85 protein-coding genes (1 of these 85 only partly in view) are annotated in these 91997 nt (G+C 60.4%); 56 read left to right on the forward strand and 29 right to left on the reverse strand.

Going from position 1 to position 91997, the window contains the following annotated elements; genetic code table 11:
* Positions 1 to 47 carry the 5' portion of a DUF1652 domain-containing protein gene (locus tag AC07Y2_RS12765; RefSeq protein ID WP_039768222.1) on the reverse strand. Its footprint begins 223 nt before the window's first position, so only the first 47 of its 270 coding nucleotides appear in the window; its start codon is at positions 45 to 47; its stop codon lies beyond the left edge, outside the window.
* A 371-nt stretch (positions 48 to 418) separates the two neighbouring features.
* Between AC07Y2_RS12765 and eco the strand changes: the two genes are divergently transcribed.
* The 3 genes from eco (at position 419) to AC07Y2_RS12780 (ending at position 1659) form a co-directional block, all read left to right on the forward strand.
* A complete protein-coding gene (gene eco, locus AC07Y2_RS12770) occupies positions 419 to 904 on the forward strand; it encodes a serine protease inhibitor ecotin (protein ID WP_103386123.1) in 486 nt (161 codons plus the stop codon).
* 20 nt (positions 905 to 924) lie between these two features.
* Complete coding sequence (locus tag AC07Y2_RS12775; RefSeq protein ID WP_039768220.1) at positions 925 to 1230, forward strand: NIPSNAP family protein; 306 nt, start codon at positions 925 to 927, stop codon at positions 1228 to 1230.
* Positions 1231 to 1320: 90 nt separating this feature from the next.
* Positions 1321 to 1659: a DUF2834 domain-containing protein gene (locus AC07Y2_RS12780; RefSeq protein WP_103386124.1), complete on the forward strand. Its 339-nt coding sequence runs from the start codon at positions 1321 to 1323 to the stop codon at positions 1657 to 1659.
* Here the strand turns inward: AC07Y2_RS12780 and AC07Y2_RS12785 are convergent.
* The gene (locus tag AC07Y2_RS12785) at positions 1640 to 2563 is read right to left on the reverse strand and encodes a magnesium transporter CorA family protein (protein WP_103386125.1); all 924 of its coding nucleotides are present in this window, start codon (positions 2561 to 2563) and stop codon (positions 1640 to 1642) included. The two genes, AC07Y2_RS12780 and AC07Y2_RS12785, sit on opposite strands and share 20 nt — an antisense overlap.
* Before the next feature lie 7 nt (positions 2564 to 2570).
* Complete coding sequence (locus AC07Y2_RS12790) at positions 2571 to 4145, reverse strand: RimK family ATP-grasp domain-containing protein (RefSeq protein WP_074690672.1); 1575 nt, start codon at positions 4143 to 4145, stop codon at positions 2571 to 2573.
* A gap of 92 nt (positions 4146 to 4237) precedes the next feature.
* On the opposite strand from AC07Y2_RS12790, the gene rimI reads away from it, so the two are divergent.
* On the forward strand, positions 4238 to 5341 hold the full coding sequence (gene rimI / locus AC07Y2_RS12795; protein ID WP_103386126.1) for a ribosomal protein S18-alanine N-acetyltransferase: 1104 nt from the start codon (positions 4238 to 4240) through the stop codon (positions 5339 to 5341).
* 5 nt (positions 5342 to 5346) lie between these two features.
* Here rimI and AC07Y2_RS12800 read toward each other — a convergent pair whose 3' ends face one another.
* Both AC07Y2_RS12800 and AC07Y2_RS12805 read right to left on the reverse strand, forming a co-directional pair.
* Positions 5347 to 6492, reverse strand: a complete 1146-nt coding sequence (locus tag AC07Y2_RS12800; RefSeq protein WP_103386127.1) for a PQQ-dependent sugar dehydrogenase — start codon at positions 6490 to 6492, stop codon at positions 5347 to 5349.
* A 50-nt stretch (positions 6493 to 6542) separates the two neighbouring features.
* The gene (locus AC07Y2_RS12805) at positions 6543 to 6884 is read right to left on the reverse strand and encodes a hypothetical protein (protein WP_039768211.1); all 342 of its coding nucleotides are present in this window, start codon (positions 6882 to 6884) and stop codon (positions 6543 to 6545) included.
* Positions 6885 to 7075: 191 nt separating this feature from the next.
* Here AC07Y2_RS12805 and ku point away from each other — a divergent pair, with 191 nt between their 5' ends.
* Entirely contained in the window at positions 7076 to 7936 is an 861-nt protein-coding gene (gene ku / locus AC07Y2_RS12810; RefSeq protein WP_039768210.1) for a non-homologous end joining protein Ku, read from the forward strand.
* 41 nt (positions 7937 to 7977) lie between these two features.
* On the opposite strand, the gene lpxO is transcribed toward ku, so the two are convergent.
* Entirely contained in the window at positions 7978 to 8877 is a 900-nt protein-coding gene (gene lpxO / locus AC07Y2_RS12815; protein WP_039768931.1) for a lipid A hydroxylase LpxO, read from the reverse strand.
* 392 nt (positions 8878 to 9269) lie between these two features.
* Here lpxO and AC07Y2_RS12820 point away from each other — a divergent pair, with 392 nt between their 5' ends.
* Positions 9270 to 10856 carry an ABC-F family ATPase gene (locus tag AC07Y2_RS12820; RefSeq protein ID WP_039768209.1) on the forward strand — a complete coding sequence of 529 codons (1587 nt, stop codon included), beginning with the start codon at positions 9270 to 9272 and terminating at the stop codon, positions 10854 to 10856.
* 166 nt (positions 10857 to 11022) lie between these two features.
* On the opposite strand, the gene AC07Y2_RS12825 is transcribed toward AC07Y2_RS12820, so the two are convergent.
* Positions 11023 to 11994: a zeta toxin family protein gene (locus AC07Y2_RS12825; protein ID WP_052266545.1), complete on the reverse strand. Its 972-nt coding sequence runs from the start codon at positions 11992 to 11994 to the stop codon at positions 11023 to 11025.
* A gap of 534 nt (positions 11995 to 12528) precedes the next feature.
* Between AC07Y2_RS12825 and AC07Y2_RS12830 the strand changes: the two genes are divergently transcribed.
* Positions 12529 to 13716 (forward strand): MFS transporter, encoded by a 1188-nt coding sequence (locus AC07Y2_RS12830; RefSeq protein ID WP_103386128.1) that lies wholly within the window; start codon positions 12529 to 12531, stop codon positions 13714 to 13716.
* A 4-nt stretch (positions 13717 to 13720) separates the two neighbouring features.
* On the opposite strand, the gene AC07Y2_RS12835 is transcribed toward AC07Y2_RS12830, so the two are convergent.
* Together AC07Y2_RS12835 and AC07Y2_RS12840 are read right to left on the reverse strand one after the other, a co-directional pair.
* On the reverse strand, positions 13721 to 14758 hold the full coding sequence (locus AC07Y2_RS12835) for an alpha/beta hydrolase family protein (protein WP_085667081.1): 1038 nt from the start codon (positions 14756 to 14758) through the stop codon (positions 13721 to 13723).
* Positions 14759 to 14985: 227 nt separating this feature from the next.
* A complete protein-coding gene (locus AC07Y2_RS12840) occupies positions 14986 to 15597 on the reverse strand; it encodes an FMN-dependent NADH-azoreductase (RefSeq protein WP_039768205.1) in 612 nt (203 codons plus the stop codon).
* Positions 15598 to 15724: 127 nt separating this feature from the next.
* On the opposite strand from AC07Y2_RS12840, the gene AC07Y2_RS12845 reads away from it, so the two are divergent.
* Together AC07Y2_RS12845 and AC07Y2_RS12850 are read left to right on the forward strand one after the other, a co-directional pair.
* Positions 15725 to 16633 carry a LysR substrate-binding domain-containing protein gene (locus AC07Y2_RS12845; RefSeq protein WP_064596388.1) on the forward strand — a complete coding sequence of 303 codons (909 nt, stop codon included), beginning with the start codon at positions 15725 to 15727 and terminating at the stop codon, positions 16631 to 16633.
* Positions 16630 to 16989: an MmcQ/YjbR family DNA-binding protein gene (locus AC07Y2_RS12850; RefSeq protein WP_039768203.1), complete on the forward strand. Its 360-nt coding sequence runs from the start codon at positions 16630 to 16632 to the stop codon at positions 16987 to 16989. The genes AC07Y2_RS12845 and AC07Y2_RS12850 overlap by 4 nt, the downstream gene beginning before the upstream one ends.
* Here AC07Y2_RS12850 and AC07Y2_RS12855 read toward each other — a convergent pair.
* Positions 16986 to 17414 (reverse strand): DUF1294 domain-containing protein, encoded by a 429-nt coding sequence (locus tag AC07Y2_RS12855; RefSeq protein WP_039768201.1) that lies wholly within the window; start codon positions 17412 to 17414, stop codon positions 16986 to 16988. The two genes, AC07Y2_RS12850 and AC07Y2_RS12855, sit on opposite strands and share 4 nt — an antisense overlap.
* On the reverse strand, positions 17411 to 18241 hold the full coding sequence (locus AC07Y2_RS12860) for an undecaprenyl-diphosphate phosphatase (protein WP_085667083.1): 831 nt from the start codon (positions 18239 to 18241) through the stop codon (positions 17411 to 17413). The genes AC07Y2_RS12855 and AC07Y2_RS12860 overlap by 4 nt, the downstream gene beginning before the upstream one ends.
* Positions 18242 to 18544: 303 nt before the next feature.
* Between AC07Y2_RS12860 and AC07Y2_RS12865 the strand changes: the two genes are divergently transcribed.
* The 9 genes from AC07Y2_RS12865 to fapF all read left to right on the forward strand — a co-directional run bounded on the left by AC07Y2_RS12865 (position 18545) and on the right by fapF (position 26675).
* Positions 18545 to 20179 (forward strand): methyl-accepting chemotaxis protein, encoded by a 1635-nt coding sequence (locus AC07Y2_RS12865; RefSeq protein WP_103386129.1) that lies wholly within the window; start codon positions 18545 to 18547, stop codon positions 20177 to 20179.
* A gap of 84 nt (positions 20180 to 20263) precedes the next feature.
* Entirely contained in the window at positions 20264 to 20827 is a 564-nt protein-coding gene (gene pnuC / locus AC07Y2_RS12870) for a nicotinamide riboside transporter PnuC (RefSeq protein WP_103386130.1), read from the forward strand.
* Entirely contained in the window at positions 20824 to 21348 is a 525-nt protein-coding gene (locus tag AC07Y2_RS12875) for an AAA family ATPase (RefSeq protein WP_103386131.1), read from the forward strand. The genes pnuC and AC07Y2_RS12875 overlap by 4 nt, the downstream gene beginning before the upstream one ends.
* A 357-nt stretch (positions 21349 to 21705) precedes the next feature.
* A complete protein-coding gene (gene fapA / locus AC07Y2_RS12880) occupies positions 21706 to 22155 on the forward strand; it encodes a functional amyloid chaperone FapA (protein ID WP_103386132.1) in 450 nt (149 codons plus the stop codon).
* Positions 22156 to 22728: a fibril amyloid subunit FapB gene (gene fapB, locus AC07Y2_RS12885; RefSeq protein WP_103386133.1), complete on the forward strand. Its 573-nt coding sequence runs from the start codon at positions 22156 to 22158 to the stop codon at positions 22726 to 22728. It abuts the gene before it with no gap.
* Between the two features lie 73 nt (positions 22729 to 22801).
* The gene (gene fapC, locus AC07Y2_RS12890; protein WP_103386134.1) at positions 22802 to 23791 is read left to right on the forward strand and encodes an amyloid-like fimbrin subunit FapC; all 990 of its coding nucleotides are present in this window, start codon (positions 22802 to 22804) and stop codon (positions 23789 to 23791) included.
* A gap of 63 nt (positions 23792 to 23854) precedes the next feature.
* Positions 23855 to 24535: a fibril amyloid maturation endopeptidase FapD gene (gene fapD, locus AC07Y2_RS12895; protein ID WP_103386135.1), complete on the forward strand. Its 681-nt coding sequence runs from the start codon at positions 23855 to 23857 to the stop codon at positions 24533 to 24535.
* Between the two features lie 43 nt (positions 24536 to 24578).
* Complete coding sequence (fapE, locus tag AC07Y2_RS12900) at positions 24579 to 25325, forward strand: fibril amyloid subunit FapE (RefSeq protein WP_103386136.1); 747 nt, start codon at positions 24579 to 24581, stop codon at positions 25323 to 25325.
* Positions 25326 to 25370: 45 nt separating this feature from the next.
* Entirely contained in the window at positions 25371 to 26675 is a 1305-nt protein-coding gene (gene fapF / locus AC07Y2_RS12905; protein ID WP_039768189.1) for a fibril amyloid transporter FapF, read from the forward strand.
* An 80-nt stretch (positions 26676 to 26755) separates the two neighbouring features.
* Here fapF and AC07Y2_RS12910 read toward each other — a convergent pair whose 3' ends face one another.
* Entirely contained in the window at positions 26756 to 28081 is a 1326-nt protein-coding gene (locus tag AC07Y2_RS12910; RefSeq protein WP_039768186.1) for a sigma-54 dependent transcriptional regulator, read from the reverse strand.
* 346 nt (positions 28082 to 28427) lie between these two features.
* On the opposite strand from AC07Y2_RS12910, the gene AC07Y2_RS12915 reads away from it, so the two are divergent.
* From AC07Y2_RS12915 to nhaB, 3 genes are all read left to right on the forward strand, one after another.
* The gene (locus AC07Y2_RS12915; protein WP_039768183.1) at positions 28428 to 28694 is read left to right on the forward strand and encodes a hypothetical protein; all 267 of its coding nucleotides are present in this window, start codon (positions 28428 to 28430) and stop codon (positions 28692 to 28694) included.
* Positions 28695 to 28979: 285 nt separating this feature from the next.
* Positions 28980 to 30269, forward strand: a complete 1290-nt coding sequence (locus AC07Y2_RS12920; RefSeq protein WP_103386137.1) for an NHL repeat-containing protein — start codon at positions 28980 to 28982, stop codon at positions 30267 to 30269.
* A gap of 74 nt (positions 30270 to 30343) precedes the next feature.
* A complete protein-coding gene (nhaB, locus tag AC07Y2_RS12925) occupies positions 30344 to 31846 on the forward strand; it encodes a sodium/proton antiporter NhaB (RefSeq protein ID WP_039768180.1) in 1503 nt (500 codons plus the stop codon).
* Between the two features lie 45 nt (positions 31847 to 31891).
* Here nhaB and AC07Y2_RS12930 read toward each other — a convergent pair whose 3' ends face one another.
* The 3 genes from AC07Y2_RS12930 to gnd are packed head-to-tail and all read right to left on the reverse strand — an operon-like array spanning position 31892 to position 35198.
* Positions 31892 to 32701 carry an HAD family hydrolase gene (locus tag AC07Y2_RS12930; RefSeq protein WP_103386138.1) on the reverse strand — a complete coding sequence of 270 codons (810 nt, stop codon included), beginning with the start codon at positions 32699 to 32701 and terminating at the stop codon, positions 31892 to 31894.
* Positions 32698 to 34221, reverse strand: coding sequence for a glucose-6-phosphate dehydrogenase (gene zwf / locus AC07Y2_RS12935; RefSeq protein WP_074690946.1), 1524 nt, complete (start codon positions 34219 to 34221; stop codon positions 32698 to 32700). Before zwf ends, AC07Y2_RS12930 begins: the two co-directional genes overlap by 4 nt.
* Positions 34218 to 35198 (reverse strand): phosphogluconate dehydrogenase (NAD(+)-dependent, decarboxylating), encoded by a 981-nt coding sequence (gene gnd, locus AC07Y2_RS12940; RefSeq protein WP_074690945.1) that lies wholly within the window; start codon positions 35196 to 35198, stop codon positions 34218 to 34220. The genes zwf and gnd overlap by 4 nt, the downstream gene beginning before the upstream one ends.
* A gap of 273 nt (positions 35199 to 35471) precedes the next feature.
* On the opposite strand from gnd, the gene AC07Y2_RS12945 reads away from it, so the two are divergent.
* The 3 genes from AC07Y2_RS12945 (at position 35472) to AC07Y2_RS12955 (ending at position 38053) form a co-directional block, all read left to right on the forward strand.
* Positions 35472 to 35654 (forward strand): DUF6026 family protein, encoded by a 183-nt coding sequence (locus AC07Y2_RS12945; protein WP_007957508.1) that lies wholly within the window; start codon positions 35472 to 35474, stop codon positions 35652 to 35654.
* Positions 35655 to 35864: 210 nt separating this feature from the next.
* Positions 35865 to 37616 (forward strand): phosphoethanolamine transferase CptA, encoded by a 1752-nt coding sequence (locus AC07Y2_RS12950; protein ID WP_103386139.1) that lies wholly within the window; start codon positions 35865 to 35867, stop codon positions 37614 to 37616.
* 230 nt (positions 37617 to 37846) lie between these two features.
* Entirely contained in the window at positions 37847 to 38053 is a 207-nt protein-coding gene (locus AC07Y2_RS12955) for a hypothetical protein (protein ID WP_085667090.1), read from the forward strand.
* An 83-nt stretch (positions 38054 to 38136) separates the two neighbouring features.
* Here the strand turns inward: AC07Y2_RS12955 and AC07Y2_RS12960 are convergent, their stop codons facing one another.
* The 7 genes from AC07Y2_RS12960 to AC07Y2_RS12990 all read right to left on the reverse strand — a co-directional run bounded on the left by AC07Y2_RS12960 (position 38137) and on the right by AC07Y2_RS12990 (position 43750).
* The gene (locus tag AC07Y2_RS12960) at positions 38137 to 38634 is read right to left on the reverse strand and encodes a GNAT family N-acetyltransferase (RefSeq protein ID WP_039768172.1); all 498 of its coding nucleotides are present in this window, start codon (positions 38632 to 38634) and stop codon (positions 38137 to 38139) included.
* A 98-nt stretch (positions 38635 to 38732) separates the two neighbouring features.
* Positions 38733 to 39314 (reverse strand): DinB family protein, encoded by a 582-nt coding sequence (locus AC07Y2_RS12965; RefSeq protein ID WP_103386140.1) that lies wholly within the window; start codon positions 39312 to 39314, stop codon positions 38733 to 38735.
* An 18-nt stretch (positions 39315 to 39332) separates the two neighbouring features.
* A complete protein-coding gene (gene zapE / locus AC07Y2_RS12970; RefSeq protein ID WP_074690941.1) occupies positions 39333 to 40451 on the reverse strand; it encodes a cell division protein ZapE in 1119 nt (372 codons plus the stop codon).
* Positions 40452 to 40473: 22 nt separating this feature from the next.
* Positions 40474 to 40815 (reverse strand): nuclear transport factor 2 family protein, encoded by a 342-nt coding sequence (locus tag AC07Y2_RS12975; RefSeq protein ID WP_007957516.1) that lies wholly within the window; start codon positions 40813 to 40815, stop codon positions 40474 to 40476.
* A 51-nt stretch (positions 40816 to 40866) separates the two neighbouring features.
* Entirely contained in the window at positions 40867 to 41583 is a 717-nt protein-coding gene (locus AC07Y2_RS12980) for a helix-turn-helix transcriptional regulator (RefSeq protein WP_039768169.1), read from the reverse strand.
* An 89-nt stretch (positions 41584 to 41672) separates the two neighbouring features.
* Positions 41673 to 42632: an agmatinase gene (gene speB / locus AC07Y2_RS12985; protein ID WP_103386141.1), complete on the reverse strand. Its 960-nt coding sequence runs from the start codon at positions 42630 to 42632 to the stop codon at positions 41673 to 41675.
* Positions 42633 to 42658: 26 nt separating this feature from the next.
* Positions 42659 to 43750, reverse strand: coding sequence for a polyamine ABC transporter substrate-binding protein (locus AC07Y2_RS12990; RefSeq protein ID WP_103386159.1), 1092 nt, complete (start codon positions 43748 to 43750; stop codon positions 42659 to 42661).
* 99 nt (positions 43751 to 43849) lie between these two features.
* Here AC07Y2_RS12990 and AC07Y2_RS12995 point away from each other — a divergent pair, with 99 nt between their 5' ends.
* From AC07Y2_RS12995 to AC07Y2_RS13005, 3 genes are all read left to right on the forward strand, one after another.
* Positions 43850 to 44749, forward strand: coding sequence for a LysR family transcriptional regulator (locus AC07Y2_RS12995; protein WP_074690939.1), 900 nt, complete (start codon positions 43850 to 43852; stop codon positions 44747 to 44749).
* 142 nt (positions 44750 to 44891) lie between these two features.
* A complete protein-coding gene (locus AC07Y2_RS13000) occupies positions 44892 to 46358 on the forward strand; it encodes a nucleobase:cation symporter-2 family protein (RefSeq protein WP_085611690.1) in 1467 nt (488 codons plus the stop codon).
* Between the two features lie 69 nt (positions 46359 to 46427).
* A complete protein-coding gene (locus tag AC07Y2_RS13005; protein ID WP_039768163.1) occupies positions 46428 to 46901 on the forward strand; it encodes an LEA/WHy family protein in 474 nt (157 codons plus the stop codon).
* Between the two features lie 142 nt (positions 46902 to 47043).
* Here the strand turns inward: AC07Y2_RS13005 and AC07Y2_RS13010 are convergent, their stop codons facing one another.
* Positions 47044 to 47967 carry a carbon-nitrogen hydrolase family protein gene (locus AC07Y2_RS13010; RefSeq protein WP_085667097.1) on the reverse strand — a complete coding sequence of 308 codons (924 nt, stop codon included), beginning with the start codon at positions 47965 to 47967 and terminating at the stop codon, positions 47044 to 47046.
* 84 nt (positions 47968 to 48051) lie between these two features.
* Between AC07Y2_RS13010 and AC07Y2_RS13015 the strand changes: the two genes are divergently transcribed.
* Entirely contained in the window at positions 48052 to 48966 is a 915-nt protein-coding gene (locus AC07Y2_RS13015; protein WP_103386142.1) for a LysR family transcriptional regulator, read from the forward strand.
* On the opposite strand, the gene AC07Y2_RS13020 is transcribed toward AC07Y2_RS13015, so the two are convergent.
* Positions 48967 to 49221, reverse strand: coding sequence for a hypothetical protein (locus AC07Y2_RS13020; RefSeq protein WP_007957535.1), 255 nt, complete (start codon positions 49219 to 49221; stop codon positions 48967 to 48969). It lies immediately after the preceding gene.
* Positions 49222 to 49374: 153 nt separating this feature from the next.
* On the opposite strand from AC07Y2_RS13020, the gene AC07Y2_RS13025 reads away from it, so the two are divergent.
* Positions 49375 to 49692, forward strand: a complete 318-nt coding sequence (locus AC07Y2_RS13025; protein ID WP_007957537.1) for an ElaB/YgaM/YqjD family protein — start codon at positions 49375 to 49377, stop codon at positions 49690 to 49692.
* Positions 49693 to 49748: 56 nt separating this feature from the next.
* Here AC07Y2_RS13025 and AC07Y2_RS13030 read toward each other — a convergent pair whose 3' ends face one another.
* The gene (locus tag AC07Y2_RS13030; protein ID WP_103386143.1) at positions 49749 to 50780 is read right to left on the reverse strand and encodes an Ldh family oxidoreductase; all 1032 of its coding nucleotides are present in this window, start codon (positions 50778 to 50780) and stop codon (positions 49749 to 49751) included.
* A 207-nt stretch (positions 50781 to 50987) separates the two neighbouring features.
* Here AC07Y2_RS13030 and AC07Y2_RS13035 point away from each other — a divergent pair, with 207 nt between their 5' ends.
* Positions 50988 to 55775, forward strand: coding sequence for a dermonecrotic toxin domain-containing protein (locus AC07Y2_RS13035; RefSeq protein WP_103386144.1), 4788 nt, complete (start codon positions 50988 to 50990; stop codon positions 55773 to 55775).
* A 48-nt stretch (positions 55776 to 55823) separates the two neighbouring features.
* Here the strand turns inward: AC07Y2_RS13035 and AC07Y2_RS13040 are convergent, their stop codons facing one another.
* Positions 55824 to 56093: a PepSY domain-containing protein gene (locus tag AC07Y2_RS13040; RefSeq protein WP_039768157.1), complete on the reverse strand. Its 270-nt coding sequence runs from the start codon at positions 56091 to 56093 to the stop codon at positions 55824 to 55826.
* A 154-nt stretch (positions 56094 to 56247) separates the two neighbouring features.
* Between AC07Y2_RS13040 and AC07Y2_RS13045 the strand changes: the two genes are divergently transcribed.
* Positions 56248 to 57249, forward strand: a complete 1002-nt coding sequence (locus tag AC07Y2_RS13045; RefSeq protein WP_039768155.1) for a FecR family protein — start codon at positions 56248 to 56250, stop codon at positions 57247 to 57249.
* A gap of 62 nt (positions 57250 to 57311) precedes the next feature.
* On the opposite strand, the gene pvdQ is transcribed toward AC07Y2_RS13045, so the two are convergent.
* Positions 57312 to 59648 carry a bifunctional acylase PvdQ gene (pvdQ, locus tag AC07Y2_RS13050; RefSeq protein WP_103386145.1) on the reverse strand — a complete coding sequence of 779 codons (2337 nt, stop codon included), beginning with the start codon at positions 59646 to 59648 and terminating at the stop codon, positions 57312 to 57314.
* 294 nt (positions 59649 to 59942) lie between these two features.
* On the opposite strand from pvdQ, the gene AC07Y2_RS13055 reads away from it, so the two are divergent.
* On the forward strand, positions 59943 to 60320 hold the full coding sequence (locus AC07Y2_RS13055) for a fe2+ zn2+ uptake regulation protein (RefSeq protein WP_074690934.1): 378 nt from the start codon (positions 59943 to 59945) through the stop codon (positions 60318 to 60320).
* A gap of 18 nt (positions 60321 to 60338) precedes the next feature.
* Here AC07Y2_RS13055 and AC07Y2_RS13060 read toward each other — a convergent pair whose 3' ends face one another.
* Positions 60339 to 60527, reverse strand: a complete 189-nt coding sequence (locus tag AC07Y2_RS13060; protein WP_039768149.1) for a hypothetical protein — start codon at positions 60525 to 60527, stop codon at positions 60339 to 60341.
* A 157-nt stretch (positions 60528 to 60684) separates the two neighbouring features.
* Between AC07Y2_RS13060 and AC07Y2_RS13065 the strand changes: the two genes are divergently transcribed.
* From AC07Y2_RS13065 to AC07Y2_RS13090, 6 genes are all read left to right on the forward strand, one after another.
* Positions 60685 to 60825: a hypothetical protein gene (locus AC07Y2_RS13065; RefSeq protein ID WP_178081266.1), complete on the forward strand. Its 141-nt coding sequence runs from the start codon at positions 60685 to 60687 to the stop codon at positions 60823 to 60825.
* A gap of 262 nt (positions 60826 to 61087) precedes the next feature.
* A complete protein-coding gene (locus AC07Y2_RS13070; RefSeq protein ID WP_052266544.1) occupies positions 61088 to 62347 on the forward strand; it encodes an MFS transporter in 1260 nt (419 codons plus the stop codon).
* The gene (locus AC07Y2_RS13075) at positions 62347 to 63477 is read left to right on the forward strand and encodes a LuxE/PaaK family acyltransferase (protein ID WP_103386146.1); all 1131 of its coding nucleotides are present in this window, start codon (positions 62347 to 62349) and stop codon (positions 63475 to 63477) included. The genes AC07Y2_RS13070 and AC07Y2_RS13075 overlap by 1 nt, the downstream gene beginning before the upstream one ends.
* Before the next feature lies 1 nt (position 63478).
* Complete coding sequence (locus AC07Y2_RS13080; RefSeq protein ID WP_103386147.1) at positions 63479 to 65929, forward strand: aldehyde dehydrogenase family protein; 2451 nt, start codon at positions 63479 to 63481, stop codon at positions 65927 to 65929.
* On the forward strand, positions 65913 to 67202 hold the full coding sequence (locus AC07Y2_RS13085) for a phenylacetate--CoA ligase family protein (RefSeq protein WP_103386148.1): 1290 nt from the start codon (positions 65913 to 65915) through the stop codon (positions 67200 to 67202). Before AC07Y2_RS13080 ends, AC07Y2_RS13085 begins: the two co-directional genes overlap by 17 nt.
* Positions 67202 to 68119 carry a GNAT family N-acetyltransferase gene (locus AC07Y2_RS13090; protein WP_074690929.1) on the forward strand — a complete coding sequence of 306 codons (918 nt, stop codon included), beginning with the start codon at positions 67202 to 67204 and terminating at the stop codon, positions 68117 to 68119. The genes AC07Y2_RS13085 and AC07Y2_RS13090 overlap by 1 nt, the downstream gene beginning before the upstream one ends.
* 40 nt (positions 68120 to 68159) lie before the next feature.
* On the opposite strand, the gene AC07Y2_RS13095 is transcribed toward AC07Y2_RS13090, so the two are convergent.
* Positions 68160 to 68693, reverse strand: a complete 534-nt coding sequence (locus AC07Y2_RS13095; protein ID WP_039768142.1) for a hypothetical protein — start codon at positions 68691 to 68693, stop codon at positions 68160 to 68162.
* A gap of 382 nt (positions 68694 to 69075) precedes the next feature.
* Between AC07Y2_RS13095 and AC07Y2_RS13100 the strand changes: the two genes are divergently transcribed.
* The 18 genes from AC07Y2_RS13100 to AC07Y2_RS13185 all read left to right on the forward strand — a co-directional run bounded on the left by AC07Y2_RS13100 (position 69076) and on the right by AC07Y2_RS13185 (position 91908).
* Positions 69076 to 71067 carry a methyl-accepting chemotaxis protein gene (locus AC07Y2_RS13100; RefSeq protein WP_085667104.1) on the forward strand — a complete coding sequence of 664 codons (1992 nt, stop codon included), beginning with the start codon at positions 69076 to 69078 and terminating at the stop codon, positions 71065 to 71067.
* A 164-nt stretch (positions 71068 to 71231) separates the two neighbouring features.
* A complete protein-coding gene (locus tag AC07Y2_RS13105; RefSeq protein WP_007957572.1) occupies positions 71232 to 71678 on the forward strand; it encodes a DUF411 domain-containing protein in 447 nt (148 codons plus the stop codon).
* Positions 71678 to 72112, forward strand: coding sequence for a YqaA family protein (locus AC07Y2_RS13110; protein ID WP_085667105.1), 435 nt, complete (start codon positions 71678 to 71680; stop codon positions 72110 to 72112). Before AC07Y2_RS13105 ends, AC07Y2_RS13110 begins: the two co-directional genes overlap by 1 nt.
* Positions 72113 to 72197: 85 nt before the next feature.
* Positions 72198 to 73223: an alpha/beta fold hydrolase gene (locus tag AC07Y2_RS13115; RefSeq protein WP_103386149.1), complete on the forward strand. Its 1026-nt coding sequence runs from the start codon at positions 72198 to 72200 to the stop codon at positions 73221 to 73223.
* Positions 73224 to 73236: 13 nt separating this feature from the next.
* Positions 73237 to 74190 carry a D-2-hydroxyacid dehydrogenase family protein gene (locus tag AC07Y2_RS13120; protein WP_103386150.1) on the forward strand — a complete coding sequence of 318 codons (954 nt, stop codon included), beginning with the start codon at positions 73237 to 73239 and terminating at the stop codon, positions 74188 to 74190.
* 529 nt (positions 74191 to 74719) lie between these two features.
* The gene (glgA, locus tag AC07Y2_RS13125) at positions 74720 to 76306 is read left to right on the forward strand and encodes a glycogen synthase GlgA (RefSeq protein ID WP_039768136.1); all 1587 of its coding nucleotides are present in this window, start codon (positions 74720 to 74722) and stop codon (positions 76304 to 76306) included.
* Positions 76307 to 76324: 18 nt separating this feature from the next.
* Positions 76325 to 78127 (forward strand): malto-oligosyltrehalose trehalohydrolase, encoded by a 1803-nt coding sequence (gene treZ, locus AC07Y2_RS13130; RefSeq protein WP_039768135.1) that lies wholly within the window; start codon positions 76325 to 76327, stop codon positions 78125 to 78127.
* Complete coding sequence (gene malQ / locus AC07Y2_RS13135) at positions 78124 to 80202, forward strand: 4-alpha-glucanotransferase (RefSeq protein ID WP_103386151.1); 2079 nt, start codon at positions 78124 to 78126, stop codon at positions 80200 to 80202. Before treZ ends, malQ begins: the two co-directional genes overlap by 4 nt.
* Positions 80199 to 82976: a malto-oligosyltrehalose synthase gene (locus AC07Y2_RS13140; RefSeq protein WP_103386152.1), complete on the forward strand. Its 2778-nt coding sequence runs from the start codon at positions 80199 to 80201 to the stop codon at positions 82974 to 82976. Before malQ ends, AC07Y2_RS13140 begins: the two co-directional genes overlap by 4 nt.
* Before the next feature lie 29 nt (positions 82977 to 83005).
* Positions 83006 to 83338, forward strand: a complete 333-nt coding sequence (locus AC07Y2_RS13145) for a DUF2934 domain-containing protein (protein WP_103386153.1) — start codon at positions 83006 to 83008, stop codon at positions 83336 to 83338.
* A gap of 108 nt (positions 83339 to 83446) precedes the next feature.
* Positions 83447 to 85606 carry a glycogen debranching protein GlgX gene (gene glgX / locus AC07Y2_RS13150; RefSeq protein ID WP_039768131.1) on the forward strand — a complete coding sequence of 720 codons (2160 nt, stop codon included), beginning with the start codon at positions 83447 to 83449 and terminating at the stop codon, positions 85604 to 85606.
* 1 nt (position 85607) lies between these two features.
* Positions 85608 to 86606 (forward strand): acyl-CoA dehydrogenase family protein, encoded by a 999-nt coding sequence (locus AC07Y2_RS13155; RefSeq protein WP_103386154.1) that lies wholly within the window; start codon positions 85608 to 85610, stop codon positions 86604 to 86606.
* Positions 86603 to 87361, forward strand: coding sequence for a PIG-L deacetylase family protein (locus AC07Y2_RS13160; protein WP_085646459.1), 759 nt, complete (start codon positions 86603 to 86605; stop codon positions 87359 to 87361). The genes AC07Y2_RS13155 and AC07Y2_RS13160 overlap by 4 nt, the downstream gene beginning before the upstream one ends.
* On the forward strand, positions 87358 to 87957 hold the full coding sequence (locus AC07Y2_RS13165; RefSeq protein ID WP_103386155.1) for a class I SAM-dependent methyltransferase: 600 nt from the start codon (positions 87358 to 87360) through the stop codon (positions 87955 to 87957). Before AC07Y2_RS13160 ends, AC07Y2_RS13165 begins: the two co-directional genes overlap by 4 nt.
* Complete coding sequence (locus AC07Y2_RS13170) at positions 87954 to 88613, forward strand: glycosyltransferase family 2 protein (protein ID WP_103386156.1); 660 nt, start codon at positions 87954 to 87956, stop codon at positions 88611 to 88613. The genes AC07Y2_RS13165 and AC07Y2_RS13170 overlap by 4 nt, the downstream gene beginning before the upstream one ends.
* A 183-nt stretch (positions 88614 to 88796) precedes the next feature.
* Positions 88797 to 89558: a PIG-L deacetylase family protein gene (locus AC07Y2_RS13175; protein ID WP_039768126.1), complete on the forward strand. Its 762-nt coding sequence runs from the start codon at positions 88797 to 88799 to the stop codon at positions 89556 to 89558.
* Between the two features lie 91 nt (positions 89559 to 89649).
* Complete coding sequence (locus AC07Y2_RS13180; protein WP_085667258.1) at positions 89650 to 90447, forward strand: endonuclease/exonuclease/phosphatase family protein; 798 nt, start codon at positions 89650 to 89652, stop codon at positions 90445 to 90447.
* A gap of 390 nt (positions 90448 to 90837) precedes the next feature.
* Positions 90838 to 91908, forward strand: a complete 1071-nt coding sequence (locus AC07Y2_RS13185; RefSeq protein ID WP_039768125.1) for an autotransporter outer membrane beta-barrel domain-containing protein — start codon at positions 90838 to 90840, stop codon at positions 91906 to 91908.
* The last annotated feature ends 89 nt before the right edge of the window (positions 91909 to 91997 follow it).

Consider the following 91997-nt stretch of genomic DNA (forward strand, 5'->3'; position numbering starts at 1 on the left):
AAACTGCTTTCAATGATGTTGCGGAGTTCCAAGGCAGACAGAAACATGGCGAAACCTCTCCTTACTGTGAGACTGCCAATCAAGTATTCACGTCGACCGTTGCCACGGTTCCCACGGGTGTGTCCCCGCTGAATCCTTGGGTTGTGACAAGCGGCTGTACTGCGAAATGCCCATTGGAGTGTAGGCGCCCGAACTCGGTGCGCTGCACCAAATCAACGCATAAAACGTGCCTTTCATCAGGTTGCATTCACCTCCTTGCAAATCAATGGCTTGGCGAAAAGGCAGGCCACTGGCCAGTTGCAAAATGCAAGATTCGCTCGTGCATGCACTGCAATTTGCAAGCGATCGGCTGTTTGCATTCATTGGCCGTGACAGTGAGAATGCCCGTCAACCAACGTACACCCGCCAGGAGGCTTCAATGGGAAATTTCACCGTCCGCGCGACGGCCGGCCTGATGCTCGCCAGCCTGTCCACCCTCACCCACGCCGCCAAACTTGAAGACACCGCGCCTTATCCGAAGGTCGAAGCGGGCTTCACTCGCCAAGTCATCCACCTGCCGCAGCAGGCCCAGGAAGAAAACTTCAAAGTCGAAATCCTCGCTGGCAAGACCCTCGAAGTCGACTGCAACCGCCAACGCCTGGGCGGCACCCTCGAAGAGAAAAACCTCGAAGGCTGGGGTTATCCGTTCTACCGCCTGGAAAAAGTCAGCGGCCCGATGAGCACGCTGATGGCCTGCCCGCCCGGCACCCAGAAAAAGCGAGCGTTCGTGCCGGTGATCGGTGACGGTTTCACCGTGCGCTACAACAGCAAGCTGCCGATCGTGATTTACGCACCGCAGGACGTCGAAGTGCGCTTCCGCATCTGGTCGGCCTCGGACAAGATTGGCGTGGCAATACCCGAATAATCTGCAAAGGAGCCGCAGCCTTGATTACCTGCCACGTCAGATACGTCATTGACCCCTATCAGTTGGACGCATTCGAGGCCTACGCCAAGACCTGGCTCGGCATCGTCGAACGGCTGGGAGGAACGCATCATGGTTACTTCCTGCCCTCGGAAGGCGCGAGCAATATCGCGTATTGCCTGTTCAGTTTCCCGTCGCTGGCAGATTACGAAAGTTATCGCCACATCGCTCTGACCGACCCGGAAAGCACGGCACTGGTAGCCGATCTGGTCGAAAAGAAGTTCATCATCAGCTACGAGCGCAGTTTTCTTCGCCCACTGCTGCCCTGAACGCTTCAACGCCGTTGGCAACTGCCAACGGCTGATAGCTGATAGCTGCGCAACTTGAAATTCCGACTCATCTGACCAAGGAAGGAATACCTGATGTCCATCGCCCTGCCCCTCACCGCTTTGATCGCCTTTGGCGGCTATACCGTTTCCGTGATGCTTCAGGCCGAACAGTCGCTGATCGACTTCGGCATCAGCCTGATGTCGCGGCCCGACACGGCGCAAGTGGTGATCGACCTCTACCTGCTGGCGACCCTGGCCGGCATCTGGATGTACAAGGATGCGCGCAAGCGTGGGCAGTCGGGCTGGTCGGTGGTGCCGTATCTGTTGCTGACGGCGGTATTTGTTTCGGTCGGGCCGTTGTTGTATCTGGTGATCCGGGGTCTGCAGGATCGCAAGCGCCCGGCCGCCGTCAATTCGCCAGACGCCTGAGCCCGAACAGCATCCCGCCCGCCCCCAGCAGCATCGCCGCCAGAAACAACGGATACGACACCCACCACGGCGTCCCGGCGGTCATCATGCTGAACTCCGACATGCCGCCGATGCTCGCAATCAGGTTGAGCGGCAGGAACACCACGTTGATCAGCGTCAGTTTGCGCAGCAGGTTATTCATGCTGTTGTTCATCAGGTTGCCCCGGGCGTCGATCAGCCCGGAGAACACCGTCGAATAGATTTCCGCCTGCTTGTAGCACTGATTGTTTTCGATGATCAGGTCGTCGATCAGGCCGATCGATTCGCTGCCGAAATGCTGTTTTTCCGCGTGATTGCGCAGCCGCGTCAGCACCGCGCCGTTGCTGTGCAGGGCGTTGATGTAATAGATCAGGCTTTCGCTGAGGTTGAACATCTGCACCAGATGCTGGTTTTGCATCGAGGCGTTGAATTTTTGCTGCAACTCCCGGGCGACCAGTTTGATCACCTTCAGATGCCCGAGGTAGTGATGGATGTTGTTGAACAGCAAGTCCAACAACACATCCAGCGGCGTGTTCAGTGGCTGACGTGTACCGACACCGTGCAGCGGCGTGTCGTCCGTAGCGATCACCAGCAACTGGCCCGGCGAGAACAGCAAGCCGCAGGACGAAACCTCAAAAGCCAGGCTGCCACCGCCGGAATAGTTTTCCGGGCGTTTCCAGATCAGAAACAAGTGGTCGGGGTGAAACTCGATCCGCGACACCTCGTCCGGATCAAGCGCCGAGGCCAGCGCGTGTTCATCGAGTTTGAAGTGACAGTGCAGCAAGTCGCGCTCGGCAGCGTCCGGGTCGCTGAACAGCATCACCTCGGCGTCCAGCCGCTCGACCCGCTGCAAACCGCCGTGATTGAGTGCAAAACTGTTGATCATCGGCCGGTCACCAGGCCTGACCGCGGCGTTTCAGCTCAAGACGCCGCACGAACTCTTCCAGTACCAGCGAATACAGGTCGTCCTGCAGGTAGGCGTCTTCGATGCCGGCGTCGAGGTTCGGGTTGTCGTTGACCTCGATCACCACCACCTTGTCGCCGGCCTGTTTCAAATCGACGCCATACAAGCCATCGCCGATCAGGTTGGCGGTCTTCACCGCCAGTTCCACCACCGCGCGCGGCGCTTCGTGGATGGCCAGCGTGCGGCATTCGCCGTTGACATCCTGACCCTTGGCCTTGTGGTTGTAGATCTGCCAATGGCCCTTGGACATGAAGTACTGGCAGGCAAAGATCGGTTTGCGGTTGAGCACGCCGATGCGCCAGTCGTACTCGGTGTAGAAAAATTCCTGGGCCAGCAACAGCACCGAGTGTTCGAACAGCTCGGCGGTGGCTTCCAGCAAGGCCTGCTGGCTCTCGACCTTGATCACGCCACGGGAGAAACAACCATCAGGGATCTTCAGCACCAGCGGAAAACCGAGGCGCTCGCCGACCCGTTCGAAGTCTTCGGGGCGCTCCTTGTAGAGAATTTCCGTAGCCGGCATACCCAGTTGATGGCTGTTGAGCAAGTCGGTGAGGTAGACCTTGTTGGTGCAGCGCAGGATCGACGTCGGGTCGTCCATCACCACCAGCCCTTCACTTTCGGCTTTTTTGGCGAAGCGATAAGTGTGGTTGTCGACGCTGGTGGTCTCGCGGATCAGCAGGCCGTCGTACTCGGCCAGCCTTGCGTAGTCCTTGCGTTCGATCAGCTCGACATCGATGCCCATGCCCTTGCCGACCCGCACGAAGTTTTCCAGAGCGCGGGCATTGGACGGTGGCAAGGCTTCCTGCGGATCATGCAGGATCGCCAGGTCATATCGCGCTACTTGCGGCGAACGCGGTACACGCCAGATCTTGCGACTGAAGCCGTCCAGCGCATTGGCGAACTGATCTTCCTGATCGTCGCGCAACTTGTGCAAGGCGCCAGACTTTATTCCTTCGATGTGCCAGCCGTTAGTTCGACGAAACTCAACTAACAGAATCGGACACGGAAATACTTCAAACAATTGCCGGGCCAGATCCTGCAACGGCTCGATATGGGTTCTGCCGAAATAAAGTGTCAGCGTAAAACCTTCAGTGTCGCTGTAGAGATGATGGCTGAGGGCTTTTTCCAGGGTTTTATCCAGGTCATCCAGTGCCAGGCCATAAAGAGATTTTCGGGTCAGCTCGCTGATGGTGCGTACCGACGGAATCACCTTGTGCCCTCGGGCTTCAGCCAGCAGAGAGCAGTAGTAACCGTGGCCCAGGTACTTGTAGCTGCGGCAAAGGTTGATCACCTGCACCCGTTTTCCCGGCTCGCTGTCGGGGGGCTGTTCGAGGTATTCCTGGGCCGTCAGGATGTCTTCGCTGGGGAAATACGAGGCCCAGTCTTCCTTGCGTTCGACGATGATCAACACTTGACTGGAAGTTCTGATCTGCGGTTTTAAATAAGTTGCCGATGGCAAACTTTGACTGGATACTTCGCGCCAATGACCCTGTACCGCTGACATAGAAATTGATCCGTTGGAGAACAAGACCTTTTCTATTAAGCACGAAGTTTTTCGAAAGTCCCGTTTCGTTACGCAACTTTTACGGTGGTCATATGAATGCTGTTTTTCGGCTGGCGGTCATTGAGGATTTGCCAGCGTTGCTCGCGCTGGAGATGCACTGTTTCACCACGGACCGGCTCACCCGCCGCAGTTTCCAATGGATGATCACCCGGGCCCACGGGCAATTGTGGGTGGCCGAACGCGAGGGTCAACTGGCCGGTTATGCGCTGGTGCTGTTTCATCGCGGCACCTCGCTGGCCCGCCTGTACTCCATTGCGATTGCCCCCGAGGCACGCGGCGGCGGTCTGGGAAAACAATTGCTGCAACAGATCGAGACCTGCGCACTCGAGCACGACTGCGCCTACCTGCGGCTGGAGGTGCGCACCGACAATCCCACCGCCATCGCCCTGTACGAGCGCAACGGTTACCGGCGCTTTGCGCTGATCCATGACTACTACGAGGATCACGCCGACGCGCTGCGCCTGGAGAAACGCATTCTCCAGCACCGCGACTCACGCAACATCAAGGTCCCCTATTACCGACAAACCACCGACTTCACTTGCGGCCCGGCCTGCCTGCTGATGGCCATGAGCGCGTTGCAGGCTGATCGTTTGCTGGAGCGGCGCGAGGAATTGCAGTTGTGGCGTGAGGCAACCACGGTGTTCATGACGGCTGGTCATGGCGGTTGCAGCCCACAGGGTCTGGCACTGGCAGCGTGGCGCCGGGGTTTTAAAGTGCGTTTGCAACTGAGCAAGAGCGGGCCGCTGTTTCTCGACGGAGTCCGTGATGCGCATAAAAAAGACGTCATGCGCCTGGTCCATGACGAGTTCATGACGCAATTGAACGACACCGATGTCGATCAGGTCATCGGCGTAACGCTGGATTTACCCACACTGCTAGCCAACGGTGGCCAGCCCTTGGTGCTGATCAGCAGCTATCGGCTAACCCGTTCCAAGTCGCCGCACTGGGTGATCGTCACCGACTGCGACGAAGACTTCGTCTACCTGCACGACCCGGATGTCGATCACAGCCAGCATCGCCAGCCCATGGACTGCCAGCACGTGCCGGTCAGCCATGGGGAGTTCGAGAAAATGTGCCGCTTCGGTCGTGGAAAATTGCGGGCGGCGGTGGTGCTTTACGCTCGCTCACCCGCGTGAAGGGTTCATTTGAGTCCGATTTTGTACAGCGAGCCGTCGGACTCATCGGTCAGCACATACAGGTAACCGTCCGGCCCCTGACGCACGTCACGAATCCGCTGTTTCAGTTCGCCCAGCAAGCGTTCTTCATGCACCACCTTGTCGCCGTCGAACTGCAAGCGGATCAGCTCCTGCGTCACCAGCGCACCGATGAACAGATTGTGCTGCCACGGCTTGAAGCGGTCGGTATCGTAGAACGCCATGCCAGTGACGCCCGGGGATTTTTCCCAGACATGGTGCGGCCCGACCGTGCCTTCGGCGGTCTTGCCCTTGGCTTCCGGGATCGGTTGCATGGAGTAGTTGATGCCGTGGGTCGCCAACGGCCAGCCGTAATTTTTGCCGCGCTCGATGATGTTCACCTCGTCGCCACCGCGTGGGCCGTGCTCGTTTTCCCACACCGTTCCGGTCCATGGATTGAGCGCGGCGCCCTGGGGATTGCGGTGGCCGTAGGACCAGATCTCCGGGCGTACGCCGGACTGGCCGACAAAGGGATTGTCATCGGGCACCTTGCCGTCGGGGTAGATGCGCACGACCTTGCCTTGCAGCTTGTCCAGGTCCTGCGCGGTCGGGCGGTCGTTGTTCTCGCCCAGGGTGATGAACAGATAACCGTCCCGGTCGAACACCAGCCGCGAGCCGAAGTGATTGCCGACCGACAGTTTCGGCTCCTGGTGGAAGATCACATTGAAGTCCTTCAGGGTTTTCAGGTCATCCGACAGGCGCCCACGCCCCACCGCCGTTCCGGCCTTGTCACCCGCACCGCCGCCCTCGGCATAGGACAGGTACACGAGGCGATCCTGTTTGAAATCCGGTGACAGCACCACATCGAGCAATCCGCCCTGCCCCTTGGCCCAGACGTCCGGCACACCGGTGATCGGCGCAGACAGCTTGCCGTCGGCATCCACCACGCGCAGGTTGCCGGGGCGTTCGGTCACCAGCATGCCCTGGCGATCAGGAAGGAAGGCCAGGGCCCATGGGTGCTCGAGGCCCTGGGTAATCGTTGTGACTTCAAGGGTGCCCTGCTCGCTTTGCAGTTCTTTGGGAGCGGCGGCGAACGCCGGGGCGGTGATCAGTGCACTGGCACACAGGCCGGCCAGAAGGTTTTTACGCAACATGCACGATTCCTTTTGTTCGTTTGAAGGGCTGACAGAAGCGGTTCTGCCATTCAACGGTTGCTCCCGCTGTCACGGGCTGGAGGGTTGGGGATGAAGGTGGGTGGCGTGCTCGGCACGGAGCGCAGCGGCTGGCCATTGCCGATACCGCGATTTTCCAGGGTCGGTGGACGCGGCACGGGAACGGTGTTCGGCCCGCGAACGGGCGGAGTGCTGGGCTGGGTGCCCTGCATGCTGTTGGGGTTCGCCCGGCGGATCGGGCTGTTGTAGGGGTTGTTGCTGTTGCCGGTCGGACTTTGTGCCAGCAACAGCGATGTATGGCTTATTGCGCCATCGGCGTGAACCAGCCCGCCACTGAGGGCGAGCAACGCAATGCCAAGCAGGAAACGGTTCATGAACGGCCTCTTTCGGTGCGCAGGGACTAGAGCCTTCGAGTCCACGCTACGCCGTGGGTTCGCATTTGTTAACCCGTCACCGCTAAACAAGATGTAACACGGCTTGACCTGACGTTTAGCGGCACCCAGCAAACAACGGAAACTTTTACGCCGGGCCACGGGTCACCCGAACATCACTCGGAGAACAGCACATGGCTCGGGCAATCTGGAAAGGCGCAATCAGTTTCGGTCTGGTCCACATCCCCGTGGCGCTGGTCTCGGCGACGTCATCCCAAGGCGTCGACTTCGACTGGCTCGACAGCCGCAGCATGGACCCGGTCGGCTATAAACGGGTCAACAAGGTCACTGGCAAGGAAGTCACCAAAGAGCACATCGTCAAAGGTGTTCAGTTCGAAAAAGGCCGCTATGTGGTGCTCAGCGAAGAAGAGATCCGCTCGGCACACCCGGTTTCGACCCAGACCATCGATATCTTCGCCTTTGTCGACAGTGAACAGATCCCGCTGCAGAACATCGACACGCCCTATTACCTGGCTCCGGACAAGCGCGGCGGCAAGGTCTACGCCTTGCTGCGTGAAACCCTGAGCAAAACCCGGAAGGTCGCCCTCGCCCGAGTGGTTTTACATACGCGTCAATACCTGGCGGCGCTGATGCCTCTGGAGTCGGCGCTGGTGCTGGTGAAGTTGCGCTGGCCGCAGGAAGTGCGCAGCCTGGACGAACTTGAGCTGGGCAGCGAAGTGACCAAGCCGCAACTGGCCAAAGGCGAACTGGACATGGCCAAACGGCTGGTGGAAGACATGACAGCGGACTGGACGCCCGAGGATTACAACGACGAGTTCGAAGACAAGATCATGGCGCTGGTGGACAAAAAGGCCCATGAAGGCAAGATCGAAGACGTTGAGACCGTCTCTGCAGAAGAAGAGCGCAAAACCGCAGATGTTATCGACCTGACCGAACTGCTCAAGCGCAGCTTGGGCGGAAAAGCTCCGGCCAAACCGGCGAAGAAGACCGCCAGCAAGACAACAGCGGCGAAGAAAACCAAAAAGGCCTCATGAAAATGAAATCGGGCGACTGTCTTTAACAGTCGCCCGATTCGTCAGATCAAGATGAAGATCGCCAGCAGACCGCCGAAGATCGCCCACTTTTCCATGTAGTAGAGTTTGCGATTGCGCTTTTTGAGCTCTTTTCCGCGCAGGCGAATCTTGTAGATTTTGGTAAATAACCGGTTGATGCCACCGGTGCGGTCACCCGCATCGTTCGGCGCACCGGCCGCCGACATCACGGTGCGGCTGAACCAGCGGTTGAACGCCGCCGCCCAGCGATACTTCATCGGGCGCTCGATGTCACAGAACAGGATGATGCGGTTCTGGTCGGTGGTGTTTTCCGCGTAATGAATGAACGTCTCGTCGAACATCACCGCTTCGCCATCGCGCCAGTGATAGTTCTCGCCATCGACGTTGATGTAGCAACCGGCGTCGTTCGGCGTTTCCAGGCCCAGGTGATAACGGTAGGAACCGGCGTACGGGTCGCGGTGACGCACCAGTTTCGAGCCCGGCGGCAGCTCGGCGAACATCGCAGCCTTGATCGAGCCGATGCTCTGCACCAGTTCGGTGGTGCGCGGGCACAGTTGCAGCGCCGACGGGTGGCTGTCGCCGTACCACTTCAGGTAGAAACGCTTCCAGCCGGTCTTGAAGAACGAGTTGAAACCGACGTCGTCGTACTGGTTGGAACGTTTGATTTCGCCGGCGCGCAGCAGGTTACGACCTTCTTCACGGATTTCTTCCCAGTGGGTCTGCAACGGAGTCAGATCGGGAAAGTCCTTTGGATCAAGGTAAGGCGTGTTGGGCTTTTTCGAGAACAGATAAAGGAAGCAGTTGATCGGTGCAAGGAACGAAGAGTGATCGCTCAGTTGACGACCGAGTTTGTGGCGTACGCGACCGCGCAGGTGAACGTACGCAATGGAAATGACATATACAGCGGCAATGATGAGTTTCACGGAAATCGTCACACGTCAGAAGTGAACAAACTGCGCGCCTTTCGGGCTGTGGCCCAAGGTCTGTGGCAGTGGTCTGAAATCAAAAAAAACGTCCCGGTGGCGCATCCTTGAGCCCATGCCGGACAAGGCATTGGGTGAATGGATGGCATTTTAGCCACAGTTTGTAACCAATAGTGAACCTTCATCTGTGAAAAACTGTCTCGCGATTGCGCCAAACGGCAATCGGAATGTCACCGCCCTATCGTTTAAAGAGCCAGACCAGTACAATCGCCGCCAAACTTTACGCGCCCCCCTTGGTTGATGACGGGATTGCCCCGCCTCAGCGCACTTCGACTCGGGCCAAGCGCTCCGGCTGCACCCTCGCTACTCAGCACGCTTCGCAGGAAAAACCTTTGATTTCTACAGCTAACATCACCATGCAGTTCGGCGCCAAGCCGCTGTTTGAAAACGTTTCGGTCAAATTCAATGGCGGCAACCGCTACGGCCTGATCGGCGCCAACGGTTGCGGCAAGTCAACCTTCATGAAGATCCTCGGCGGCGACCTCGAGCCATCCGGCGGCCAGGTCATGCTGGAGCCGAATGTACGCTTGGGTAAATTGCGCCAGGATCAGTTCGCCTACGAAGAATTCACCGTGATCGACACGGTGATCATGGGTCACGAAGAGCTGTGGAAGGTCAAGGCCGAGCGCGATCGCATCTACTCGCTGCCGGAAATGAGCGAAGAAGACGGCATGGCCGTGGCCGAGCTGGAAACCGAGTTCGCCGAGATGGACGGCTACACCGCCGAATCTCGCGCCGGTGAACTGCTGCTGGGTCTGGGCATTCCGCTGGAACAGCACTTCGGCCCGATGACCGAAGTCGCGCCGGGCTGGAAGCTGCGTGTTCTGTTGGCTCAGGCACTGTTCTCCGATCCGGAAGTGCTGCTGCTCGACGAACCGACCAACCACCTGGACATCAACACCATCCGCTGGCTGGAAACGATTTTGACGGCGCGTAACAGCACCATGATCATCATTTCCCACGACCGTCACTTCCTGAACAGCGTCTGCACCCACATGGCCGACCTGGACTACGGCGAGCTGCGTCTGTTCCCGGGCAACTACGACGAGTACATGACCGCGGCGACCCAGTCCCGCGAGCAACTGCTGTCGGACAACGCCAAGAAGAAAGCCCAGATCGCCGAACTGCAAACGTTCGTCAGCCGCTTCTCGGCCAACGCCTCGAAAGCCAAGCAGGCCACTTCCCGCGCCAAGCAGATCGACAAGATCCAGCTGGCCGAGGTCAAGCCATCGAGCCGCGTGAGCCCGTTCATCCGTTTCGAACAGACCAAGAAGCTGCACCGCCAGGCTGTGACCATCGAGCAGATGTCCAAGGGCTTCGACGGCAAGACCCTATTCAAGAACTTCAGCTTCACTGTTGAAGCCGGCGAGCGCGTCGCGATCATCGGTCCGAACGGTATCGGCAAGACCACCCTGCTGCGCACGCTGATGGGCGAACTGACCCCGGACGCAGGTTCGGTGAAGTGGACCGAAAGCGCGGAGCTGGGCTACTACGCTCAGGACCACGCCCACGATTTCGAAGACGACGTCAGCCTGTTCGACTGGATGGGTCAGTGGACTCAGGGCGAGCAAGTGATCCGTGGCACCCTGGGTCGCATGCTGTTCTCCAACGACGAAATCCTCAAGTCGGTGAAAGTGATTTCCGGTGGTGAGCAAGGCCGCATGCTGTTCGGCAAGCTGATCCTGCAAAAGCCGAACGTGCTGGTGATGGACGAACCGACCAACCACCTGGACATGGAATCGATCGAGGCGCTGAACCTGGCGCTGGAAAACTACCCGGGCACGTTGATTTTCGTCAGCCACGACCGTGAGTTCGTATCGTCCCTGGCCACCCGCATCATCGAGCTGAGCCCGAACGGCGTGACCGACTTCAGCGGCACCTACGACGACTACCTGCGCAGCCAAGGCGTGGTGTTCTGAAAACTACTACAAAAAAGCCCTGTCTTTGTGACAGGGCTTTTTTGTTTCACTGTTCACCGGGAAGTCATCACTTTCTTCCCGGCAAAGCTTGGACATTCCAGTAGTTTTGTACGATGCATTTGGAGAATGATTGCATCATCCAAACCACAATCAACATCCACTCACATTAACGAATAGCATACTTAAGGATATAAGAATAAAGACCATTCACCGCAGGCTCTGCAAACTTATGATCAACTTCCAGAGCACCCGACAGGATTGAGTGACATTCAAACACCATCTTCTCCCGACCAAATCGATAAAATATCGCACCGTCTGCAATGTCGGCAAACGCTTTGTAAACACTGGCTACCGCAGCACCGCCCTTATATTCGATACTCACTTTGTTCGACGCAGCGGGTAATGAAACACCACCAATGACGACTGCTTGAGGCACCAGTTCCCCGGTATCTACACAAAGACTACGGCATATCATCTTGCTATTTTTGTCAGTACCGAAACTACGTTCGTACAAGGCTATCTCCGACCCCTTCACCTTGGAGCAGGCTTCCTCGAACGCCGTCAAAACAGCTTTGGCATTCGCCATTCCCGCGTCCAGGTCTCGTAGAGAAACGAAACGCTCCAGTTTGTTGTTCTTTGCGCTGTCCAGCGCTCGTGAAATGGTCGACACATGCGCAAAATCCTTTTTACAAGCGATGACATGAACCTCATATTGATAGCGGCTGGCGTGTTCCCCCTTTTGAAATTCTGCAAACTCGTAAGTTTCAAGGCCAACCTCCATTATGATGCTGTACTTCTCTCGCAGCGCTTTCTCAAAAATCATGCCCCCCAAATCCCTGACAAACTGATCGGTCTTATTGTAGGCAAAGCCCACGCCATTTTTCACGATCTCTTGGTATTGCGGATGAAGGGTCCGGAAATGTGGCTCGTACAGCGGGACATAATTTGAATAGCGACAAGTGTCGAGCAACTCATTGAGCAGATGTGTTTTGCCTGCACCCTCTATGCCGGCAACCACAAGCATTTTTGGCGAAGATTCCTCATCTGAAACTGCCACTCTTTCGTCGAATAACTTCTTTTGCAGTCCAAGAAAAGCGTTTTTTACGTCCTGTTGCGTATAGGAAAATTTGCCAGTCATATTATTAAGTTCCTTCTCAATTGAAATAAGTCCTTTTAAAAATCCGCACTGAAAATCGACAACTACTATTGACAATCGCCAAGCCAATTCAAAAGACAACCAAAGCTAAAACCATTAAATAAAATGAATCAATCCAGAAAGCACAACAATATATTTCAGAAAAAAATCGATAAACGTTCAGGGCGACATCCTACAAAACAAGCAGTGATAGACTACTGGGCAGACACTAATACACTACTTATATAACAAGAAATATCCGCGCTTATTCAACGAACCGCCCTATGCTTGATTTAAGGTTTTCATTTCTATAAACACCCTGTTTCCTATAAACCAGTCATGCTGCCCCTACTGAAAGAACTACCCGGCTCAAGTATGCAAGGTGTCAGTAGTCGGCCCGATCCTTCGGATTCCCACGACACCAACCTGTTCAGCGTGATGTACGATCATTGAAGATGAATAGTTAGCCTGCTTTCTTTTATCTCGGCGCCACGCCATGATGCGGACTCTCCCACCGCCGCCCGCGAACGAGTCCTCATGTCTGCGCAGCAACAGCCACCGCAAAGCTCCCTGGCGATCACCCTGCAGATCGTCTCCATCGTTTTCTATACCTTTATTGCCTTCCTCTGCATCGGCCTGCCGATAGCGGTACTGCCCGGCTACGTGCATGAACAGCTGGATTTCAGCGCCGTGATCGCAGGGCTTGTGATCGGCTCGCAATACTTGGCCACCCTGCTCAGCCGGCCGATGGCCGGGCGCATGTCGGACACCGTCGGCACCAAGCGGGCGATTGTGTATGGCTTGTCGGGGATCGTGCTCAGCGGTGTGCTGACGCTGGTTTCGACGCTGTTACAGAGCTTGCCGCTGTTGAGCCTGTCGATCCTGATTGTCGGTCGCCTGTTGCTGGGGATTGCCCAGGGCTTGATCGGCGTCGGCACCATCAGTTGGTGCATGGGCCAGGTCGGTGCCGAACACACGGCACGCTCGATTTCGTGGAACGGCATCGCGTCCTACGGTGCGATTGCCATCGGCGCGCCATTGGGCGTGGTAATGGTCGCCGATTATGGTTTCGAGAGCCTTGGCATTGCGTTGTCGCTACTCGCGGCCGGCGCCTTGCTGCTGATCCGCAATAAGCCTTCAGTGCCGGTGGTGCGCGGTGAACGCCTGCCGTTCTGGGCGGTGTTCGGACGGATTGCGCCGTTCGGCGCCAGTCTGAGCCTGGCGTCGATTGGCTATGGCACGCTGACCACCTTCATCACCCTGTATTACCTCAATCGCGGCTGGAGCGGCGCTGCGTATTGCCTGACGGTGTTCGGTGTGTGTTTCATCCTTTCGCGGCTGCTCTTCATTTCCGCCATCGGCCGTTTTGGCGGGTTCACTTCGGCGATTGCCTGCATGACCATCGAAACTGTTGGCCTGGTCATGCTGTGGCTGGCGCCCTCGACCGCGTATGCCTTGGTCGGCGCCGGTCTGGCCGGGTTCGGCCTGTCGCTGGTATACCCCGCGCTGGGCGTCGAGGCGATCAAGCAGGTGCCCAACTCCAGTCGCGGCGCCGGGCTGAGTGCCTATGCGGTGTTTTTCGATCTGGCGCTGGCGATTGCCGGGCCGTTGATGGGCGCAGTGGCGTTGAACCTGGGCTATTCGTGGATTTTCTTCAGTGCGGCCGTGCTGTCCGTGACCGGACTCGCGCTGACCTTGCTGCTCAAGCGCCGGGCCATGGCGTAAACGCTCACTGATCCGCCGTCTGCATCCCCGCGCGGGTCGGCCGGCCCAAGGCATGGGAGAAGAACCGCCCGGCCTCGGAAATCAGGTTGCGGTGGATGTCTTCGCGATCCACGCCATCGGCATCGGTGCACAAGGCGGGCATCGCACGAATCTGCTCTTCATTGCATGGCGCCATGAACACGAAGTGCCCCGCCCCGGCCAGCAATTTGAAGTCGGGTGCGGTCGGCAGCTTGCGCGCCAGGGCGGCGGCGTTTTTGTCGAAGGCCACCAGTTTGTCGCCGTCACCGCTGTAGAGCAGCACCGGCACGTGCACACCGGCCAGGGTGTGACGACCAAACTTGAGACTCAGCGGCGCCATCAGCAGCAACGCGTGCACGCGCGGATCGGCCACCGGTTGCAGATCGTCGCGGTCGACAATCAACTCACCCTGAGTGTTGCAGGCGTCGCGGTCGTCCGGGCGCTCCTGGCAGTAACGGCGCAGGCGATCCAGATCCGGCTGCGCGCCGGACAGAATCAACGCCGTTTCGCCGCCCGCCGAATAGCCGATCACGCCAACCTGCTCGGCGTTCACGTACGGCGCGAGCATGCGGTCGCCCAGGGTGGCGGTAATGGCTTCGGAAATCTGGATCGGCCGGCCGTAGAGATTGCTCATCGTGCCGAGGCGGCTGTGATCCTTGGAATTGTCGCCAGGGTGAATCACCGCCACCACCACGAACCCCTTGCGTGCCAGTGACGTAGCCAGGTCGTGCAGCGCCAGCGGCGTGCCGGTGTTGCCGTGAGAGAGCATCAGCATGGGGAAACGGCCAATGGCAACTTTGGTGTCTTCGCCGGCCTCGACCGAATAGCCTTCGAGCAGGCTCAGGTGTTCGCGGTCGCTGGAGGGATAGAACGCGATGGCGCGCATCGGTTGCAGGTCAAGCGGGTCGAGGAACGTCATCTCGTGATAACCGACGCTCCAGCGCGGGTGCTGCCCGGGCGCAGCGTGCACTGAATTCAGGCTGCCGAGCAGGCAAATCAGTAACGCTGCACAAAGACGCATCATGGGATGCCCCACCCTGTTGTTACTCAATCGAAAGATCCGTTGTGTTCGACGCCCGAAATTCGGTACTCCGGCGCGGCGTTGCACTCAGACGTTGATCATCAGACTGCATAACCCGGGCCAGATTATGTAATAGTCAGAAACAAAAAACTCCGTATCTGGCCCTTGCGGAACCAGAATACAGAGTTTTGGGGGATTTGCCTGAACAGGAGCTGTTCTTTACGCAAGCCTTACGCGGCGGCGAACAGCTGCTCGCTGATCTTCGCTTGAGCGGCGCTCATGGCGTTGTTGCGCACTTCTTCACCGTAGGCCAGGCCTTCAGCACGCACAACTTCGATGTCGGTGATGCCGAGGAAGCCAAAGACCAGTTTCAGGTAGTCTTCGTGCGCCACGCCCGAAGCTTGACCGGCGTGGATGCCGCCAGCGGTAGAGACGATCACGACTTTCTTGCCACCGCACAGGCCTTCGGGGCCGGCTTCGGTGTAACGGAAGGTCTGGCCGGCGACGGCGATGCGGTCGATCCAGGCTTTGAGCTGGGTCGGCACGGTGAAGTTGTACATCGGGGCAGCGACGACGATGGCGTCAGCGGCGATGAATTCGGCCAGGGTGGTGGCGCTCAGTTCGGCTTCGTGCTGTTGTGCGGCGTTGCGCAGTTCAGCGGTGGTGCCGGCGGCAACCAGGGTGGTCGACGAGAAGTGGCTGATGGCGTCAGCGGCCAGATCGCGGTAGGTCACGACAGCGCTTGGCTCGGCGGCTTGCCAGGCTTTAGTGACTTGACTGCTCAGCTGACGGGAAGCGGAGTTGTCGCCCAGAATGCTCGAATCGATGTGCAGCAGTTTCATGTGGAATCTCCTGGAATGAATCGCCGGTGGCGACGGAATGGAGACAATCCTACCGACGAAACCAATAGCTGATTAGACGGCAACAATGCGATAGTTTGTCCCACTGATAGAACAGTCGGGTTTCTCCATGCAAGACCTCAACGATCTCTACTATTTCGCCAAAGTGGTCGAGGCAGGCGGTTTCGCCGCCGCCGGCCGCTTGCTCGGCATTCCCAAGTCACGGCTCTCGCGGCGCATCGCCGAGCTGGAAGAACGCCTCGGCGCACGTTTGCTGCAACGCACCACCCGCCAATTGAAGCTGACGGCGGTCGGCGAACGCTATCTGCGTCACTGTCAGGCCATGCTGCTGGAAGCGGAAATGGCCGATGAAACAGTGGCCAGCATGTCCAGCGAGCCTCGCGGACGCTTGCGGGTTTCCAGTCCCACGGGGCTGGCCCATGAAATGCTGCCGGTGGTGATCAGCAATTTCCTTGGCAAATACCCTCAGGTGCAGCTGGAAGTCACCCTGATCAATCGACGGGTCGACCTGATCACCGAAGGCATCGACGTGGCCCTGCGCGTGCGCGAACACGGCGATGAAGAACCGATGCTGGTGACCCGCCGCCTGCGTCAGGCGCAGATGGTGGTGGTCGCAAGCCCTTCCTTTATGCAGGGCGTGGAAATCAATCATCCGCAGGACCTGAAGAACCTGCCGGTGCTGGGCGCCCTGGAGGCCGATCGCATGGTGCATGTGCGCCTGCTCGATCAGCACGGCAAGAGTTGCGATCTGGCGCTGGAAGCCCGGCTTGGCATCGACGATTTCATCGTGCGCAAGGCCTGTGTGTTGGCCGGCCAGGGTTTCACCCTGCTGCCGATGATGTATTGCGAAACGGAACTGAACAACGGCACGCTGGTGCAGTTGTTGCCGGATTGGTCACTGCCCGGCGGCTGGCTGCAAGCGGTGTATCCGCATCGGCGCGGGGTGATGCCGGCGGTGCGCGCGTGGATCGATCATCTGGTCGAATCGTTCAATGCCTGTGGAGAACGGCTGTTATGAAACAAGGAAAGATGAGCGAACAGGATGTCGCGGACTTCTGCCTGGCCCTGCCCGGTGCCAGGGAAGACTACAAATGGGGTGGCGTGCGAGTGTTTTCGATTGCCGGCAACAAGATGTTCGCCTTGCAGGGGCTGCGCGGTGATTCGCTGGCGTTCAAGGTCGACAAGGACCTGTTTCTCGGTCATTGCGACCGGCCGGGCATTCACCCGGCGCCGTACCTTGCCCGGGCGCAATGGATCATCATGCACCCGCCCTACCCGCTGGGCGCCGAGGAACTGCAAGGCTTGCTGCAGCGTTCCCACCAACTGGTGGTCAGCAAGCTGCCCAAGCGCTTGCAGGTCGGGCTGCTGCTTTAGAACAACGCCAGGAGGTTCGAACCGAGAAACAACTGATCGATCCAGAACACCTGATGCAAAGCCACAATCATCCAGAACAACACCTGAAACGACACCTTGCGCGTCTTGTGCCGGAAGACCTGCTGGGCGATCAACGCGCCCGGCCAGCCACCGGCCAGTTCCACCGCGTGCAGGATGTTTTCCGGTGTGCGCCAAGCGTCGGCGCGGGCCTTGCGCTTGTCCGCCCAGTACAGGAAAAACGCCAGCACGCTGACCAGCCCGTAGGCCGTCAGCGGTACCAGGGAAATCCCGCGCAGCCACATCGACAATGAGCCGAACAGTGGCAACGCGCAGACGATCAGCAGCACCACCAGCTTCAATTTCAGATGCTGAATATTGCCACCGGAAGGACCGCGATCCGGGCGGCGTGCGCGGGAATCACTCATGGCTGGGCGGCCGTCCAGTCGACCCAGCCGAACTGCCAGGTCGCCAGAATCACCAGACCGAAGACGATCCGGTACCAGGCAAACGCCGCGTAGCTGTGGCTGCCGATGAACTTGAGCAGGCCGCGCACCGCGATCATGGCGAAGATGAACGCGGTGACGAAACCGATGGCGAATACCGGGAAGTCCGCCGGTACGAACAGGTCGCGATACTTGTAGCCCGAATACACCGCCGCACCGACCATGGTCGGCATCGCCAGGAAGAACGAGAACTCGGTGGCGGTCTTGCGCGACAGGCCAAACAACAGGCCGCCGATGATGGTCGAGCCGGAGCGCGAAGTGCCGGGAATCATCGCCAGGCACTGGGCGAAGCCGATCTTCAGCGCATCCGTCCAGCGAATCTCGTCGACCGTTTCGGCGTGCACTTCATGCTGACGCTGTTCGGCCCACAGCATCACGATGCCGCCCACCACCAGCGCGGCGGCCACAGTGATCGGGTTGAACAGGTAGTGGTGAATCAAGTCGGCGAAGACCACACCCAGCACCACGGCGGGCAGGAAGGCGATCAGCAGGTTGGCGGTGAAACGCCGCGCACTCGGCTGGGTCGGCAGGCCAATGACCACGTCGAGAATCTTGCGTCGGAATTCCCAGACCACCGCGAGAATCGCACCAAGCTGGATGATGATGTTGAACGCCATGGCCCGCTCGCCTCCGAAATCGAGCAAGTCGGCAACAATGATCTGGTGTCCGGTACTGGAAATGGGCAAAAACTCCGTCAGCCCTTCTACAACTCCTAGAATCAGTGCCTGCAAGGCCGTCCAAAGATCCATCAATCCCCCAGAGAGCGATGCACAGAGGCATGCCCCGATAGTATTTTTTACGTTCACTGCGTTCAGCGTAGCTGGTTAAAGCTGTACCGATTCCGCGCGCACAGGATCCACACGAAACAGTCAAAATTCCGTGAAAAATCAATTTCGATTCAGGTTTTCACGCGCGGGGCCGAAATCCTAACAGACAAGCCGTAATAGCGCTGCCGCGTTCTACGACTTGGGTCGCGTATGCCCGGTCACCGAAACGTGGTTGGATGCTGGCGGTGGTTTATTACAAGAAAAAGAATCCGGAGTGACAGCGTTATGAACAGCTTGCGCAGTGTGTCGATCAGCCGACGCTTGTGGCTCATCTTGATTGTGGCCGTGGTCATGCTGTTGACGTTGGGCGTGTTGATGCTCAAGCAGATCCATGATGACCTCTACCACGCCAAGGCCCAGAAAACCCAGCATGTGGTGCAGACCGCCAGCGGTTTGCTGACTTACTACCAAGGCCTCGAAGCCGCAGGAACCCTGACCCGCGATGTGGCACAGAAACAGGCGCTGACCGCGATCCGTGGCCTGCGCTATGACCAGAATGACTATTTCTGGATCAACGACCTCACGCCCGTGATGGTCATGCACCCGACCAATCCCAAGCTCGAAGGCCAGAACCTCTCGGCGATCCGCGACCCGGACGGCTTTGCGGTGTTCAATGAAATGGTCGCCATCGCCAAGGCCAAGGGCGCCGGCATGGTCAACTATCGCTGGCCCAAGCCCGGCGCCAGCGAACCGGTGGCCAAGACCTCGTACGTGAAATTGTTCGAGCCATGGGGCTGGGTCATTGGTTCGGGCGTGTACGTCGATGACGTGCAGGCCGAGTTCCAGGTACAGGTAATCAAGGCGTCGGTGGTTGGGCTGATCATCGCGGTGATCATGGCGCTACTGGTGATCCTGATTGCCCGCAGCATCGTCCGTCCTTTACAGGAAACCGTGAACGCCATGGCCAACATCGCCAGCGGCGAAAGCGATCTGACCCGCAGCCTCGACACCCACGGCCAGGACGAAGTCACTCAGTTGGCCCAGCACTTCAACGCCTTTACCGCCAAGCTACGTCGGGTGATCGGTGAATTGCAGCTGTCCGCCAGTGCATTGGGCCAATCGTCCAGCGAGCTGGGCAACGATGCTGCGCAGGCCCAGCAACGCAGCCAGCAGCAGTCGCAGCAGATGGAGCTGGTTGCCACTGCCGTCAACGAAGTGACCTACGGCGTACAGGACGTAGCGAAGAACGCCGAACACGCCGCCAGCGAAATGCGTGACGCCGAAGCCCAGGCCCAGCAGGGCCAGATCAACATCGACGGCAGCCTGCAACAGATCGACAAGCTCTCCGGCACCATCGATCAAGCGGTGGAAGTCATCCGCACGCTGGCGACTGAAAGCACGCAGATCGGCAGCGTGCTGGAGGTGATCCGCTCGATCGCCGAGCAGACCAACCTGCTGGCCCTCAACGCCGCCATTGAAGCGGCTCGGGCCGGCGAACAGGGTCGCGGTTTTGCGGTGGTGGCCGACGAAGTGCGTTTGTTGGCGCAGCGCACGCAAAAGTCCACGGCGGAAATCCAGACGATGATCGAACGCCTGCAAAACCACTCCGAAGCCGCCGTAAAGGTGATCGGCGACAGCAGCAAGGCTTCGCAACTGACCATCGAACAGGCGGGTCTGGCCAGCGCCAGTCTGAATGCGATCGGCCAGGCCCTGCGTAACCTCAATGGCCTGAACGCCTCGATTGCCAGCGCAACGCTGCAACAGGCGCATGTGGTCGAGGACATCAACCAGAACGTCACCCAAGCGGCGGGCCTGTCCCACAGCACCGCACTGGCGGCCGAGCAGTCGAGCGTGGCGAGTGTGAAACTCGGCCAGCTCAGCGAACAACTGAACGGGCTGCTGCGCCAGTTCCGCGTCTGATCCCTGCAACAGGTGGGAACTCGTTTCCCACCTGTTTTTCGGTACAATCCGCCCCCCTCTTTTATTCCCCCCCAAGGAACCTGCATGTCCGGGCTTGAACTGTTTGCGGCCGCCCTAGGCGTGATCGCCGTGTGGCTCACGGTCAAACAGAATCCGTGGTGCTGGCCGATCGGGCTGGTCATGGTGTCGCTCTACACCTGGGTGTTCTTCGAGGTGAAGCTGTATTCGGACATGCTGCTGCAGGTGGTTTATGCCGGGCTGCAAATCTATGGCTGGTGGCAATGGACACGGGCCGGGACGATGCATGACGGGCGCGAAGTCACCCGGCTCGACAATCGCTCGATTGCGCAGGGCCTGGCCATCGGTGCGGTGGGCAGTCTGCTGCTGGGCGCGGCCATGGCCCATTGGACCGACGCGGCGCAACCGTGGCTCGACGCCGCGCTGACCGGCTTTAGCCTGGTCGCGCAGTTCTGGATGGCCCACAAACGCCTGCAATGCTGGGCGTTGTGGTTCGTGCTGGATGTGATCTTCGTCGGGCTGTTCCTCTATAAAGGGCTGTACCTCACGGCGGCGCTGTATGCCCTGTTCACCCTGATCGCGGTGCAAGGCTGGCGCGAATGGCGTGCCGACCCGGCGTTACAACGATGAAAGTGATTGTTCTGACCGGTCCCGAGTCCACGGGCAAGAGCTGGCTGGCCGCCGGAATTCAACAGCAGTTCGGCGGTTTGCGGGTGGACGAATATGTGCGCTGGTTCATCGAGCAGAACGCACGCGATACCTGCCTCGCCGACATCCCGGAAATCGCGCGCGGCCAGTTGCAGTGGGAAGACGCAGCACGCGCGCAGCAGCCGCGACTGCTGATTCTCGACACGCATTTGCTGAGCAACATGCTGTGGAGCCAGACGTTATTCGGCGAGTGCCCGCCCTGGCTGGAAACCGAGTTGCTGGCCCGTCATTACGACCTGCACCTGCTCCTGTCCCCGGAGCAGATCGAATGGACGGACGACGGTCAGCGCTGCCAGCCCGACTTGAGCGAACGACTCGCGTTCTATCAGGCGACCCGGACGTGGCTGGAAAACCATCGCCAACCCTTGCAGATCATCAATGGCAACTGGGCCGAACGCCAGCAGCGGGCCTTCGACGCGGTGCACAGCCTGCTCGCGGACTGACCCGATTTGCGGGGCGTTTGACCCGCTGTATCCCCCTGGTTTGGGGGAAAAGTGTCCGTTCCTGAAACACTCCTTCAGGTGCAAAGTGCCCGTCTCAAGGCCCTTCATCCCTTTGTCATCCGACTTGTTACGCCGCTGAAACACCTGCGCGCAAACCCTTGGTCCAGAGCTTTGCGCTGTCTTTAAAGGGTTGCGCAGGCAGTGTTTTGTTTCATCGATGAAACAGCTGTTGTATCAGCCCCACGCTCAATCCACTCAACACATTGAAACGAAAAGACATTTCAAAAGCGGCACAGCTTTCGCTCTCTCCTTCACAACGCTGAACAGGCTCAGCCCACTGAAGAAGGAATTGCCGTCGTGGGGAATATCAAAAAAGCCTTTACTTGCCTTCTGCTGATCGGATCAGCCGCCAGCCCCTTTCTCAGTTTCAACGTTCAGGCCGAAGGCAATGGCGTGATCGTGCTCAATCGTGATGTCCAGCCGATCCCGATCGGTCGCAGCGGTGGCAAAGATCCGTACCCCACCACCGTCAATGCCAATCCTTCGGGCCGCATCGATCAGGCGATGACCAGCACCGAACTCAACGACGGTGAATTTGCCAGTGTAGCCAGCGGATCCTCGATTCGCGGAAGTATCACCACCCCGACTTCGAACATCCCCGGCATGAACACTGTGACCAATCCGAATGGCTTGCCTGGTATGGGAGGCGGTCACGGCGGCGGTGCCGGCGGCTCGATCTCCAATACCGTCAACCGTGCCATGAGCTCCGGTCTTGCCCCTCTGACTCGCATGGCTGGAGGCCAATAAATGAATCGCTCTCTGCTCCTGCTCGCCCTCCTCGGCTGCACCAGCGCAATGGCTGACCCGAGTTCCGTGAACAACGCGAACATTCAGGAAACCGGCATCCAGTATCGCGGCAACTACAACGTCAACCAGGCGGCCGGCGACCAGATGCAACAGACCAACACCAAAGCAATCGCCATTGGCACCAATGCCAGCGCGACCACCAGTGTCATCCAGCACATCAACACGCCCGCCGACCGTACGGGCAATGCCAGCGCCAACATCGGCGGCAACTCTTTCACTAACGGCAACGGGATCCTGGGCGTGAACCAGGGCGCCGGGGCCAATAACCAGATGGCCAACGTGACGCGCGTCAGCATCAGTGCTGCCCCGCAGAGCGTTGACGATAGCGCCCTTTCTCAACAGAACGTGGCGTTGTTACCGAGCTCAGGAGCAACTGGTACCTCACCCGGCAGTCGCCAGGTCACGACAAGTGATCAGGCCTTCACCGGCAGCCGAGGGGTAATCCAGGTGAACCAGAGTGCCGGGGTGGGGAACCGAATGGCTAACACCCTGAGCATCCGGGTCGCTGACTGACCCAAACAACAAAAGCAGTGCAATTAGAAAGTACCAACACTTAACCAACTAATAAGCACGACGGAGAAACACCATGAAACCTACAATGGCCCTCAAACCACTGGTTTTCGCACTCGCAGCAGTGATGGCAATCGCAGCACAGGCAGGCGGTCGTGATGATAATCACGGTCATGGTAACGGGCATGGCAACCATGAACCAAAAGGCCCAACCCTGGAACAACTGCTGCAAATCGGCGCTGGCGCCGGGGCGGCAGTGCTCGACACGCAAAGCAGCTCTGGCAACCTGGTCGGCAACCAAGGCACCAAAAATGATGCCAACGTCAACAACTCGGCCAATGGCACCAACGGCAACGTTGGCATGAACAACACCGCCGGCGATGGCAACCAGCAAGACAATGCCGCCGCTCTGGCAACTGCCGATGAAAGTTTCATCTTCGGCTCTGCGGTGTCGGTCTCCAGCGCAACTCAAGTCAACACCAACAACGCCGTTGCGAACTACTCCACCACCAACAACGCCAACCTCAACAACGTAGGTAACGGCGGTTCCGGCAACATTGGCGTGAACAACAGTGCCGGCAACTTCAACCAACAGAAAAACAACCTGGCAATTGCTGTATCGGGTGGTCGTGTAGCTAACGCCGCTGCTGCTGCGAACCAAAGCTCCACTGGCCTGACCGTAGCCAACAACGGCACTCAAACCTACAAAAAAGATACCCTCACCGGTACTTTCGCCGGGGCTGGCGCGTTCTACGCGAAGGGCACTGCAAAAATCGAAGACGACGATCACGGTCATGGCGGATATGGCAATAACGACAGAGGCCATGGTGGCGACAAAGATCAAAAAGCCAAATTCGAAGCAGTGGGCGTATTCGGCCTGGCAGGTGTGACCACTCAACAAGTGATGACCCCTGATGGCTGGAAAAACCCTGTGACCAACAACGCTTCCATCTCCAATGTTGGTAACAACTTCTCGGGTAACGCTGGTTACAACAACGCCGCTGGTGTTGGCAACCAACAAAGCAACTCGCTGTCCATCGCCGCAGGTTGCAAAGCCTGCATGTAATCGCGATCGAAACGAAAGCCCCGGAAACGGGGCTTTTCCTCAGTCCGCAAAGGCGTATCGATCATGCGTAAGACTGCCCTCCTCGCTATGCTTTGCTTCTGCGGCCTGACCCAGGCTGCCCAGATGCCCGTTGCCGCCCTGCCTGGCGGCACACTCGTCTACAAGAACGTGCAAAGCATTCGTGAGCGCAAGTTTGCCGACATCGTCGAACAGAAAACCGACTTCAGCTGCGGCGCCGCCGCACTGGCAACGGTATTGCGCCAGGCTTATTGGCTCGACGTCGATGAGGAGCACATCATCAAAGGCATGCTGGTCAACGCTGACCAGGACCTTGTTCGTACTCAAGGTTTCTCCATGCTCGACATGAAGCGCTACATAGAAAGCATCGGCATGCGCGCCAGGGGCTACAAGATTCCACCGGAAAAGCTCGACGCAGTCACGATCCCGGTGGTGGTACTGATGGAAATTCGCGGCTACAAGCATTTCGTGGTGATGCAGCGGGCGGACAAGGATTGGGTTTACATCGGAGACCCGGTTTTAGGACACAAACGCTACTCCCATGATGACTTTGTCAAAGGTTGGAACGGTATTGTCTTTGCCATCGTCGGCCCCGGATATGACAAGGCCAATGCCTTGCGCAGCCCACCGGTACCGGTAACGGCCAAAAACAAGCTGGATGCCTTCAACCCGGTCAAAGATGCTGAATTGATGGACTTCGGGTTCATACAGAGCGACTTCTTTTAATCGCCGATTACAAGAGTGGGGCTGGATGTCCCGGGAGCAGCAGATGAAAACCTCATACTGGCTGGCCGCCGCCTGCCTGGCAGCGAGCGCGTCAGGCTATGCCAATGCAGGATTCAAACCCATCGAAATCAAGGACCAGGAGCTCGCAGAGCTGCGCGGTCGTTATGTCATGCCGGGCCGGATCATCAGCTTCGGTGTCGTCATGAGCAGTACCTGGCGCAACGCCAGTGGAGATCTGATCGGGGCATCGGCCTCGATGCAATTGCAGGCCGCTTCGGTCAAACCTGAATTCTACGTCTCGACCATCAAGGAACACGGCAATGGCAGTACCCCGGAACTGGGGACTGGCTCGGTCGTGGGTGGCGCGGGACTCAACTCAAGCCAGGGCGTGACGCAGAGTGTGCGCGCCGCTGGCGACGGCAACTCCGCCTACAACAACGTTGCGATCAACGTCAAAGAAGCCAGCCAGGCACCTGCACTGATGCCTGCCCAGGGCCAGGCCTTGATGGCCGGCCAGACCATTTCCGGCAGCAATGGCGCCGGCAGTGTCGCGGTTTCAGCCACAAATGGCGGCGTTCAAATGGCCATTCAGGCCTCCGGCAATCAGGGGACAGCCTTGCAACAGGTCGCCCAGGGCGGACTGCTGCAAAACACCCGTTTGCTCGGTAACGCAAACGTAGTCAACAACCTGACACAACTCAACGTTGTCCTTAACAATAACGGCATGAGTGCCGGCGCACTGGACTGCAACCTGACTCAACTCAGGGCACTACGCAATATCGGATATTGAACTACGCTGAGTCTCGATCATTGGGCTTAAAGGGACGGCTTATTCATGTATCGATCAGTATCACTGCGTGCTGCTGTATGTTTGAGTACTCTTCTACCCGCGGCAATGTTGCAAGCTGCACCCGACGCCGATGTAGAAGCCCTGAAACAGGAACTTCTGGAGCTTAAGCAACGATACGAAGTACAACAGAAAGCCCTGGCGGTGCTCGAACAGCGAGTCCGCCAGGTCGAAGAGCAACCCGCTTCTCCACCCCCCAAACGCTTGGCCAAATCGCCTTCGGACATGAAAGGCAACCGGGTCGCCACCGGCACCGGGGCTGCAGCAGCGTCGGGGGGCGCCGCCGGGGGCAGTGGCGCATCCTATGGCCAGTCGCTTGCCGACGATTCACAACCGGCACAGAGTGTGTCCAACCTGTACGACGAAGCCAGCGGCTTCTTTGGCGGCGGCAAGTTCAGCTTTGAAACCGGCGTGACCTATTCACGCTATGACACCCGCCAGCTGATCCTCAACGGCTTCCTCGCCCTGGACTCGATTTTTCTCGGCAACATCAACCTCGACCGGATCAAGGCCGATACCTGGACCCTCGACCTGACGGGACGCTACAACTTCGACAACCGCTGGCAGTTCGATCTGAACGTGCCGGTGGTCTACCGCGAATCGACCTATCAGTCCGGCGGCGGCAACGGCGGCGCCTCCAACGTCACCACCGAACAGGACGTCAGCCGCGACCCGACTCTCGGCGACGTCAACTTCGGCATTGCGTACAAGTTCCTGGACGAGTCGGTCAACACCCCGGACGCCGTGGTTTCCTTGCGGGTCAAGGCGCCAACCGGCAAGGACCCGTTCGGGATCAAGCTGCGCCAGACCGATGCCAACTCGAACCTGTTCGTGCCTGACACCCTGCCCACCGGCAACGGCGTCTGGTCGATCACCCCGGGCATCTCGCTGGTCAAGACGTTTGACCCGGCCGTGCTGTTCGGCAGCCTGTCCTACACCCATAACTTCGAGGAGTCGTTCGACGACATCAGTTCGACCGTCAACCAGAAAAACCCGGGCAAGGTACGCATCGGCGACAGCTTCCAGATTGGCGCGGGTGTTGCCTTCGCACTGAACGAGAAGATGAGTATGTCGTTCTCCGTATCCGACCTGGTGCAACGCAAGAGCAAGCTGAAACAGGATGGAGGGGATTGGGAATCGGTGGTGTCCAGCGACGCCAACGCCGGTTACTTCAACGTCGGCATGACCATCGCGGCCACCGACAACCTGACCATCGTGCCCAACCTGTCCATCGGCATGACGGACGATGCCCCGGACTTCTCCTTCAGCCTGAAATTCCCGTACTACTTCTAACCGCAATACCATAAAAAGACCCGCTGCGATGAAAGTCGCAGCGGGTCTTTTCAGCTTCCCTGGACAGGAAGCACCGCGCCCTAGCGGATCTGGTGCTTGTGCAGCAAACGGTAGAAAGTAGGTCGGGAAACCCCCAGCACTTTGGCGGCAACACTTAGATTGTCGCTGTGCCGGTTCAACACATCGCACAACGCCTGGCGTTCGGCGCGGGTCTTGTAGTCTTCCAGGGTGCCCATCGGTGCCGCGATCGACTGCTGGCTGATCAGCCCCAGGTCACGGGCCTCGATCTGCCGTCCTTCGGCCAGCACCAGCCCCCGACGCACGCGGTTGGCCAGTTCGCGGACATTGCCCGGCCAGTCGTGCTTGCCCATGGCAATCAGCGCATCTTCACTGAAGCTGCGCGGACGACGGCCGGTTTCGTGACTGTAGAAGTGGGAAAAATGGTTGGCCAGCATCGACAGGTCGCCGTGGCGCTCGCGTAACGGCGCGGTCACTACTTGCAGCACATTGAGCCGGTAGTACAAATCCTCACGAAAGCGCTTCTTCTCGATGGCGGCCTCAAGGTCGACGTGAGTCGCTGCCAACACCCGCACATCAACCGGGATCGGTTGACTGCCGCCGACCCGTTCAATGTGTTTTTCCTGAAGAAAGCGCAACAGATTGGCTTGCAGTTCCAGTGGCAGATCGCCGATTTCATCGAGAAACAAGGTGCCGCCGTTGGCTGCTTCGATACGTCCGACCTTGCGCTGATGGGCGCCGGTAAACGCGCCTTTCTCGTGGCCGAACAGCTCGGACTGGATCAAATGTTCGGGAATTGCCCCGCAGTTGATCGCCACAAACGGTTTGCTGTGACGTTGCGACTGCCGGTGCAGGGTCCGGGCGACGAGTTCTTTACCGGTCCCGCTTTCTCCGCGAATAAGCACTGGCGACTCGGTGGGGGCCAGTTTACTCAGCAGTTTGCGCAGCTCGCGGATCGGTTTGCTGTCGCCCAACAGCTCGTGCTCCGGCTGATCGACGTGAATCGTGCCCTGGCCACGCAGACGCGCCATGCCGAACGCACGACCGAGGGTGACCTGCACCCGGGAGACGTCGAACGGCAAGGTATGGAAATCGAAAAACCATTCGCAGACGAAGTCGCCGACGTTCTGCAAGCGCAGCACTTCCTGATTCAACACGGCGATCCATTCGGTGCCGCTGCGGCTGATCAGTTCTTTGACGGCTTCGGGACGTTCCAGGTGGAAAGGCTGTAAACGCAGCAAGCCGACATCGCAACTTCGGTCGGCGGCATTTTCCAGGCTGCAACTGTCGACGTCCCAACCCACGGCACGCAAACCCGGCAACAATCGGTGACAGTCGTCGCACGGGTCGACGACCAGTAAACGTCGTAAAGCAGGCGCTTCGTTCATGACTGTTCCTTGGCGCCAAATTTTAGGAAATGATCGTAAAAACAGTCATTTGGCAAACCTGACTGTTACATTAGCAAGAATTTGACGGGGCCTTGTATCGATTGCTTATAGGTGTACAAGTGAAGCAGTTATAAGAAACCGCTTTATTAGTTAGCTATCGACTTGATTCTTTCGCCAGGCTTTCAAAAACAGGTCGGAATATTGAGGGTATGAAAGAAATTCGAAATTTCTTCAAATCCGGTGTGACCTGCCAACGGGTTGCGTGCATCAGTACAAGTAACTCGCCGAACGGTAAGCCCAACCGACGGCACATCACTTGATTGGGCACTTAAAGAGAGAAGACCCCATGACCGCCCCGCTCCGTATCAACGAAGCTCTTTTGATTGCCAACCGCGCATTTGAACCGTTTCAATGCGTCGCCTGGGCCCCACAAGATGGCAATGGCGAACTTTGCCTCACCGTGATCGACCGCACCAACTCCCACATCGGTCGTACCCAGATCCCAAGCAGTGCCTACTCTGATCCGGCGCAACTTGAACACCTGCTGCAGCAGGCCCGCGCCGAACTGAGCGAAGAAGGCTATGCATTGCAGTCCTGGTCGATGCCACACTGATAGTTGCGGGCAATGCGGATGACGCTCAAGTCATCCGCCCTCTTCTTTTAGTTGCGAATCTTTTTCCAACTTCAGTCTTTTTGTACAACTTTCCTCAATACTTTCGCGCCTGAATACTTGGCAGGCTTGCGACTGGTTCAAAAAGACACTGTTCTGGCACAGTGCGACTCTCCACCTGTTAGTTCTGTCAGTTGTACTTGCGCGTATTCAAGGATTGAATGTCTCGCTCATGCAGTTACCCGTTCCGCCTCCCGGAAATCGGTCGACTCGCAAGGAGAAGCATGCATGTCAACCCAGACCGCCATCGCGTTGCCGACGCTAGCGAAAAACGCCGGACAACTCGACAAGACCTTTTCCAGTAACGGTGTGGCGCAGGTTTACTTCGCCGGCAGTACGTCCAGCCTGACCCAGAGCGTGGCACTTGATGCGCAAGGCCGGATTCTGGTCGCCGCCAAAGTCGGCACGGCTCAGGGCAACTGCTTCGGTCTGGCCCGATTGCTCGGGGACGGATCGGCGGACCTTGGCTTCGGTAATCAAGGCAGCGTGATCGGACGGTTCGCCAGCGGATTCGAAGCGACGGGCAGCAAGGTTCAGCTCTTGCCCGACGGGCGGATTCTGCTGGCAGGCCTGCACTATGAATCGGAACACTGCACCCTTCCCGCCCTGGCTCTGTTCGACGCCCAAGGCCGGCCTGACCCGGACTTCGGCGACAACGGCCGACAAATCGTTCGCTTGCCCGGCGACCTGTCCATGGGCACCCGCGACGCCTGGTTGCCGCCGGGCGTTCCGGGCGCCGAAGCCTGTGATTTTGCGGTGCAACCGGACGGGCATATTCTGCTGATCGCCAACCATCACTTCGAGCTGGCCGATCACGTCGGCATGCTGATCCGCCTCACACCCGATGGCAGCCTCGACCCCTCCTTCAACGGTCGCGGTTTCGTCATGGTTCGCCACTTGCTGCTCAATACCTGGCTCGGCAGCGTGCTGCTGCAAGGAGACGGAAGAATCGTGGTGGCCGGCTCCATCGACTTTCCTCAAGAAGGTCTGCTCGCCCGCTACCTGCCGGACGGCAGGCTCGATGAACGTTTTGCGGTAGACGGCTTCATGGCCTTCAAAGTCCAGGGGCACAGTGCACTGGTCAATCAGGTCATCGAATCGGCGGAGCATTTGCATTGTTTTGGCAGCAGCCGCGATCCGATCCGATGCATGGCGCAATCTGTCCATGGCAACGGCAGACCCGATCTGCACTGCAACAGAGGTCAACCGCATCTGCTGGAGATCGGGCCCAGCGGCTGCCAGTGGAGCGCAGCGCAGGCGATGCCGGACGGTCGCATCATCGCGGTCGGCGCAACCATCGGCGGCGTTGAAGCCGACTTTATTGTCGCCCGCTATCTGGCCAACGGCTGCCTTGACCGAAGCTTCGGTTCCGGTAATGGCTGGTTGCGCACGCGACTGGGGCGCAGCCTCGATACCGCCACTTCAGTGGCGATACAGCCTGACGGAGGAATTCTGGTGGGCGGCTATTCGCTGGATGGCAACTACCGTGCAATGGTGGCGCGGTATCTGAATCACTGATGCGAATCCAACTGCACTTGATCTTGCCCATCGCTTACGGCAACTTGCGCGCTTCTTAATACAAGGAGCAACCAATGTCCGGTTCGATGGCCCAGGCGTTCGCGCACAACTTTCTCGGGCATTCACCCCGCTGGTACAAGGCGTGCATCGTCGGGTTTCTGCTGCTCAATGCGCTGGTGCTGTGGGCCGCAGGTCCCGTCGCCGCCGGCTGGTTGCTGGTGATCGAGTTCATTTTCACCCTGGCCATGGCGCTCAAGTGCTACCCGCTGATGCCCGGCGGCTTGCTGTTGATCGAAGCGCTGCTGCTGAAGATGACCACGCCCCAGGCGCTGTACGAAGAGCTGCAGCACAATTTCCCGGTGATTCTGCTGCTGATGTTCATGGTCGCCGGCATCTACTTCATGAAAGACCTGCTGCTGTTCCTGTTCTCACGTCTTTTGCTGGGCGTGCGTTCGAAGGCGCTGCTGGCCTTGATGTTCTGCTTTCTGTCGGCGTTTCTCTCGGCGTTTCTCGACGCACTGACCGTGACCGCAGTGATCATCAGCGCCGCCGTGGGCTTCTATTCGGTTTATCACCGGGTGGCCTCTGGCAACGACCCGCGCCAGGACAGCGAATTCAGCGATGACCAGCATCTGCCCCAGTTGCATCATGAGGATCTGGAACAGTTTCGCGCTTTCCTGCGCAGCCTGTTGATGCACGGTGCTGTCGGCACCGCACTGGGCGGCGTCTGCACGTTGGTCGGTGAACCGCAGAATCTGTTGATCGGCCACGAAATGGGTTGGCACTTCGCCGAGTTTTTCCAGAAGGTCGCGCCGGTGTCGCTGCCGGTGCTGGTCGCAGGACTGGTGACCTGCCTGTTGCTGGAGAAACTGCGCTGGTTCGGCTACGGCACGTTGCTGCCGGACAACGTACGCGCCGTGCTCGCCAACTACGCCGCCGAAGACAACGCCGAACGCACCCCACGCCAACGCGCCGCCCTGCTGGTGCAAGGCTGCGCTGCGCTGATCCTGATTGCCGGGCTGGCGTTCCATATTGCGGAAGTCGGCTTGATCGGCCTGATGGTGATCGTGCTGATTACCGCCTTCACCGGCATCACCGACGAGCACCGTCTGGGCAGCGCATTCAAGGACGCCATGCCGTTCACCGCGCTGCTGGTAGTGTTTTTCGCCGTGGTGGCGGTGATTCACGACCAGCAACTGTTCGCGCCGCTGATCCAGTGGGTGCTGGCACTGCCGGCCGAGCAGCAACCGGGGATGCTGTTCATCGCCAACGGCTTGCTGTCGGCGATCAGTGACAACGTGTTCGTCGCCACGATCTACATCACCGAAGTGAAGCAGGCGTTCCTGTCCGGGCACATGAGCCGCGAACATTTCGAGACGCTGGCGATTGCGATCAACACCGGCACCAACCTGCCGAGCGTGGCGACACCCAATGGTCAGGCGGCATTTCTGTTCCTGCTGACGTCGGCGATTGCGCCGCTGGTGCGGTTGTCGTACGGGCGGATGGTGTGGATGGCGTTGCCTTACACCGTGGTGATGGGATTGCTGGGCTGGTACGCCGTGAGTTACTGGCTGTAGAAACAACAACGGGAGCCCTGGGGCTCCCGTTTTTTTTTACGTAAATCAGCGCGGCAAGATGTACTTCTCGATGGCTTGCGCCACGCCATCCTCGGTGTTCGGCCCGGTCACCACATCGGCCTGACGCTTCACCGCGTCTTCTGCCTGGCCCATGGCGATCGACAGACCGGCAACATGGAACATCGCCGGATCATTGCCGCCATCGCCAATCGCCGCCGTCTGCGCCAGCGGCACACCGAGGTGTTCAGCCAGCGTGACCAGCGCCGAGCCCTTGTTCGCCTCGACTGCCGTCACGTCCAGGTACACCGGTTGCGAGCGCGACACCTGCGCGAGGCCCTCGACCTTCGGCAGCAAACGCGCCTCCAGCTCGATCAGCAGTTCGGTGTTGTTGCTGGTGGCCACGATCTTGTCGATGCGCTCCAGATACGGCTCGAAACTCTCCACCACCACCGGCGGATAACCCAGCCCGTGCTGCTCGCGCGGCACCATCGGCCCGTGCGGATCCTTGAGCAGCCAGTCGCCACCGCTGAACACCCAGATTTCGACATCCGGCTGATCGGCAAACAGCGCCAGCGCCGTCAGCGCGGCCGTGGCCGGCAGGTAATGCGCGACCAGAATGCTGCCATCCGGGTTGACGATCGTGCCGCCGTTGAACGCAGCCGTCGGCAGATCGACGCCCAGGGCTTCGATTTGATGCAGCATGGCTTTGGGCGGCCGCCCCGTGGCGAGACTGAACACCACGCCCGCTTCGCGCAGCGAACGAACCGCGTCAATCGTACGCTGACTCAGGCTGTGATCGGGCAGCAACAGCGTGCCGTCCATGTCACTCAACAGAAAACGGATCGGCTCGCTCATCCGAGACCATGCCAGACGCGACCATCGCGAGTCAGCAGATCATCGGCGGCTTTCGGCCCGTCTTCGCCGGCGGCATAGGTTTGTACACTGGCGTCCTGTTGCCAGGCATCAAGGAACGGCTGCACCGCGCGCCAGCCGTTCTCGATGTTGTCAGCGCGCTGGAACAGCGTCTGGTCACCGGTCAGGCAGTCGTAGATCAGGGTTTCGTAGCCGGTGGACGGCTGCATTTCAAAGAAGTCCTTGTAGGCGAAACCCAGCTCGATGTTGGCCATGTTCAGCGCCGGCCCCGGCCGTTTGGCCAGCAGGTCGAACCACATGCCTTCGTTGGGCTGAATCTGGATACGCAGGTAGGTCGGTTGCAATTCGTCGACCTCGGTATCGCGGAACTGCGCATACGGCGCCGGTTTGAAGCAGATGACGATCTCGGTGTCGCGCACGCTCATGCGCTTGCCGGTACGCAGGTAGAACGGCACGCCGACCCAGCGCCAGTTGTCGATCATCACTTTCAGCGCCACGTAGGTTTCCGTGGTGCTGTCGGGGGAGACGTTGTTTTCATCGCGATAACCGGACACCGGTTTGCCAGCGACTTCACCGGCGCTGTATTGGCCGCGTACCGAGTTTTCCCGCGCCTCTTCGGTGGTCCAGGGGCGGATTGCGCCGACTACCTTGGCTTTTTCGCCCCGCACCGCATCGGCGCCGAACGCGGCCGGCGGCTCCATCGCCACCATGGCCAGCAACTGGAACAGGTGATTGGGCACCATGTCCCGCAGCGCGCCGGTGTGTTCGTAAAAACTGCCACGGGTTTCGACGCCGACGGTTTCGGCGGCGGTGATCTGCACGTGATCGATGTAGTGGTTGTTCCAGAACGCTTCAAACAGGCTGTTGGAGAACCGGCTGACCAGAATGTTCTGCACGGTTTCCTTGCCCAGATAGTGATCGATCCGGTAGATCTGCTTTTCCGACATGACCTTGAGCAGGCAGGCGTTCAACGCCTCGGCGGTTTGCAGGTCGGAGCCGAACGGTTTTTCGATCACCACCCTTCTGAAGGCTTCCGGGGTTTCTTCGAGCAATCCGGCGCTGCCGAGACGGCGCACCACTTCGCTGAAGAAACGTGGCGCGGTGGCCAGGTAGAACACCGCATTGCCAGTGCCGCTGTCGGCGATTTTCGCCGCCAGGGCTGAATAAGTGCTGTCGTCCAGGAAATCGCCCTGGACGTAGCTGATGCCTTTGGCGAGTTTGGCCCACAAGGCCGGATCAAGCATCTGATCGCCCTTGCCGACCTTGGCTGCCACCTCGGTGCGGATGAAGTCTTCAAGCTTTTGCGCGAAGGCTTCATCGGTAATGGCGTTATGGTCAACGCCAACGATCCGCAGGCCATCATCCAGCAGGCCGTCGCGACTCAGGTTGTACAGCGCCGGCATGAGCAGGCGCTTGACCAGATCACCGTGGGCGCCGAACAGAAACAGCGTGGTCGGTGGCGCGGGTTCTGCCTTGGATTTCCTGCGGATCGTATGGGTCATTTCTTCGCAGTCTCCACATGGCCGCCGAAGCCGAAGCGCTGGGCCGAAAGAATCTTGTCGCCGAAAGTGCCCTGGCCGCGCGAGCGGTAGCGCGAGAACAGCGAGTTGGACAGCACCGGTACCGGCACCTTCTGTTCCATGGCCGCTTCGATGGTCCACTGACCTTCGCCGCTGTCAGCCACGGAGCCGGAGAAACCGTCGAGTTTCGGGTCGACCGCCAGGGCATCGGCGGTCAGGTCGAGCAGCCAGGACGACACCACGCTGCCACGACGCCAGACTTCGGCGATGTCGGCCACGTTCAGGTCGAAACGCTGGTCCTCCGGCAAAAACTCGCTGGACTTGGTCTTGAGGATGTCGAAGCCTTCGGCGAAGGCCGCCATCATCCCGTACTCGATCCCGTTGTGGATCATCTTCACGAAGTGACCGGCACCGGCGGGACCGGCGTGGATGTAGCCGTGCTCGGCGCGGTGGTCATCGGACTTGCGGTCCCTGGTGCGCGGGATGTCGCCCATGCCCGGCGCCAGAGCGGCGAACAGCGGATCCAGACGCTTAACGGTCTCGGCATCGCCGCCGATCATCATGCAGTAGCCGCGCTCCAGGCCCCAGACGCCGCCGGAGGTGCCGACGTCGATGTAGTGCAGGCCCTTCTCGGCCAGGGTTTTGGCCCGGCGGATGTCGTCCTTATAGTTGGTGTTGCCGCCATCGATGATGGTGTCGCCCGCCTCGAGCAGATTGCTCAGGGTTTCGATGGTGTCTTCAGTCGGTGCGCCGGCCGGCAGCATGACCCACACTGCACGCGGCTTGGCCAGGCCTGCGACCAGTGCAGGCAGATCGGCGACGCCGGTAGAGCCCTCGGCGGCCAGGGTGTCGACAAAGGCGGTATTGCGGTCGTAAACAACGGTGGTGTGACCGTTGAGCATCAGACGTCGCGCAATATTGCCGCCCATGCGGCCCAGTCCAATAATCCCGAGTTGCATGTGCTGATGCTCCTTACTACAAATAAAAGTGTGTCAAAGGTTATAGCCCAACGTGAATCATGGAGCTTAGTCCAGAGCGTCGGTGTGAAGTTTCCGGGCATTGTGCCCGATCCAGACTGATAACGTCGGGAAACGTGCCGAAGACACAACGACCATGAAAAATAAAAAAGTTCCATTCACGAGCAAAAGAAATCAAAATCGGCGCCGATAGTATGTCAGCAACCGAATTCGGGGCTGAACTACAGTTGAGACACGCCATTTGCGAGGTGAGCAATGGGCACAGTACACACAGCAATGCCGCCACAAACCCTGTACGTCACCATCCGTCGTGATGAATTGCGTCAGTTGAAAGATGAACGCGACCAGCTCAAGCAGGAACTCGCGCAATTGCGCCTGCTGACCCAAGGCGCCGAGCCGCAGCCCTTGCCACGCGTACAGCGCTCGCCCCACGCCTGATCCCCGCCCGCTTCGGGAGCAGCCATTGCTGTTCCCGACATGCTGCACCTCCTGCCCTTTTCGGCAACTAACAAAGTTTTCACATTCGCTTGTTGATACTCCCGCGCATTCTGGCCGTGCGTCTGTGCGCATGGCCTCCGTTCGTCGGGCTCATGCGCCCTTTGCATGAAACGCCCGGTGGTGGATGTAACGACTGAGCTGGAGTGCTGAATGGCGGTGTTCAAACGCAGCAATACGACTGCGACAGGTTTCGACTGGGCCGGTTTCATCTGGTTGTTCGTGTTCTTCTGGTACTTCTCCGGTATCACCCAACTGCTGATCCAGCTGACGGGCACCTCAGGGTTCACCGGGTTCCGCCAGGCCTTCGTGATGAGCGCCGTGTGGCTCGCGCCGATGCTGCTGTTCCCCAAACGCACCCGTCTGCTCGCCGCTCTGATCGGCGTGGTGCTGTGGGCCTGCTCGATGGCCAGCCTGGGTTATTTCTTCATCTACCAGCAGGAATTCTCCCAGAGCGTGATCTTCATCATGTTCGAGTCGAACGTGTCCGAAGCTGGCGAGTACATGACCCAGTACTTTGCCTGGTGGATGGTCCCGGCGTTCCTCGCGCACACCGCGTTCGCGTATTTCCTGTGGACCCGCCTGCGTCCGGTGTACCTGCCCCGTGGCCGGGCATTCGTCGCCGCCATGGCGATTCTGGTGGCCGTGATCGGTTATCCGCTGGTCAAGCAGACAATGCGCACCGGCAGCTTCGAGCAAGGCTTCGAGAAATTCGAAACCCGTATCGAGCCGGCCGTGCCGTGGCAGATGGCCGTGGCTTATCACCGCTATCAGGAAACCCTGGCCGACATGCAGGGCATGCTGCACAGCGCGAGCAAGATCCCGCCGCTGAAAAACCTAAAGGACTCAGGCGCCAATCAGCCGGCGACCCTGGTGCTGGTGATCGGCGAATCCACCAACCGCCAGCGCATGAGCCTCTACGGTTACCCGCGCAAAACCACACCGGAACTGGACAAGCTCAAGGATCAGCTGTCGATCTTCGACAACGTCATCACCCCGCGCCCGTACACCATCGAGGCGCTTCAACAGGTACTGACCTTCGCCGACGAAGAAAATCCGGATCTGTACCTGTCCACCCCTTCATTGGTCAGCATGATGAAACAGGCTGGCTACAAGACCTTCTGGATCACCAACCAGCAAACCATGACCAAGCGCAACACCATGCTCACAACGTTCTCCGAACAGGCCGACGAGCAGGTGTACCTGAACAACAACCGCAACCAGAACGCCGCGCAGTACGACGGCGACGTGATCGAGCCGTTCAACAAGGCCCTGGCCGATGCGGCACCGCGCAAGCTGATCGTCGTGCATCTGCTCGGTACGCACATGAGCTACCAGTACCGTTATCCGCCGAGCTTCGACAAGTTCCAGGATCGCAACGGCGTTCCGGCCGGTGTGCGTGACGATCAGGTGCCGACCTACAACAGCTACGACAATGCCGTGCTGTACAACGATTTCGTGGTCTCGAGCCTGATCAAGGATTACGCCAAATCCGATCCGAACGGCTTCCTGCTCTACCTCTCCGATCACGGTGAAGACGTGTTCGACTCGGTGGGCCACAGCACGCTGGGTCGCAACGAAAACAAGCCGACGGCGCCGATGTACACCATTCCGTTCATGGCCTGGGCGTCGCCAAAATGGCGTGAAACCCACGACTGGAGCTTCGCCGGAGACCTGAGCCGGCCGTACAGCAGCTCGCACTTGATCCACACCTGGGCGGATCTGGCCGGTTTGAGTTTCGATGAGCTGGATCGCACCAAAAGTCTGGTCAGCGACAGCTTCAAGCCGCGTCCGCTGTTGATCGGCAACCCTTACGAACGCGAACAGCGGGCCCTGATCGACTTCAGCCTGATGAAGCCGAAAAAGCCCGCGGCCACCACCACGGAAGTGGTGCTGCAGGAGTAATAGAAAGGGCCGCAACCGGCCCTTTTCAACATTTACAATCGTACTGCCCCTTCCCTTGCAACCTGCACGCGTCATTCACGCGTGCAGCGTTCGTCCGATACGCCGTGGAAATACTCTGTAAAACCTAGACTGAACGAGCGTTAACCTCTTGTTAATGCCCTCGACGGACACTGCCCCTCGAGGCCCTGATTCATGGATGAACGGCTCCGACATTTTTCGTAGGAGGCACCATGAAAACCACGACTGCAATCCTTGCCGGTCTACTCACCCTGGCATCCGCCAGCGCATTCGCCGAAGGCGGCGCCGAGCGCATGAGACATTACTGGGCAAACTTCCCGGTTCATTCCGCACAGAGCCCGCAGGCTGAGGCGAAGACCAATGAACTCAAGGTTCCGGACGACCAGACCGCCCAGGTCACCGAGTCCTATCGCCCTTGAGCGAACGCTTTACCGATGGACCTGCGATGGCTCGCTCTGGCTTCGCAGATGACAGTTGGGCGCCCTTTCCGGGCGCCTTTTTTTTACGCCTGCAAATCCTTGATCCAGAACAGCATGCGCCCGTGATTCGGGTCGAACATGCCTGGCGCGAAGCCGAATTTGGCATAGGAATTTTGCGCTATGGCGTTACCTTCGAGTACCTCCAGAGTGATCTTGCAGCAACCACGCTGACGGGCGATGTCCTCGACCTTGCGCAGCATTTTCTGACTCAGCCCCAGACCGCGAAACTTGGTCACCACTGACACGTCGTGCACATTGACCAGCGGCTTGCAGGCAAACGTGGAAAACCCTTCAAAGCAGTTCACCAGCCCTGCCGGCTCGCCACCGACAAACGCCAGGACGCTGAACGCGTGGGGCCGCTTGGCCAGTTCGGCGGGCAGTTGCTGCAACAGTTCAGGGGCAATCGGATGGCCGCCGCCCATCGGGTCCTCGGCGTAATGATTGAGTACGACACCGATGGCTTCGGCATGCACCGGATTGGTGTAACTGGCTTGAAGCACAAGAATTTCTGCGGAATCCATTTCCTTCCTCGATCGCACGGGGCCCCGGCGCGTTTGATACGCGCTGATAGGCTCGGCGACCTTAGCGCGAGGCAGGTCCCGGCGACAACCCGGCGTTTTCAGTGGCCCCAGATGAGTTCTTCGGTCCAGCCCAGCTCGGCAAAATCCTCGGCCCGCAAACCGGACTCGCCGGCACAGAAAAATTCGTCCAGCTGCGGCGGTTTCACCGAAGTGCCGCTGAGCATCGCGTGAACCTGGCCGCGATGATGGATCTGGTGTTCGAACAGGTGCGAAACCATCCGCAGGCGGCTGTCGTGCTGTGGCGTGTCGCGGGCGATGGTGACAATGCGCCCCAGATCGGCATCGCGCAGTTGCTCGCAGTAGGCGATCAGCCTGCGGTCGACATGGGCCTGTTCCCGGCGCAAGGCCTGTGACTCGGTGAAGGGTTCGTCAGCGTTGAAGAACACGTAGCAATCGGGATGCGGTTCGTCACCGCGCAACTCCCGCTCCAGCGCGTCGACGTAGAACCAGTCGCAGGTGAGGATATGGTTGAGGGTCAGGCGGATGCTCGGGAAGAAACTGACCCGTGGCGCCGCCAGCTCCGTGCCGTCGAGCTGGCTCCAGGCCTTGGCCAGTCGATGATTGGCCCAGGCATTCTGATAAGCCATGGTCAGCAAATGATGGGACAGTGGCTGAGTCATGTCGCGCCCTCCGTGTTTTCAGGTCTCGGCGAAGCGTTGCAACTGCATCTCCTGCAAGCGGCTGAGGGTCCGGCGGAACGGGAATTCCAGATAGCCCTCGGTGTACAGCGCGTCCATCGGCACTTCGGCCTCGATGTACAGCGGCACCTTGCGGTCGTAGCACTCGTCGACCAGCGCGATGAAGCGGCGCACGCCGTCGTCGTGCACCGACAACTGCGGCAATTCACGATCGCCGGCCACCACCCGCTCCGCGCCATCCTCGGTGCCACGGGCGATCCGCCCCTCGCGTTTTTTCGCGCTGAGGTTCGGCACCTCGCTCAACAGGATAGCCCGGTAGGTGTCACACAGCGCGATGAAATCCATGGCGGCGAACGGTTGGTCGCACAGATCGGCGTAACGGCACCACAGCACCGAATCGCTGGCCTGCACCACGTTCAAGGCACGGTAACCGACCGGCACCGGTTCGCCACTGACGGTTTGCCCGGCCGCCAAGGCGTCGAACACCTGGCTTAGCGCGCTAGCCTGCTCCGGCTGAGTGACCCAGTAACGCTGCTCGATGGCACCGGGATGCAATCGATGATCTTCAGCGCCGTTTACCGCGACCACTTGCATGTGCTGTTTGATCGCGGTGATTGCCGGCAGGAAGCGGTCGCGGTTGAAGCCGTCGGCATACAACTGATCCGGCGGCAGGTTGGAGGTGCAGACCACCACCACGCCCTCGTCGAACATCACTTGAAACAAGCGCCCGAGAATGATCGCGTCGCCGATGTCATTGACGAACAGCTCGTCGAAACACAGCACTCGCACTTCAGCCGCCAGCTCACGGGCCAGGGCCCGCAACGGATCGGCGATCCCAGTCAACTGAAAGGAGCGCTGGTGCACCCAGCCCATGAAGTGGTGAAAGTGCTGCCGCCGCGCCGGCACCCGCAGGCTCTGATGAAACTGGTCCATCAGCCAGGTCTTGCCGCGCCCGACCGGGCCCCACAGGTAAACGCCGGTAACCGAACGGGCACCGGCGTGCAGGGCTTCATGGCATTTTTGCAAGGCCCAGACCGCGTGTTCCTGGGCTTCATCCTGGATGAAGCCCTTGTGGTCGACGGCGTATTGCCAGGCGCTCAGGGGGGAGTCGAAAGTCATGCGCGGCAGTATGCCACGATGGCTACAGGGAAATATCCAGCCGAGCGATTTTGCCCTGTTCGTTAAGGCGGAACGTGTAGCGCAGCTCCAGCGGGCTGCCGGGAAACGTTCCGGAGATCAGCCCTTGCACCAGCACTTTGCCGGTGCGCTGCTGGACGCCGAGCACTTCGACCCGCGGCTGATAGCGCTGGGCGGTGTCCTGCATCCAATTGGCGATGGCCTGCGGGCCGACCTGATGATGGCCTTCATCGAACACGTGGGCATCCTCGGCAAAAAAACTGCCGACCCGGGAGGTATCGCGAGCATTGGCAGCATTGATGTACTCAACGATGGCCGGGGCGAGTATCGAGGTGGGATGGAACATGAGTGCAGCTCCTTTTTTCGGGTTCTGTCGCCATCCTAGAACAGCCCTGCGTCAATTCCTGTCAGGAGTGAAACGGCCGTTTTCGTCCAGTTGCATCAGCCGCTGCCAAGTGCGCAGCAGCTCGCTGCGCCGCCCCGGATAGCGCTCGCCCTGCAGGCTGGCGGCGGCAATCCGGTCGGTGCGAAACGTACGATAGGCGCCGCGCAATTCGCACCACGCGACGATGATCCGCACCTCGTTGAGAAAACCCAGCGCCAGCGGCCAGATCAACCGCTGGCTCTGCACCTGCTGCGCATCGGCGTAATCGATGTGCAGCTTGGCCTGATCGCGGATGGCGTGGCGGAACACGTTCAACGGCACGGCGTTTTGCGGAAAACCGTAACCCGGCGGCCCGGGCATGACCGTCGGATTGCGCAGCGCCTCCTGGGCCTGCGGGTCCAGCACCGCAGCGATTTTCGCCAGTGCATCCGCAGCCGCTTTGCTCAGCACCTCGTCGCCGCGCTGATCGACATACCGCAGGCCCAGCACGATGGCTTCGGTCTCGTCGGCGTTGAGCATCAGCGGCGGCAGAAACAGACCGCTGCGCAGCACATAACCGATGCCCGCCTCGCCATGGATCGGCGCGCCGAGGGCGGTCAGTTCGGCGATATCGCGATAGAGGGTGCGTTCGGAGATTTCCAGCTCGGAGGCCAGCGTCGCGGCGGTCACCGGGCGCTTCTTGCCACGCAGCACTTGCAGCAGGGTCAACAGACGTGTGGTTCGCGACACGGTTTGAGGCTCTGGGCAGAAAATTTGCCGGAGCTTAGCAGAGCCTGGTGTCAGAAATTGTCAGGAGCTTTCACCAGGCTCGGAGGGGATCACGCGTCGACTTTGTGCCGGGCCGCGTACAGGCAAAGCATCTCCATGGCCAGGGTCGCCGCCGCCAGCGACGTCACGTCTGCGTGGTCATAAGCCGGGGCGACTTCCACAACATCCATTCCGACCAGATTGATCCCGCGCAGACCGCCAAGGATTTCCAGAGCCTGTACCGTGCTCAACCCGCCGCATACCGGCGTACCAGTGCCCGGGGCGAAGGCAGGATCCAGACAATCGATGTCGAACGTCAGGTACACCGGGTGATCGCCGACCCGCGCGCGGATCGCTTCGACAATGGCTTCGCAACCACGGCGATGCACCTGCCGCGCGTCCAGCACCTGAAAGCCCTGATGATCGTCATTGGTGGTGCGCAAACCGATCTGCACCGAACGCGCCGGATCCACCAACCCTTCCCGCGCGGCGTGCCAGAACATGGTGCCGTGATCGACCCGTTTGCCGCCCTCGTCCGGCCAGGTGTCGCTGTGGGCATCGAAGTGGATCAGCGACAACGTGCCGTGCTTGCGCGCATGGGCCTTGAGCAGCGGATAGCTGATGAAGTGATCGCCGCCGAAGGTGAGCATCGCGCTGCCGGAGCTGAGAATGTGCTCGGCGTGGGCCTCGATGCTTTCCGGGATGGTGTGCGGCGAGCCGTAATCGAAGTCGCAATCGCCGCAATCGATCACCGCCAGATGATCGAACGGGTCGAACGCCCACGGCCAGTGCCGTTCCCAGGCAATCCCGGTGGACGCCGCGCGAATCCCGCGCGGCCCGAAACGTGCGCCGGGACGGTTGCTGGTGGCGGTGTCGAACGGCACACCGCTGACCGCCACGTCCACGCCGCGCAGGTCGCGGCTGTAGCGCCGGCGCATGAAACTGGTAATCCCGGCGTAGGTACTTTCGGCAGCGGTGCCGTAGAGGCTGTCACGGGTCAGGGCCTGATCGTTTTGCACTGGCACGTCCATCGGTGTGCTCCTGTTGTTATGAAAGGCTATTGGCGGCTACGGAAAGTGGTCCACAGGCGTGTGCGCTGGCGCATGTCCTTGAGGCTCATGCTGTGGTCGGCGTACAGCCGTTCGCGCACGTCGGGTTTCGGGTAAATGTCCGGATCGTTGCGCACCGCCTCATCCACCAGCGGCGTGGCGGCCTGGTTGGCGGTGGCAAAGAACAGCGTATTGGTCAGCGCCGCCACGGATTCGGGGCGCAACATGAACTCGATGAAGGTGCGAGCAGCTTCCGGGTGCGGCGCGTCTTTGGGGATGGCGAGGTTGTCCTGCCACACCAGCGTGCCTTCCTTGGGGATCCGGTAAGCCACTTCAAACGGCTTGTTGGCCTTGCGCGCCTGATCGGCGGCCATGCTCGCGTCACCGTTGTAGGTCAGCGCCAGGCAGACGCTGCCGTTGGCCAGATCATTGATCTGCCGCCCGGTGGCGACGTACAGCACCGAGGGCTGCAACTGCTGCAACAAGGCTTCGGCGGCGACCAGATCTTTCTTGTCGGTGCTGTAGGGATCTTTCCCGAGATAGTGCAGCGCCAGACCGATCACTTCCTGCGGCGAATCGAGAATCGCGATCCCGCAATCCTTGAGTTTGCTGGCGTATGCGGGCTTGAACAGCAGATCGAGGCTGTTGAGCGGCACGTCGGGCAGCCGCTGCTTCACGGCTTCGACGTTCATGCCCAGCCCGAGCGTGCCCCAGGTGTAAGGCACGCCGTAACGGTTACCGGGATCGACCGCCGCCAGTTTTTCCAGCAGATCCGGATCGAGATTGGCGTAACCCTTGAGCCCTTCGTGAGGGATTTCCTTCAACGCGCCGGCGGCCAACCCACGGGCCAGCACGCTGGACGACGGCACCACCACGTCATAACCGCTGCCGCCGGTGAGCAGTTTGGTTTCCAGCACCTCGGACGTATCGAAGGTGTCGTAGCGCACGTGGATGCCGGTTTCCTTTTCGAAGCGCTGCAAGGTTTCCGGCGCCACGTAATCGGCCCAGCTGTAGAGGTTGAGCGTTTTCTCTTCGGCCTGGGAGGCGATGGAGACGGTAAGCAACAACGCGGGCAAACACAGCTTGACGACGGGAGCCATGACGAACACCTGACCGAAGAAAGTGGTGGCAGGATGCGCCGTCGGATACATTCGAGAAATATCAAGTTTGTTAACCTGACTTTATCCAGGAGTAATGTGATGCTCGGTCAGCTCCACGATGTCGATCTTCAGCTTCTGCGGCTGTTTCTCGGCGTGGTCGAATCCAATGGTTTCAGCGCAGCCCAGGGTGAACTGGGGCTGAGCCAGTCGAGCATCAGCCAGCAAATGGCCAAGCTTGAGACGCGTCTCGGCTATCGGGTGTGCAACCGGGGCAAGGGCGGTTTCAGCCTGACGCCCAAGGGCGAGCAACTGTTGATTGCCGCGCGGGCGCTGTTCGATTCGATCGAAACCTTCCGCCATCAATCCAACGGCGTCGCCGGGCGCTTGATCGGTGAAGTGCGCTTGGGTCTGTCGGAAGCGGTCGATCAGTCGGTGCTGCAACGGGTGGCGGATGCGATCCGGCGCTTTCGCGAGCGGGACGAATCGGTGCGCATCGAGCTGATCAGCGCCATGCCCGGCGAAATGGAGCGTCTGCTGCTGCAACAGCGGCTGGACCTGGCCATCGGTTACTTCTCCCAGGTGCAGAGCGCGTTCGACTACCGCGAGCTGTTCAGCGAAACCCAGCATCTGTATTGCGCGCCCGGCCACCCGCTGTTTTCCGACGATGCGCCCGATGATGCGGCGTTGCAGGCCTGTGACCGGGTCGATCACCCGTACAGGTTTCTGCGCAGTGACGAGCCGTTCCAGGGCAAGGTCTGCTCGGCACGCTCGGAGCAGGTCGAAGGCACCCTCGCCTTTATTCTGTCCGGCAAGCACGTCGGTTATCTGCCCAACCATTACGCGCGCCAATGGCAGGACAAGGGCCTGCTGCGACCGGTGCGCGAAGGCGAATTGAGCTTTGACGTGGCGTTCCATCTGGCCCGCCATCGGGCGCAGGTGCCTGGCGATGCACAGAAGGCTTTTGAAGAAGATCTGCTGTCAGCCTTTGGTCGAACCTGAGCATTTTTTGGAACGCGGAGCGTCCCCGACTGCATTCCCGAGCAGAGCGTGGGAACGATCATGCGTTGCCCTCGCCCCTCGCTTACGGCATCCTGCGCACCCATTTTCCGACCCGGCCCCGCATTGCGGCACGCAAACCACCATGACCGTCTCTGAAAAAGCCCCGCGCAACAACGATCTGATCTACGGCCTCAACGACCGTCCGCACTTCACCGCAACGGTGTTTGCCGCCCTGCAACACGTGCTGGCCAGCTTCGTCGGCATCATCACCCCGACCCTGATCATGGGCGGCGCCCTCGGTCTGCAGAGCGAAATTCCGTACCTCATCAGCATGGCGCTGTTCGTCTCGGGCCTCGGCACCTTCGTTCAGGCCAAGCGCTTTGGCCCGGTCGGTTCGGGCCTGCTGTGCCTGCAAGGCACCAGTTTTTCCTTCATCAGCGTGATTCTCAGCGCCGGTTTCATGGTCAAGGCCCGGGGCGGCGGCACCGATGAAATCCTCTCGACGATCTTCGGCGTGTGCTTCTTTGCCGCGTTTATCGAAGTGGTGCTGAGCCAGTTCATCGGCAAATTGCGCATGCTGATCACCCCGGTGGTGACCGGCACCATCATCACCCTGATGGGCCTGTCGCTGATCAAAGTGGCGATGACCGACATTGCCGGCGGCTTCGGCGCGGCGGATCTGGGCGCGGCCAGCCATGTGTTCCTGGCGGCGCTGGTGCTGGGCACCATTGTGGTGTTGAACCGGGTTGATGTGCCGTTCCTGCGCCTGGGCGCAATCGTCATCGGCCTGACCCTCGGCTACGTGGTGGCGTGGCTGATGGGCACCGTAGACTTTGCCAACCTGCCCGAAGTGCCGGTGGTCAGCGTGCCGGTGCCGTTCAAGTATGGTTTCAACTTCGACTGGGTGGCGTTCGTGCCGGTGGCGGTGATTTTCCTGGTGTCGCCGCTGGAAGCGGCCGGTGACCTGACTGCCAACTCGATGATTTCCCGGCAACCGGTCAAGGGCCCGCTGTACATCCGCCGGATCAAATCCGGCCTGCTCGCCGATGGCCTCAACTCGGCCATGGCCGCGGTGTTCAACAGCATGCCGATGGTGACCTTCGCCCAGAACAACGGGGTGATTCAGCTCACCGGCGTGGCCAGCCGCTACGTAGCGTTCTTCATCGCCGGCCTGCTAGTGCTGCTGGGTTTGTTCCCGATGATCGGCGCGGTGCTGCAACTGATGCCGAAACCGGTGCTCGGCGGCGCAGAGCTGGTGATGTTCGGCACCGTGGCCGTGGCCGGGATCAAGATCCTCGCCGAAGCCGGCCTGCATCGGCGCAACATGCTGATCGTGGCGATTTCCGTCGGCATGGGCCTGGGCATTGCCGCTGTGCCGGAAGTGCTGCGCGAACTGCCGCAGGCGCTGCGCAACATCTTCGAGTCGCCGATCACCGTTGGCGCGCTGTGTGCGATCGTGCTGAATATCTTCCTGCCGGAAGAATTCATCGAGCTGGAAGAGGATGACTTCGACCCGGAAGCCTCTATCCTTCAGGTCATGGAAAACCCCGACCTGCCGGCCAAAGCTGAACCCGCAACAAACGCCGCTGTCGCACAGTTGAACCGTTGATCCTGTCCGCTCCATCAAAAAGGGCTGATACCGGCAACGGTTCAGCCCTTTTTCAATGAGAGAGCATCAATGCGCCGCCTCCAAGCCGTCATCCTGTCCCTGCTTCTGCTCTCCCTCAGCGCCTGCGCGCTGTTTCCCAACCGCGACCCGGTGAACATCAACGTGGTTGGCCTCGAACCGCTGCCGAGCCAGGATCTGGAAGTGCGCTTCGCGATCAAGCTGCGGGTGCAGAACCCCAACGAAACGCCCATCGACTACAACGGCATCGCGCTGGATCTGGAGGTCAACGGCCATTCGCTGGCGTCGGGTGTGAGCGATCAGACCGGCTCGATCCCACGGTTCTCCGAAACCATCGTCAGCGTCCCGGTGAGCATTTCCGCGTTCTCGGTGCTGCGCCAGACCCTCGGCCTGAGCCAGACCCAAACCCTCGACAACCTGCCCTATGTGCTGCGCGGCAAACTGGCGGGCGGGCTGTTTGGCACGATGCGCTTTGTCGATACCGGCAAGCTCAGTCTGCCCAGGGCCAGTGCTGCCACCTGGTAGGTTTCATAACTTTCAAACTGTTCACAAATCCTTATGGGAGCTGGCTTGCCAGCGATAGCGGAGTGTCAGCCACGGTGACGGTGACTGATACGGCCCCATCGCTGGCAAGCCAGCTCCCACAGTTTTTGTATTGACAGTCAGATCATGCGGTGAAACGCACACCCGGTTTCGCCCGCTCATCGACGCTCAACTCGAACACATCCGGCCGCGCATAGTGGCCGACCACGTCGTAGTCGTAGCGGGCGCGCACCAGGTCTACGGTGTCGATCTCGGCGGTGAGCAAGCCGGCCTCGCCGCGCAACGGCCCGGCCAGCACGTCGCCCATCGGCCCGACGATCACGCTGCCGCCGGCGATCAGCGGTCGATCTCCCGGCCAGTTGGCAACTTCCACGCCCAACTCATTCGGCGAGGCCTGCACCTGACAGGCGCTGACCACAAAGCAGCGCCCTTCGTGGGCGATGTGGCGCATGCTGACCTGCCACATCTCGCGTTCGTCCACGGTCGGCGCACACCAGACCTCGATGCCCTTGGCGTACATCGCCGTGCGCATCAGCGGCATCATGTTTTCCCAGCAGATCACGGCGCCGAGCTTGCCGACCTGAGTGTCGAGCACCGGCAGCGTCGAACCGTCGCCCTTGCCCCAGATCAGCCGTTCGGTGCCGGTGGGCATCAGTTTGCGGTGTTTGGCCACAAGACCCGCCTGCGGGTCGAAATACAGCGCGGTGCAATGCAAGGTGCTGCCGGCCCGTTCGATCACGCCGATCACCAGGTTGGCCCCGGTACGTGCCGACAGCCCGGCCAGCGCTTCGGTTTCCGCACCCGGCACGTCGATGGCGTTGGCAAAATAACGGGCGTAGGCCTCACGGCCTTCCGGCAAGCGATAACCCAACTGCGTGCCGAAGCCCTCGCCTTTCGGGTAGCCGCCGAGCAACGCTTCGGGCATCACCACCAGCGCGGCGCCGGATTCGATGATCGCGGTTTCCCAGCTCAGGATCTGTTCCAGGGTTTCAGCCTTGCCACCGGGCAAGGCGCCGATCTGCAGGGCGGCAACGATTGATTTGGGCATGACGGTCACTCCGTGAAGTTCAGGTGTTGCTCATTCTCCGGCGCCACGGGATCATGAATAAAGACCGATCCACTGCTGAATGATATGAACCAGATGAATATCGCAACCGTCGACCTCAACCTGCTGAAAGTCTTTGAAGCCCTGCATGAAGAATCCAGTGCCAGCCGCGCGGCGTTGCGTCTGGGCGTAACCCAATCGGCGGTCAGCGCGGCCTTGCGCCGGCTGCGCGAGGTGTATGGCGATCAATTGTTCGTGCGTACTGGCCGGGGACTGGCGCCCACGCTCAAGGCCAACCAGTTGAAACCGGTGGTCAGCGATGCCCTGAATAAATGCCGGCAAAGCCTGGCCATGGTCGACCCGACCGCCAATCATTACGAAGGACGCTCGGTCACTGTGGGCCTTTCGGACGATTTCGAAATCGCTTACGGCCGGCGCCTGATCGAGGAAATCGCCCGCCGCGCACCGAAACTGCGCCTGATTTTCCGCCAGACCCACAGCCAGATCGTCGCCCGGGCGCTGATGGAGCGCAGCATCGATCTGGCGATCACCGCCGGCGGATTTGCCGAGCGGCTGCTCAGCCGTCAGGTGTTGGGTGAAGGGGGTTACGCGTGTCTGGTGGATCCGGCGAGTCTGGCGCCGGGCCAGCAGCAGATCGATCTGGAAGAATTCGTCACCCGCGAGCACCTGCTGGTGTCGTCGGGCGGTTTTATCGGGATCACCGATGAAGGGCTGGCGGCGCTGGGCCGGACTCGCCGGGTCTGCGCCTCGACCACGCATTTCGCGGCGTTGCCGCATCTGCTCAAGGGCAGCGAGGCGGTGGCGACCATTCCGACCCACGCCGCGCAGGCCATTGCCTCACTGAGCGGGCTGGTGCTGCTGCCCTGCCCGCTGGCGCTGCCGCGCTACCCGATCGAACTGGGCTGGCGCACCAGCACCCAGATCGATCCGGTGGTGCTGACGGTGCGCGAAGCGATAAGCGCCAGTTTCAGGGCCGAGTGATTACTTGTTGGCCGCCATCAGGCGATTGACTTCACTGCGCACCATGTTGGCGAATTCCGGCGGCGACATGCCGTCCAGTTCGGCGCGCACGAACTCGGCCCATTTGCCCTTGCGCTTGGAGCGCTCGCCGAACAACCGCGCGGCTTCGCCCTTGGCTTTGCCCAGATTGTTCTGCCAGAGTTCGAACAGTCGGGATTTTTCATCTTCCAGCGCGGCGCGCTCTGCGAGGGATTTGTCGGCCAGATTGAAACTCATCGGGAATTACCTGCTGCATGAAATGGCGACATCTTACACGCTGGACGGAAACCTCTGACGCTGGTTTTTGTTCCGGATGGAAAATCCCTGCAACTTTTCAAGGCGCGCCACACTCCATTGTTCACTGTCCATTCACCTGCAAGGAGTCACCCAATGGCCCGGAAAACCGCCGTTCAAGCCGCCGAAGACCAAATCAAGGACCAGGCCTTCAGCGAACTTCAGGCGCTGATCGAAGAGTCGGAAAAACTGCTCAAGAGCAGTGCATCCCTGGTCGGCGAGGAAGCGGAGACCCTGCGCGGGCAAATCGCCCAGAAATTGCAGCAGGCGCTGGATTCGGTCACCAGCGTGCGTGACCGCACCAAACCGGCGGTGGACGCCACCGAGAGCTACATCGGCGGGCACCCGTGGCAGACCGTGGCGATTTCCGCCGGGTTCGGCCTGGTAGTCGGATTGTTGCTCGGTCGCCGCTGAGCGCGAACAAAAAAGGCGAGCCCCTCGGGCTCGCCTTTTTCATGCCAGGCACAAACTCATTCGCCGGCCAGTTCACGCAGCTGCGACAGGGTCTGCTGATCCAGCTCGATCCCTTTGGCCAATGATCTGGCCCGCTGCAAATGCCGCCGATCCCCCGGCAAACGCTTGAGCCCTACCCCGTGCATCTGCCGCACCAGTTCCTGACTGCGTTCGGCAAAGCTTTGCCCGGCGGTCTTGCTTGGATCTATCACGATCAGCAACTGACCGGTCCACGGGGTCTTGGCACCGGGGTGATTCTTCCAGTCGAATTCGAACGAAAAGTTGCCGCCGGTCAGCGCAGCGGCGAGCAGCTCGACCATCATCGACAGTGCCGAGCCTTTGTGTCCGCCAAACGGCAACAATGCACCACCTTCCAGAATCGCCTTCGGGTCGCAGGTCGGCTGGCCTAGGCTGTCGACCCCCATGCCCGCCGGCAGTTTCTCGCCTTTGCGCGCTGCGATCTGCACGTCGCCATGGGCGATGGCGCTGGTGGCCAGGTCGAACACGATCGGCGCACCGTCAGCCCGGGGTGCGGCGAAGGCGATCGGGTTGGTGCCGAACAATGGCCGGTCGGCACCGTGGGGTACCACGCAGGTCATGCTGTTGACCACGCTCAACGCCACCAGACCTTCATCGGCGAAAGGCTCGACGTCCGGCCACAGCGCGGCGAAGTGATGGGAATTACGGATCGCCAACACCGCGATCCCGGCACTGCGGGCCTTTTCCACCAGCAGCGCACGTGCCGCCGACAGCGCAGGCTGGGCAAAACCGTTGCCGGCATCGACGCTGACGAACCCTGAAGCCACGTCCTCGACTTTCGGTACAGCCTGGCCGTTGACCCAGCCGCTGTTGAGCGTCGAGACATAACCGGGGATCCGGAATACGCCGTGACTGTGCGCACCGTCCCGCTCGGCGTTGGCGCAATTGGCGGCCAGCGTTCTGGCGACTTCGGCCGAGGTGCCGTGACGGGTGAAAATCTTTTCCAGCAGTTGAGTCAGCTCGTCCAGGGACATCGTGGACGAGAGCGAATGATCGTGTGGCGCAGACATCTGAAGCTCCAGAGTAATTATTGGAGGGAACAACAGCGAACGGACAACCCGCAACGGCGATTAACCACATGCAGCCGACAACCTGTCAACCCTGGCATGCGCATCGACCCGGGCGCGATATGTATTTACCACCGGCACCAGACACGATTTTTTTAGCCTCGGGTTTCGATCAATCCACGCGTGCAAACGCCCTTATCGAGACTCGAGATGTCAGCCCCCACTCCACCGTTGTTATTCCCCGAAACCTTTGACTCACCGGGTCTGTGGCCCAAACTGGGCAAGGCCCATGGCTTGAGTGAAAAGGATTTCCGATGGCTCGCCCATGCCAGGCTGGCGTCCGACGCCCTGCGCCGCCAGCAAGACCCGCCGATGGTGATAGAGCGTCTTCTGCTTCACGCTGCCGAAGTGCAGCCGTTGCCGTTGGCTGGCGCGTTTGTCATCGGTGAAACGCCGGACGACAAGGGGCTGATCCTCTATACCCCACAGGCGGGCATCCAGAAGTTCCCCAACCGTACCGATTTGAAAGAGCGGCTCGAACAACGGCTCAACGACGTCGATGAGCAAGACAGACTGCTGCCATTTCTGGCCCTGCCACTGCGCCAGCGGTTGCAGGATGCGAAGCGTATTTCAATAACGTTCACCAACCTCAAAGGCGATGCCTTCGCCGAGCAATCGGCGGACTTTCAACAGTGCCTGCTGCTGAACGCCGAAATGATGTGCGAAGAGCTGAAAAAACTTCCGACACTCAGACAGCTTCTGGATGCGGTGCTGGATGAGCTGCTCAAGCCTCATTTCGGGTCACTGTCGCAAAGCCGCACCCAGGTCAGCTTCGATCGAACCGCTGGAGACCGTGACGAAAGACAACGCATGAGCGACGGTCATTGGTTCGACTTCATGAGTCTGAGTGATGCGGTACTGACCTATTACCGCCACCAGAACTGGCCAACCGCGCAACCACCGCGCTTTTCCAATCCGGGCAGGACCCCGGCGACCGGTGATCAGGCACAGTGGGAAAACGCTGTGAAACAGGCCGCAAACAAACTGCCTGCGCTGTTGTTCCGGCACCTGGAGCGTTATTGGGATGCGCCATCCGCTCTCGGAATGTCGCGACGTACCCTCTTTGGCCAGGCGCTGGGAGATCAGGCACATAACGAATGGATGTCCAGGCGCGAAAGCGGTGTCATCGATGCCGGTCAATTCAACACGCTGCAGCAATTGATTCGACCGGTCACTCAGGCCGTTCACTTTCCAGTCGTGGAAAACGTACGTCTCTGGGAGCGCGAAGCCAATTTTGTAGAACTGGCGGGCTCACTGATGATCAGTGGGCCTCATGCCTTCCTCTACACGCCCGCTCAAGGGTTGCAATTGCTCAAGGATTACAGGGACCTCAAGGATACGCTGAAGGCAAAATTCCTCGCCAAGGGCCACGAAGACGAACTCTATGGACTGCTGAGCCTGGAAGAACGCAATCGTTTTCTCGGCTTCGGACAACCGCAGGTGTCCGGCGAGCGGCTTGTCGGTGACATTTTCAGAATTCTGTTCGAGTCAATCATCACCAAACAACGGCAGAACATCGAATATGCGCTGCAAGTCTTTCGCCACAGCGACGGGGCCGTGAACCTGCATGCGCTGTTCGACAAGAGCCTGGACATCCGCTCGATGATCCATGACCAGTTGCAGAAAATCGATACAGGGGGACGGTGGAGCACGCACCCGGTGATCTCCGGCAACCAGCAACCTTCCATGGTGCTGGCGGACAAGGCGCTTGCAGCGATCAAGACATTCGATTCGGTGGCTGCGCCCATCCTCAAGCAACTGAGGGCTCAACCGATGGCGAATCTGGCGATCCAGCGCTACTGGCTCGAGCGCCTGAAACCGGATCTGGCACAGGCATGGTTTCTGGGGGTCAACGGCGAGGCCCGACTCAGATTGCTCAATGGGTCCCTGAATGCCTCGATGCAGGCCATAGTCAGCAATGTCATCAATGCCGATCAGCCGAGTCGTGCACAGCGCTCCGCCCTCAATGGCTTCCGCCCGGATGCCTACACGTTGACGCTCGAGTGTTCCGCCCATCCGACGCCGGTGCCCCTGGCCCATTGCGTCTTCATCACCGAGCGGGGCGGGCTCGATGAACAGCACTCGGGCCGCGCCGTGTTGTGGACGCCCGCCCTCGGGCTGGAAGTTTTCGATACCGTAGCCATTGCCCGGCAGGTATTGAAACGGCGCCTGAACGACGGCGACCAACGCCTCTTACTGCTGGAAAACATCGTGCCTTCGCAATACCTGCCTCATCAACGGTACAGCCTTGGCCCATTTCAATATATCCATGGCAATGTGTTGCAGGAGTGCATGCAGTCCACCATCGGCCACTATCTGGATCGCTGCCAACAAGTGCGTGAACGGGTCAAGGACACCAAACGCCGTGACAAGGCGCTGGAAAAACTGCGTGATGTTTGCCTGGCCGACAATCTGTCCTTGGCCAGCGCGCACGCCCGGGCGATTGCCACTCAGCAGACACTTCCCGCCTGGCTGGGGATGGCCCCGGTCCAGGAGCAAAAACGGCATGTGGAGATACTGGAACAGTGGTATCGAAGCGTCACTGACGACGAGGATTACCTGTCCGGCATACCCTCACTGGTTGGTTATGTCGAGCAGACACTGAAATCGATGCTCGACAGCCGATTTCCGGACACTCGTCTGGACCCGCATGAAATTGAAATCACCCCCAGCCTGGCATTGGCCGGCCCCGCGCGATCACTGGTCGAATTTGCCCTGAATCACATCAACGTCGCCCAAGGCACCCGTTTCAGTATCACCTCGAAAAACGCCACCACCTTGCCCACCACACTGGACCAAAGCGCCGTGACGCAAATGCTGCTGTCACTGGAGATACCCACCACTTATGCCCGCAAAGTGGTCAGCGCGTTGTCGGCGAGCGACCCCGGAAGCCATAAACGCAAGCAACGTTTTTTCCGTCAGTTGCCTTGGCAGCTGCTGCAACACGCCCACGCAGCAAAACTGCAGCAACATCTGTCAGACAGTGCCTTTGGTCTGATTCAGCAGGTACTGGACATGCCCGATGCCCTTGCCCGAGCAGCGGTGCAAGACGCACATGCCATCGCTTGCCCGCTGGCGCTGATCAAGACTGCCGGAGCCACCGCCGTATCCGTGCAGGGGATATACGTTTTTACTCCAGGCGGCGGGCACAAGGGTCCCCTGGTGCTCTATGCGCCGTATGCCGAGCAGATCTTCCAGGAGTTCGAAGACGAAAAAAAACTGATTGCAGCCCTCAACATGCCGGGGCTGCTACAAAACCTGCTGCTGCGGCGACTGCCTGACAGCGAGCGCGCGATATTTCGCAACCTGCTGGCGTCTTCCATGGGTCAAACCAGCGAGATGAAGCTCGCCATCAAGGCAATTGAAGGGAATCTGCTGGAACACTTCTACAACGACAACCTCATGCTTCTGGAACAGCATTTGAACGCCCAGAAAAAAACGGACTCGGCGTTCGATTGGGAGACGGCGAAGACCCTGTTCAGCCAGCAGATCAGACGGCTCAGCGGTGTATTGCCGGGCAAACTTGGCTTCATTCCCATTCTCTGGAAAGCCTATGACGCGTTCAAGGATTCCGCCGAGGCCCTGCAGAATCACCGTTGGAAACGGGCACTCAAATCATTTGTCCAGGGCGCAGCACAAATGGTGCAAGTGGGTCTGCTTCCGCAAATATCGGGCGAAACCACAACGGTAGCAGGACAGGTAAAAGAAACCGTCGTATCAGGCCTGGCCGACATCGATCTGACTTCGCCCGGACGCACATCGTTGCAATCGTTCGAGGTGACAGACATCGCACTCAAGGATCTGAAGCTCAGCCCGAACCAGGGCACTTACCTGCAGGTATCGCGCAACCGCGATTTTGCTGCGGTTGATGGCAAGGTTTATCAGGTCGTCAAAAACGGTAACGCCTGGCGTTTGGCAAACGCTGGGGCCAAGGGGCCGCTGTTCCAGAAGACCGGCCCTCGCATGGTGCGAATCGCTGATGACCAGATCGTCCACTACGGCCAGGCGTTCGGCAGAATGATCGAACGCAATAGCCTCGCGAACCTGCGCCGCATCATGCTGAATATCGAGGCGCAGGGAATGGATGAAATCCGAGTCAGGTTTCCTCTGAAAGCCCGGGCGCTGGTGAATGCAATCGACCTGGCCCGACGCTACGCCTTCTATTGCCTGCATAACCTGGTCCCGCTCGCCAACGGCGCCATCCATTCACGGGTGAACAGCTTCCTGAAGGACTTCTTCAATGTGCCAAAGATCACACCCGCAATTCTCACAAGGATCAGCGAGGCGATTGTGCCCATCTGCAATGCGCTGGTGGACCCAGCCGATGAGTTACTCAATACCGACCGGTTCGTTGTCGGCTCGAACAAATTGCTGCATGACGTCATCGCATTTGTACTGGAAGGCGATACAGAAAAACGCGTGCATTTCACCGAGCATTTTTTCCAACAGCAACTGGATCATTACAAACTCTTCATGCTTGAGCAGTTCGATGTGGATGGCCATGCGCAGGCGTCGACGTTGATACACGAGTTTTCCCATCAATTCAGCAAGGCGCTGGATATCGCTACCCTCAGGGCGCGGGAACCGTTCATAGAGTTGATATCAACGATGACGACCGAGGGTAAGAAGCTGTACAACGAACTTGACTCCGAGCAGCGTTCAGCCTTGTCGCTCAGCACGCCCCGCTCCCAATTGTTCGCGCAATGGAACACCGTTCTAAAGACTTGGGTCGATGTCGACAAAGTGCCCGGCATGGAACTGATCCACACGGAAATCCTGCGGTTGACCGGTACGCAGAATCTTCGGCAGGCGCGTGATGCATTTCTCGACCAGCAGTCTCCGGACGCCCGTATCGCTGTCATCCTGCGTAACGCCGATTCGATAGCCCGCCTGATTTGTGAAGTCGGGCGTCAGCTGGATCCCGTGCCGGCCCCGTAGAATCTGTAAAAATGCGCAGGTTCAACACCTGCGCAACTGCGTTCGGGATCAGTCCTTCTGATCGCGCAGGACGTTGCCCGATGCGCCATCGATACGGAATTCGTACACCGCGCCATCAGCCTTGCGCCCTTCCCCTTTCCAATAGCCGTCGTTGTCGGCCTCGATTTCGTAGACCTCGACATATCCGGCCTTGGTTTTTACGGTTTCGATGGCCTTTTCGATGGTGATCCATCCTGCGCCCGGGCGGTCGGCCAGCGCCGCGCCGGCACTCAGGAGACTGGCGGTAGCGACGAAAGCAGCCAAGGTTCTTTTGATCATTTTTTCACTCCATTTGTGGATAGTGTTAACGGGATGTCCTGGTTTTTGGGGGATCCTGGCGTTAAAAAGTTCCACGTTTGATGGGTAAATGACATGACGCTTGTTCTCGGCACCTTCCCCTCAAGGTTAGAATGCGGGAAATCAGGATGAGTCAATGACCCAGAACACCCTCTCGGAAGCCGATTACGATGCGATCACCGATGCCGCCGCGCATTGGTGCATGCGCCTGCACGCCGTCGATTGCACCAACGAAGAGCGCCAGGCGTTCGAGCAATGGCGCAATGCACACCCGCTTCACGCGTTCGAGTATGAGGCGATGCTGGAGATATGGGACGTCGCCGAGCACCTGCCGCGTCCGGAAACTGCACCGGTCTTGCCGATTCGCCAACCGGTCAGATCGTGGCGCCAGTACGCCGTGGCGGCTTCTGTCTGTGCACTGGCTTTGCCGCTGGCGGCCTGGACCGGATGGAACCTCGGCTGGCTGCCTGACAGCTATCAGCATTTCGCGGCCACCGACAATGTCCGCCATGTCACCCTGGAGGACGGCAGCCAGGTCGAGCTGAACCTCAACACCGAGCTGACCTTCAGCAATTACAAGGACGAGCGTCACGTCACCCTGAAAAAAGGCGAGGCGTTTTTCGAAGTCAGCCACGACCTGAACCACCCGTTCATCGTCAGGGCCGCCGAAGGCAGGATTCGCGTGACAGGCACCCGTTTCAACGTCTGGATGTATGAGGATCAGGTGAAAGTCAACCTGATCGAGGGCTCTGTGCTGGTCACCGGCAATTCCCGTCTGGGCGGTGACGGCTTGCGTCTGGGCCCCTCGATGCAGGCACGCTACAGACACGGCGACGACATCCCGCAAATCAGCCAGACCTATGCCAATGACAACTCGCTGGCCTGGCGCAGCGGCAAACTGGTGCTCGACAACCTGTCGCTGAACGAAGCGTTACCGCAAATCAACCGGTATCTGGACAAACCCTTGATGCTGGCCGACAACGCCACCGGTTCGATCCGCGTCGGCGGCATTTACAACATCAAGGAGCTGAACAGCTTCGCCAGTTCTTTGCCGAAAGTGTTACCGGTGTTCCTGACCCGCAACAAGGACGGCAACCCGGTGATCAACCCGATCCCCCAGCAACCGCCAAAAAACTGAAGGCCGTTCCCGTGAGGGAGCGGCCTTCTGCCTTTGCGACTGTCGACGGATTAAACCGCTGATTACTGCGCTGCGACTTTCCCCGCCTTTTCCAGATCATCGCGCACGGTCTGCACCTGATACTGCGGATCGGCCTTGATCTGCTGTTCGGTGAAAGGCAACACGCTCCACTGCTTCTTCGAAAAAGCCTCGGTCTGATCCCGGGAATACTTCGACGCCGGATCGCTGGACAGCGAAAACGCCAGCAAGCCCTGGGCATGCGGACCTTTATCGTCGAACGTTACGACTTGCAGATAACTGGTCCCGCTGACCACTTCCAGCTTGCCGTCTTCACGAGGCACGCTCTGGATGGCGTTGTAGATGCCCAGCGTGCCGGGACCACCGTGAATCGGCGTTTGCTGGCCACCACTGCTGACCACCTGCACATCGCCCCAACGGGTTTTCTCGGTCAGGCCCATTTTGGCGGCAGTTTCGGCCGACGCCAGCATCGCCTCGCGCAATGCTTTGGCCACTTCGGGCTTTTCAACGGCCAATCCACGCGGGGTGCGCTGCGCATCCTTCGGATCGAACGCCACGCGCCAGGCCTGCGGCGACTCCTGCATCGCTTGCATGATGCTCTGGAAATGCACCAGCCCGACGCCCGACTCCAGATTCGCCCGGCCGTCCCACGCTTTCAGGCTGCTGCACACCGATTTCAGCGCCGCTTCAGACTGCGAAGCGCAGAATTTCAACAGATCCGGTACGACCTGAGTCGCCAGAAACACCTGATCGTCCATCACCATGTGTTGCAGATCCTGCACCGACACCGGGCCTTTTTTACTCAGGGTCGCCAGTCGATCCAGCGCGAAGCGCGCACGCAGGCCCAGTGGTTGCCCATCCTGACTGATCAACGGCGAAAAACCGGTCAGCGGTTGTGCCGGGTTGGCCAGCCAGGCCGAATCGTTGGAATGCTGAACGAAGTCCTTGCGCAACAGCTGCGGCAATTGGCTGGAAGCGTAAATGCCCTTCTGCGCGGCTTGCGGGTCGATGTCCCAGGTGCAGGCGCTGTTGGAACCGTCGAGCACGATCATTTTCAGACCGGCGCGCGGGTCGCTGCACCTGGCCAGTTTGTCGGCACTGACGTTCGGCACCACCGACAGGTTCATGTACAGCGTCTGGCCCTTGTCGTCCACGGCCAGGGTGTTGACCCACGGGATGCCCTGGATGGTGTGCACCGAATCCTGCAGATCCTTGAGATTGCCGGCGCGGTTCATGGCGTACCACTGTTTCAGCACCCGATCATTGTCGAGGTTCGCATCGCGCAGGCTATAGGCGTACTGGTTGTCCCAGTCGAGCTTGCCGGGCCACTGCACGATCGGGCCGAACTGTGAGCTGTAGACGTCACGAGAAACCGGCACCACCTGGCCGTCCGCCTGTTTGACCTGCACGGTGACCGTCTGCTTGCTCATCGGCAAGGACTGGCCGTCGAGCAGGTAACGGGTCGGATCCTTCGGATCGAGTTGCAGGCGATACAGGGTGAAGTGCTTGGACGAGTCGACAGTGTGGGTCCAGGCCAGATGCTGGTTGAAACCGATATTGATCATTGGCAGACCCGGCAGCGCTGCGCCCATCACATCCAGTTTGCCCGGAATGGTCAGGTGCATCTGATAGAAGCGCATGCCACCGACCCACGGGAAATGCGGGTTGGCCAGCAGCATGCCGCGGCCATTGAACGAACGCTCGCTGCCCACCGCCACCGCGTTGCTGCCACGGTCCAGTGCGAAGCGTTGCAGGCGCGTGTCCGCCAGTTGATAGGCCCGCGCATCGTTTTCAATCTTCGCAGTGGCCTGCGGCGGAGTAGCACCCGCCAGGGCTTCGGCGAACTGGCCGACACCGCCCTCGACCAACAGACGACGGGTCAGCTTCACCAGATCTTCGGCGGCGATATCGCGCACCCATTCACCCTGGCACTGTTGCGGCAGACCCTGCTGACGGCGCTCGGCCAGATATCGGTTGTAACCGGCGGCGTAACCTTCCACCAGATCACGCACTTCGACCGGCTGCGCTTGCCAGAAGGCACTGACTGCCTGCGGCGTATTGAGCCATTGGAAAAAGACGTCGCTGACACGGTTCTCGCGCTCTTCGACCGTCAATTGTTCCGGCCCGAAGTAGCGCGAACGCTCGCCGTTGACCGTGACGATCTCGTTGGCCAGCAGGCACAGATTGTCCTGCGCATAGGCGTAACCGATACCGAACCCGAGACCGCGTTCGTTTTCCGCACGGATGTGCGGTACGCCAAAACCGGTGCGACGGATATCCGCGCCGGTCTGGCCGGAAGGACTGAACGCCTGTGCCGGCAGACTCAGCCCGAGAAAGAGGCCGGCAAGGGTCAGTCCGGTGAAATGCCTGGAAATAGTCACGCTCGCTCCTGATCGAAATGCTGTAGAGCGAACCGCCCGCCACCGTGAACACGTCGGGCCCGGCTCGCTCTGAAATCACCCACGCGTCACGCGCAATGAGTCTGTCCAGAAAACGAAGCCGCGGGAAAAAAATTTAGTCGGTCACACACCCGTTTCGTGCCGCAATCACGGGGAAAAGACAAAACCACGACAAATTTTCTACATTTTCCGCTTCATGATTTGTCGAGCTGAAACGTCTTGTTTAGAGAGAGCACGAAAAACCTTTCCTGATCAGGCTCTGAAAGGAGTAATCGCATGTACAACCCACCCCTACCATCGGAAGGTAGCCAGACCCCACAAGGAGCGCACATGGGTTCACACGCCGACGTATTCGGGCAACGGGTCGAGCGTCACGGCAATGAACGCATCCGTATGCTGCTTAAAAGCTTCGGCCTGCGCACCAGCCTGATTCGCCTCAAAGTCATCGACACCCTGCTGGTCGCCGCCGAGGACGACCGTCGTCTTGGTGTGCGTGGTGTTCACAGCCAGTTGCTGGATCTGGACATTCCCTTGTCCTTTCTCAGCGTACGTGAAGTGCTCAAGCGCCTGTGCGCCGAAGGCGTGATCACGTTCAACGACGACAAGAGCTACAGCCTCCATCCCCAGGCTGCCGCCGTGCTCAACCACGATTGAAGCACGCGGCAGACGCTGTCAGGGCTTGACCTTGCGGCGCATCACGCCGTTGATTACCACAACCACCACCGCCACACCGATGGCGATGTACTGAAATGTTTGCTCGCTGAGCTTGCCGGCGTTTTGCAGCCAGGACAGGCCGAGCATGATCAGCAGTACGGCGAGGGCGATCAGAATCGAATATTTCAAGCGTTGCTTCTGGGTCATTACAGGTTCCTGAACCGTTGGAATGTATCGGGTTTGTATCGGGGTTGATGCCATGCGCATACCGTTTGACGGGGATGCGCCGCTGTAAACGGGGTCTCATGTTACAGCCGATGAAGAGCTTTGGCTTCAAACGGCATTAACCATGAGGATCCTTGAAATGCTGCGTCGAATCACCTGGCTGATTCCTGTCCTTGCACTGCTTACCCTGAGCGGCTGCATCATCTTTCCCCACGGCGGCTGGCATGGCGATCATCGCCACTATGCGCCGCAAGGTCCGGGCTACTATTACCATCGTTGATTCAACTCGCGGGAAGGATGCCAGCGTCCCTTCACTCAAATGCAACAACTGATTTAGTGTCAGCCGAAATGCCCACAGGAATGTGGGCATTTTTCTTAAGAATCTATTCATTATCTTGTCAGGCAATTCGCCCTTGCGAGTAGGCATCCCGACTTGTGCAACATCACGCAACCCCCCGTCATAGAGCGTCACAGCATTCATGTAGGAACAGTCTGACCCCGCCTCTACCCTTTGCGCTCTCTCTCGAATCTCGTGGAAGCGTATGCAAAGGACTCTCATCAATCTCTCGCCCCGGCAAGCGCTCGGGTTCTGTCTCGCCATCATGCTGTTCGAATGGCTGACCTACATGGCCAGCGACATGGTCATGCCGGCGATGCTGACCGTCACTCGGGATCTTGAAGCCGATGCCCGTCATATCCCCAACGCGTTCAATCTTTACCTGATCGGCGGTGCATGCCTGCAGTGGCTGATCGGGCCTCTGTCCGACCGGTTCGGTCGACGCCGGTTGTTGCTGGCAGGTTGCGCACTGTTCAGCGCAATGTGCGCAGCGACAGTGCTCGCGCCCGGCATTGAAACGTTCAACGCGTTACGGCTGCTGCAAGGCATGGGACTGGGCTTTGTGGTGGCTGTCAGCTATCCCGCGCTTTCAGAAGTATTCTGCGAAGCTGATGCCGTACGCCTGATGGCGCTGCTCGGCAATGTGGCGCTGCTTTCGCCGCTGATCGGTCCCCTGCTGGGCAGCCTGTTGCTGGAATGGCTCAGCTGGCGCGAACTGTTTATCGGCCTGGCCACGGTTGCGGTACTTGCATGGACCGGACTGTACGTCTGCATGCCCGAAACCATCGGCGTGGTCCGTCGTGATGGTACTCAGCAAGCGCCCATGGCCTTTTCCCTTCGCCAGATCGGTGTTCGATACCTTGCGTTGGCGTGCAACAAAAACTTTCTCGGGACCTGCGTTGCACTTGGCCTGATGAGCCTGCCGCTGATCGCCTGGATCGGTCTTGCACCGCTGTTGCTGATCCAGTCACTGGGGCTGACAACGCGGGAATATGCCCTGTGGCAGATACCGGTCTTTTCAGCCGTCATTCTCGGCAATCTGATTCTCGACCGGTTGCTGCCCACACGTGAATTGCCGCAATTGATTCGCCTGGCACTGTGGCCGTACTGCCTGGGGCTGCTGACCCTGGTGGCAGTCGCCATGACCAGCCTCCCTCTGATCGCGCTGATTGCCGGCCTCGCGCTGTACGCCGTAGGCCTGGGCATGAGCAACGCGGCTCTGTATCGGTTGGCGCTGTTTTGCAGCGATGACAGCAAAGGTCTGGTTTCGGCCGCGATCGGCATGATTTCGATTGCCGTGATGGGTGCCGGTGGATCGTTGATTGCCGCTGTCGGCGGCGGCCATCGCCTCGAATTCTTCGCGCTGTGGGCCGCACTCGGCGGCCTGCTGTCCCTGCCCTTGCTCAATCGGTTTCTGCCTGCTGCGCCAAGGCCGACCGTTCAACATAACGATAAGGACGTCTGATGTTCCATTTCCCCAACAGCGACGCGCTCTGCGCGTTGACGCAACCCTATTGCCCGGATTCCGTGCCAGACGGGCTGTTCGACCAGGCCATGACCGAGATCAGCCGTTTCCACAGCCAGCACACCCCGGGCTACGAGCACTGGCTGAAAGCCAACGGGCTGACCGTGGACGATCTGGACAGACTCGACGACTGGTCGCATCTACCGCCGATTTTCGCCAGCTTTTTCAAGCAGCACCCATTGCTCAGCCCCACCGGTACCCACGCGCTGGAGCTGACCTCCTCAGGCACCAGCGGGCAGAAAAGCCGCATGCGTTACGACGAACGCAGCCTGAGCGCCGCCCAGTACATGGTCGAACGCATCTTTCACCATTATGGCTGGAACAACCCGCAAACCCCGTGCAACTACTTGCTCTTGAGCTACGAGCCCGAGGGCACGATCAGCCTGGGAACCTCCTTTACCGACCAGTTCCTGTGCCGGTTCGCGCCCGTCAACCGGGTGACCTACGCCCTGCGCCATACCGGCAGCGGCCATGAGTTCGACAGTTTCGGCGTTATTGCAGCGCTGCAATCATTCGCCGAAGAAGGACTGCCGGTGCGGATTCTCGGCTTTCCCGCCTTTCTCTGGCAGACCCTTGAACGCATGCGAGCCACCGGCGTTCGCGAACTGCAACTGGCACCGGACTCGTTGGCGCTCTTCGGGGGTGGCTGGAAAACCCATGCCGCGCAGGAAATTCCCCGTCAACAACTGTACGAGCGCATGCACCGACAACTGGGGCTCCAAGTCACCCGCTGCCGCGACGGTTACGGCGCGGTCGAGCATCCGGTGCCTTACCTTGAATGTGCTCATCATCATTTCCATGTTCCCGTCTATTCGAAGGTCTTCGTGCGCAATCCATCCGATTTCACGGTTCTGCCGTATGGCCGTCAGGGCTTGCTGAGTTTCGTTTCGCCTTACATTTCATCGAGTCCGGCCCATGCGGTAGTCATGAGCGATCTCGCCACCCTGCATCCGGGCGCCAATTGTGGCTGTGGTCTGTCTGCAGACTGGTTCGAATTGCACGGCCGCGCCGCGACCACGGCCGGCAGAAGCTGCGCCATGGCCGCTTCCGAATTGCTGGGGAGGCACTGACATGTACCTGATCAACGGACAGCTGCATGCCGACTGCCGGCTCGCCGATGCACTGGATCAACTGAACCTGGACCTGCCACAGCGCCTGGGTACGGCACTCCGGCGTGCGACAGTCATCGATGCGGTGGCCGCTTTCGCCACACGACTGCAAGATCCGGATTTCAATCGGCACCTCGATCCCGACCACCGGCAGTCCCTGATCCAGTTCTGCCAGCCTGAGGCGTTGAACCGCAAGCTGACACGCGAGCTGGGTGAGCAACCGGATACCTTGCGCCGCATCGACTACCGCCAATCACGCTTCGAACGCTGGAGCCCGCTGGGCCTGGTGGTTCACATCACGCCAGGCAATGCGCCCCTGCTGGCGTTCTGCGCCGTGATCGAAAGCCTGCTGGCCGGCAACGTCAATTGGCTACGTCCCAGCAGCAGTGACGAAGGACTGACAGCCCGATTGCTGCATGCATTGGCGCAGTGCGACGCTACCGGTCAAATAGCCGGCCACGTCGCGGTCATCCCGGCAACGACTGCGCAAATCGGCCAACTGTGCCAATGGGCCAACGGCGTCTCCGCCTGGGGCGGGGAAGCGGCCCTGCAAGCCATCCGTCAACAACTCCCGGCAGGATGCCGCTGGATCGACTGGGGTCATCGGATCAGCTTTGTTTACCTGACGCCTCAGAGCGCGTCGCCAGAGGCGCTGGATGCGCTGGCAGACGAAGTCTGTCGTCTCGATCAACAGGCCTGCTCCAGCCCGCAATGGCTGCTGGTGGACAGCGATGACGAGGCTGATCTGCGCAGTATCGGCGATGCTCTGGCAGAGGCGTTCGACCGTCGGGCACACCAATGGCCGACCCTGACGCCTTCAATTCAGGAGGCTTCGCAAATCACCACAGTGAAGGCGATGGCGCAACTGGCTCACAGCTTTGTCGGCACCACCGGTCACGTCTGGGAGGCACCAGGCTGGCGGGTGATCTGGACGCATGACCGCCAACTCGGTCCCTCGCCGCTGTTTCGCACTGTGCTGCTCAAACCGCTGCCCCGCGCGCAAATCACCCGTACGCTGTTGCCCTGGCGAAACGCGCTGCAAAGCTGCGCCCTGATCTGCACCGAACACGAGACGGCAGAATTGACGCAAACGTTGATCTCGGCGGGCGTCACGCGAATCGCCCCCGCGGTATCGATTCACGAAGGTTACGAAGGCGAACCCCACGACGGCGTCTATGCCTTGCAGCGCCTGAGTCGACGGGTGTCGGTCAGCCTGCCAGTTGCGACGCTGTCTACCTGTGCCACGCTTGATCCGCTACCGGCACCGCCGTGCATCGCAGGTCGCCCGATCATGAACAAGGAAACGTTTGTCACCCGCCCGATCAATCCGGCGGCCCGCCTGTACTTCCGCTCCGGGGGCAGCAGCGGCGTTCCGGTGTTGTCGGGTTTCAGTTACCGCGATTTTGATCGGCAAATGCGTGCCGCCGCCGACGGGCTGTTTGCCGCAGGCCTCGACCCGGCCCACGACCGCGTGATGAACCTGTTCTTCAGTGGCGGGCTGTATGGCGGCTTCTTCAGCTTTTCCAAAGTGCTGGAGCTACTGGGTGTCACTCATCTGCCGATGGGCGCGCCCGCCGATGATGATTACCGCGAAATCGCCCGGATGATCATCGATCAACGTGTCACCACGCTGGTCGGCATGCCTAGCACCCTCCACCGTCTGTTTATCAACGAACAAGCCCGATTGCGTGCCTACGGCGGCATCGAAAAGGTCTTTCTCGGCGGTGAACATCCCGGTGAACAGAGCCGTGCATTAATGCACAGCTGCGGTGTCAGGCTTATCCGTTCGGCCATTTACGGCAGCGTCGACGCCGGGCCGCTCGGCCATGCCTGCCCGGCAACGTCTGATGGCGTATTCCATCTGATGAGCGATATTCAACACCTGGAAATCGTCGCATTTGAAGCCGATCAGCCGGTGAATGGCGATGAAATCGGCCGTCTGGTGTTCACCTCGATAGAACGACAAGGCCAGGACGTTCAGCGATACGACCTTGGCGACAGCGGCCGCTGGATACCCGGCCGGTGTCCATGCGGGCTGCTGGCTCCACGCTTCGAGCTGCTGCAACGTCACGGCCGGCTGCTGCGCATCGGCACGGACTTCATCTGTCTGGAAACACTGGCTCGGCATCTGCAGGTCGAGTTCCAGCTGGTCCTGGAGCACGCACCCGACGGGCTGGAGCGGATGCGGTTTCGCAGTTCGCTGCCCGCCCGCGAAGTTCATGACCGCCTGCTGGATTACCCGACGCTGGCGACCCTCATCCGCACGGGACTGCTGACGGTGGACGCAGAACGCTGTGCGATCGATCAGTTCGCCCGAAACAAACACAGCGGAAAGACGCCGCAGGTGATCGACAACCGCAGCGTGGTCCCGCCCACTGACTTGCAAGGAATGCAACATGAACACAAGGATTGAGTTGAACGAGCTCGTGGCGTTTGCCCGTCGCCATTCAAGCTTTTACGCAGGCCACTTCGCTGATGTGCCCGAGCACGTCACTTCGCTGGCTGAATTGCCGGTGATCGATCCCGCTGCCTACTGGGAGGGCAGCGAGGATCTCGACCACTGGCCTGCACTGACCGGTTCTCTGGAAAACGCACTGGTATTCAAGACGGGGGGAACCACCAGCGCCGGCAAATTCTCGATTTTCCGGCGTGAGGAATGGCAAACACTGGTGACGGATTTCGGTCGCAGTCTCAGCGGCCAGTTGAACGCGGGCGACCGCATCGCCAACCTGTTTTTCGCTGGCGACCTCTACGCCAGTTTCATCTTCACCCACGATGCGCTGGCGCATGTGGAAACGGATATCGTCGAATTTCCGTTCACCGGTCATGTCGACTCGGCCATCCTCGCCGATGCCGTCGTTCGGCACCGAATCAATGTGCTGGCCGGACTGCCCGCCCATTTGCTGACCTTTGCGGCCTGGCTTGAGCAGCACGGGCGGGTACTCGAGGGCGTGACCACCCTGCTCTACGCCGGGGAAAGCCTGTTCCCGGCACAGCTGCGACGATTGGGCCGTGTCTTTCCCGGTGCGCGCATTGCGTCTCTGGGCTATGCCAGTGTCGACGCCGGTTTCATCGGCGCCAGTCAACGTGACTGCGCGTTGGGCGAACATCATGCGGCTGACAACCATAGCGTGCTGGAGATTCTCGACGAAGAAACCGGAGAGGTGATTGACGGGTGCAACCGGGTGGGACGACTGGTGGTGACCAACATGACCCGTCGCTTGATGCCCTTGATTCGATATCCGGTCGGCGATCGTGCCTGTTGGCGAGAGCCCGGTAATGTTCCCCGGCGCAAATTCGCGTTGATGGGACGCTGTGCCGACAGTCAGCGGGTTCGTGTCGGCGTACTGACCCTCCTGCCTCAGGCCATCGGCCAAACCGTACAGCGGATTACCGGCAGTGAAGACTGGCAACTGGTGATCGAACAGGAAGGCACAAGGGATATTCTGCGCCTGAGCTGGGTACCGGATGCCCTGTCTGCGACGGGTGAGCAGGCAGACCGGTTACTGCACCGTGCGTTGATCGAAGCCTATCCATTGATCGAAGAATTGAGCACCGGGCATTTGCTCGAATTGCAGATCCGGCGCTGCACGATTCAGTCACTGTCACGCCATCCACGGTCAGGTAAACAGCAGCGTGTAGTCGATCTGCGGGTATACGACAATCTGCACCGGGAGGACCGTTGATGGAAACCCTGATCCTGCGCAGTTACCGTAACAGCGACGCCCGTGCCGTCAGCCAACTTTTCAGAAAGGTCTACGCCAACCAATACGCTCAGCCCCATGTTTACCTGCCGCGCATGATCACGCAGAACCATGTCGGCGGTCGCTGGCATTCATTGGTGGCGGTGTCGGAGGGGAAAATTCTGGGGCACGCGGCATTGATTCGCGACAAGGAGTCGCGCATCGCCGAACTCGCATTGAGCGTGGTGGATCCACAGAGTCGTGGCCAGAAAGTTGCCACCCGACTGAGCCGGCAATTGCTGATTCATGCCCAGGCGCTCGGATGCCACGGCGTGACGATCAAGCAGATGACCCATCATCCCTACACGCAACGGATGGCCGCCCGTCTGGGGTTTCACAACACCGGGCTGCTACCCGATCATGCCCCTTCGCCCTTTGGCGAACCGGTGCCGGAGTCGTTGGTGCTCGGCTATCTCCAGATCGACGGATACCAGCGACCGTTGCCAAGCCTCGCATGGCCGGATGGCTGTCGCGAGTTCATGCAGCAGATGGTCGACAAGTTCGGGACACGGGACAACCCATCACCCTGGGTCGGCGACCCCATACAACTGGATCAGCGCTGGGGGCGCTATGACGGCTTATTGGAATCGCTTGACGACGGATTGCTCAAGCAACTGCAGCAGTTGCCGGACCATTGGCTGATTTCGATCAGGCTCAGACTCGCGCAGGGTTTCGACAGTGCCTGGCGCCAGTTGTCGACCATGGACTTCACCTTCACCGGGCTGGCGCCCGATGAAAAAGGCTCGGGATGGCTGGCACTGTTTCATCGCGGGTTCCAGCCAGGAACGCTGACCTTGCACTGTCCGCGGATGCAACGTCTGCAGGCAGACATGCGGCGTCGGGAACTCAATGTGCCATGAACGACGAGGCCCGCTCCGTTAACCGGGCGGGCCTGCGTGATCACGCCTTGGCGCTGACACCCTTGTCGGTAGGAGGCTTGCGCTCCCCACCCTGACCATAAGTCTGCAGGTTCTGCAGCACATAAATGGCTTTCTTGTACTCGGGGATCAACGTATTGGCGTACTTGTTGCCCTTGAGATTGTTGTTCTGGATGGTATCCAGTTGCGTTGCGAAGTACTCCAGCGCATTGAACTTGGCGTCCGGATCCTTCTGAATGCCGAAGCGATCAAACTTGTCGCCGGCGTTGAGCAGAGTAATGGACGTGACTTCGGAAATCAGGCCACGGCTGCGCAGCATTGCACTGAGGCTGCCCAATTGTTTGGCCGAAACATTGGTGGGATCGAAACCCTTGATGTTCTTGTGCAGCCCCTGCTTGTCCATCTCGGCGATGCTGATTGCGTTGGGATCGTTGCCGACCATAGCCAGCATCTGCTTGACCTTCACGCTTTGGGAAACCGGTTTGCTCGAGCTTCCTGTGTCTCGAACCAGCAAACCCGCCTTGGGTTGCCAGGCACCGGTATAGCCGATAGTCATGAGCAGGCTCCTTGCGAGGAAAACATGAAAAATTCCTTGTTGGACGACTTTTGAGTTGCCCGGAGTATCGGCCGGCAAACTAATGGCACCAACTCCTTTCTGCACTTTTTTACAATTTTCGTACATTCACGATACAAACCGACAACAGCCCCGGAAATACGGGACCAGAGCGTTCATGACAATGTGATGAAAGTGGGTTTATCGCTCTAATGTTCGGGACAGTCAGTTCTCGTGTATCAGGCCGGATACGTTCCATCGGTCGGGATTGCATCTTTTAGGACGCAAGTACCTAAAGCTTCCCGACGTCGCGACGATACGTTAGGAAACCCGCGCTGTTTTTCCCCTCCCCACAATAAGAATCCCTGCTCAAGGACCGGTTTCCATGCCCGCATTCCGCACCATTCAGGCTCGCTACACGCTGTTTCTGGTTCTGTTCATTCTGTTGTTGTCGGTGCTGACCGTGGTTGGCATCAGCCAGCTGGTCGCGCCCAAGCTGCGCCATACCGAAGAACAGGTGGTGCTCAATCGCATTGCTGAAGTGGCCGAGCAGATCCAGGGCGAACTGAACAAGGTCCAGGCGCAACAGCGCAGCATCACCCAGACCATCCCGCTGCTCGACAGCGCAGCCATCGACACCGTGTTGCCGGGGCTGGTGGATCAATACGGCGAGCTCAAAGTATTCGGCGGCGGCATCTGGCCGTTGCCCGGCCAGCGTGAGGCCGGACGCAACAAGTTCAGTACGTTCTGGCACCGTGATGCCTCCGGCAAACTGGCGGTAAACACCTTCTGGAACAGCGACGCGGCGCCCAACTATTACGACCAGAGCTGGTACAAGGGCGGCATGCAGACCCCGCGCGGCCAATGCGCGTGGGCTGCTGCCTATAAAGATGACGCCAGCGCCGAACCGCGCACCAACTGCGCCATGGCCATCCAGAAAAACGGCAGCGCCTGGGGCGTCTCGACCATCGACGTGACATTGGGCTTCTTCAACGATCTGGTGGCGCGCAAGGAAAAAGACCTCAACGCCGAAATGCTGATCGTCGAGGCCGACGGCAAGATCATCAGCAACAGCTCGCGCATCAGTGGCCCGATCGTGCTGAAGAACATCAGCGAACTGGCCGGTGGCTCGACCTTCGCCAGCCAGGTCAAGGCCGGGCTGCAAAACCGCGAGCAAGCGCAGCGCGTCGAATTCGACAACAACGGTGAAGCCAGCACGTTCTTCATGCGTCCGATCGAAGGCACCCCATGGTTTCTCGCCACCGCGCTGCCGACCAAAATGCTCACCGCCCAGCGTGATGACGTGCTCAGCAGCCTGAGCCTGTTGCAGATACCGTTGGTGATCCTGCTGGTGCTGCTGCAGGTCTACGCGATTCGCCAACTGGTTTCGCGCATGAAAGCGCTGAAAGCCAACATCGATTCGCTGTCCAGCGGCGATGCCGACCTGACCCGGCGCATCACCATCCGCGCTGAAGATGAACTCGGTGCCATCGGGCACTCGGTCAATACCTTCATCGCCTACCTGCAGAACATGATCGGCGAAGTCACCCAGGCCACCGGCGCCATGGCCTCGAGCCTCGACAACCTGCAACGCACCTCGGCGCACACCAGCCAGATTCTGCTGCGCCACGCTTCGGAAACCGATCAGACGGTTACCGCGATCAACGAAATGAGTTCGACCGCCGAAAGCGTCGCGCAAAATGCTGCCGAAACCGCCGCGTTCACCCAACGCGCCAATGAAAACGCCGATCGCTCGCGCGTGGTGGTTGGCGAAGCGTCAAGCAGCGTGGTGGCGTTGATCGACGAAGTGGCCAGCGCCACCCACAAGGTCGAAAGCATGCAGCAGGACGCCCAGCGCATCACTGAAATCCTCGGCGTGATCGGCGCCATTGCCGGCCAGACCAACCTGCTGGCGCTCAACGCTGCGATTGAAGCGGCCCGCGCCGGTGAACAGGGTCGCGGTTTTGCCGTGGTAGCGGACGAAGTACGAGCCCTCGCCGCCCGCACCCAGGCCAGCACCTCCGAAATCAACGAAATGTTGACCCGTCTGACCCAGGGCGTGAGCTCGTCGGTCAGCGCCATGGAAAACACCCAGGCCAGCTGCCAGTCGGCCGCCGATGCCACGGCGCGAGTCAACAGTGGCCTCGACGAGATGGCCGGCTCCGTCAGCCACATCAACAGCCTCAGCACCCAGATCGCCACCGCCGCCGAACAGCAAAGCGCGGTCACCGAAGAGATCAACCGCAGCATGGTGCAGATCCGCCACATGGTTGATGAGCTGGTGGAAAGCGGTCAGGCCAGCGAACTCAACACCCGCCAGTTGCTGGAAGCCAACAGCCGGGTCAGTGCGATCATGGGGCGCTTCAAGGTTCGCTGACCGTTTTGTCATCTTGCGCTCAGTGGCCTGTCAGCTTTGATCTACGATCATGTTGGCAGGCCTGCCTTGTATCACTTGGAAACACTCCGTTGATGCCTGGCAGGAAAAACCGGTCAAAATGCCTTCCTTTTTTGACCGTTCCTCCTCTGAGCCGAGAGCCCTCCATGCGAAACCATCTGCGTCTGGCCGCCCTGAGCGCCCTGTTCATCTCCTCCCTGGCGCAAGCCGCCGACCTTATCCCGATCGAAGTCCACCGCGACGCCAACTGTGGCTGCTGCAAAAAGTGGATCAGCCATCTGGAAGCCAATGGCTTCAAGGTCGAAGACCACGTCGAAAGCGACATGAGCAGCTTCAAGCAGCAACACGGCGTACCGCCACGTCTGGCGTCCTGTCACACCGCCATCATCAACGGCAAATTCGTCGAGGGTCATGTACCGGCGGAACAGGTGCTGGCCCTGAGCAAGCGTGACGACCTGCTGGGCGTTGCCGCACCGGGCATGCCGATGGGCTCGCCGGGCATGGAAATGGACGGCATGAGCGATGCCTATCAAGTGATCGGCCTGAAGAAAGACGGCGCCGATGTGGTGGTGGCGGATTACCCGGCCCATTGATGACGGCGGGTTATCTCGGGCTGTTCCTGGCGGCGTTCGGTGCGGCGACGCTGTTGCCGCTGCAATCGGAAGCCGTGCTGGTCGGGCTGCTGGTCAGCGATCGTTACTGGCTTTGGGGGCTGCTGGCCGTGGCGACGCTGGGCAATGTCCTCGGTTCACTGGTGAACTGGTGGCTGGGGCGCGGGCTGGAACGCTTTCAGGACCGGCGCTGGTTTCCGGTCAGCCCCAGGCATATGGAGCGAGCCCGCGTTCACTATCAGCGTTACGGTCACTGGTCGTTGCTGCTCAGTTGGCTCCCGGTCATTGGCGATCCGCTGACGCTGATCGCCGGCGTCATGCGCGAACCCCTCGGGCGATTTCTGTTGATCGTCACCCTCGCCAAAGGCGCCCGCTACGGGGTGCTGGCGATGCTCACCCTCGGCTGGCTCGGTTGAACGATCGGGCCCGGGGATTGCCTGTGTTTAACGTCGCCCTAATCCGGCCGTTCCAGCATCGGCCGATTTCTTGTGGAGTTGTCCTATGTCCGTATCGCTGACCCGCTGGCTGCCCGGCCTGCTGCTGACCGCCGCCCTGCCCCTGCTCGCTCACGCCGAAGGCCCGCAATACGGCCCGCAATTGCAGGGTTTCGAGTATCCCTACACCCTCAAGCACTTTGCCTTTCAGTCTCAGGGCAAGTCGCTGCAGATGGGTTACATGGACGTCGCCGCCCACGGCAAGGCCAATGGGCGCACCGTGGTGCTGATGCACGGCAAGAATTTCTGCGGCGCGACCTGGGACAGTTCGATCAAGGCCCTGAGCGAAGCCGGCTACCGGGTGGTTGCCCCGGATCAGATCGGTTTCTGCACCTCCAGCAAACCCGATCACTACCAGTACACCTTCCAGCAATTGGCGGCCAACACCCAGCAATTGCTCAAGGCGCTGGGCATCCAGAAGGCCACCCTGTTCGGCCACTCCACCGGCGGCATGCTCGCCACCCGTTTCGCGCTGCAATACCCGGATCAGGTCGAGCAACTGGCATTGGTCAACCCGATCGGCCTGGAAGACTGGAAAGCCCTTGGCGTGCCTTACCGCAGCGTCGATCAGTGGTATCAGCGCGAACTGAAAGTCACCGCCCAGGGCATTCGCGACTATGAACGCACGACCTATTACGACGGCCGCTGGAAACCCGAATTCGACCGCTGGGTGGACATGCTCGCCGGCCTGAGCAACGGTCCGGGCAAGACTCAGGTCGCATGGAACTCGGCGCTGATCTACGACATGATCTTCACCCAGCCGGTGTACTACGAGTTCAAGGACCTGAAGATGCCGACCCTGCTGCTGATCGGCATTTCCGACACCACGGCCATCGGCAAGGACATTGCGCCGCCGGAAGTGAAGGCGAAAATCGGTCACTACGAGGTGCTGGGCAAGCAGGTGGCGAAACTGATTCCTCAGTCCACGCTGGTGGAATTCCCCGGCATGGGCCACGCCCCGCAGATGGAAGAGCCGGCGAAGTTCCACGAGGCGCTGCTGGGCTGGCTGGACAAAACCAATCCCGTTCGTTGAAGAGGTAACGCTGATGGCGGTGCAGATTGCGGTGATCGATGACTGGCAGGACGTCGCGCGGGGCGTAGTCGACTGGTCGGTGCTCGACAGTCTCGGCGAAGTCACCTTCGTCCATGAGTACCCGGCGGACAACGCCACGCTGGCCGAACGTCTGGGCCGGTTCGAAGTGATCTGCGTGATGCGCGAACGCACACGCTTCGACGAAGACCTGCTCAAACGCTTGCCGAACCTGAAGCTGCTGGTCACCGGCGGCATGCGTAACGCGGCGCTGGATATGCCGGCCGCGGCCCGCCTCGGGATCAAGGTCTGCGGCACCGACAGCTACAAACACGCAGCGCCGGAACTGACCTGGGCGCTGATCATGGCCGCCAGCCGCAATCTGCTGAACGAGGCCAACGCCCTGCGCGCCGGCCAGTGGCAGCAAGGTCTGGGCGGCGACCTGCACGGCAAGACCCTGGGCATCCTCGGGCTCGGCAGCATCGGCCAGCGGGTGGCGCAGTTCGGTCAGGCGTTCGGCATGCGCGTCATCGCCTGGAGCGAAAACCTCACCGCCGAACGCGCCGAACAGGCTGGCGTCACCTATGTCAGCAAGCAGCAATTGTTCGAACAGGCTGACGTGCTGTCGGTGCACCTGGTGCTCAGCGATCGCAGCCGGGGCCTGGTCGATGCCCAGGCGCTGGACTGGATGAAGCCGACCGCCCTGCTGGTCAACACGGCGCGCGGGCCGATTGTCGACGAAGCGGCGCTGATCAAGGCTTTGCAGAAACAGCGTATCGGCGGTGCGGCCCTTGACGTGTTCGATCAGGAACCGCTGCCGGCACTGCACCCGTTTCGCACCCTCGACAATGTGCTGGCCACGCCTCATGTCGGCTACGTCAGCCGCCAGAACTATGAGTTGTTCTTTTCGCAGATGATCGAAGACATTCAAGGGTGGTCAGCCGGGGAACCTATCCGCCTGCTCAACTGAGTCATCTCGTCTTCGCGGGCAATCCCTGCCCGCGAAGCAGCACCCACTGTCTGCCCGCCAACACAACTGTCCGCACCGCAACAGTGCGCCCGCACTTTCCCGGCGCCCGAAATCGTGACTGGCCGGTCACCATTTTGCGTCACCGAACCCGCCAGACATGCACTTCGTCGGGGCGCCTCCCCTCCCGAAGCCACGGATTTCGTGAGCCTGCAACAGATTGTCGAACAATTCATCCGCTAGCCCTGGCCCGCTCTAGGATCTGGCCTAGACTGGTTTTCGCGGGGTAAAACCGGCCAGTCACAAAGTCAAAAATTCGTCGAAACTTTTGCAGATCGCGGCGGGTCATCTGATAGGCAGGGCCAAAGCGACTGGTTCAAGTCTTGCAATGGCCCCCTCACCCATTCTGCTTGCACGTGTCGGGTAGCGTTTTGCTCACTCATGCGTGGCGTGTTTGCGCCCGGCCACAGGACCTGGCCATGGACATCGCATGTTCAAGACAAGAATCAGATCAAAAAGACGGGAGATTCATATGATCAGTGCGGCATTGGAAATTCAGGGAGAACGGGCTCATCAGCCGATGGGTGAATCGAGCACTTTAAGCGTTCCCGGCAGCCGATCGATCAGCGTCCCGATCACCAAGACACTGACGCCGATAGCCAGTCAGAACCCCAACAAGAAAAAAGTGTTGTTCGTGACCTCGGAAATCGCCGATCTGGTGAAAACCGGCGGTCTGGGAGACGTTTCTGCCGCCCTGCCCCGCGCGATGGCACATCTGCATGACGTGCGGGTGTTGATCCCGGGTTACCCGCAGGTCATGAACAGCGAAAATCCGATTCACATCATCGGTGAACTGGGTGGCCACGCTGCACTGCCACCCTGCAAGATCGGGCGCATGGACATGCCCGACGGTCTGGTCATTTATGTCTTGATCTGCCCTGAACTCTACGCCCGTGACGGTGGCCCGTACGGCGCCAACAATGGTCGCGACTGGCCGGACAACCACATTCGCTTCGCTCGTCTGGGTCTGGCCGCAGCCGATATCGCCGCCAACCTCGCGCAAATCCACTGGTGCCCGGATCTGGTGCACGCCCACGACTGGCCGGCCGGTCTCGCGCCTGCCTATATGCACTGGCGCGGGCAACGCACGCCGACCCTGTTCACCATTCACAACCTGGCCTATCAAGGCGTGACCAGCCTGGGCTCATGCCCCGAACTCGGGATTCCCGCCCATGCCCTGCAACAGGAAGGCATGGAGTTCTACGGCAAAATGTCGTTCCTCAAGGCCGGCATGGCCTATTCGAGCCATATCACCACGGTCAGCGCTACCTACGCGCAGGAAATCACCACACCGGATTTCGGCTGCGGTCTCGACGGTTTTCTCGCCGCCAAGACCCAGCAAGGTTTGCTCAGCGGCATCCCCAACGGCATCGATGAAAGCTGGGACGCCGCCACCGACCCGCACCTGTTCGCACCGTTCGCCATCGGCGACTGGGAAGGCAAAGCGGTCAACGCCGCCCACGTTCGCGAACTGTTTGGCCTGGAACAATCGGAAGGCCCGCTGTTTGCCGTGGTCTCGCGGCTGGTCTATCAAAAAGGCCTCGACCTGACCGAGGCGGTGTCGGAATACATCGTGCAGAACGGTGGCCAGATCGCAATCATCGGCCGTGGCGAGCCGGAAGAAGAACAAGCCATGCGCGAACTGGCGCTGCGCTTCCCCGGCCAGATCGGCGTGCGCATCGGCTTCAACGAAACCGACGCCCGGCGGATGTTCGCCGGCAGCGATTTCCTGCTGATGCCGTCGCGTTATGAGCCGTGCGGTCTGAGTCAGATGTACGCCCAGCGTTTCGGTTCGCTGCCAGTGGCGCGCAACACTGGCGGGCTGGCCGACACCATCGAAAACGGTGTTACCGGTTTCCTGTTCAACGAATCGACCGCCGACAGCTACCGCGAAGCCCTGAGCCGCGCGTTCAAGGTATTTGCCTTTCCCGAACTGCTCAACGCCATGCGCTGCCGGGCAATGGCCGCGCCATTCAACTGGTGCAAGGCGGTCGAACCCTACGCCGAACTCTACGAACAACTGGTGGCCAAGTCGCTGGGAAAAACGCACCACAAATAACCAGGGAGCTTTACAACAATGCCGTCACGGACACCTGAAAGCTGGCCCCACGGCGCGATCATGCTGGATGCCGACCACACACAATTTGCGCTGTGGGCGCCGGATGCGTTTTACGTCAGCGTCGAGCTGGGCAACGGCCAGTCGCTGCCCATGCTGCCCCAGGGCGATGGCTGGTTTGTCATCAAGACCCGCTGCCCTGCCGGCAGCCGCTACCGTTTCAACATCGACGGCGAACTGGAGGTGCCCGACCCGGCCTCCAGGGCGCAGGACGGTGATATCGACCGTCACAGCGTGGTGGTCGATCCCCACGCCTATCCATGGCAGCACGTAACGTGGCGAGGTCGGCCGTGGAATGAAGCGGTGATCTACGAGTTGCATGTGGGTGCGCTAGGCGGATTCGACGAGGTCGAAAAGGATCTGGCCCGATTGGCCGCGCTGGGCATCACCGCTATCGAACTGATGCCGATCGCACAATTCCCCGGCTATCGCAACTGGGGGTATGACGGCGTACTGCATTTTGCGCCACAAGCCTCCTATGGCACTCCGGAACAACTCAAGCATCTGATCGACAGCGCCCATGGCCACGGTCTGGCGGTGATTCTCGACGTGGTCTACAACCATTTCGGTCCGGACGGCAACTACCTGCATCGCTACGCCAAGGGCTTTTTCCGCGAAGACAAACACACCCCGTGGGGCGCGGCCATCGACTTTCGCCGTCGCGAAGTGCGGGACTTCTTCGTCGAAAACGCACTGATGTGGCTGCTGGAATACCGTTTCGACGGTTTGCGCCTGGATGCCGTTCATGCAATAGAAAGTCAGGACTTCCTGCCCGAACTGGCGCAGCGTGTCCGCCAGCAGGTCGACCCTGCCCGTCATGTATGGTTGACCGTCGAGAACGAACTCAACCAATCGAGCCTGCTGGAAGAAAATTACGACGCCCAATGGAATGACGACGGCCATAACGCTTTGCATGTGTTGTTGACGGGCGAAACCGATGCCTACTACGCCGACTACGCTCTGCAACCGACCGAACAACTGGCCCGCTGCCTGAGCCAGGGCTTCGTGTTTCAGGGGCATATCACCCGCCACGGCGAACCACGGGGCGAGCCCAGCGAGCATCTGCCGTCCACTGCCTTCGTACTGTTCCTGCAAAACCATGACCAGATCGGCAACCGTGCCTTCGGCGAGCGCCTGCATCAGTTGGCCGATCCGCGCGCGCTTGAGGCGGCGACGGTGCTGCTGTTGCTGTCGCCGATGATTCCGCTGATGTTCATGGGCGATGAATATGCCGCCGAGCAACCGTTTCTGTTCTTCACCAGCCACCACGGCGAACTGGCGAAACAGGTACGAGAAGGCCGTCGCAACGAGTTCGCTGCATTCAGTGCGTTCACCGACCCGCATAAGCGCGAACGGATACCCGACCCCAACGCCGAATCGACCTTCCACGCCTCGCGGCCAACGCGGTCCGGTAATGGCACACCGCGCCAGCAGGCAACGAATGAGCTCTATCGTCACCTGCTGCAATTGCGTCACCGCTACATCATCCCGAACCTGTCCGGCACCCAGGCCCTTGGCGCGCAGATGTTAGGCCGTGGTGCGGTCAGCGCACGCTGGCGACTGGGCGATGGCAGTGAGTTGCGAATCGACCTGAACCTCAGCGGGACGGCGGTGGTCAACCCTCCACGGACCGGCGCGGTGTGGCTGTTTCAACAGCCCCCCGCTGCCGAGATGTCGGATAAGGGCCTTCTGCCCCCGTATTGCGCGCTCGTCAGCCTCACGGCCGCAACCCCTTTGCCCCCCTTGGATGGAGAGCGCCTATGAGCGATGCGCAACTGGAAATTCTCGCCAGCCGAGCCGGCCTTGCCGTCGACTGGATCGACGCCAACGGGCGAGCCCAAAAAGTCGCCCCGGCCGTGCTTCGCAATGTGCTGATCGGTCTCGGCCACCCCGCCAGCACCGCCCAGGAAATCGACGCCAGCCTGCTTGAACTGCAACAGGCACAGGAAAATCGCCAACTGCCGCCATTGCTCACTGCCGATGTCGGCGTGGGCGTGGATCTGGCCCGCTATTTCGAACCAGAAACCCCTTGTGAGATTCACCTTGAGGATGGCTCGCGCTTGAGCCTGCGGCTTGATGCGGAGTCGATACTGCCCGGAGAGATTCCGGTCGGCTATCAGCAAGTGCACATCGCCGATCAGCAATTCACCCTGGCCGTGGCACCGGAACGCTGCTTCAGCGTGGGTGACGCGGTGGACAGCCCGATCCCGCGCGCGTGGGGCCTGAGCGTGCAGCTTTATGGCCTGCGCCGCCCCGGCGATGGCGGTTTCGGCGACACCCAGGCTTTGGAAGAACTGGCCCGGGTGGCCGGCGAACGCGGCGCCGATGCCTTGGCGATCAGCCCGCTGCACGCGATGTTCAGCGCCGACACCGGGCGCTACAGCCCTTACTCGCCGTCCAGTCGGCTGTTTCTCAATCCGCTGTATGCCGCACCGGGGGCCATACTCGGCGAGCGCGCGCTGCGCGATGCGATTGACGCCGCCGGCCTGACCGATCAGTTCAAGCAACTGGAAAACCTGAAACTGATCGACTGGCCGAAAGCCGCCGTGGCCAAACTGAAACTGCTGCAAGCCTTGTACGACGGTTTCATCAGCGGCGAACACCCGTTGCACGCCGACTTCTCCAGCTTCCGCGATGCGGGCGGCGAAGCGCTGGAAAACCACTGCCGCTTCGAAGCCATCCAGGAAATGCGCGCCGCCCGTGGCGAGAGCCTCGACTGGCGCGAATGGCCGGAACACTGGCACGACCCGCGCGGCGCAGCGCTCGGCGCGTTTGCCGAGGAATACGCCGAGCGCATCAGTTACTTCGCGTTCTGCCAATGGTTGATTCACCGCTGCCTGGAACGTGCCCAGACCGCCGCCCGCAGCGCCGGCATGGGCATCGGCCTGATCGCCGACCTGGCGGTGGGTGCCGACGGCGCCGGCAGCCAGGCCTGGAGTTTTCAGGACGAACTGCTCGCCTCGCTGACCGTCGGTGCGCCTCCGGACATTCTCAATCGCTCCGGACAGGGCTGGGGGATTTCCGCGTTTTCCCCGGAAGGCCTGGTGCGCAACGGTTTTCGCGCGTTTATCGAGATGCTGCGCGCCAACTTCGCCCACGCCGGCGGGCTGCGCATCGACCATGTCATGGGCCTGCAACGGTTATGGGTCATCCCCAACGGTTCCGCCCCGGCAGACGGTGCGTACCTGTATTACCCGGTGGACGACTTGCTGCGTCTGCTGACCCTCGAATCCCATCGTCATCAAGCGATCGTGCTCGGTGAAGACCTCGGCACCGTGCCTGATGGCCTGCGGGAAAAACTGATCGCCCGCGCCATGCTCGGCATGCGCGTGCTGTTGTTCGAACAGGACAACACCCATTTCAAACCGATCCTCGACTGGCCGGACAACGCCCTCGCCACCACCAGCACCCACGATCTGCCGACGCTCAACGGCTGGTGGCATGGCCGCGACATCGACTGGAACGCGCGGCTCGGGCTGGTCGATGCCAACGGCGAAATCGACTGGCGCCGTTACCGCGAACGCGAGCGTGAAGGCCTGCGCAGTGCCTTGAGCCAGGACCCGCAGAACTTTCGCGAGGAATCCCACGAGGCCGATCAGGTGGTCGACGCCGCTGTGCGTTTCCTCGGCCACACCCGCGCGCCGCTTGTATTGCTGCCGCTGGAAGATGCGCTGGGGCTCGACGAACAGGCCAACCTGCCCGGCACCATCGACACCCACCCGAACTGGTCACGCCGCTTGCCGGCCACCAGTGAGACGCTGCTCGACGGTGTCGACGCCGCAAGACGCCTGGAACTATTGGCGTGTGCCCGCCTTCAGGCAGCCGAGCGTGACCAATGAGTGCATTGCCTATCCCGACACTGCGCGCCACGGTCCGCCTGCAATTTCATCGCGGTTTTACCCTCGATCAGGCGGTACCGCTGGTGCCGTATTTCGCCCGACTCGGCATCAGCCACATTTATGCCTCGCCGCTGCTGGCCGCGCGCGCCGGCTCCATGCATGGTTACGACGTGGTCGACCCGACCCGGGTCAATCCGGAACTTGGCGGCGAGCCAGCCTTGCGTCGTCTGGTCGCCAGCCTGCGCGAGCACGGTATGGGGCTGATCCTCGACATCGTCTCCAATCACATGGCAGTCGGTGGCGGGGACAACCCGTGGTGGCTAGACCTGCTCGAATGGGGACGGCTCAGCCCCTACGGCGAGTTCTTCGACATTCAGTGGCACTCGCCCGACCCATTGATGGAAGGCCAGTTGCTGTTGCCGTTTCTCGGCAGTGACTATGGCGTCGCGTTGCAGGACGCGACCCTGCCGCTGGTGTTCAGCGCCGAGAGCGGCACCTTCCACGTCGAGCATTACGAGCATCACTTCCCGATCTGCCCCGGCGATTACGGCGAACTGCTCAAAGCCGATGACACCTCGAACGAAGCGCTCAAAGCCCTCGCCGACCGCTTCAGCGCGCTCAGTTATCAGACCGACGCCCGCTCGCTGGCCCTCCCGCTCAAGGAAGAACTTCAGCAACTGGCCAGCGACCCCGACGTTCTACAAGCAATTGAGCGCAACCTGACGCACTACGATTCGAAGACCGAAGAAGGTTTTCAGCGCCTGCATCAATTGCTGGAGCGGCAAAGCTATCGCCTGGCGAGCTGGCGCACCGCGGCGGATGACATCAACTGGCGGCGTTTCTTCGACATCAACGAACTCGGCGGTTTGCGGGTCGAGCGTCCGGCGGTGTTTGAAGCGACCCACGGCAAGATCTTCCAGTTGATCGGCGAAGGCCTGATCGACGGCCTGCGCATCGACCACATCGACGGCCTCGCCGACCCGCGCAGTTACTGCCGCAAACTGCGCCGCCGCCTCAACCACCTGGCACCGGGCCGACACTTGCCGATCTACGTCGAGAAGATTCTCGGCGACGGCGAAACCCTGCCCACCGACTGGGCCGTGGACGGCAGCACCGGTTACGAATTCATGAACCAGCTGTCACTGCTGCAACACGACCCGGACGGCGAACATGTGCTCGGTGACTTGTGGCAACGCCGTACCGAGCGCCCCGCCGCGTTCATCGAAGAAGCCCAACTGGCGCGCCAGCAGATCCTCAACGGCTCGCTGGCCAGCGATTGCGAAAGCGTCGCCCAGGCCCTGCTGCAAGTGGCACGCGACGACCTGATGACCCGCGACCTTACGCTCGGCTCGATCCGCCGGGTGTTGCAGGCGCTGATCGTGCACTTCCCGGTCTATCGCACCTACATCACCCCGATGGGCCGCTCGGCCCGGGACGAGGTGTTTTTCCAGCAGGCCATGGACGGTGCACGGCAGACATTGAGCGAAGCCGATTGGCCAGTGCTGGACTCCGTAGCCGGTTGGCTCGGTGGTCAGCCATGGCGGCGCAAACCCCGTGGGCGCTCGCGCAAAATCCTGCGCCATGCCTGCGTGCGCTTTCAACAGCTCACTTCGCCGGCCGCCGCCAAAGCGGTGGAAGACACCGCGCTGTATCGCTCGGCGGTGCTGCTGTCGCGCAATGACGTCGGCTACAACACCGAACAGTTCAGTGCGCCGGTCAGCGACTTTCACGCGGTGAACCTGCAACGTCTGGAGAGTTTTCCCGACAATCTGTTGGCCACCGCCACCCACGACCACAAACGCGGGGAAGACACCCGCGCGCGGCTGGCCGTGCTCAGCGAGCGCAGCAATTGGTACGCCGAACAGATCGAGCTGTGGCGCGCCCTCGCCCGTCCGCTGCGCAATGACGATCAGCTGCCGTCGTCTGCGGACGAACTGATCCTTTATCAGGCGCTGCTCGGCAGTTGGCCGCTGGAATTGCGTGACGACGATCAGGCCGGTTTCGCCGACTACGCCAAACGTGTCTGGCAGTGGCAGCAGAAAGCCCTGCGCGAAGCCAAGCTGCAAAGCAGCTGGAGCGCGCCGAACGAAGCCTACGAAAACGCAGCCCAGGCGTTCACCGAACAACTGCTGCTGGCTCCTGAAGGCGAACTGCTGCGCGGAGCGCTGGCCAAGACCGTCAACAACATCGCCGCCGCCGGCGCCCTCAACGGTCTGGCGCAAACCTTGCTGCGCATGACGGTGCCGGGAGTGCCGGACTTGTATCAAGGCAACGAGTTCTGGGACTTCAGCATGGTCGACCCGGACAACCGCCGGCCAGTGGACTACGTCGCCAGGCAACAGGCGCTGGAGGCACCGGGACCGGTCCAGGAACTGTTGGTGAACTGGCGCGACGGGCGAATCAAGCAAGCTTTGATCGCCGAGGTGCTGCGCCTGCGCGCCGACCACACCGAGTTGTTTCGCCAGGGTTCGTACCAGGCCCTCGAGGTGCTGGGCAGCCAGGCGCACAACGTGCTCGCGTTTGCCCGCGAGCATGGGGAGCGACGGATCATCGTGATCGTGCCGATCCGTTGCGCAACACTGCTGGAAAACAGTGCCCTACCCATGGTCGATGCGCTGCGCTGGGGCGATACACGGGTGGTTTTACCGTTCGACGCCTCTGACGAAAATCCGAAGGGACTTTTTTCGAGCACCGCAGTCACAAAAAACAGGGAGCTGCAGGTCAGCGCCGCGCTGGGGGATTTCCCGGTCAATCTGCTTATCCAACACGTCTAGCAGCATGAGTTCAGTTCAGGAGCATTGCGATGAGTACCGACGATAAACGCATCCGCGAATTCGCCTATCAGATCTGGGAATCCGAAGGAAAACCCGAGGGCCAGGAAGCCCGCCACTGGGAGATGGCGCGCAAGCTCGCCGAAGCCGAGGCGCTGGCACCGAAAAAATCGCCCAAGGCTGCCGGCAGTAAAACCGCCGGCAAGACCGCCACCAGCAAAGCAGTCGATGGCAAGGCACCCGCTGCCAAACCCAAGGCCACGACGGCCAAGGCCAAGCCTGCCAGTGCCGCGAAAGTGATTCCCCCGGGCGAAAAAGCCACCGAGAAAAAGCCCCGCGCGCCGCGCAAGCCGCCTGCGGTCTGACACGTCCAAAACCATTGATTTGAATAACCGTGTGGCGGGTTCGCCCGCCACCGAGGGCGCACTCGTCCTCGAAAAATGCCCATCCCCGATTTTATTGCAGGAGCACCTATGACCCGTCCAAAGAAAGCCGAGCCCGCCGCGCACGCCGAACCCTCGCGCATCCGTGAAGGCCTGCCCTTCCCGCTCGGCGCGACCTGGGATGGTCTGGGGGTGAATTTTGCGCTGTTTTCCGCCAACGCCACCCGGGTCGAGCTGTGCATTTTCGACGATGCCGGCGAAGTTGAGCTCGAACGCATCGAGCTACCGGAGTACACCGACGAGATCTACCACGGCTACCTGCCCGATGCGCATCCGGGACTGATTTACGGTTACCGGGTCTACGGACCGTACGACCCGGCCAACGGCCACCGCTTCAACCACAACAAGTTGCTGATCGACCCCTATGCCAAGCAATTGGTGGGCGAGTTGAAATGGTCCGAGGCGCTGTTCGGCTACACCATCGGCCACCCGGACGCCGACCTCAGTTTCGACGAGCGCGACAGCGCGCCTTTCGTTCCCAAGTGCAAGGTCATCGACCCGGCCCACACCTGGGGCCACGACCAGCGCGTCAGCGTGCCGTGGGACAAGACCATCATTTACGAGACCCACGTGCGCGGTATCAGCATGCGCCACCCTTCGGTGCCGGAGAATGTGCGCGGCACGTTTGCCGGGTTGATGGTCGACGATGTGCTGGAGCACATCCGCAAACTCGGGGTGTCGACCGTCGAACTGTTGCCGATCCATGCCTTCGTCAATGACCAGCACTTGCTGCACAAGGGCATGACCAATTACTGGGGCTACAACAGCATCGCGTTCTTCGCCCCGGATCCGCGCTATCTGGCCAGCGGCAAGATTGCCGAGTTCAAGGAAATGGTCGCGCACCTGCACGACGCCAATCTCGAAGTGATTCTCGACGTGGTCTACAACCACACCGCCGAAGGCAACGAGCAAGGCCCGACCCTGTCGATGCGCGGGATCGACAACGCCTCGTACTACCGTTTGATGCCGGACGACAAGCGCTTCTACATCAACGATTCCGGCACCGGCAACACCCTGGATCTGAGCCATCCGTGCGTGCTGCAAATGGTCACCGACTCGCTGCGCTACTGGGCCAGTGAAATGCACGTCGACGGCTTCCGCTTCGACCTGGCGACCATCCTCGGTCGCTATCACGACGGTTTCGACGAACGCCACAGTTTCCTCGTGGCCTGCCGCCAGGATCCGGTGCTGCGTCAGGTGAAAATGATCGCCGAGCCCTGGGACTGTGGCCCCGGCGGTTATCAGGTCGGCAATTTCCCGCCGGGCTGGGTCGAGTGGAACGACAAGTTCCGCGACACCGTGCGTGCCTTCTGGAAAGGCGACGACGGCCAACTCGCCGACTTCGCCAGCCGCATGACCGCCTCCGGGGAAATGTTCAACCAGCGCGGTCGCCGGCCTTATTCGTCGGTCAACTTTGTCACTGCTCACGACGGTTTTACCCTCAACGATCTGGTGTCGTACAACGACAAACACAACGAGGCCAACGACGAAAACAATCAGGACGGCAGCAACAACAACCTGTCCTGGAACCACGGCGTCGAAGGGCCCACCGACGATCCGGAAATCAATGCGCTGCGCCACCGGCAGATGCGCAATTTCTTCGCCACCCTGCTGCTGTCCCAAGGCACGCCGATGCTGGTGGCCGGTGACGAATTCGCTCGTACCCAGGACGGCAACAACAATGCCTACTGCCAGGACAGCGAGATCGGCTGGGTCAACTGGGACCTGAGCGAGGACGGCAAGGCGCTGCTTAAATTCGTCAAACGCCTGATCAAGTTGCGCCTGGCGTATCCGATCCTGCGCCGCGGGCGGTTCCTGGTCGGCGAATACAACGAGGACATCGGCGTCAAGGACGTGACCTGGCTTGCGCCGGACGCCACGGAAATGACCACCGAACACTGGCATGACGCGCAGAATCGCTGCATGGGCATGTTGCTTGACGGTCGCGCCCAGGAAACCGGGATCCGCCGCAAGGGTGGCGACGCCACGTTGCTGCTGGTGGTCAACGCCCATCACGACATCGTCAACTTCACCTTGCCGGAAGTGCCTGAAGGCAGTTTCTGGACGTGCATGATCGATACCAACCAGCCATCAATCCGTGGCCAGGAGCGTTTTGAGTTCGGTCACGAGTACTCGGTCACCGGACGCTCGCTGCTGCTGTTTGAACTGCAACGCGAAGAAGAGGACTGACATGGACTTGCCCGTCTATCTCTCACGGCACGCGCCGGACTACCGCGACACTGCCGCCCTCGGCCTGTGTCTGCGGCAACTGGTCGAGGCCGGCCTTGATCGCCTGCCGCTACCCGGCAGCGGTCGTACGCTGGAGCGCTGGCAACGGCTGTCCGAGGTCGGTGGGCATGATCTGGGGCTGTGCAAACTCTACGAAGGCCATACCGATGCGTTGGCAATCATCGAGCAGCTCGGTGGCTCGCCGACGCCCGGGAGCACGTGGGGCATGTGGGCCGCCGAACCACCGCAGGCGCGGGTTCGGGTCAGCCGTTCCGGGCAAATGGTGCGGCTGAATGGACGCAAGGCCTGGTGTTCCGGGGCGGCGGTGCTCAGTCATGCCCTGCTGACAGCGTGGGATAAGGACGAGCGTCAGCAACTGGTGGCCGTGGCCCTCGACCAACCGGGGGTGACCGTCACCGATCAAGGCTGGCAAGCGGTCGGCATGGCCGCCACCGGCAGCGTCGAGGTGCTGTTCGATGAGGTCGAGGCCCAGGCGATCGGCGATCCTGGCGACTACCTGCAACGTCCGGGTTTCTGGCATGGCGGGATCGGGATCGCCGCGTGCTGGTACGGCGCCGCGAGGGAAATCGGTGAACAGCTGCGCCAGCAATGTGCCCGACGTGAAGAACCTCATTCGCTGGCCAGTCTCGGTGCCGTCGACAGCGCCTTGCACGCCGCAGCTCAAGCGCTGCGCGTCAGTGCGCTGGACATCGACAGCAATCCCCACGCCAACGCCGAGTTGCTGGCCCGCCGTGTACGCGCCGTGGTCGAAGATGCCGCCGAACAGGTCATTCGCGAGACAGGTCGGGCGCTCGGTGCCGGGCCGTTCTGCAAGGATCCGCACTTTGCCCGCCTGGCGGCCGACCTGCCGGTGTATCTGCGCCAGAGCCACGCCGAACGGGATCTGGCAGTACTGGGCCAACTGGCTGCGCAGCAACCACGCGAGGGTTGGGCCCTATGAAGCGCAATCCGATCATCGGTGAAGGAACCTCTTTGCATGAGTGGCAGGGCTCGCGTCATCTGGCAGCGGTGGAGAGCATCGACATTCTCGACCTGGTTCCGCCGGGATCCCGGGCCGTGGTGATCGCACCGCACCCGGATGATGAAGTGCTCGGTTGCGGCGGGCTGTTGCAACAGCTCGCAGCGGCGGGCCGCACCCTGCAACTGATTTCGGTCACCGATGGCAGCGCCAGTCACCCTGGCTCGGAGCGCTGGCCGGTGGAGCGCCTGAGCGTGGTGCGCCCGCAGGAGTCCGCCGAGGCCCTGCGTCGCCTTGGCCTGCCCATGCATCAGGTGCAATGGCTGCGCGGCGGATTCCCCGACACTCAGGTCGCCGCGCGCGAGTCGATGCTGTGTGACTACTTGACCCGCTACCTGCAACCCGACGACGTGATCTTCACCACCTGGCGCGAAGACGGCCACAGCGACCATGAGGCCGTCGGCCGCGCCAGCGTCGAAGCAGCGTACCGCGTGGGTGCGATTTGCCACGAGCTGCCGGTCTGGACCTGGCACTGGGCGACGCCGGAAGACGCCATCGTGCCCTGGGAGCGGGCGCGCAAAATCCTGCTCAGCCCGGCGCAGGTCGCGCGCAAGCGTCACGCGGTGCACGCCTTCGCCAGTCAGCTGGAAGGCGATCCCGACGCAGGCCTGCCACCGGTGCTCGCGCCCTATGTCATCGACCGTTTGCTGCAACCGTTCGAGGTGGTCTTTCTATGAGTGTCGAGGATCGCTATTTCGAAGGCCTGTTCGCCGGTAATAACGACCCCTGGGGCTTCCGCCAGCGCTGGTACGAGCAGCGCAAACGCCTTGTCACCCTGGCGGCCCTGTCCCGCCCGCATTACAAGGCGATCTTCGAGCCCGGTTGTGCCAACGGCGAACTGAGTGCCGCGCTGGCCGAGCGCTGCGATCGGCTGTTGTGCTGCGACACCAGCGCCGCCGCAGCCAATCTGGCGCGTACCCGGCTGAGCCTGTTCGACCACGCCGAGGTGCGGCAGGGTCGCCTCCCTGTTGACTGGCCTGAGGAAAAATTCGACCTGATCGTCTTCAGCGAAATCGGCTACTACCTGGACCGGCAGGATCTGACAGAGGTCATCCATCGCATCAGCGATTCATTGGCCGCGGACGGTCAATTGCTGGCCTGTCACTGGCGCCCGCCCATCGATGGCTGCCCGCTCAATGCTCGCCAGGTCCATGACCTGATTCACGAACAGCTGCACATGCCACGACTGGTCCTGCATCAGGAGGCAGATTTCCTGCTGGAAGTCTGGAGCCGCGAACCGCGTTCGGTGGCCGCGCTGGAGGGGTTGCGATGATTGGCATCCTGATCCCTGCGCACAACGAAGAAGAATGGCTCGATGACTGCCTGCACGCCGCACTGCGGGCTGGCGGACATCCCATGCTGGCGGGTGAGCCGGTGGAAATTCTGGTGGTTCTGGACAGTTGCACCGATCGTTCGGCGCACATCGTCAGCCAATACCCGGTGCAAGCTTTGAGCATCAAAGCGCGCAATGTCGGCCAGGCGCGGGCCATCGGTGCGCAGCAATTGCTTGAGCGCGGTGCGCGCTGGATTTCCTGCTCCGACGCCGACAGCCGCGTAGCGGAGGATTGGCTGGTGGCGCAACTGGGGCTGGGCACCGATGCCGTGTGCGGCACGGTGACGGTCGAGCGCTGGCATGACGGGTTCGATGAAGCAGCGCAGATTCGTTATCACGGTCATTACCAGCCCTGTGAGGGTCACCGGCACATCCATGGCGCCAATCTGGGTGTCAGCGCACAAGCCTACGTCCGCGCCGGCGGCTTCGAGCCGTTGTCCTGCGATGAAGACGTGCAGCTGGTGCGACAACTGGAGCGTTCAGGGGCCAGCATCGCCTGGAGTCATCGCCCGCAAGTCATCACGAGCGCCCGTCTGGACAGCCGCGCACGCGGCGGTTTTGGCGACTATCTGCGACAGTTGGCACAGACTGAATAAAAAAAAGCGGATCAGATTGATCTGTGACGCGACGAACCGCCCGTCTTGAGCAATACTCTGCTGCGCAGCAATCCAGGGTTCGGAGCGCTGCAGGGCTATCCACCAGCCTTCACGGGTCGTACACGCCTGGCAGCATCACGGCGCGGACGACTGAGGGCGTGACACAACAAGGACGTATCACTCATGAAACCGTTATCCCTCAGCGAAAACGGCCTGCCGGCGCAGATCTGGAACAGCGCCCCGCAGCTCGACAACATTCCCGTCATCAATACCCACACCTTGGTGCCACCCGGCGCCCGTGCCGTGGTCATCGCCCCGCACCCCGGTGATGAAGTGGTGACCTGCGGCGGTTTGCTGCAACTGCTTTCCAGCCTCGGTCATCCCTTGCAACTGCTGTCGATCACCGATGGCAGCGCCAGTCATCCGGGCTCGCGCCAGTGGTCGGAAAAACGCCTGAGCGTGTTCCGTCCGCAGGAAAGCGTCGAAGCCCTGCGCCGCCTCGGTTTGCCGATGCACAGCCTGAAATGGGTGCGCGGTGGTTTCACTGACAACGCCCTGCACGATCAGGAATCTCAATTGACCGAATTCATCGCCCGCTATCTGCGCCCCGGTGATGTGGTCTTCAGCACCTGGTGCGAAGATGGCACCGCTGATCATGAAGTGGTCGGTCGGGCCAGCGCGAAGGCTGCACAACTGGCCGGTGCAACCTACCATGATGTCCCGGTCTGGGCCTGGCACTGGCCGGAACGCGATCAGGGACAGATTCCGTGGCATCGCGCACGCAAGCTGCGCCTCGACACCTGGACCGTTGCGCGCAAGAGCCACGCCACCCACGCCTACGCCAGCCAGCTCAATGGCGAACCGGCGATCGGTATCGCGCCGCTGCTGCCCAAGTCAATTCTGGAGCGTATGCGCCTGCCCTACGAGATCGTCTTCGTCGATTGACTGTCCATCGGGCGCGGGCAGCCAGTCAAAGTGAACTGCCCGCGCCCGGATCAGTCGCATGAACAGGCAGTCATGATTCAGAGGAGTGAACGTGTCCAGCGATCCCAAGCGTCATGTCGTCGACGCGCAGATTTCCACCCCGTCCTCCATCCATCGCCTGCGGGTGCTGACGGTCAACACGCACAAGGGTTTCACCGCGCTCAATCGACGTTTCATCCTTCCGGAACTGCGTGAAGCGGTGCGCAGCACCTCAGCCGATCTGGTGTTTCTGCAGGAAGTGGTGGGCGAACACGAGCGGCATTCCAGCCGCTACCACGAATGGCCGCAGACCTCGCAGTACGAATTCCTCGCCGACAGCATGTGGAGTGACTTTGCCTACGGCCGCAATGCGGTCTATCCCGATGGCCATCACGGCAACGCCCTGTTGTCGAAATACCCGATCCGCGAATATCGCAACCTCGACGTCTCGATCACCGGCCCGGAACGGCGCGGGCTGTTGCACTGCGTACTGGATGTGCCGGGGCATGCCGAAGTGCATGCCATCTGCGTACACCTGAGCCTGCTCGAAAGCCATCGGCAATTGCAGTTGCAGTTGCTTTGTCAGTTGCTCGAATCCCTGCCCGACGACGCGCCAGTGATCATCGCCGGCGACTTCAATGACTGGCAGTTGCAGGGCAACGTCGCCCTCGCCCGCCGCGACTACCTGCACGAAGCCTTCGAACGCCATCACGGCCGCCCGGCCAAGACTTATCCCGCGCGTTTCCCGCTGCTGCGACTGGATCGGATCTACCTGCGCAATGCCAGCAGCCACGACCCGCAGATCCTCGGCAACAAACCGTGGACGCATCTTTCGGATCATTTGCCGCTGGCGGTTGAAGTGCATTTATAGCGCGATACTGACAGCTGTCCTTACATACGCAACGATGCGAAATTGGTCGCCAGGCCCGGTTTCGCAGACCGACTGTCGGTTGCGAAAGATCTCTGCCTCACGGCTTCCACAGCGTTTAGCTCTACAAACAAGAACTTAGATAAGTGCGGAAAAACAAAAACTTGCATCACCCGTTTTGACCCGACCGCTCATCGTCCAATTTCTTGACGCAAGGGCTGGGGTCTTCTTAGCTCTACCTTACTACCCCCGGAAATACTACTCGGGGCGAACCCCAGGTTACTCGTCAAAACGGGCGGCCACGGGTTCGCCACGCTCCATTCGGTCGCCCCTCGTTCGGGGTAGGAGAGACGCCAAGGCGAGATACCACATGCGCTAGCAAGGTAGAACTCCATGAAAACCTCACTCACCTCACAAGAGATCAAAGTTACGTTCTGCACTGTTTCAAGTTCTATCTTGCTGTGCTCGTCCATGGAGGCGCAGGCGGGTCCTGTGGCGGACGAGGCGACGCCCTGGTATCGCCAGGACATTCCCGTCATGACCCTCCCCGCCACGGTCGTGACTCCGGGCCCGCAACGGCTCAGCCCACAGCCGGACCTGCGCGGTACAAAGCTGATTACCGAAGACCTCGCCCCCTCGGCCTGGGAGCAGCTTTACGGTCCGACGTCCCGTCAGGCGCAAACCGACGTCCTCAGCCCGGGCTTCGCCATACCCGGCACCGGTGACTTCAAGGGACCCGCCGTGCTGACCTTGAAAAGCAGCAGCGGCCACACCCAGCAAGTCGGCCTGATCGGCGGTGTGAATCAGATCAGGGGCAATGGCAACGGCCTGATCACCAGCCGCGCCCTCGCCGACCCGACCACCGACACCCTCAACCTGCAAGGCCAGAGCCTGGGCGCTTACTACAGCCTGATTGGCCCACAAGGCTGGCACGTCGATCTGTCGGCCAGTGGCGGCCGGGTCAGCGGTTTCAGCCGTAACGAGCAAGGCGCACGCCTGGCCACCGAAGGCAGCGCGATGACGCTTTCGGTGGAAGGCGGATTCCCGATCGGTCTGGGGGAAAACTGGGTCGTTGAACCGCAGGCGCAATTGATCAATCAGCGCATCACCCTCGACACGCCCTATGCGGGCTCGGGCAATGCGTCTTCCAGCGACATTTCATCGTGGAGCGGTCGGGTCGGTGCGCGTTTGAAAGGTAGCTATGACCTGAACGGTTTGCCCGTCGAGCCCTACGTGCGCACGAACTTGTGGCACACGGTGTATACCGGCAACACGGTGACGCTGGATCAGGTGGACAAGATCAGCAGCAGCCGCAAGTCCTCGACGGTGGAAGTCGGCCTGGGGCTGGTGGCGAGAATGACGCCGACGGTGAGCCTGTACGTCAGCGCCGATTACAGCAGCGACGTGGACGACAACGACTTGAACGGGTTGATTGGCAGCCTGGGGATCCGGATGCGCTGGTAACTTCTTCTGCATGATCGTTCCCACGCTCTGCGTGGGAATGCAGCCCGGGACGCTCCGCGTCCCTTCCAGAGCTGGAACGCGGAGCGTCC

The sequence above is a fragment of the Pseudomonas sp. GW456-12-1-14-TSB6 genome, assembly GCF_059424205.1.

Bases quoted from the DNA above. Each gene is read 5' to 3' on its own strand.
- eco (WP_103386123.1), top strand. From the start codon at position 419: ATGGGAAATTTCACCGTCCGCGCGACGGCCGGCCTGATGCTCGCCAGC.
- AC07Y2_RS12785 (WP_103386125.1), bottom strand. From the start codon at position 2,563: ATGATCAACAGTTTTGCACTCAATCACGGCGGTTTGCAGCGGGTCGAG.
- AC07Y2_RS12790 (WP_074690672.1), bottom strand. From the start codon at position 4,145: ATGTCAGCGGTACAGGGTCATTGGCGCGAAGTATCCAGTCAAAGTTTG.
- rimI (WP_103386126.1), top strand. From the start codon at position 4,238: ATGAATGCTGTTTTTCGGCTGGCGGTCATTGAGGATTTGCCAGCGTTG.
- AC07Y2_RS12800 (WP_103386127.1), bottom strand. From the start codon at position 6,492: ATGTTGCGTAAAAACCTTCTGGCCGGCCTGTGTGCCAGTGCACTGATC.
- AC07Y2_RS12805 (WP_039768211.1), bottom strand. From the start codon at position 6,884: ATGAACCGTTTCCTGCTTGGCATTGCGTTGCTCGCCCTCAGTGGCGGG.
- ku (WP_039768210.1), top strand. From the start codon at position 7,076: ATGGCTCGGGCAATCTGGAAAGGCGCAATCAGTTTCGGTCTGGTCCAC.
- AC07Y2_RS12825 (WP_052266545.1), bottom strand. From the start codon at position 11,994: ATGACTGGCAAATTTTCCTATACGCAACAGGACGTAAAAAACGCTTTT.
- AC07Y2_RS12830 (WP_103386128.1), top strand. From the start codon at position 12,529: ATGTCTGCGCAGCAACAGCCACCGCAAAGCTCCCTGGCGATCACCCTG.
- AC07Y2_RS12835 (WP_085667081.1), bottom strand. From the start codon at position 14,758: ATGATGCGTCTTTGTGCAGCGTTACTGATTTGCCTGCTCGGCAGCCTG.
- AC07Y2_RS12840 (WP_039768205.1), bottom strand. From the start codon at position 15,597: ATGAAACTGCTGCACATCGATTCGAGCATTCTGGGCGACAACTCCGCT.
- AC07Y2_RS12845 (WP_064596388.1), top strand. From the start codon at position 15,725: ATGCAAGACCTCAACGATCTCTACTATTTCGCCAAAGTGGTCGAGGCA.
- AC07Y2_RS12850 (WP_039768203.1), top strand. From the start codon at position 16,630: ATGAAACAAGGAAAGATGAGCGAACAGGATGTCGCGGACTTCTGCCTG.
- AC07Y2_RS12855 (WP_039768201.1), bottom strand. From the start codon at position 17,414: ATGAGTGATTCCCGCGCACGCCGCCCGGATCGCGGTCCTTCCGGTGGC.
- AC07Y2_RS12860 (WP_085667083.1), bottom strand. From the start codon at position 18,241: ATGGATCTTTGGACGGCCTTGCAGGCACTGATTCTAGGAGTTGTAGAA.
- AC07Y2_RS12865 (WP_103386129.1), top strand. From the start codon at position 18,545: ATGAACAGCTTGCGCAGTGTGTCGATCAGCCGACGCTTGTGGCTCATC.
- pnuC (WP_103386130.1), top strand. From the start codon at position 20,264: ATGTCCGGGCTTGAACTGTTTGCGGCCGCCCTAGGCGTGATCGCCGTG.
- AC07Y2_RS12875 (WP_103386131.1), top strand. From the start codon at position 20,824: ATGAAAGTGATTGTTCTGACCGGTCCCGAGTCCACGGGCAAGAGCTGG.
- fapB (WP_103386133.1), top strand. From the start codon at position 22,156: ATGAATCGCTCTCTGCTCCTGCTCGCCCTCCTCGGCTGCACCAGCGCA.
- fapC (WP_103386134.1), top strand. From the start codon at position 22,802: ATGAAACCTACAATGGCCCTCAAACCACTGGTTTTCGCACTCGCAGCA.
- fapD (WP_103386135.1), top strand. From the start codon at position 23,855: ATGCGTAAGACTGCCCTCCTCGCTATGCTTTGCTTCTGCGGCCTGACC.
- fapE (WP_103386136.1), top strand. From the start codon at position 24,579: ATGAAAACCTCATACTGGCTGGCCGCCGCCTGCCTGGCAGCGAGCGCG.
- fapF (WP_039768189.1), top strand. From the start codon at position 25,371: ATGTATCGATCAGTATCACTGCGTGCTGCTGTATGTTTGAGTACTCTT.
- AC07Y2_RS12910 (WP_039768186.1), bottom strand. From the start codon at position 28,081: ATGAACGAAGCGCCTGCTTTACGACGTTTACTGGTCGTCGACCCGTGC.
- AC07Y2_RS12915 (WP_039768183.1), top strand. From the start codon at position 28,428: ATGACCGCCCCGCTCCGTATCAACGAAGCTCTTTTGATTGCCAACCGC.
- AC07Y2_RS12920 (WP_103386137.1), top strand. From the start codon at position 28,980: ATGTCAACCCAGACCGCCATCGCGTTGCCGACGCTAGCGAAAAACGCC.
- nhaB (WP_039768180.1), top strand. From the start codon at position 30,344: ATGTCCGGTTCGATGGCCCAGGCGTTCGCGCACAACTTTCTCGGGCAT.
- AC07Y2_RS12930 (WP_103386138.1), bottom strand. From the start codon at position 32,701: ATGAGCGAGCCGATCCGTTTTCTGTTGAGTGACATGGACGGCACGCTG.
- zwf (WP_074690946.1), bottom strand. From the start codon at position 34,221: ATGACCCATACGATCCGCAGGAAATCCAAGGCAGAACCCGCGCCACCG.
- gnd (WP_074690945.1), bottom strand. From the start codon at position 35,198: ATGCAACTCGGGATTATTGGACTGGGCCGCATGGGCGGCAATATTGCG.
- AC07Y2_RS12945 (WP_007957508.1), top strand. From the start codon at position 35,472: ATGGGCACAGTACACACAGCAATGCCGCCACAAACCCTGTACGTCACC.
- AC07Y2_RS12950 (WP_103386139.1), top strand. From the start codon at position 35,865: ATGGCGGTGTTCAAACGCAGCAATACGACTGCGACAGGTTTCGACTGG.
- AC07Y2_RS12955 (WP_085667090.1), top strand. From the start codon at position 37,847: ATGAAAACCACGACTGCAATCCTTGCCGGTCTACTCACCCTGGCATCC.
- AC07Y2_RS12960 (WP_039768172.1), bottom strand. From the start codon at position 38,634: ATGGATTCCGCAGAAATTCTTGTGCTTCAAGCCAGTTACACCAATCCG.
- AC07Y2_RS12965 (WP_103386140.1), bottom strand. From the start codon at position 39,314: ATGACTCAGCCACTGTCCCATCATTTGCTGACCATGGCTTATCAGAAT.
- zapE (WP_074690941.1), bottom strand. From the start codon at position 40,451: ATGACTTTCGACTCCCCCCTGAGCGCCTGGCAATACGCCGTCGACCAC.
- AC07Y2_RS12975 (WP_007957516.1), bottom strand. From the start codon at position 40,815: ATGTTCCATCCCACCTCGATACTCGCCCCGGCCATCGTTGAGTACATC.
- speB (WP_103386141.1), bottom strand. From the start codon at position 42,632: ATGGACGTGCCAGTGCAAAACGATCAGGCCCTGACCCGTGACAGCCTC.
- AC07Y2_RS12990 (WP_103386159.1), bottom strand. From the start codon at position 43,750: ATGGCTCCCGTCGTCAAGCTGTGTTTGCCCGCGTTGTTGCTTACCGTC.
- AC07Y2_RS12995 (WP_074690939.1), top strand. From the start codon at position 43,850: ATGCTCGGTCAGCTCCACGATGTCGATCTTCAGCTTCTGCGGCTGTTT.
- AC07Y2_RS13000 (WP_085611690.1), top strand. From the start codon at position 44,892: ATGACCGTCTCTGAAAAAGCCCCGCGCAACAACGATCTGATCTACGGC.
- AC07Y2_RS13005 (WP_039768163.1), top strand. From the start codon at position 46,428: ATGCGCCGCCTCCAAGCCGTCATCCTGTCCCTGCTTCTGCTCTCCCTC.
- AC07Y2_RS13010 (WP_085667097.1), bottom strand. From the start codon at position 47,967: ATGCCCAAATCAATCGTTGCCGCCCTGCAGATCGGCGCCTTGCCCGGT.
- AC07Y2_RS13015 (WP_103386142.1), top strand. From the start codon at position 48,052: ATGAACCAGATGAATATCGCAACCGTCGACCTCAACCTGCTGAAAGTC.
- AC07Y2_RS13020 (WP_007957535.1), bottom strand. From the start codon at position 49,221: ATGAGTTTCAATCTGGCCGACAAATCCCTCGCAGAGCGCGCCGCGCTG.
- AC07Y2_RS13025 (WP_007957537.1), top strand. From the start codon at position 49,375: ATGGCCCGGAAAACCGCCGTTCAAGCCGCCGAAGACCAAATCAAGGAC.
- AC07Y2_RS13030 (WP_103386143.1), bottom strand. From the start codon at position 50,780: ATGTCTGCGCCACACGATCATTCGCTCTCGTCCACGATGTCCCTGGAC.
- AC07Y2_RS13035 (WP_103386144.1), top strand. From the start codon at position 50,988: ATGTCAGCCCCCACTCCACCGTTGTTATTCCCCGAAACCTTTGACTCA.
- AC07Y2_RS13040 (WP_039768157.1), bottom strand. From the start codon at position 56,093: ATGATCAAAAGAACCTTGGCTGCTTTCGTCGCTACCGCCAGTCTCCTG.
- AC07Y2_RS13045 (WP_039768155.1), top strand. From the start codon at position 56,248: ATGACCCAGAACACCCTCTCGGAAGCCGATTACGATGCGATCACCGAT.
- AC07Y2_RS13055 (WP_074690934.1), top strand. From the start codon at position 59,943: ATGTACAACCCACCCCTACCATCGGAAGGTAGCCAGACCCCACAAGGA.
- AC07Y2_RS13060 (WP_039768149.1), bottom strand. From the start codon at position 60,527: ATGACCCAGAAGCAACGCTTGAAATATTCGATTCTGATCGCCCTCGCC.
- AC07Y2_RS13065 (WP_178081266.1), top strand. From the start codon at position 60,685: ATGCTGCGTCGAATCACCTGGCTGATTCCTGTCCTTGCACTGCTTACC.
- AC07Y2_RS13070 (WP_052266544.1), top strand. From the start codon at position 61,088: ATGCAAAGGACTCTCATCAATCTCTCGCCCCGGCAAGCGCTCGGGTTC.
- AC07Y2_RS13075 (WP_103386146.1), top strand. From the start codon at position 62,347: ATGTTCCATTTCCCCAACAGCGACGCGCTCTGCGCGTTGACGCAACCC.
- AC07Y2_RS13080 (WP_103386147.1), top strand. From the start codon at position 63,479: ATGTACCTGATCAACGGACAGCTGCATGCCGACTGCCGGCTCGCCGAT.
- AC07Y2_RS13085 (WP_103386148.1), top strand. From the start codon at position 65,913: ATGAACACAAGGATTGAGTTGAACGAGCTCGTGGCGTTTGCCCGTCGC.
- AC07Y2_RS13090 (WP_074690929.1), top strand. From the start codon at position 67,202: ATGGAAACCCTGATCCTGCGCAGTTACCGTAACAGCGACGCCCGTGCC.
- AC07Y2_RS13095 (WP_039768142.1), bottom strand. From the start codon at position 68,693: ATGACTATCGGCTATACCGGTGCCTGGCAACCCAAGGCGGGTTTGCTG.
- AC07Y2_RS13100 (WP_085667104.1), top strand. From the start codon at position 69,076: ATGCCCGCATTCCGCACCATTCAGGCTCGCTACACGCTGTTTCTGGTT.
- AC07Y2_RS13105 (WP_007957572.1), top strand. From the start codon at position 71,232: ATGCGAAACCATCTGCGTCTGGCCGCCCTGAGCGCCCTGTTCATCTCC.
- AC07Y2_RS13110 (WP_085667105.1), top strand. From the start codon at position 71,678: ATGACGGCGGGTTATCTCGGGCTGTTCCTGGCGGCGTTCGGTGCGGCG.
- AC07Y2_RS13115 (WP_103386149.1), top strand. From the start codon at position 72,198: ATGTCCGTATCGCTGACCCGCTGGCTGCCCGGCCTGCTGCTGACCGCC.
- AC07Y2_RS13120 (WP_103386150.1), top strand. From the start codon at position 73,237: ATGGCGGTGCAGATTGCGGTGATCGATGACTGGCAGGACGTCGCGCGG.
- glgA (WP_039768136.1), top strand. From the start codon at position 74,720: ATGATCAGTGCGGCATTGGAAATTCAGGGAGAACGGGCTCATCAGCCG.
- treZ (WP_039768135.1), top strand. From the start codon at position 76,325: ATGCCGTCACGGACACCTGAAAGCTGGCCCCACGGCGCGATCATGCTG.
- malQ (WP_103386151.1), top strand. From the start codon at position 78,124: ATGAGCGATGCGCAACTGGAAATTCTCGCCAGCCGAGCCGGCCTTGCC.
- AC07Y2_RS13140 (WP_103386152.1), top strand. From the start codon at position 80,199: ATGAGTGCATTGCCTATCCCGACACTGCGCGCCACGGTCCGCCTGCAA.
- AC07Y2_RS13145 (WP_103386153.1), top strand. From the start codon at position 83,006: ATGAGTACCGACGATAAACGCATCCGCGAATTCGCCTATCAGATCTGG.
- glgX (WP_039768131.1), top strand. From the start codon at position 83,447: ATGACCCGTCCAAAGAAAGCCGAGCCCGCCGCGCACGCCGAACCCTCG.
- AC07Y2_RS13155 (WP_103386154.1), top strand. From the start codon at position 85,608: ATGGACTTGCCCGTCTATCTCTCACGGCACGCGCCGGACTACCGCGAC.
- AC07Y2_RS13160 (WP_085646459.1), top strand. From the start codon at position 86,603: ATGAAGCGCAATCCGATCATCGGTGAAGGAACCTCTTTGCATGAGTGG.
- AC07Y2_RS13165 (WP_103386155.1), top strand. From the start codon at position 87,358: ATGAGTGTCGAGGATCGCTATTTCGAAGGCCTGTTCGCCGGTAATAAC.
- AC07Y2_RS13170 (WP_103386156.1), top strand. From the start codon at position 87,954: ATGATTGGCATCCTGATCCCTGCGCACAACGAAGAAGAATGGCTCGAT.
- AC07Y2_RS13175 (WP_039768126.1), top strand. From the start codon at position 88,797: ATGAAACCGTTATCCCTCAGCGAAAACGGCCTGCCGGCGCAGATCTGG.
- AC07Y2_RS13185 (WP_039768125.1), top strand. From the start codon at position 90,838: ATGAAAACCTCACTCACCTCACAAGAGATCAAAGTTACGTTCTGCACT.